Annotated in this window: 107 protein-coding genes, 3 rRNA genes and 1 pseudogene (1 of these 111 running past the window's edge); 48 read left to right on the top strand and 63 right to left on the bottom strand. The window is 66.2% G+C overall.

Annotated elements, in window-relative coordinates:
* The 4 genes from GV792_RS20795 to GV792_RS20780 all read right to left on the bottom strand — a co-directional run.
* A protein-coding gene (locus GV792_RS20795; protein ID WP_163825950.1) for an AraC family transcriptional regulator ligand-binding domain-containing protein crosses the window boundary here: on the bottom strand, positions 1-385 show its beginning. The gene continues 578 nt to the left of window position 1, outside the view; the window shows 385 of its 963 coding nt (coding positions 1-385); it begins with the start codon at positions 383-385; its stop codon lies beyond the left edge, outside the window.
* A 177-nt stretch (positions 386-562) separates the two neighbouring features.
* A complete protein-coding gene (locus GV792_RS20790) occupies positions 563-1,993 on the bottom strand; it encodes a phytoene desaturase family protein (protein ID WP_163825949.1) in 1,431 nt (476 codons plus the stop codon).
* Between the two features lie 124 nt (positions 1,994-2,117).
* Positions 2,118-3,923, bottom strand: a complete 1,806-nt coding sequence (locus GV792_RS20785; protein ID WP_163825948.1) for a DUF3556 domain-containing protein — start codon at positions 3,921-3,923, stop codon at positions 2,118-2,120.
* 40 nt (positions 3,924-3,963) lie between these two features.
* Positions 3,964-5,427: a class I adenylate-forming enzyme family protein gene (locus GV792_RS20780; protein WP_163825947.1), complete on the bottom strand. Its 1,464-nt coding sequence runs from the start codon at positions 5,425-5,427 to the stop codon at positions 3,964-3,966.
* A gap of 162 nt (positions 5,428-5,589) precedes the next feature.
* Here GV792_RS20780 and GV792_RS20775 point away from each other — a divergent pair, with 162 nt between their 5' ends.
* From GV792_RS20775 to GV792_RS20755, 5 genes are all read left to right on the top strand, one after another.
* On the top strand, positions 5,590-6,861 hold the full coding sequence (locus GV792_RS20775; RefSeq protein WP_163825946.1) for a PucR family transcriptional regulator: 1,272 nt from the start codon (positions 5,590-5,592) through the stop codon (positions 6,859-6,861).
* Positions 6,858-7,565, top strand: a complete 708-nt coding sequence (locus GV792_RS20770; RefSeq protein WP_163825945.1) for a cyclase family protein — start codon at positions 6,858-6,860, stop codon at positions 7,563-7,565. The genes GV792_RS20775 and GV792_RS20770 overlap by 4 nt, the downstream gene beginning before the upstream one ends.
* A gap of 115 nt (positions 7,566-7,680) precedes the next feature.
* Entirely contained in the window at positions 7,681-7,827 is a 147-nt protein-coding gene (locus tag GV792_RS20765; RefSeq protein WP_014350504.1) for a DUF1059 domain-containing protein, read from the top strand.
* 130 nt (positions 7,828-7,957) lie between these two features.
* Positions 7,958-8,380, top strand: coding sequence for a YciI family protein (locus GV792_RS20760; protein WP_163825944.1), 423 nt, complete (start codon positions 7,958-7,960; stop codon positions 8,378-8,380).
* Between the two features lie 15 nt (positions 8,381-8,395).
* Positions 8,396-9,685 carry an RNA polymerase sigma factor gene (locus GV792_RS20755; RefSeq protein WP_163825943.1) on the top strand — a complete coding sequence of 430 codons (1,290 nt, stop codon included), beginning with the start codon at positions 8,396-8,398 and terminating at the stop codon, positions 9,683-9,685.
* A 199-nt stretch (positions 9,686-9,884) separates the two neighbouring features.
* Here the strand turns inward: GV792_RS20755 and GV792_RS20750 are convergent, their stop codons facing one another.
* Complete coding sequence (locus GV792_RS20750) at positions 9,885-10,412, bottom strand: LysR substrate-binding domain-containing protein (RefSeq protein ID WP_309139136.1); 528 nt, start codon at positions 10,410-10,412, stop codon at positions 9,885-9,887.
* Between GV792_RS20750 and GV792_RS30385 the strand changes: the two genes are divergently transcribed.
* On the top strand, positions 10,327-10,614 hold the full coding sequence (locus GV792_RS30385) for a dihydrodipicolinate synthase family protein (protein ID WP_375154470.1): 288 nt from the start codon (positions 10,327-10,329) through the stop codon (positions 10,612-10,614). The genes GV792_RS20750 and GV792_RS30385 overlap by 86 nt on opposite strands.
* Positions 10,615-10,685: 71 nt before the next feature.
* Here GV792_RS30385 and GV792_RS20740 read toward each other — a convergent pair whose 3' ends face one another.
* Entirely contained in the window at positions 10,686-11,195 is a 510-nt protein-coding gene (locus tag GV792_RS20740; RefSeq protein WP_163825941.1) for a nuclear transport factor 2 family protein, read from the bottom strand.
* A gap of 218 nt (positions 11,196-11,413) precedes the next feature.
* Between GV792_RS20740 and GV792_RS20735 the strand changes: the two genes are divergently transcribed.
* From GV792_RS20735 to GV792_RS20725, 3 genes are read left to right on the top strand one after another with little or no spacing between them, the layout of a single operon-like run.
* A complete protein-coding gene (locus tag GV792_RS20735) occupies positions 11,414-12,151 on the top strand; it encodes an IclR family transcriptional regulator (RefSeq protein WP_163825940.1) in 738 nt (245 codons plus the stop codon).
* A gap of 12 nt (positions 12,152-12,163) precedes the next feature.
* Positions 12,164-12,679: a nuclear transport factor 2 family protein gene (locus GV792_RS20730; protein ID WP_163825939.1), complete on the top strand. Its 516-nt coding sequence runs from the start codon at positions 12,164-12,166 to the stop codon at positions 12,677-12,679.
* A complete protein-coding gene (locus tag GV792_RS20725) occupies positions 12,676-13,791 on the top strand; it encodes an NADH:flavin oxidoreductase (RefSeq protein ID WP_163825938.1) in 1,116 nt (371 codons plus the stop codon). The genes GV792_RS20730 and GV792_RS20725 overlap by 4 nt, the downstream gene beginning before the upstream one ends.
* 17 nt (positions 13,792-13,808) lie before the next feature.
* Here GV792_RS20725 and GV792_RS20720 read toward each other — a convergent pair whose 3' ends face one another.
* A complete protein-coding gene (locus GV792_RS20720; RefSeq protein WP_163825937.1) occupies positions 13,809-14,780 on the bottom strand; it encodes a pirin family protein in 972 nt (323 codons plus the stop codon).
* A gap of 230 nt (positions 14,781-15,010) precedes the next feature.
* Positions 15,011-16,063: an alpha/beta hydrolase gene (locus tag GV792_RS20715; RefSeq protein ID WP_163825936.1), complete on the bottom strand. Its 1,053-nt coding sequence runs from the start codon at positions 16,061-16,063 to the stop codon at positions 15,011-15,013.
* A gap of 407 nt (positions 16,064-16,470) precedes the next feature.
* On the opposite strand from GV792_RS20715, the gene GV792_RS20710 reads away from it, so the two are divergent.
* Positions 16,471-17,031, top strand: coding sequence for an SRPBCC family protein (locus GV792_RS20710; protein ID WP_309138666.1), 561 nt, complete (start codon positions 16,471-16,473; stop codon positions 17,029-17,031).
* A gap of 115 nt (positions 17,032-17,146) precedes the next feature.
* Here the strand turns inward: GV792_RS20710 and GV792_RS20705 are convergent, their stop codons facing one another.
* A complete protein-coding gene (locus tag GV792_RS20705; RefSeq protein WP_163825934.1) occupies positions 17,147-17,596 on the bottom strand; it encodes a MarR family winged helix-turn-helix transcriptional regulator in 450 nt (149 codons plus the stop codon).
* Positions 17,597-17,739: 143 nt separating this feature from the next.
* On the opposite strand from GV792_RS20705, the gene GV792_RS20700 reads away from it, so the two are divergent.
* The 4 genes from GV792_RS20700 to GV792_RS29770 all read left to right on the top strand — a co-directional run bounded on the left by GV792_RS20700 (position 17,740) and on the right by GV792_RS29770 (position 23,104).
* On the top strand, positions 17,740-19,581 hold the full coding sequence (locus GV792_RS20700; RefSeq protein WP_163825933.1) for a sensor histidine kinase: 1,842 nt from the start codon (positions 17,740-17,742) through the stop codon (positions 19,579-19,581).
* 93 nt (positions 19,582-19,674) lie between these two features.
* Positions 19,675-21,273, top strand: coding sequence for a protein kinase domain-containing protein (locus GV792_RS20695; protein WP_256673859.1), 1,599 nt, complete (start codon positions 19,675-19,677; stop codon positions 21,271-21,273).
* A 47-nt stretch (positions 21,274-21,320) separates the two neighbouring features.
* Positions 21,321-21,791 (top strand): NUDIX hydrolase, encoded by a 471-nt coding sequence (locus tag GV792_RS20690; RefSeq protein WP_163825931.1) that lies wholly within the window; start codon positions 21,321-21,323, stop codon positions 21,789-21,791.
* Positions 21,792-21,856: 65 nt separating this feature from the next.
* Positions 21,857-23,104: an alpha/beta hydrolase gene (locus GV792_RS29770; protein ID WP_163825930.1), complete on the top strand. Its 1,248-nt coding sequence runs from the start codon at positions 21,857-21,859 to the stop codon at positions 23,102-23,104.
* 48 nt (positions 23,105-23,152) lie between these two features.
* On the opposite strand, the gene GV792_RS20680 is transcribed toward GV792_RS29770, so the two are convergent.
* From GV792_RS20680 to GV792_RS20665, 4 genes are all read right to left on the bottom strand, one after another.
* On the bottom strand, positions 23,153-24,148 hold the full coding sequence (locus tag GV792_RS20680; RefSeq protein WP_375154362.1) for an NAD(P)H-dependent flavin oxidoreductase: 996 nt from the start codon (positions 24,146-24,148) through the stop codon (positions 23,153-23,155).
* 168 nt (positions 24,149-24,316) lie between these two features.
* Positions 24,317-25,543, bottom strand: a complete 1,227-nt coding sequence (locus GV792_RS20675) for a cytochrome P450 (RefSeq protein ID WP_163825928.1) — start codon at positions 25,541-25,543, stop codon at positions 24,317-24,319.
* Positions 25,544-25,701: 158 nt separating this feature from the next.
* Positions 25,702-26,640, bottom strand: coding sequence for a serine hydrolase (locus tag GV792_RS20670; RefSeq protein WP_256671675.1), 939 nt, complete (start codon positions 26,638-26,640; stop codon positions 25,702-25,704).
* The gene (locus tag GV792_RS20665; protein WP_175583171.1) at positions 26,637-27,521 is read right to left on the bottom strand and encodes a LysR family transcriptional regulator; all 885 of its coding nucleotides are present in this window, start codon (positions 27,519-27,521) and stop codon (positions 26,637-26,639) included. The genes GV792_RS20670 and GV792_RS20665 overlap by 4 nt, the downstream gene beginning before the upstream one ends.
* A 223-nt stretch (positions 27,522-27,744) precedes the next feature.
* On the opposite strand from GV792_RS20665, the gene bla reads away from it, so the two are divergent.
* Positions 27,745-28,614: a class A beta-lactamase gene (gene bla, locus GV792_RS20660; RefSeq protein WP_309139138.1), complete on the top strand. Its 870-nt coding sequence runs from the start codon at positions 27,745-27,747 to the stop codon at positions 28,612-28,614.
* Positions 28,615-28,684: 70 nt separating this feature from the next.
* On the opposite strand, the gene GV792_RS20655 is transcribed toward bla, so the two are convergent.
* Positions 28,685-29,191, bottom strand: coding sequence for a nuclear transport factor 2 family protein (locus GV792_RS20655; protein ID WP_163825927.1), 507 nt, complete (start codon positions 29,189-29,191; stop codon positions 28,685-28,687).
* A 281-nt stretch (positions 29,192-29,472) separates the two neighbouring features.
* Between GV792_RS20655 and GV792_RS20650 the strand changes: the two genes are divergently transcribed.
* The gene (locus tag GV792_RS20650; RefSeq protein WP_175584598.1) at positions 29,473-31,119 is read left to right on the top strand and encodes an alkaline phosphatase D family protein; all 1,647 of its coding nucleotides are present in this window, start codon (positions 29,473-29,475) and stop codon (positions 31,117-31,119) included.
* 10 nt (positions 31,120-31,129) lie between these two features.
* Here the strand turns inward: GV792_RS20650 and GV792_RS20645 are convergent, their stop codons facing one another.
* Positions 31,130-32,245, bottom strand: coding sequence for a mechanosensitive ion channel family protein (locus GV792_RS20645; protein WP_163825925.1), 1,116 nt, complete (start codon positions 32,243-32,245; stop codon positions 31,130-31,132).
* Positions 32,246-32,441: 196 nt separating this feature from the next.
* Here GV792_RS20645 and GV792_RS20640 point away from each other — a divergent pair, with 196 nt between their 5' ends.
* From GV792_RS20640 to GV792_RS20630, 3 genes are read left to right on the top strand one after another with little or no spacing between them, the layout of a single operon-like run.
* A complete protein-coding gene (locus GV792_RS20640; protein WP_309139135.1) occupies positions 32,442-33,566 on the top strand; it encodes a sensor histidine kinase in 1,125 nt (374 codons plus the stop codon).
* A complete protein-coding gene (locus tag GV792_RS20635; RefSeq protein ID WP_163825924.1) occupies positions 33,563-34,120 on the top strand; it encodes a response regulator in 558 nt (185 codons plus the stop codon). The genes GV792_RS20640 and GV792_RS20635 overlap by 4 nt, the downstream gene beginning before the upstream one ends.
* Positions 34,117-34,275: a hypothetical protein gene (locus GV792_RS20630; RefSeq protein WP_163825923.1), complete on the top strand. Its 159-nt coding sequence runs from the start codon at positions 34,117-34,119 to the stop codon at positions 34,273-34,275. The genes GV792_RS20635 and GV792_RS20630 overlap by 4 nt, the downstream gene beginning before the upstream one ends.
* A gap of 19 nt (positions 34,276-34,294) precedes the next feature.
* Here GV792_RS20630 and GV792_RS20625 read toward each other — a convergent pair whose 3' ends face one another.
* From GV792_RS20625 to GV792_RS20615, 3 genes are all read right to left on the bottom strand, one after another.
* Positions 34,295-36,748, bottom strand: a complete 2,454-nt coding sequence (locus tag GV792_RS20625; protein WP_163825922.1) for an ATP-dependent Clp protease ATP-binding subunit — start codon at positions 36,746-36,748, stop codon at positions 34,295-34,297.
* Between the two features lie 321 nt (positions 36,749-37,069).
* Positions 37,070-37,909 carry a 4,5-DOPA-extradiol-dioxygenase gene (gene ygiD / locus GV792_RS20620; RefSeq protein ID WP_163825959.1) on the bottom strand — a complete coding sequence of 280 codons (840 nt, stop codon included), beginning with the start codon at positions 37,907-37,909 and terminating at the stop codon, positions 37,070-37,072.
* A gap of 51 nt (positions 37,910-37,960) precedes the next feature.
* Positions 37,961-38,800, bottom strand: a complete 840-nt coding sequence (locus GV792_RS20615) for an NAD(P)H-binding protein (RefSeq protein ID WP_163825921.1) — start codon at positions 38,798-38,800, stop codon at positions 37,961-37,963.
* A 139-nt stretch (positions 38,801-38,939) separates the two neighbouring features.
* Here GV792_RS20615 and GV792_RS20610 point away from each other — a divergent pair, with 139 nt between their 5' ends.
* Both GV792_RS20610 and GV792_RS20605 read left to right on the top strand, forming a co-directional pair.
* On the top strand, positions 38,940-39,740 hold the full coding sequence (locus tag GV792_RS20610; protein WP_163825920.1) for an alpha/beta fold hydrolase: 801 nt from the start codon (positions 38,940-38,942) through the stop codon (positions 39,738-39,740).
* 38 nt (positions 39,741-39,778) lie between these two features.
* Positions 39,779-40,618 (top strand): MerR family transcriptional regulator, encoded by an 840-nt coding sequence (locus tag GV792_RS20605; RefSeq protein ID WP_163825919.1) that lies wholly within the window; start codon positions 39,779-39,781, stop codon positions 40,616-40,618.
* Here the strand turns inward: GV792_RS20605 and GV792_RS20600 are convergent.
* Positions 40,575-41,786: a pyridoxal phosphate-dependent aminotransferase gene (locus GV792_RS20600; RefSeq protein WP_163825918.1), complete on the bottom strand. Its 1,212-nt coding sequence runs from the start codon at positions 41,784-41,786 to the stop codon at positions 40,575-40,577. The genes GV792_RS20605 and GV792_RS20600 overlap by 44 nt on opposite strands.
* Before the next feature lie 124 nt (positions 41,787-41,910).
* Between GV792_RS20600 and GV792_RS20595 the strand changes: the two genes are divergently transcribed.
* Positions 41,911-42,459: a winged helix-turn-helix transcriptional regulator gene (locus GV792_RS20595; protein ID WP_309139134.1), complete on the top strand. Its 549-nt coding sequence runs from the start codon at positions 41,911-41,913 to the stop codon at positions 42,457-42,459.
* 47 nt (positions 42,460-42,506) lie between these two features.
* Here GV792_RS20595 and GV792_RS30245 read toward each other — a convergent pair whose 3' ends face one another.
* Positions 42,507-43,316, bottom strand: coding sequence for an AraC family transcriptional regulator (locus tag GV792_RS30245; protein WP_163825916.1), 810 nt, complete (start codon positions 43,314-43,316; stop codon positions 42,507-42,509).
* Positions 43,317-43,402: 86 nt separating this feature from the next.
* Here GV792_RS30245 and GV792_RS20585 point away from each other — a divergent pair, with 86 nt between their 5' ends.
* Positions 43,403-44,278, top strand: coding sequence for an SDR family oxidoreductase (locus GV792_RS20585; RefSeq protein ID WP_163825915.1), 876 nt, complete (start codon positions 43,403-43,405; stop codon positions 44,276-44,278).
* A 326-nt stretch (positions 44,279-44,604) separates the two neighbouring features.
* Here GV792_RS20585 and GV792_RS20580 read toward each other — a convergent pair whose 3' ends face one another.
* The 3 genes from GV792_RS20580 to drt4 form a co-directional block, all read right to left on the bottom strand.
* On the bottom strand, positions 44,605-46,071 hold the full coding sequence (locus tag GV792_RS20580; protein ID WP_163825914.1) for an AAA family ATPase: 1,467 nt from the start codon (positions 46,069-46,071) through the stop codon (positions 44,605-44,607).
* 161 nt (positions 46,072-46,232) lie between these two features.
* Complete coding sequence (locus tag GV792_RS20575) at positions 46,233-47,012, bottom strand: helix-turn-helix transcriptional regulator (protein WP_309139137.1); 780 nt, start codon at positions 47,010-47,012, stop codon at positions 46,233-46,235.
* Positions 47,013-47,358: 346 nt separating this feature from the next.
* Entirely contained in the window at positions 47,359-48,885 is a 1,527-nt protein-coding gene (gene drt4 / locus GV792_RS20570) for an antiviral reverse transcriptase Drt4 (RefSeq protein WP_163825912.1), read from the bottom strand.
* Positions 48,886-49,698: 813 nt separating this feature from the next.
* Here drt4 and GV792_RS20565 point away from each other — a divergent pair.
* Positions 49,699-50,025 carry a putative quinol monooxygenase gene (locus tag GV792_RS20565; RefSeq protein ID WP_163825911.1) on the top strand — a complete coding sequence of 109 codons (327 nt, stop codon included), beginning with the start codon at positions 49,699-49,701 and terminating at the stop codon, positions 50,023-50,025.
* A gap of 113 nt (positions 50,026-50,138) precedes the next feature.
* Here the strand turns inward: GV792_RS20565 and GV792_RS20560 are convergent, their stop codons facing one another.
* The 3 genes and pseudogenes from GV792_RS20560 to GV792_RS30380 form a co-directional block, all read right to left on the bottom strand.
* Positions 50,139-50,507, bottom strand: coding sequence for a DUF397 domain-containing protein (locus GV792_RS20560; protein ID WP_163825910.1), 369 nt, complete (start codon positions 50,505-50,507; stop codon positions 50,139-50,141).
* Between the two features lie 10 nt (positions 50,508-50,517).
* Complete coding sequence (locus GV792_RS29750) at positions 50,518-51,084, bottom strand: DUF5753 domain-containing protein (protein ID WP_256668230.1); 567 nt, start codon at positions 51,082-51,084, stop codon at positions 50,518-50,520.
* Positions 51,085-51,183: 99 nt separating this feature from the next.
* Positions 51,184-51,393 (bottom strand): annotated as a pseudogene (locus tag GV792_RS30380) (helix-turn-helix domain-containing protein); the annotation flags it as partial.
* A gap of 268 nt (positions 51,394-51,661) precedes the next feature.
* Here GV792_RS30380 and GV792_RS20550 point away from each other — a divergent pair.
* The 3 genes from GV792_RS20550 to GV792_RS20540 all read left to right on the top strand — a co-directional run bounded on the left by GV792_RS20550 (position 51,662) and on the right by GV792_RS20540 (position 52,812).
* The gene (locus GV792_RS20550; protein ID WP_163825908.1) at positions 51,662-51,904 is read left to right on the top strand and encodes a hypothetical protein; all 243 of its coding nucleotides are present in this window, start codon (positions 51,662-51,664) and stop codon (positions 51,902-51,904) included.
* Between the two features lie 207 nt (positions 51,905-52,111).
* A complete protein-coding gene (locus GV792_RS20545) occupies positions 52,112-52,621 on the top strand; it encodes a DUF4254 domain-containing protein (RefSeq protein ID WP_163825907.1) in 510 nt (169 codons plus the stop codon).
* A 5-nt stretch (positions 52,622-52,626) separates the two neighbouring features.
* Positions 52,627-52,812, top strand: coding sequence for a hypothetical protein (locus GV792_RS20540; RefSeq protein WP_163825906.1), 186 nt, complete (start codon positions 52,627-52,629; stop codon positions 52,810-52,812).
* Between the two features lie 7 nt (positions 52,813-52,819).
* On the opposite strand, the gene GV792_RS20535 is transcribed toward GV792_RS20540, so the two are convergent.
* The gene (locus GV792_RS20535) at positions 52,820-53,053 is read right to left on the bottom strand and encodes a hypothetical protein (RefSeq protein ID WP_163825905.1); all 234 of its coding nucleotides are present in this window, start codon (positions 53,051-53,053) and stop codon (positions 52,820-52,822) included.
* Positions 53,054-53,229: 176 nt separating this feature from the next.
* Here GV792_RS20535 and GV792_RS20530 point away from each other — a divergent pair, with 176 nt between their 5' ends.
* The gene (locus GV792_RS20530) at positions 53,230-54,579 is read left to right on the top strand and encodes a hypothetical protein (RefSeq protein ID WP_163825904.1); all 1,350 of its coding nucleotides are present in this window, start codon (positions 53,230-53,232) and stop codon (positions 54,577-54,579) included.
* Positions 54,576-55,967 (top strand): outer membrane protein assembly factor BamB family protein, encoded by a 1,392-nt coding sequence (locus GV792_RS20525; RefSeq protein ID WP_163825903.1) that lies wholly within the window; start codon positions 54,576-54,578, stop codon positions 55,965-55,967. The genes GV792_RS20530 and GV792_RS20525 overlap by 4 nt, the downstream gene beginning before the upstream one ends.
* Positions 55,968-56,013: 46 nt before the next feature.
* On the opposite strand, the gene GV792_RS20520 is transcribed toward GV792_RS20525, so the two are convergent.
* From GV792_RS20520 to GV792_RS20510, 3 genes are all read right to left on the bottom strand, one after another.
* On the bottom strand, positions 56,014-57,420 hold the full coding sequence (locus GV792_RS20520) for a cellulase family glycosylhydrolase (protein ID WP_163825902.1): 1,407 nt from the start codon (positions 57,418-57,420) through the stop codon (positions 56,014-56,016).
* Between the two features lie 243 nt (positions 57,421-57,663).
* Complete coding sequence (locus GV792_RS20515; RefSeq protein WP_309139133.1) at positions 57,664-58,896, bottom strand: RNA polymerase sigma factor; 1,233 nt, start codon at positions 58,894-58,896, stop codon at positions 57,664-57,666.
* An 11-nt stretch (positions 58,897-58,907) separates the two neighbouring features.
* Positions 58,908-59,300: a YciI family protein gene (locus GV792_RS20510; protein ID WP_163825900.1), complete on the bottom strand. Its 393-nt coding sequence runs from the start codon at positions 59,298-59,300 to the stop codon at positions 58,908-58,910.
* Positions 59,301-59,529: 229 nt separating this feature from the next.
* On the opposite strand from GV792_RS20510, the gene GV792_RS20505 reads away from it, so the two are divergent.
* Positions 59,530-60,582: a hypothetical protein gene (locus tag GV792_RS20505; protein WP_256673854.1), complete on the top strand. Its 1,053-nt coding sequence runs from the start codon at positions 59,530-59,532 to the stop codon at positions 60,580-60,582.
* 287 nt (positions 60,583-60,869) lie between these two features.
* On the opposite strand, the gene GV792_RS20500 is transcribed toward GV792_RS20505, so the two are convergent.
* Positions 60,870-62,519, bottom strand: a complete 1,650-nt coding sequence (locus tag GV792_RS20500) for a hypothetical protein (RefSeq protein WP_163825899.1) — start codon at positions 62,517-62,519, stop codon at positions 60,870-60,872.
* Between the two features lie 307 nt (positions 62,520-62,826).
* On the opposite strand from GV792_RS20500, the gene GV792_RS20495 reads away from it, so the two are divergent.
* Positions 62,827-65,382 (top strand): MFS transporter, encoded by a 2,556-nt coding sequence (locus GV792_RS20495; protein ID WP_163825898.1) that lies wholly within the window; start codon positions 62,827-62,829, stop codon positions 65,380-65,382.
* 72 nt (positions 65,383-65,454) lie between these two features.
* Here GV792_RS20495 and GV792_RS20490 read toward each other — a convergent pair whose 3' ends face one another.
* The 3 genes from GV792_RS20490 to GV792_RS20480 form a co-directional block, all read right to left on the bottom strand.
* Positions 65,455-67,602 carry a hypothetical protein gene (locus tag GV792_RS20490; RefSeq protein ID WP_163825897.1) on the bottom strand — a complete coding sequence of 716 codons (2,148 nt, stop codon included), beginning with the start codon at positions 67,600-67,602 and terminating at the stop codon, positions 65,455-65,457.
* Positions 67,584-68,627, bottom strand: a complete 1,044-nt coding sequence (locus GV792_RS20485; RefSeq protein ID WP_163825896.1) for a LamG-like jellyroll fold domain-containing protein — start codon at positions 68,625-68,627, stop codon at positions 67,584-67,586. The genes GV792_RS20490 and GV792_RS20485 overlap by 19 nt, the downstream gene beginning before the upstream one ends.
* Positions 68,628-68,961: 334 nt before the next feature.
* Positions 68,962-70,908, bottom strand: coding sequence for a copper-translocating P-type ATPase (locus tag GV792_RS20480; RefSeq protein ID WP_163825958.1), 1,947 nt, complete (start codon positions 70,906-70,908; stop codon positions 68,962-68,964).
* Between the two features lie 529 nt (positions 70,909-71,437).
* On the opposite strand from GV792_RS20480, the gene GV792_RS20475 reads away from it, so the two are divergent.
* The 7 genes from GV792_RS20475 to GV792_RS20450 all read left to right on the top strand — a co-directional run bounded on the left by GV792_RS20475 (position 71,438) and on the right by GV792_RS20450 (position 75,484).
* Complete coding sequence (locus GV792_RS20475; RefSeq protein WP_163825895.1) at positions 71,438-71,668, top strand: DUF6480 family protein; 231 nt, start codon at positions 71,438-71,440, stop codon at positions 71,666-71,668.
* A 4-nt stretch (positions 71,669-71,672) separates the two neighbouring features.
* On the top strand, positions 71,673-72,236 hold the full coding sequence (locus tag GV792_RS20470) for a nucleotidyltransferase family protein (RefSeq protein ID WP_175583181.1): 564 nt from the start codon (positions 71,673-71,675) through the stop codon (positions 72,234-72,236).
* On the top strand, positions 72,236-72,511 hold the full coding sequence (locus GV792_RS29115; RefSeq protein WP_175584597.1) for a BON domain-containing protein: 276 nt from the start codon (positions 72,236-72,238) through the stop codon (positions 72,509-72,511). The genes GV792_RS20470 and GV792_RS29115 overlap by 1 nt, the downstream gene beginning before the upstream one ends.
* 34 nt (positions 72,512-72,545) lie before the next feature.
* The gene (locus GV792_RS20465; protein WP_163825894.1) at positions 72,546-73,301 is read left to right on the top strand and encodes a metallophosphoesterase family protein; all 756 of its coding nucleotides are present in this window, start codon (positions 72,546-72,548) and stop codon (positions 73,299-73,301) included.
* Positions 73,302-73,347: 46 nt separating this feature from the next.
* Complete coding sequence (locus GV792_RS20460) at positions 73,348-74,316, top strand: TIGR03557 family F420-dependent LLM class oxidoreductase (protein WP_163825893.1); 969 nt, start codon at positions 73,348-73,350, stop codon at positions 74,314-74,316.
* Positions 74,317-74,494: 178 nt separating this feature from the next.
* Positions 74,495-74,821: a plasmid stabilization protein gene (locus tag GV792_RS20455; RefSeq protein ID WP_163825892.1), complete on the top strand. Its 327-nt coding sequence runs from the start codon at positions 74,495-74,497 to the stop codon at positions 74,819-74,821.
* A gap of 6 nt (positions 74,822-74,827) precedes the next feature.
* The gene (locus GV792_RS20450; RefSeq protein WP_163825891.1) at positions 74,828-75,484 is read left to right on the top strand and encodes a UdgX family uracil-DNA binding protein; all 657 of its coding nucleotides are present in this window, start codon (positions 74,828-74,830) and stop codon (positions 75,482-75,484) included.
* 261 nt (positions 75,485-75,745) lie between these two features.
* Here the strand turns inward: GV792_RS20450 and GV792_RS20445 are convergent, their stop codons facing one another.
* The 4 genes from GV792_RS20445 to GV792_RS20430 all read right to left on the bottom strand — a co-directional run bounded on the left by GV792_RS20445 (position 75,746) and on the right by GV792_RS20430 (position 78,276).
* Positions 75,746-76,561 carry an RNA polymerase sigma factor SigF gene (locus tag GV792_RS20445; protein WP_163825890.1) on the bottom strand — a complete coding sequence of 272 codons (816 nt, stop codon included), beginning with the start codon at positions 76,559-76,561 and terminating at the stop codon, positions 75,746-75,748.
* Complete coding sequence (locus GV792_RS20440; protein ID WP_163825888.1) at positions 76,551-77,000, bottom strand: ATP-binding protein; 450 nt, start codon at positions 76,998-77,000, stop codon at positions 76,551-76,553. Before GV792_RS20440 ends, GV792_RS20445 begins: the two co-directional genes overlap by 11 nt.
* A gap of 91 nt (positions 77,001-77,091) precedes the next feature.
* Positions 77,092-77,787: a PAS and ANTAR domain-containing protein gene (locus GV792_RS20435; protein WP_163825886.1), complete on the bottom strand. Its 696-nt coding sequence runs from the start codon at positions 77,785-77,787 to the stop codon at positions 77,092-77,094.
* An 87-nt stretch (positions 77,788-77,874) separates the two neighbouring features.
* Positions 77,875-78,276, bottom strand: coding sequence for an STAS domain-containing protein (locus GV792_RS20430; protein ID WP_163825885.1), 402 nt, complete (start codon positions 78,274-78,276; stop codon positions 77,875-77,877).
* Positions 78,277-78,533: 257 nt separating this feature from the next.
* Here GV792_RS20430 and GV792_RS20425 point away from each other — a divergent pair, with 257 nt between their 5' ends.
* Positions 78,534-79,046 (top strand): hypothetical protein, encoded by a 513-nt coding sequence (locus GV792_RS20425; RefSeq protein ID WP_163825883.1) that lies wholly within the window; start codon positions 78,534-78,536, stop codon positions 79,044-79,046.
* A 67-nt stretch (positions 79,047-79,113) separates the two neighbouring features.
* Here the strand turns inward: GV792_RS20425 and mbp1 are convergent, their stop codons facing one another.
* Positions 79,114-79,365, bottom strand: coding sequence for a microaggregate-binding protein 1 (mbp1, locus tag GV792_RS20420; RefSeq protein WP_163825882.1), 252 nt, complete (start codon positions 79,363-79,365; stop codon positions 79,114-79,116).
* Positions 79,366-79,552: 187 nt separating this feature from the next.
* Here mbp1 and GV792_RS20415 point away from each other — a divergent pair, with 187 nt between their 5' ends.
* On the top strand, positions 79,553-79,786 hold the full coding sequence (locus GV792_RS20415; protein ID WP_163825881.1) for a hypothetical protein: 234 nt from the start codon (positions 79,553-79,555) through the stop codon (positions 79,784-79,786).
* Between the two features lie 152 nt (positions 79,787-79,938).
* A complete protein-coding gene (locus GV792_RS20410) occupies positions 79,939-81,042 on the top strand; it encodes a glutamate--cysteine ligase 2 (RefSeq protein WP_163825879.1) in 1,104 nt (367 codons plus the stop codon).
* 10 nt (positions 81,043-81,052) lie between these two features.
* Here GV792_RS20410 and GV792_RS20405 read toward each other — a convergent pair whose 3' ends face one another.
* Entirely contained in the window at positions 81,053-82,738 is a 1,686-nt protein-coding gene (locus GV792_RS20405; protein WP_163825877.1) for a phosphoenolpyruvate--protein phosphotransferase, read from the bottom strand.
* Between the two features lie 142 nt (positions 82,739-82,880).
* Here GV792_RS20405 and GV792_RS20400 point away from each other — a divergent pair, with 142 nt between their 5' ends.
* From GV792_RS20400 to GV792_RS20385, 4 genes are all read left to right on the top strand, one after another.
* Complete coding sequence (locus GV792_RS20400; RefSeq protein WP_163825875.1) at positions 82,881-83,648, top strand: DeoR/GlpR family DNA-binding transcription regulator; 768 nt, start codon at positions 82,881-82,883, stop codon at positions 83,646-83,648.
* Between the two features lie 70 nt (positions 83,649-83,718).
* A complete protein-coding gene (pfkB, locus tag GV792_RS20395; protein ID WP_163825873.1) occupies positions 83,719-84,669 on the top strand; it encodes a 1-phosphofructokinase in 951 nt (316 codons plus the stop codon).
* Between the two features lie 13 nt (positions 84,670-84,682).
* Entirely contained in the window at positions 84,683-86,785 is a 2,103-nt protein-coding gene (locus GV792_RS20390; RefSeq protein WP_163825871.1) for a PTS fructose transporter subunit IIABC, read from the top strand.
* A gap of 126 nt (positions 86,786-86,911) precedes the next feature.
* Entirely contained in the window at positions 86,912-87,169 is a 258-nt protein-coding gene (locus tag GV792_RS20385; protein ID WP_163825870.1) for an HPr family phosphocarrier protein, read from the top strand.
* Here GV792_RS20385 and GV792_RS20380 read toward each other — a convergent pair.
* The 13 genes from GV792_RS20380 to steA form a co-directional block, all read right to left on the bottom strand.
* Positions 87,053-87,646 carry a nucleoside deaminase gene (locus GV792_RS20380; RefSeq protein WP_163825868.1) on the bottom strand — a complete coding sequence of 198 codons (594 nt, stop codon included), beginning with the start codon at positions 87,644-87,646 and terminating at the stop codon, positions 87,053-87,055. The genes GV792_RS20385 and GV792_RS20380 overlap by 117 nt on opposite strands.
* An 11-nt stretch (positions 87,647-87,657) precedes the next feature.
* A complete protein-coding gene (der, locus tag GV792_RS20375) occupies positions 87,658-89,070 on the bottom strand; it encodes a ribosome biogenesis GTPase Der (protein WP_163825867.1) in 1,413 nt (470 codons plus the stop codon).
* Entirely contained in the window at positions 89,067-89,744 is a 678-nt protein-coding gene (cmk, locus tag GV792_RS20370; protein ID WP_163825957.1) for a (d)CMP kinase, read from the bottom strand. The genes der and cmk overlap by 4 nt, the downstream gene beginning before the upstream one ends.
* A gap of 65 nt (positions 89,745-89,809) precedes the next feature.
* Positions 89,810-90,931 carry a pseudouridine synthase gene (locus GV792_RS20365; RefSeq protein WP_163825865.1) on the bottom strand — a complete coding sequence of 374 codons (1,122 nt, stop codon included), beginning with the start codon at positions 90,929-90,931 and terminating at the stop codon, positions 89,810-89,812.
* A 9-nt stretch (positions 90,932-90,940) separates the two neighbouring features.
* Complete coding sequence (gene scpB / locus GV792_RS20360; RefSeq protein WP_163825863.1) at positions 90,941-91,597, bottom strand: SMC-Scp complex subunit ScpB; 657 nt, start codon at positions 91,595-91,597, stop codon at positions 90,941-90,943.
* Entirely contained in the window at positions 91,594-92,508 is a 915-nt protein-coding gene (locus tag GV792_RS20355) for a segregation and condensation protein A (RefSeq protein ID WP_375154365.1), read from the bottom strand. The genes scpB and GV792_RS20355 overlap by 4 nt, the downstream gene beginning before the upstream one ends.
* Entirely contained in the window at positions 92,505-93,455 is a 951-nt protein-coding gene (locus tag GV792_RS20350; RefSeq protein ID WP_163825955.1) for a ParA family protein, read from the bottom strand. The genes GV792_RS20355 and GV792_RS20350 overlap by 4 nt, the downstream gene beginning before the upstream one ends.
* Before the next feature lie 355 nt (positions 93,456-93,810).
* Complete coding sequence (gene xerD, locus GV792_RS20345) at positions 93,811-94,740, bottom strand: site-specific tyrosine recombinase XerD (protein ID WP_163825861.1); 930 nt, start codon at positions 94,738-94,740, stop codon at positions 93,811-93,813.
* Positions 94,741-94,752: 12 nt separating this feature from the next.
* Positions 94,753-95,406, bottom strand: coding sequence for an NUDIX domain-containing protein (locus GV792_RS20340; RefSeq protein ID WP_163825859.1), 654 nt, complete (start codon positions 95,404-95,406; stop codon positions 94,753-94,755).
* On the bottom strand, positions 95,407-97,131 hold the full coding sequence (locus tag GV792_RS20335; protein ID WP_163825858.1) for a CTP synthase: 1,725 nt from the start codon (positions 97,129-97,131) through the stop codon (positions 95,407-95,409).
* Positions 97,132-97,358: 227 nt separating this feature from the next.
* Positions 97,359-98,189, bottom strand: coding sequence for a hypothetical protein (locus GV792_RS20330; protein WP_163825856.1), 831 nt, complete (start codon positions 98,187-98,189; stop codon positions 97,359-97,361).
* 99 nt (positions 98,190-98,288) lie between these two features.
* Positions 98,289-99,233 (bottom strand): copper transporter, encoded by a 945-nt coding sequence (locus tag GV792_RS20325; protein ID WP_163825854.1) that lies wholly within the window; start codon positions 99,231-99,233, stop codon positions 98,289-98,291.
* Entirely contained in the window at positions 99,230-100,444 is a 1,215-nt protein-coding gene (gene steA / locus GV792_RS20320) for a putative cytokinetic ring protein SteA (RefSeq protein WP_163825852.1), read from the bottom strand. The genes GV792_RS20325 and steA overlap by 4 nt, the downstream gene beginning before the upstream one ends.
* Positions 100,445-100,616: 172 nt before the next feature.
* Here steA and GV792_RS30240 point away from each other — a divergent pair, with 172 nt between their 5' ends.
* The 3 genes from GV792_RS30240 (at position 100,617) to GV792_RS20305 (ending at position 101,918) form a co-directional block, all read left to right on the top strand.
* Positions 100,617-100,844 carry a GntT/GntP/DsdX family permease gene (locus GV792_RS30240; protein WP_309138672.1) on the top strand — a complete coding sequence of 76 codons (228 nt, stop codon included), beginning with the start codon at positions 100,617-100,619 and terminating at the stop codon, positions 100,842-100,844.
* 57 nt (positions 100,845-100,901) lie between these two features.
* Positions 100,902-101,405: a gluconokinase gene (locus tag GV792_RS20310; protein ID WP_163825851.1), complete on the top strand. Its 504-nt coding sequence runs from the start codon at positions 100,902-100,904 to the stop codon at positions 101,403-101,405.
* A 93-nt stretch (positions 101,406-101,498) separates the two neighbouring features.
* Positions 101,499-101,918 carry an SRPBCC family protein gene (locus GV792_RS20305; protein WP_163825849.1) on the top strand — a complete coding sequence of 140 codons (420 nt, stop codon included), beginning with the start codon at positions 101,499-101,501 and terminating at the stop codon, positions 101,916-101,918.
* 170 nt (positions 101,919-102,088) lie between these two features.
* Here the strand turns inward: GV792_RS20305 and recN are convergent, their stop codons facing one another.
* The 10 genes from recN to GV792_RS20255 form a co-directional block, all read right to left on the bottom strand.
* Positions 102,089-103,861 carry a DNA repair protein RecN gene (gene recN, locus GV792_RS20300; RefSeq protein WP_163825848.1) on the bottom strand — a complete coding sequence of 591 codons (1,773 nt, stop codon included), beginning with the start codon at positions 103,859-103,861 and terminating at the stop codon, positions 102,089-102,091.
* Entirely contained in the window at positions 103,839-104,810 is a 972-nt protein-coding gene (locus GV792_RS20295) for an NAD kinase (RefSeq protein ID WP_163825846.1), read from the bottom strand. The genes recN and GV792_RS20295 overlap by 23 nt, the downstream gene beginning before the upstream one ends.
* Positions 104,807-105,628, bottom strand: coding sequence for a TlyA family RNA methyltransferase (locus GV792_RS20290; RefSeq protein ID WP_163825844.1), 822 nt, complete (start codon positions 105,626-105,628; stop codon positions 104,807-104,809). Before GV792_RS20290 ends, GV792_RS20295 begins: the two co-directional genes overlap by 4 nt.
* Before the next feature lies 1 nt (position 105,629).
* Positions 105,630-105,905 carry a hypothetical protein gene (locus GV792_RS20285; RefSeq protein WP_256673853.1) on the bottom strand — a complete coding sequence of 92 codons (276 nt, stop codon included), beginning with the start codon at positions 105,903-105,905 and terminating at the stop codon, positions 105,630-105,632.
* A 13-nt stretch (positions 105,906-105,918) separates the two neighbouring features.
* On the bottom strand, positions 105,919-106,803 hold the full coding sequence (locus tag GV792_RS20280) for an HAD-IIA family hydrolase (protein ID WP_163825842.1): 885 nt from the start codon (positions 106,801-106,803) through the stop codon (positions 105,919-105,921).
* Between the two features lie 284 nt (positions 106,804-107,087).
* Positions 107,088-108,062 (bottom strand): tetratricopeptide repeat protein, encoded by a 975-nt coding sequence (locus tag GV792_RS20275; protein WP_163825840.1) that lies wholly within the window; start codon positions 108,060-108,062, stop codon positions 107,088-107,090.
* 410 nt (positions 108,063-108,472) lie between these two features.
* Positions 108,473-109,513 (bottom strand): hypothetical protein, encoded by a 1,041-nt coding sequence (locus GV792_RS20270; RefSeq protein ID WP_163825839.1) that lies wholly within the window; start codon positions 109,511-109,513, stop codon positions 108,473-108,475.
* Positions 109,514-109,942: 429 nt separating this feature from the next.
* Positions 109,943-110,059 (bottom strand): 5S ribosomal RNA (gene rrf, locus GV792_RS20265).
* A 109-nt stretch (positions 110,060-110,168) separates the two neighbouring features.
* Positions 110,169-113,304, bottom strand: a 23S ribosomal RNA gene (locus tag GV792_RS20260).
* 323 nt (positions 113,305-113,627) lie between these two features.
* Positions 113,628-115,146: ribosomal RNA gene (locus GV792_RS20255) — 16S ribosomal RNA — on the bottom strand.
* The 16S, 23S and 5S rRNA genes sit together here, the layout of an rRNA operon.
* Between the last annotated feature and the right edge of the window lie 197 nt (positions 115,147-115,343).

Raw genomic sequence — 115,343 nt, 5'->3', positions numbered from 1 at the left:
CGCGTCCGTGCCCGTTCAGCAGCCGAACGTCGGCGTTGGCCACGTCTTCGGATTCGCCTGCTATGGCGAAGCCGATATTGGTCGTGATCAGGTCGGCGTAATGCTCCGATAGCGCCAGCCCCCCGCCCAGTGTTGGTGCGGTGCCGAACAGATAGTCGTGGATCCCGAATCGGCTCATGGTGTTGATTCGACCGATACGCAACGCGACGTCCGGGTCGCCCACCTGATATTCGACCAGCTCCCATAGGCGCAGCTGGTGAGCGCTCGGCACCATGGTGTCGCCGCTGGCCAGCACCCATTCCGGCAGATCCGCCGCACGCGCGAGACGCTGGCGTGCCGCCCCGGCGACGCCGCCGTGGTCAAGGATGAAATTCGAGAACGACACGTGATCCACCGTTTGCATCTGCGAACACACCCATTCAGAACCAGAGGCTTACCGAGCATCCGAACGCCGACGACGATAGCCCCGCCCGCAGGCTTACCACCTGTGGCAACAGGTGGGATCCCCCTCCGTTCCGAATGCCCGCCCGGCCCTGGAATTCGGTGTGCCGGACCACTGTCTTCACCGTTCGAGACGAGCCAACGCATCCTGCGCCGCGTTGTACCCGCACATCCCGTGCGCACCGGGCCCCGGGGCCGTCGCCGCCGAACAGATGTACATTCCCGGAATGCCCACCCGGTACGGGTTCGGCGCGATGCGGGGGCCGAACACGAGTTGACGGATGTCTTTGGCGCCGGTGATGATGTCGCCGCCCACGAAATTGGCGTTGTAGGTGTACATCTCGGTCGTGGATCGCACCGACGTGCCGATGATTCGGTCGCGGAAGCCGGGGGCGAAACGTTCGAACTGGGTGATGATCGCCTCGGTGGCGTCCCCGGTGTAGCCGTAGGGCACATGAGCGTACGCGTACAGCGGGTGGACATCGCCAACGGAACGCTGCGGGTCGGCAAGGTACTGCTGGCCGACGAGCACGAAGGGGCGCTGCGGCATACGGCCTGCGTGGACGTCGCGCTCGGTGGCCGCCACCTCGTGGTAGTCGCCACCCAGATGCACGGTGCCCGCTCGCCGTGCGGCCGGGTTGGTCCAGGGCACGCCGCCCTCGACGGCGAAATCGACCTTGAATGCGCCGGGTGCATGCCGGAATCGGCGGTAGGCGCGGGCAACGCGCGATGGGAGCCGGTCACCGAGAATGCCTGCGACCGCACCGGGTTCGAGATCGAACATCGTGATATCCGCCGCGGGCAGCTGCGATGCCGAGCGGATCCGGGCGCCGGTCTCGATCTTGCCGCCCAGATCACTCAACAATGCGGCGAGCGCATCCGTGATGGCCTGCGAACCGCCTTCGGCCACCGGCCACCCGTGCCGGTGACCCGCGGTGATGATGCCCATGCCGATCGCGGCCGTCATCGGATGGTGCAGCGGCCGGAACGTGTGCGCGGCGACACCACCGAACAGTGCCCTGCCCTCGTCGGTCCGGAACCACCGCGCCACCGTCGAGGCCGGTAGCACGGTGGGAGTCCCGAATCGAGCGAGTGTCAGTGGGTGCCGCGGCAGGCGTAGCAGCGGTCCCATGATGTCCTCGGCGAGGGCATCGAATCGGGCCGCCGGACGCGCGAAGGCCGCGCGCCACCTGGCGCCGTCGGCACCGAGACCGGCCGCGGTGTCGTCGACCGAGCGGTGCAGTATTCCGGCACGGCCGTCGTCGAGCGGGTGCACGCAGTCGATATCCGGCCACCGCCAGTGCAGCCCGTAGCGGTCGAGGCCGAGCCCGGTCAGGAACGGGGATCCGACGGCCATCGGATGGATGGCGGCGCAGTGATCGTGCAGCAGGCCCGGCACGATCGCCTCGCCAGAGCGGACGCCGCCACCGATCTCATCGGTGGCCTCGAAGACCGTGACCTGTACGCCTTCGGCGGCGAGAGTGACGGCCGCGGCGAGCCCGTTCGGTCCACCACCGACCACGACTGCGGTACTCATGCTGGTTCCTCTCATATCTTTCCGATAGGCACCCGGCGCGGCTGACACCGCTGCGAAACCCCACGAGTGGACATAACCCAGCGAACCACACTGTTGTCACGCTTCCCGGCTACCAGCCCAGTCGCCGGCGCCTCGCGCCCTAGGCCACGACCCCGTAGTCGCCCTGGCGTGAGGGTTGCGGTTCGCCTGCGGCGGCCCGAGTCCAGCTGACCTGCAACGGGATCGGTCCGTTGGGTAGCCACGGCTGCTCGGCGACAGCGTCGGCGACCTTCCAGGAACCACGCTCGATCACGCCGAGCGCTGCATCGATCAGCTTGTACTGCTGGACGCCGCTGCCGAATGCTTCCGACTCCACCCAGGCGATCACGCACTCGCCCGGTTCGAAACCTGCCTCGTCCTGGACGGCACGAATCATGTCCTCGGCATGCAGATGACCGTCGCCGAAGTTGAACCCGAGGATCGAGTTGCACAGGAACTCGGCCTCACGCACGGTCCTGGTGTCCACATCCGGCAGGCGTGCGAGCAGCAGGGAGAACAACCCGCGGGCCTGACTGTGCATACTGCGCCAGGCGATGGTCTTCTGCAGCGTGATCTCCGCCCATTCGGGCTCGTACCCGAACTCGACGAACTGGTCGATCTGGTTCTTCGCCGATCGGGTCACCCGGTCGAGTTTCGCTTCGGCGCCCGGCTCGAACGCCCAGATCGCCGACGCCCAATTGCCCGCGTACTGCCGCATGGAGGGCAGGAACGACACCTTGTCCGGGCGCAAGTTGCCAAGGATGGGGAAGAAGACCAGCGCCGCCACGATTGCCGCGAGCAGCCACGGCGCCGACATATTCCAGGGCGCGTACCCATTGTCATTGGGGAAGCCGACGAACAGGAACACCGCCGCATAGGCGAACAGCAGGTTCCACTCCAGCGGCACCGCCAGCGGGAAGGTCGACAGGATGAACAGGTGGAAGATCACCATCATCGCGACGGCGGCCACGGTCAGATACATATTGGTGGAGAACAGCAGGATCAGCGGAGTCACGATCTCGACGGTCGTACCGCCGACATGCCCCATGAAATCTGCCAGCCGCGACGGACGCATATCGTTGGGGAAACTCCGATAGTGCGCGCGCTTGATCGCCTTGAACGGAGTCGACGGACTGTTGCTCACCATGGGTGGCACGACATTCGAGAAATGCTTACCGAACTTCGAGAACCCGGCGCCGATCCACACCACCACGATCAGCAGTTTCAGCGCGATGATCATATCCGCGAACGGCAACGCGGCGAAGAAGACCATGGCGGGCAGGTACTGCTCACCCCGCGCGGCGAGGAAGATCGTCTTGTCGCGAAGGCCGTTGAGAACCAACAGGACTATCGGAGCGATCAGCAAAACTGGATTCACCAGGCCGGAAGTGTTGTCCGGCAATGCCGCCGACAACGAGTCACTGGTCACGCCGGGCCGGACCAGTGCCACGAACAGGCTCACCAGCAGGCCGAGGTAGAGCACCACATCGAGCCGAGTGCGCCGGTCACCGTCGGTGCCGGGCACCCACTTCCACGGCCGCAGCCGGATGGTGCCACGGCGGGCCCAGAACAGAATTCCGCCCGTCATCGGCTTCACCTTGCCCGCCAGCGGCCCCCAGGAGCCCGCGACACCGATGGCCTCGAGCAGCACCGTCCAGATGATGAGCTTCTGGTAAACGATCGGCTGACTCCACCACTCGGCGACATGCCAGAACGCGGGAAGCCCGGAAGTCGCCGTCGCAACGGTGATGCCGCCGATAGCGTAGAGCACGACCAGTTTCGCGATATAGACGCAATGCACCATTTTCGGTGAACCGAAACCATTTTCGGCCCAGTCCAGGCCGAGGATTCGCATTCGCTCCATGAGCGGTTTCCGCAAGAACTCGGTGGGGTCCACCGCTGGTAGATCCGGTTTCGTGAAACCCATGATGTCGGCTCCTTCTCCGTGGGCGTGTTGAGGTTGTCGTCTAGCGGTCGGCGTCGAGGACCAGTTGCCGCAGCTTCGGTTTGTCGAGCTTGCCGACCGCATTGGCGGGCAGCTCGTCCAGAATCGTGATCTCCGCCGGCACTTTGTATTTCGACAGTGATGCGCTTACATGGGCGTGAATGCGCTGCTCGTCGATACTCGCGCCGGAATTGAGCGCCACGTACAGCACCGGTTCCTCGCCGTAGACCGGATGACGGCGCCCGACGACGGCGGCAGCGGCGATCTCGGGCATCCGGTAGACGACGGCTTCGATTTCCTTCGGGTAGATGTTCTCCCCACCGCGGATGATCATGTCCTTGGCGCGGTCGACCAGCACCAAGTAGCCGTCCTCGTCGATACGGCCGATATCACCGGTGCGCAGCCAGCCGTCGATAACGGTTCGCGCCGTCTCCTCCGGGCGGTTCAGATAGCCCCGCATGATGTTCGGACCGGAGATCAGCACTTCACCGGTCTCCCCCGGCCCGACGTCCGCACCATCGGGGTCGACGATCCGGAGTCGCTGACCCGGCAGCGGCAGGCCGACGGTGCCCGGCTTGCGCTGCCCCTTCAGTGGATTGACGGTGCTGGCGCAGGTGCCCTCGGACAGGCCGTAGCCCTCGACGACCGGTATGCCGTACCGGGATTCGAATTTTTCCAGCAGCTCCACGCTGGCCGGTGCCGCGCCACAGATCGCAAACCGGACCGAGGACGTCGCCGGACGCAGCTCGGCGGGCAGATCGGCCAGCATCGTGTAAATCGTCGGCACCGCGGAGAAATAGGTCGCACCGCTGCGCTCTAGCCGATCGAAGAACGTGTGTGCGCTGAAACGGCCCGCGACGGTGGTACTCGCACCGACCAGCAGCGGAGACAGTGTGCTGACCACGATGCCGTTGACGTGGAACAGCGGCAGCACGAGCAGGCTGCGATCGGCCGCGGTGAGATCGAACGCATCGATCACCATGGCGCACATCGCCTGCACGTTGGCGTGGTCGAGCATCACCCCCTTGGGCCGTCCGGTCGTCCCGCTGGTGTAGATCAGCAAGGCGAGCGCGTCAGCGGGCGACTCGATCGGCTCGGCGGTGGCATTACCGCTGGTGAGCGCCTCAACCGGCAGCACAACCGGCACATCGACGACGGTGTCGAGAGGCTGCGCCAGGATCAGCACCGTGGCGTCGGCGTCCGCGACCTGGTAGCCGACCTCCCCCGCGACCAGCGCGGGGTTCAGTGGGGTCACCGCGGCACCGAGACGCCATGCGGCGAACAGGGTGACGACCAGGTCCACGGTGTTGGGCAGCATCACCGCGACGACGTCGCCGGGTCGCACGCCGTGATCACGCAGGGTTCCGGCGGCCCGGCGCACGGCGTCCAGGAATCCGGTGTTGTCGAGTTCGGCGTCGTCATCGGCGATGGCCGGCGCGGTCGGATGCTGCGCGGCGCGGCGATCGGGCAACGTGGACAGGTTCATCGTCACTCCTGGCGGTCCTTTGGTCTGTGCCATAACGCTAGGAAGGTGAGAGCCACATCACACCGTCGCCGGATGATGAAGGTTGCGGTCCGGTTTGTCTCCGGGGGACAACGTCGCGCCGAATGCGCCCTCCGCAGGCCGAACCGCGTTCTACTGTTGGCCATGCCCAGTGGAGACGACGAATCGACCGTCGGCGTGAATGCCGCGCTGGCGGTCGAACGCCTCGCCGATCGGATCGCCGAAGTGAGCCGGACGATTCAGCTGCACCTGCTGGCCGAGATCGAAGATCTCCAGGGCGACCAGCAGTTACGTGAGCTCCTGCGGGACAGCGTCGAGGGCAATGTCGACACCATTTTCTCCGCGATCCAGCACGCCATCCCGATCGAGAACGTCGAGCCACCGACCGCTGCGCTGGAATACGCGCGACGTCTGGCCCAGCATGCTGTCGCCCCCAACGCGCTGGTTCGCGCCTACCGTCTCGGCCAGCAGAAACTGCTCAGCATCGTGTTCGAGGAGGTCCGGACCCTCGAACTCGACCCACAGCTGCAATTGGACGTCTTCGAGCAGATCACCACCATCACCTTCGGCTATATCGACTGGATCTCCCAGCAAGTGGTCGCGACGTACCAGACCGAACGCGATCACTGGCTGGAGAACCGCAACAGCACGCGCGCGGTCCGGGTGCGGGAAGTGCTCGACGGCGGCGCCGTTGACGTCGACGCGGTGACCGACGCGATCCGGTATCCGCTGCGGCGCACCCATCTGGCGTTGGTGTTGTGGTTACCGGCAGGGGGTGACGAGTTGAGCCGGCTGGAACGTTTCGTGCGTGAACTCGCCGAGTCGTTGGATGCGCTCGGCGCCGGATTGTTCGTTGCGGCAGACCGCCTCACCGGGTGGGGATGGATACCGCTGCCCTCGGCCACCGCCCACGACAGCGCCGAGCAGGTCCGCCGGTTCGCCGCGGAGCGGGCCGAAGCACCGTGGATCGCGCTCGGCACGCCACAGCCCGGCATCGACGGATTCCGGGACTCGCACCGGCAGGCACTGCAAGCGCGGACCGTCGCACTCGCGGCCGGACCGGCAGCGGCCAGGGTCACCGCGGCGGGCGATCCGGGCTTGACCGCCGCCGCGCTGCTCGGACGTGATCTCGCGCAGGCCCGCAGCTGGGTGCACACGGTACTCGGACCGCTCGCCGTCGACAGCGACAACGACGCCAGGCTGCGGGAGACCTTGCGGGTGTTCTTACAGACCGGGTCGAGCCACAAGGCGGCCGCCGAGGCGCTCAACCTGCATGCCAATTCGGTGAAGTACCGCGTCGACCGGGCGATCGAACGCCGCGGCGAACCCATCGCAGGCGATCGGCTCGATGTGGAGATGGCGCTGCTGCTGTGCCATTGGTTCGGCGCCTCGGTGCTGCGGCCGGAGCCGCGATGAGGGCGCCCTTCGGCCGGCTGGTGAATCTGTCGCATGTACACGATCCCGCGACCACGCCCCTCTACCCCGGCGACCCCGCTTTTCGGACCGACACCGTCGCCACCATCGCCGCGGACGGCTACTACTTGCGATACGTGCGACAGGGCGAACACACCGGGACGCATTGGGGCGCCCCGATCCACTTCGACCCCTCCGGTCTCGCCGCCGACGAACTCGATATCGATGATCTGCTGCTGCCCGCGGTCAAGATCGACGTGCGCGAGGATTGCGCACAGAACCGGGACCACGCGATCACAGCCGCAGACTTACATGCGTGGGAGGACCGATACGGGCGCATTCCCGACGAATCCGCCGTGATCGCCTGGACCGGCTGGGAGCAGAAATGGGGCACCCCCGACTTCCTCGGCACCGGCGAAGACGCAGGTCATCTGCCCGGATTCGCGGTGGATGCCGTCGACTGGCTCCTCGATACCGGCAGGCTCGGCCGACGCGGCGCACTCGGCATCGACACCTTCGGACCCGACCTCGGCACCGACGACTCCTATGCCGTGTCGAAGCGGCTCTACCGTGAGCACCGGATCAGCCTGGAATGCCTGGCCGGCCTGGATACGCTTCCGGTGACCGGTGCGTGGGTGCTGGCGGGCGGTCCCATCTACCGCGGCGGTTCCGGGGCCCCCGCAACGGTTTTCGCCATCGTTGCGTGAGGTCGGCAGGTACCGTGCCTCCCACAGTGAAACCCGATTACTAAAACCCGTTCACGAATAGGGTGCGGCATGGTTCACTCGACAGGACCTGGTCGATGAAGAAGAAGGGCACCCCGTGAAGACAAGGCTCAACTGCCCCTGCGGCGAGCACATCACCGGCACCGATGAAGACGACCTGGTCGCCAAGACCCAGGCCCATCTCGCCGCCGAACATCCGGGCCACGACTACTCGCGCGAGGAAATCCTGTTCATCGCCTACTGATGACCTGCGCGAATGCCGCTGGACAAAAAGTCGGAAAAAAAATTCACGGTCGTGTCGATCGGTCGCAGCTCCCGTTCGACCTAGGAGTGAAAGGGTCAGAGGGACCCGGACAACCCCGAGGAGACAGACCATGAAGTACATGCTGATCATGCGCGCCACCGACGAGACCTTCGCGGCGTTCCAGGACATCGACTTCGACGAGATCATGGACTCGATGGGCAAGTTCAACGACGAGATGATCCGGGCCGGCGTGCTGGTCGCGGCCGAGGGGCTTGACCCCGACCCGGCGACGAGCGTTGTCGTCGACTACGGCTCGGAAACACCGGTGGTCACCGACGGCCCCTACGGGGAGACCAAGGAATTGTTCGGCGGCTTCTGGATCCTCAATGTGACCTCGCAAGAAGAGGCCGTCGAGTGGGCGAAGCGGGCGCCGTTGGCGGGTCCAGGCGCCAAGGCCGAGATCCGCCGAGTCACAACCATCGACGAGTTTCCGCAGGACAACGTCTGGATCAAGAAAGAGCGGGCGTGGCGCGAGTCCACTGGTCAGCTCTGAGCCGGCCGGTAGCCGATGACCGACCCGACCGGCCGTGACGCCGTCGCCGCGGTCTGGCGCATCGAATCCGCGCGGATCGTCGGTGCGCTCGCACGCTACACCGGCGATTTCGCGTTGGCCGAGGACCTCGCGCAGGAGGCCATGGCCGAAGCATTGGTGAGCTGGCCGCGGGAGGGCGTACCCCGCCAACCCGCGGGCTGGTTGCTCACCGTCGGTAAGCGGCGCGCGATCGATGCGTTCCGCCGCCGCGCCGTCCGTGACGACAAATACGCCGTCCTCGCCCACGATCTGGGCGAGGGCGGTGTTGTCGCGGGTGGCCCGTCCGCCGATCCGGTGCGCGAAGCCGAGGATGTGCTGTGGGACCCGGATCAGATCGACGACGACCTGCTCGCGCTGATGTTCGTCTCCTGCCATCCGGTCCTGGCACGAGAGGCGCGGATCGCGCTCACCCTGCGGGTCGTGGCCGGTGTGACCAGCGACGAGATCGCGCGGGCGTTCCTCGTGCCGACCGCCACCGTGCAGGCGAGGATCACCAGGGCGAAGAAGACCCTTGCCGCGGCCAGGGTCCCGTTCGAGGTACCGGCGGCCGGCGAACGCTCCGAGCGCCTCGGTTCGGTGCTGAGCGTGATCTACGTGATCTTCACCGAAGGATCCTCTGCCAGTTCCGGATCCGCCTTGATGCGCCTGGATCTCGCGGCGGAGGCGCTGCGGCTGGCGCGGGTGCTGACCCGGCTGGTACCCGACGAACCCGAGGTGCACAGCCTGCTCGCGTTGCTCGAACTGACCGCGGCGCGCTTTCCCGCGCGCACCGACGCGCAGGGACATCCGGTCCTACTCGAGCAGCAGGACCGGCGCCGCTGGGACCGTTCCGCGATCACGCGGGGCCGGGCGGCGCTGGCCCGCACCGAACAACTCGGCCGCGGCCTCGGCGCCTACGGATTGCAGGCCGCGATAGCCGAATGTCATGCCGTCGCCCCCTCGGTCGAGGAGACCCGGTGGGAGCGAATCGTGTTGCTGTACGAGGCGCTCGGCCGGCTCGCACCGTCGCCGGTGGTGGAATTGAACCGAGCTGTTGCCGTCTCTATGGTCGACGGGCCCGCAGCCGCATTGCCGATCGTCGACGGCCTGGCGGCCACCGACGAATTCTCGAATTCCCACCTATTGCCCAGCGTGCGTGGGGAACTCCTCCTACGCCTCGGCCGCCGCGAGGAGGCTCACGCGCAGCTGGAGCTGGCTGTCCGGCTGTGCGGCAACGACCAGGAACGCGCCATCCTGCAACGCAAAATCACCGATCTGGGCTCATGAAATGAGCGCGCGAACTACCGCCGACCCTGCCGCTCGCTACCTACGCGGTGCCGATGAGTGTGCGCTGGGGCTACGCCTCCCGCCCTTCGGTGAGTCGGCAGAACCCGCGCGCGCCAGCGGAACTCGCGACTGAGGCCGAGGACGCCGGGTGCGACGGGGTGGCCATGGACACCCGCGCCCGGCGGTCGCGAGGACTCGCCTACGGCAAGCACTGTGGGAAATGCTTTGCGGCACAGTCATGCAGTGCATTTCGCGCGGCGCTGATAGCGGGATGGGCCCGGGTGCAGCTGCGGTAGGCCAACCTGGTGCGCCGTCGAGTCGGTAGCGAGGTCAGCACCACGCCCTCAGGCGGGTCGAGGGCACCTAGTTCGGGTACCAAGGCGATGCCGCGGCCGGCGGCCACGAGGGCAAGTACGGCGCTGAAGTCATCGACGTGGTAGCGGATTCGCGGCGTGAAACCCACCGCTTCACAGACCCGGATTGTCATCGTGTGACAGAGGGTGCCGGACGTGCCCGTGATCCACGGGGACGCGTGATGGGCGGCAAGCGGATCGTCGGTGGATGCGGCGAGGTAGATCGGCTCCGCGAGTAACGGATCGGTATCGTGTGAAAGGCACCGATGCGCAAGGTTCCGGTGAGGTGTGCGCCTGCGATGGTCAGGTCGGCCGCCGCGCGCTCCAGCGTGGCGTTCCCATGACCCTGCCGGACTTGTCGTTCCTCTGATCACGCCGTTCACCGCTGATGGTGAACTCGCGCCGGAGGCGCTGGAACATCACGCCCACCAAGTCCTCGACGATGGCGCGACCGGGATCGTCGCGCTCGGCACCACGGGCCTCATGAGCAGGATCCCTTCCGAGGTCGCTGTCCTGGCCGGCGACGATCTGTATGCCGCGCCCATGCTCGCCCTCGGCGCACGCGAGCCAGCGTGAGCGCCAACGGACGTACCCACCGCCGTCATCCGCGGGATTCGGCGGGACCGCCGCCCGCTTGCGACCGCGCCCTACTGTGCCGCTTCGGACAACCCACTCGCGAGAATCCCCCGCCCCGCTTCGTGCCCGTCGAGAATGCGACTCGTGCGAGTGATGACTCGCCATCCTTCGGCGGTTCGGGTCAACTCCCAGCGGTTGGCGGTGACGCGGCTGACGCGATATCCGGACCCCTCCGAATCACGCAGAATCAACTGCGTATGGCAGACAGCGATCGCGGTATCGCCGTCGACGGTGATCCGGGCCGGGCTCATGACATGGCCGCAACCCCGGTGGATGAAGCCTTGGTGCCCGTCGCTACGGACCATCGCGGCGATGGCAGTGCGCCCGTCCATGCGGCCGGTGTCGACGTCGTAGACCCCGTCCTCGGTCCACAATTCGGACACCACGTCCGCCAGGCCACTGTCGACGGCGGGGCCGTAGGTGTAGAGCAGCCGCATGATCTCGTTGTGGTCTTCGAGCAACCGCATACGCTGCTCCAACCGCGCCAAGCGCTGTTCGACGGCATCCTCGGGTGGGGTCATCGGCTCTCGCTCCTTCCTACTTTCCTCCGGACCTTGCCGGTGCAGCGGGCCGACAGGCAACACCCGCATCCGAACAGCGGAATCGCCGCAGGCAGGCGCATTTGCCCGCACAGCGGGACCGGCGGCCTACAACCGGCACGCCCCGTGCTTCACTGACTGGAACCCGTTACACCGTCGGCCGGCTGCGCGTACCGGCCGCCCACGCCCGAGGGGTGAGCATGCCGGTCTCCGACACACCGAACACCGCCGTTCCGTCCTCGACGCTCGACCGGCTGTCACTGGTCATCGACAGTTTCCGCGACACACCCCGCGCGACGCTCACCGATATCGTCCGCCACACCGGCATCCCACGCACCAGCACGCTGCGCATGCTCGAGCAGTTGGTGCGGATGGGCTGGCTGCGCCGCCGCGGTCACCAGTACGAGCTGGGTGATCGTCTTGCCGAGCTCGGCATACTCGCCGCCTACCAGAACGGATTCGACAGGGTGGTTGGGCCGCTGCTGAGCGAACTGCACCGGGTGACCGGACACATCGTCCATCTCGGCGTACTCGACGGCGGCGAGGTCGTCTACCTGGACAAAGTCGGCGGCCGGACGGCTCCGACGCTGCACACGCAGGTCGGGTCACGTATTCCGGCGGCCGCGTCGACGATCGGCAAGGCGCTGACCGCACCGGCGCACCGGGCGGCCGCCGATCGCCCGGCAGGCATCGCATTCGGTGTGTGCACCAGCGGACTCGGCTGCATCGGAGCCAGGATCGGCACCTACCGCGGCACACAGATCGGGCTCTCCATCAGCGGGCCGCGTACCCAGGTCCGGTTCGACCTCCCGAATGCCGCTCCCGTCCGGCTGACCGCCGCGGCGATCGCCCACTATCTCGACCTGTCATCCGACCCGCTGCCCGCGCCCGCGTCCGCTCACCGGAATCCGCGTTTGCGGGCCCCTCACCAGCGCTGACAGCGTTGAACCATGACGCACGGGACACTATCGACCGCCGCCGAGCAACTGCTGGCGATCGAGGACATCAAACGCACCTTCGCCGCACGGCTGCGCTGTATGGATACCAAGCAGTGGGAGCTGTATCCCCTTCTACACACCGACGACGTTGTCTCCGAGACGTGGGGCGGCCTGCCCGACGACAAGCAGCCACAGACCGATGGCGCCCGGAACCGGATCGTCGGGAACCACCGGCTCGCCGAGGCGATCCGCACTCTGCTGGACGGTGTGACCACGGTGACCACCGTCCACCACGGCCACACCCCGGAAATCGAGTTGACCAGCGATACCACCGCCACCGGAATCTGGGCCATGGAGGACAAACTCTGGTGGCGCAATGGTGACCGCGAGGAGCATCTGCACGGTTACGGGCACTATCACGAGGAATATCGCAAGGTGGGAGGGCGCTGGTTGATCAGTTACCGCACGCTGACCCGGCTGCGTGAGGACAAGACCCCCGGATTCTTCGACTACTTGCGGCCGCTGTGACGCCGTTGTTCACCCCGATCGGTATCCGCTCGCTGGCCTTGCCGAACCGAGTGGTCATGTCGCCCATGACGCGTGAGCATTCTCCGGGCGGGGTGCCGGGTGCGGATGTCGCTGCCTACTATCGCCGACGTGCAGAGGGCGGGACCGGGCTGATCGTCACCGAGGGTGTCGCTATCGACCACCCGAGCGCGGTGGACAGTGCGAAAGTGCCTCGGCTGCACGGTGATGCGGCGCTGACGGGCTGGCGTGGCGTCGTCGACGCGGTCCATGCCGCGGGCGGGCGGATCATCCCGCAACTCTGGCATGTGGGACCGCTGTGGGGTGCGATGGGTGCGATCGATCCAGAAGTGGTCCCGATGCGCCCGTCAGGGTTGTGGGGCGAGCCTGGGCGCACCGTCTATCCAGCGGACTACATCGCGAAGGCGAGCATCCCCACCCGCGCGATGACCGAGGGCGATATCGAGGAGGTGATCGCCGCGTACGTGCGTTCGGCGCGCAATGCCATAGCGGTCGGCTTCGACGGCATCGCCATCCACGCCGGTCACGGATACCTACTCGACTCGTTCCTCTGGAAGTCGACCAACGTGCGCGATGACCATTGGGGTGGAGACCTGCATCGGCGCACCAACTTTCCCGTCGAGGTCGTCCGCGCCATCCGCAGCGAAATCGGCCCGCGCCCGCCCATCTTCTACCGCTTCTCCCAGCACAAGCAGCAGGACTACGGTGCACGGTTCGCCGACACACCCGATGAGCTGTCGCTGGTGTTGAACGCCCTGGTCGACGCGGGAGTAGACGTGCTCGACGCCAGCGCCCGCCGCTTCCACGACCCCGCCTTCGAGGGCAGCGACCTGACCTTGGCCGGCTGGGCCAAGAAATTGACCGGTGCGGTGAGTATGGCGGTCGGCAGCATCGGCCTGAGCACATCGCTGCGTGATCCCGGCCGCCCCGAGCCCGCCGATCTCGACGGTCTGCTGCGCCGCCTGGATGACGGCGAATTCGATCTCGCCGCGATCGGGCGGCTGCACCTGGCCGAACCCGCCCTTGCCCGGCTGCTGCGCGACGGCACTGTCCCGGCATTCGATCGAGTACGCCATGTGGGACGCCTCCACTGAATGGGCCTGAACTCGCCTCAGCGTGGACGGTGTGGCATGAGCGCGTTCTCCGGAACGACGCCGAGCCGGCCGGACTGGAAGTCCTCGATGGCCTGGACCAGTTCGGCACGGGTGTTCATCACGAACGGCCCGTAATGTGCGACCGGTTCCCGAATCGGCCTACCACCGAGCAGCAGGACCTCGAGCGCCGGACGATTCGAATCCTGCGTGGTGTCGGCGGCCACCGTGATCCGGTCGCCCTTCCCGAACACCACCAGCTGCCCCTGCTCGACCGGCCTCGCTTCGGCGCCGACCGTGCCGCGGCCTGACAGGATGTAGACCAGGGCGTTGTAGTCGGGTTGCCACGGCGCGGACAGCTGTGCACCGGGGGCGATCGTCGCGTGCGCGAAGGTGATGGGGGTATGTGTCGACCCCGGGCCGTCGTGGCCGTCGATCGAGCCCGCGATCACCCGGACCAGCGCACCGCCGTCCGCGGAGGCCAGTAGCCCGGCCTGTCCACCCTCGAGGCTCTGGTACTTCGGCGCAAGGAACTTGTCCTTGGCAGGCAGGTTCACCCACAGCTGCAAGCCGTGGAACAGACCACCGGAGTCCACCAGTTCGGCGGGCGGCGTCTCGATATGCAGAACCCCCGACCCTGCCGTCATCCACTGGGTGGCGCCGTTCTCGATCATGCCGCCGCCGCCATGGGAGTCCTGATGCTGGAAGCGGCCATCGATCATGTAGGTGACGGTCTCGAAACCGCGGTGTGGATGCCAGTCGGTGCCCTTCGGTTCACCGGGTTCGTAGTCGACCTCACCCATCTGATCCATATGGATGAACGGATCGAGGTCGGCCGTCGACACTCCGGCGAACGCCCGGACCACCGGGAACCCTTCGCCCTCGTAGCCGCGCGGGCCGGTGGTCACCGAACGCACAGGACGCTCGGTGGTTTCGGGCGCGGCGGGCGCGATCCGGGGCAGGGTCAGCGTATCGGCCGTTACAGCAGGCATAGCGTCTCCATTCTCTGCCGCTCCCCCGGTTCGGGGGCGCGGACCGTGCTACTCGCTGTCGAATCGAACTGGTTCAACTTTTAACCATATTCGCTGCTCGTTTCTTCCATGCGAGCAGAGCGCATGCCCACGGAGCCATATTCCGCCAGGTCGCAGCCCCTGATACACGCAACCGGCGAAGCGATCGTGTGATCACTTCGCCGGTTCGAGAGGCGGTTCGCCGCGTGGCCTCAGCCGATGGACGACGACAGGGCCGGGAGCATGCGGATGACCTGGTCCTGCCAGTTGTTCCAGGCATGGATGCCGAACGCCGGGAAATCGAACGTCGCGTTGTTCGCACCGAGGGTGGCCATGCGGACCTGGAAGGCACGGGTATTGACCAGCGCGAGCGCTTCCAACGCCATGCCGTTCAGGGTGCCGAAGCTCGGGGCGTCGGCGGCGGTCGGCAAGCCGCTCGCAGCGGAAACCCACAGGCGGGTGTTGTTGCCGATCAGCCGCGGCGCGAACACGAACGGATCCATCCGCAGCCATTTGGGATCCCAGGGCGCGGCCATGGAGTCGACGTTGTAGCCACCGGCGTCGATCATCGCGACGCGGATCGCCTCACGCATGCCCGGTGCGGAGATGTTCAAGTAGCCGGAGAAGGAGCCTGCGAAGCTGAACTGGTCAGGATGGTAGGCGGCCAGGGTGAGCGCCGCGCTGCCGCCCATCGACAGCCCGAAGACGCCATTGCGGTTCGGGTTGAAGCCGAGGCGGTCACGCAGCGAATAGCGCAGTTCCTGAGTCAGGAAGGTCTCCCACCGGTAGGTGTAGTCCTTGCCCGGGCCGCCGGAGAAGACGTTCAAGCCACCGGAACCGCTGGAAGAGCCTGCCGCACCTGGCGGAATCCCGGCAAAGGTGGAGGGTGCGTTCCAGTCGATATAGAAGCTGGACTGCCCGCCGACCGGCATGACGACGTTGATGTTCGACTTCGTCAGCTCTCTGGCCACCTCGGTCTCGATTTCCCAGCCGTTGAGGTCCTCGCGGGCACGCATGCCGTCCAGCGCGTAGACCACGCGGTCGGTGTTGCCATCGGCGGCGCGGAACACACGCGACTTGATCGGCCCCATGCTGGAGTCGACCCAGAAATCGAAGCCATCCGGATTGAACGCGGCCGGGGCGCTCGGCGCACCCATGACGGCCGCACCGACCGCCATGATGAGGGCGACCAGCGACGCGAGCAGAGCCCGGCCGATGCCGGTGCGGGACGATTCGGGCCGGGGGCCGGGGCGGCGCAACCGCATCAAGGAACCTTTCTCGACGAGACATGACCATCACGCGGCCATCGCATCCCGGCCCCGACGCCGTCGGATCGACCACCACGTGAGTTGTCCAGGATGTCGGCCCGTACGCGTCGACCGTTACCTTGTTGTGACATTTGCCTCGCGGCATATCGCGGCTGAATGACCGCCGCCGCGACCGCCCACGACAGGCGAATCGATCGACGGCCGCACCCACAGCGGAATCACCGCATCGTGGACGTCAATTGCAAATGCACGACACAAACGTTCTTGCATTCGACAATCGCATTCAGCCGAGAGTGAATTTTCCTCCAGCAGTTCATATTCCACCGGCCGGTTTGGCGCGTCCGGCCGCCCACCATGTGCCGATGATGTAACCTTCAACCCCAGTCGATGGAGAGGCAACCGTAGTGGCCCTGGCCCGCAGTAGCGCTTCCTGCGCGGTGAATGCACCGAAAGAGAAAGTGTGGGCGCTGATTTCGCGCCCGGATCAGCTGGCAAAGTGGGTGCCGAATCATGATTTCTGGATCGGCACGGTGCCGGAAACATTCACACTCGGCGCCACCCTCCGCGCCCAAGTGACGATCACCAGCATCATCCATGAACTCGACCTCACCGTCACCGAAGTCATCCCGTTCGAACGACTCGAGCTCAGTGGCGTCGGTCTCACCGGCAACCATTTCAGCTACTCGATTTCCCTTGCGGAAGCGCGGAACTCACCGACGGTGGTCACACTGGAAACCCGCTATACCGGACCGGCCCGCGCCGACGCCGACTATTCGGTGATCATGCCGATCGTCGCCGACGAGATGAACCGCAGCGCAAAACTCCTCGCGGCGCAATTCGCCACGAGTGAAACTCGTAGTTACGGAAAACGGCCATCGATGACACCGACCGCTCCGTTACTGGACGACGATCAGGTGGGCCGCACAATCATGAGGACCACCACCACAGTCCAGAGCACGTCGTAAATCCCTGCCAGCATCGCCAGAATCCGCGGGCGGCGGACATCCTTCAGTTTGAAGGAAGCCTAGCGACAACCTTCAACTCAACTGAAGCACTGGTGATACAGCTCACGCGGGCCGATTACTCGGAGACGAACGCCTCGGTGAACACCGCGACGATGGCGGCACCCACTTTTCGCTGAACAGGGTCCGCGTCCGGGCCGAACAGCTGCTCGTCCACCGCCGACACCGCCTTACGCGCATCCCCGAGTAGGCGTGTGCCCTTGGCGGTGAGTTCGATCGTCGACGCCGACCCCGCGCGCGCCGTACGGTCACGTACCAGACCGGCGCTCACCAGCGTCTTCACCGCGGTGTGCACGCTTTGCACGCTGATACTCGACATGCGCGCCAGCTCGCTGAACGACGCACCGGGCACACCCGCGATATGCCCGAGCAGCCCGAGCCTGCCGACGGTGAGGTCCAGCGGCGCGAGCGCGGCATTCAGTTCGGTCTCCACCCGCCGCGCGAGGGTGAGCACGAGGATGGAGGCACTGGTCACGGGTGGGCCCGGCCGGTCGTTCTCGGTGGTCACCGACCTATCTTCGCGCACCCTCGCCGACAGCCCGGTTCCGCGTGTCCCGGCACAGCGGAACCGAGGTTTCGGTGCGAGCACGGTGGTGCGACGGCCGCGGGTGGACAAAGCTGGATGTCGACGGGTTGATCGAAGGACAGGCGATGAGTCGTCGAGCGCTCGTAACGATGGTCGTGGCCACCCTGGCACTGGTGGCGGCCGTGGTGTTGGCGGTGGACTGGTCCGAGTCGGCGGTCCACGATCCGGCGCGGGCGCTGTTGCTCGGCCCGCGGGAATCCTTCGTGGCCGCACAGGGACCGAATCCGCCGGTGTTCGGCGTGGTGGAGCTGGTGTTGTTCCTGTGCGCCGGGCTGTCGTTCGTCATCTCGGGGACACTGGCCTGGCGAGCTCGGCCGGACGTGCAGGCCGGGGCGTTGATCGCGGTGGCCGGGCTGTTGTGGCTTTCCGGCGGCATCCGCCGTTCCAGTGATCCGGCGCTGTTCACCGCCGGTGCCCTGCTGACCAATCTGTATCTGCCGGTTCTCATCCACATGGTGCTCGGATTCCCGTCCGGGCGGCTGCGCTACAGGTGGGAGCGCTGGTTCGTCGGCGGCGCGTGGCTGCTCGCGACGGTCGGGGTCGCCTGCGAATGGTTGTTCTTCGATCCGCGGCTCTCGGAAAGCACTTACCCATCGACCTCGGTCAATCTGCTGCTCATCCGTGATATTCCCGCGCTGGCCGAGGCGATTCAGATCGGTGCGGGCGCGATCGCGCTGGTCATGGGCGCGACCCTGCTCGGCGTCATCGGCTATCGCTGGCGGACAGGGTCGCCTGCGTTCCGCGCGGGATTCACGCCCCTGGCCTTGGCATGTCTGCTGTCGGCGGCGCTCACCATCTGGATACTGGTCGCGGCCGCCGAATTCCCGGATTCCCAGGAAGGATGGGTCCACAGCCTGCGCGACCTGCGGTATCCGACCACGGCGCTGCTGCCGATCGCGGTCGTCTGGGGCCTGGTCCGCTATCGCCTGGCCAAAGCCGCGATCAGCGACGCGATGGTGGAAATCGGGAACGCTCCGGTCGAGGAGAGTTTCGTCGGTGCGCTCCGCCGCGCCCTGCACGACCCCACCCTCGTGCTGTGGACCTACGAACCCGAACGTGGCGTGTACGTCGATGAGGACGGCGGCACGCAGACCTTGCCCTCCGGAAGCGGCCCGCGCGCTGCGACCGTACTGGAGCGTGACGGTGTGCCGCTCGGCGCTCTCGTCTACGACGAGACCTTGCGGTCGCAGCCGGAACTGCTGGACGCGGTGCGCGGCGCCGCGGGCTTGGCGCTCGAACACGCACGATTACAGCAGGAACTACGCGCACAGCTCGTCGAAGTGCGCAGATCGCGGGAACGGATCGTGACCGCGGGCGACACCCAGCGGCGGCGCCTGGAACGCGATCTGCACGACGGCGCGCAACAACGTCTGGTGGCGGCCGAGCTGCTGCTGCGCCGCGCCCAGCGCGCACCCGACGGGGAACGCCTGCGCGCGCTGCTGTCCGACGGCGCTACCGAACTGGCCACCGCGCTGATCGAGCTGCGCGAACTCGCCCGTGGGGTCTACCCGCCGGTCCTGGCCGACCGCGGGATCGCCGCCGCGCTCAACTCGCTGGCCGAGCGGGCACCGCTGCCGGTCGAAATCCACGACGGTCTCCGGACGAGGCCACCGGCCGGAATCGAGCTCGCGGCCTATTTCATCGCTGCCGAGGCAGTGGCCAACAGTTGTAAGTACGCGGGGGCCGGCCTGGTCGCCATCGAGCTGCATTGCGACGGTGACGCACTGTCACTCGAGATCGCCGACGACGGCATCGGTGGTGCCGTTATCACCCCTGGCGGCGGGCTGAGTGGGCTCAGCGATCGCATTGCGGCGCTCGGTGGCACCCTCACCGTCGACAGCCCGGTCGGCGGCGGCACCCGGCTCACCGCCGTGCTGCCCTTCACCCCCGACGCGGCGGCTTCCTGATACCTAGTCCGTACCGACACCGGCAGATGGTTCCCCGACCTGCGTGCACGTAGTTGAATGGGGGTGGGCCGCCGCGAAGGATGGTGGTTGGCGATGAACAGCGGGCAGTTGACGACCGGCAGCCTCTTCGCGGGATACCGCATCGAAGGGCTGCTCGGTTCCGGCGGCATGGGGGCGGTATACCTCGCCGGGCATCCACATCTGCCACGCCAGGTCGCGCTGAAGGTCCTGCACACAGGTCCCGGCGCCGACGAATCCGTGCGCGCCCGGTTCGAACTGGAAGCCGACCACGCCGCCCGGCTCGAGCATCCCAATATCGTGGCCGTCTACGACCGTGGGCACGTGGACGACCGGTTGTGGATCTCCATGCAGTATGTGCCCGGCACAACGGCCGCTGACCTGGTGCGTAATGGCGCGGTACGGCCGGGGCGGGCACTGCACATCGTCAGCGAGATCGGGCGCGCCCTCGATCACGCGCACCACTGCGGTGTGCTGCATCGCGATGTGAAACCCGCCAACATCCTGCTCGGTCCACCGCCGAGTCCGGACGAACCCGAACGGGTCCTGCTCGCCGATTTCGGCATTGCCAAAGCCCTGGACGAGGCCACCGGGCTCACCCGCACCGGTATGTTCGTCGCCAGCCTGGAATACGCGGCGCCGGAACAGTTCGGAGGCAGCGAGGTCGATGATCGCTGCGATATCTATGCGCTCGGGTGCACGTTCTACGCGCTGCTCGTCGGCCGCCCGCCTTATCCGGGGCGCAGTCTCGCGCAGTTGTGGCAGGCACACAGTCACGGTCCGATCCCCCGTCCCAGCCGGGACCGGCCCGGAATCCCGGCGCGCCTGGACTCGGTAGTGGCAAGGGCTCTCGCGAAAACACCCGAGGACCGGTATCCGACCTGCCGGGCATTCACCGCCGCTGCGGCCGAGGCGCTCGATATCGAGCCGAGCACGGTGCCGGAGGCCGCTACCGCCGACGCCGTGGCGACTCGGCTCGACTCGGTGCAGGCATCAGCCGTGCGGCCCAACAATTCGCTGCGGGTCGTACTCGCCGACGATTCGGCCCTGCTGCGGGGCGGGATCACCCGGCTGCTGCGCGATGAGGGTATCGACGTGGTTGGTGAAGCCGGTGACGCGGAGACGCTGCTGCGGATGGTTGGCGCGTACCGGCCCACGGTGGCGGTGGTCGATATCCGCATGCCACCGACCCACACCACCGAGGGCATCGACGCAGCGATGACGATCCGCAGCGAGTACCCGGACACCGCCGTGCTGCTGTTGTCCCAATACGTCGAAACCGAGCACGTGTCCAGCCTCATCGCGGCAGGCACCGCCGGCTTGGGGTACCTGCTCAAGGACCGGGTTTCCGATATCGACGAATTCGTCGGTGACCTACGCCGTGTCGCCGACGGCGGATGCGCCATCGACCCCAGCGTGGTCAGCCGCATGGTGGCGCGCCCGCATCGACAGCAACGTGCGGTCGACGAACTGTCGGAGCGGGAACGCGAAGTACTCGCACTGATGGCCGAGGGGCGATCCAATAAAGCCATCGGCGCCGCGCTGTTCCTGGGCGAACGCACCATCGAGGCGCATGTCCGGGCGATCTTCCTGAAGCTCGGGCTGCACCCCGAGGCCGACGATCACCGGCGAGTGCTCGCGGTGTTGGAGCATCTGCGGGCATCGAGCACGTGAACGCCGGTCCGCCGTTGGCCGGGACCGGATTTCGTTACCCTGCACAGGTGACCGAGCGATTCCGACTGGTGCCCGCCGTCTACGTGCTGTTTCGCCGCAATGCCGGCGACGATGAGGAAGTGCTGCTGCAGCTGCGGCAGAACACAGGATTCATGGATGGGTTCTGGGCGCATGCCGCGGCCGGACATGTCGAGCTCGGCGAATCGGTGTTCACCGCGGGGGCCCGGGAGGCGGCCGAGGAACTCGGCGTCGATGTCGAAGCGTCGGATCTGTTGCCGCTCACCGTCCTTCACCGCCGTTACGGTGACGGTGCCAAGGACATCGACCATCGGGTGGACTTCTTCCTCGAATGCCGCATCTGGTCCGGTGAACCGCGGCTCATGGAACCGGATAAGGCGGCAGACCTGCGGTGGTGGCCGATCGAGAAGTTGCCGACGCCGTTGGTGGAGCACGAGTCGTTCGTGATCGAAGGGTGCCGGACCGGTGAGCTCCCGCGACTGGCGGCCATGGGGTTCTGATCGCAGCACTGCCGCAGGCGGCCGGCCGGTACCGTTGGCCGCGTCGTCGAGGAGGGAGAGCCGCGGTGAGCGATGAACTCGTACAGCAGTCCGAAGCACGCGAACCCGATACAGATCGGCGACGGTGGCCGTTGCCGCGTTCGGTGGCACTGGTGCTGGCCGCACTGCTCGGGCTGTATCTGCTGGTGGCGCAACTGTTCGCGGTGGTGCCGGTGGGCTGGACGAGTCCGCTGTTGCAGATCTTCCCGGTACAGACGGCCATGTTGATCCTCGGGTCGCTGCGGGACTCGATGGGCTCGTGGAATCTGGTGCTCGGGATCATCTCGGTGGCGCTCGCGGTGTTCGCCTTCCGATGTGGGCGTCCGCGGCGGCTGACCTGCACGGTCGCCGGAATCACCGGCGCCGGATTGGCACTGACCATCGTCACCAGTGCGGCGCTGGTGTACTCCATGCATCAGCACACCGGCCGGTGGGTGCTGTTCGCGCCCGCGGTGCCGCTCGCGGCGGTCGGTGGTCAACCCGACCGCACCGTCACCTACGCCACGATCGATGGCCAACATATGAAGGCCGACCTCTATCTCCCCGACAACGACGGGCCCGTTCCGTTGGTGGTGAGCATCCACGGTGGCGGATTCAGCGCGGGCAGCCGCGGCCCCACCCCGTACACCCGCTGGCTCGCCGATCAGGGATATGCGGTCCTCGATGTCGACTACCGACTCTCCGACGCCACCGTCCATCGGTGGGACACCGAGGACGCCGATGTCGCCTGCGCCATGACCTGGGCCACCGCGCATGCAGACGAATACGGCTGGGATATGGGTCGAGTCGCGACCTTCGGTGGTTCGGCAGGGGGCAACCTCGCGATCAATGTCGCCAATAAGATCAATGCCGACGCGCTGAAGCCGACCTGCGGCGACATCGCCGACCTGCCGCGCGTGCGGGCCGTGGTCGGCATCTATCCCGCCGTCGATCTCACCGCCTCCGAAAACGATTCGGCAGGCGGCGCCGACGTCGGGCGAAAGTATCTGGGCGGCAGTCCCGCCGAATACCCCGAGCGCTACGCCGCCACTGATTCCGCACCGCAGCTGAGTCCGCGATCACCGCCGACATTGCTGATCCAGAGCGGCGCCGACCACCTCGTGTTCGCTTCGCACACCGCGGATTTCGCCGATGACCTCGCCGCAGCCGGAATACCGCGCCGCTATGTGGAGGTCCCGTTCGTCGAGCACGCCTACGACGCGGCGGTCCTCACCACCGGCGCACAGCTCGGCCGCGAACTGACCCTGGATTGGCTGCGCCGCTACACCGGGTGAAGCAGCGGCACTACCTACTGCCCGCACACCGTCCTGAGTCGTCGATGATCAACCGTGGGTGACGTCGGGTTCGGCGATCGTGGATCGGGCGGTGAGATACCGTGCGGCGGCGGTGCATATGTCATCGAATACCTCGGCGACCGGCTGACTGCTGGTCACCAGGCCGATACCTTGGCCCGCGTCGACAGGTGCCAGCCGCGGATCGTCGGCGGCGACCGCGGCGGCGAGTTCGTCGCGCGCACGTTCGTCGGTTGCGAGGGAGTCCTCGGCGCCGTCCCACCGGTCGGTGAAGTCGTTGCGCAGGACTCGCGCCGGATAACGGGCAGGCCACGGCAGACCCTGGCCGATGTCGAAAACGCGGGTGGTGATGGTGTCCGTGGCGTCGGCGCGCAGCAGTGCGGCCCGCGCGTGCTCGGTGGTGAGGGCTTCCGGGCACACTGCCAGGCGGGTACCGAGCCAGGCGCCTGCGGCCCCCGCGCCGAGCACGGCGGCCAACGCATGTCCGGTCGCGATACCGCCGGCCGCCAGTACCGGCACATCGACGGCGTCGCAGACGATCTCGAGCAACGGCAGAGTCGCCAGTGTCGGTTCACCATGACCACCACCCTCGGCTCCCCTTGCCACGATCACATCCACGCCCGCAGCCTCCGCGCGCCGGGCCTGCTCACGGTCGTAGACCTGGGTGGCTGCCAGGATCCCCGCCTGATGCACCGGCTCGACCCAGGACAGGTCGGTGGTGAAGCTGACCGAGACGAGGGTGGGTCGCGCCGCCAGCGCGGTGTCGAACAACGCCGGTTCGCGCGCGACGCCCCAGGAGATCATCCCGATGCCGAACGGTCCCGGATTCGGCCCGAGCTGCTCCAGTTCGGCGGACAGCCGCGCCGCCGAGCCCGCGCTGCCCATGCCGATCATGCCGAGACCACCGGCTGCGGTGACAGCGGCGGCCAGCCTGCCCCCGGCCACGCCGCCCATCGGGGCGTTCACGATCGGGACCCGCAGGCCCATCTCGCGTGACCACGCTGTCGACAACATAACGGGTTCCACCTCCACACAGGTCCAGTCCTCTGCCGGACCGTTCCCCCGTGACAGTAGTGCTCGCGCAGAGCCGTCGCCCCTCACATCAGATCTGGTCCGGCGTGCCGCCGGGGACACACACCAGAGCGGCATCGCCCGGCCGGGCGATGCCGCTCATCGTTCACTCGACGGTGATGTTCACTCGTAGGCGACTTCCCAGCGCTTGATGCCGTTGAGCCAGCCCGAACGCAGCCGCACCGGCTCCGAGAGCTCGCGCAGGTTCGGCATCGCGTCGGCGATGGCGTTGAACATCAGGTCGATCTCGAGCCGGGCCAGGTTGGCGCCAACGCAGAAGTGGGTACCGGTGCCGCCGAAGCCGACATGCGGGTTGGGATTGCGCAGGACATTGAACTCGAACGGATCCTCGAACGACTCCGGATCGAAGTTGGCCGCGCTGTAGAACATGCCGACGCGCTGGCCCTTCTTGATCTGCTGACCACCGAGTTCGGTGTCGGCCGTCGCGGTGCGCTGGAAGGCGGTGACCGGAGTGGCCCAGCGGACGATCTCGTCGGGCGCGGTGCGCGGACGCTGCTCCTTGTACAGCTCCCACTGGTCAGGGTTGTCGACGAAAGCCTTCATGCCGTGCGTGATGGCATTGCGGGTGGTCTCGTTGCCTGCCACCGCGAGCAGGATCACGAACCAAGCGAATTCGTCGGAGCCGAGCGCCTCACCGTCGAGGTCGGCGTCGAGAAGCGTGGTCACGATGTCGTCCATCGGGCACTTGCGCTTTTCCTCGGCCAGGTTCCAGGCGTAACCCATGACCTCCGCGGTCGCCATCTTGTGGTCGCCCTCGAAGTCCGGGTCGTCATAGGAGATCATCTGGTTGGTCCAGTCGAAGATCTTGCCGCGATCTTCCTGCGGAACGCCGATCAGCTCGGCAATGGCCTGCAACGGCAGCTCGCAGGCGACCTGCTGGACGAAATCGCCGCGGCCTTCCTTCTTGGCCTCGTACACGATGCGTTCGGCGCGTTCGGTGAGGGCCTCGCGCAGGCTGTTGACCGCGCGCGGGGTGAAGCCCTTGGACACGATGCGGCGCATCTTGGTGTGGTTCGGCGGATCCATGTTGAGCATGAGCATGCGCAACATTTCGATCTCGTTGCGGGCGATATCGCCGTTGAAGCGGATGATCGCGGTGTTCTCCTCCGAGGAGAACAGCTCGGGGCTCTTCGAGATCTCCTTGATGTCGTCGAGCTTGGTGACCACCCAGTAGCCGCCGTCGTCGAAGCCGCTGCGGCCCTTGCCCTGCGGGCACCACCACACCGGCGCGACCCGGCGCAGCTCGGCGAATTCCTCGATCGGCAAGCGCTGGGCGTACAGGTCGGGATCGGTGAAATCGAACCCGGCGGGGATGGACGGTGCGGCCACGAGTACCTCCTTGCGGCCTGCTCCGGTGCAGACCTCACAGCGTTGTGTAGAACAGGTTCCACTCCGATTAGACCACAATCACCGACCGAGTGAACAGGGTTTAGTAATACCTGTTTATCGAATCTCGGATCTGCGCGTCGGCGCAGGTGCCGACCCTGTCAGTCCTGCGTGAGCGGGTGTCGCAGCTCGGTGACGGCGATCCGCGCGGCCTCGGCGATGGCAGCGTCGACGACAGCGAGCTGTGGGTCGGCGCGCGCCGCACGGGTGAACACCGCGACCGCTATTGGATACTCGCCGGGAAACTCCACCACCGCCACCTCATTGCGGATCACGCCGATGGTGCCGGTCTTGCCCGCGACGAAGACGCCACGATGCGGGAAGGCCGAGGCGATGCGATGCGGCCACACCTGCTTGCGCATGACCGCGCGCACGAACCCGGTCTGTTCGGGCGAGAGCACGCCGCCGCCCCAGACGAGCTGGAGCAAGCGGGTCATGTCCTCCGGGGTCGTCGCACTCGCGTAGGAGGGGTCGTAGGCCGAGACCGACCAGGCCTCGTCGTTATCGGCCAACGCCGCGAAGGCCTCCGCGGTGGTGTGGGTGTCGGTATCGCGCACCAGGCTGCGGTGGACGTCGGCGGTGCCGCCGACGATCCGGGTTTCGGTGAGGCCGAGTTCGGCCAGCAGTTCCTCGACAGCGCCGAGACCGATCTCGCCGAGCAGGATGTCGGCGGCCGCGTTGTCGGAGACCGTCATCATGGAGGTGGCCAGGTCGCGGTGGCTCATGGTCACCGGATCGTGCAGGGCGGCGATGCCTGTCGGGCCCGGTGTGCAGTCGGCGGGGTGCACGGTGATCCGGGCGCCGGGATCGATCAGCCCGTCGTCGATCCGGCGGCAGAACGCGACGAACAGCACCAGTTTGTACACCGACGCGGTGACCACCCGGTCCCGGCCGTCGACCGCGATCTCCGCCGTCGTCCCGCAGCGGCGGGCGTGCAGCCAGCCGGTGCAGCCCGCGTCCGCGAAGACGGCGCGGATCCGATCGGCGACGCCGCGATGCTCGGGAGCGCCCATGAGATCGCTGTGACGGCTACTTCTCATCGCAGCCGCTCCCGGTACAGCACTCGGTCCAGGGCCTCGGCGTGTGGCTGCGCGTCCGCGCGCCGTACCACCCGAACCCGCAGCGCGAACGCCTGCGGCGCCATGGTCAGCCAGGCCACGCCGAGTGTCGGTGACGGCGGCATCGCGGTGAGCCCGAAGCTGGTGCCGGAGGCGACGGCGGCCAGGACCGCGCGATCGTCGCGGGCCGCCGTGACCGGCACGTCCAGCCCGCGTTCGCGCAGCAGATCGAGCACGGTATCGAAGGCGGGCGGATTGCTCGCGCGCGGCGGATACGCGAACGTCAGGTCGGCGAGCATGCGGAAGGTGGGGCGTTCGACGGTGGCGCTGCGGTGATCCGACGGCACCATCAGCCTGCGCGGGATCTTGACCACCGGTCCCGCCTCGACGCCGTCGACGAGGGCCGGATGTTCTATCACCGCGACATCGCACAGACCGGCACGGAGATCACCGAGGATGTCGGTGGTCGCGCCGACTGTCGTGGAGACCGTGGCGCCGGGGCCTGCCGAGGTGCGCAGCGCGGTCACACATGCGGTCACCACGGTGTCCGGCACGGGTGCCGCCACACCCCAGTGCACGTCACCGCGGGCGTGGGCGATGCGCTGCGATTCGGCCAGAAGCTGTTCGGCGTCGTCGACCAGCAGCCGGGAGCGCGGCAGCAGTTGCCGTCCGGCCGAGGTGAGGACCGCTCCGTGCGGAGTGCGATGCACCAGCTCGACGCCGAGGAACTGTTCGAGGCGGCGCAGACCCTGCGACAACGGCGGCTGGGTCATCTCCAAGGCGGCCGCCGCCCTCCCGAAATGTCCCTCGTCGGCAACGGCGACGAAGAAGCGGAGATGGCGGATCAGGTCCATGGCGGTCATTGAACCAGTCGCTCGTTCGTGGTCGATGTCATCGCGCGGGAACAGGCCGTATCTACGCTCGAATATCCGCTCCGACCTGCGGCGATATCAACCCCGACTCGCGGGCGCTTGTGCCCGCTATTGGCCTGGAACGTCGATTCGATGATGTCCTGCCGCCGTGACCTTCTCACCTGCCACCCTCATTTCCGTCCACCACAGGCGGCTGCTCGCCGCCGCGCTCGCGGTGTCCGCGCTGACGCTCACGACGGCGTGCGATTCGAACTCCGGCGCCACTGCTTCCGACTCGGCATCCGTGGCCACCTCGGTGGCCGCCACACCCCAGTTCGCCGAGCTGGAAACGACGTACGATGCGCGGCTCGGTGTTTTCGCCGTCGACACCGGCTCGGGGCGCAGCGTCGCGCACCGCGAGGGCGAGCGATTCCCCATGGCTTCCACTTTCAAGGGCCTCGCCTGTGGGGCACTGTTGCGTGATCATCCGCTGTCGACGGGCTATTTCGATCAGGTGATCCATTTCCCCGCCAGCGATCTCGTCGAGTATTCGCCGGTGACCGAAACGCGGGTCGAGACAGGGATGACGGTCGCGGAGCTGTGCGACGCCGCGATCACCGTCTCCGACAACACCGCGGGCAACCAGCTGCTGAAACTGCTCGGCGGCCCCGAGGGCTTCACCGCGTTCCTGCGCTCCATCGGCGACAATATCTCCCGCCTTGACCGGTGGGAGACCGAACTGAACACCGCGATCCCCGGTGACGAGCGTGATACCACCACACCGGCCGCGCTCGCCGCCGACTACCGCACCCTCGTCGTCGGCGACACCCTCGCCGAACCCGAACGCGCGCAGCTGACCTCGTGGCTTGTCGCCAATACGACCGGTGACACCCGCATCCGCGCGGGGCTGCCCGGCGACTGGAAGGTCGCCGACAAGACCGGGAGCCCTGCCTACGGTTCGGCCCTCGACGTCGCGGTGACCTGGCCGCCAGGGCGAGCGCCGATCGTCATCGCGGTCATGTCCACCAAATCCGAACAGGACGCCGAACCCGATAACGCCCTCCTGGCCGATGCCACCCGCGCTGCGATCGCCGCACTCGGCTGATGCACCGGACCTCCCGCCACGCCGGGCAATGCTCGGCGTGGCGCCGGCCTGCGATGCGCGAGAGCCTCCGCTACTGCGTCACGCGGCAGGACTCGTCGATCGGCCTGGTGATCGACCAGAGGCGGTCGAATCGGCAGGTGGCGATCTTCCATGCTCCGTCCTCGACCACGTACTCGTCGGTGTATTCGCCGGTCGAGACGGTTTCGGTGTTCTCGACGAGATTCACCTGGCGGAACTTCAGCGTCCAGCTGCCGGAAGCGGTGGTGTCGTCATGGATGGTGATGTCGGGGTGCAGGCCGTGATGCATATCGAGGATCACGTGCTTACCGTCGACTGTCTGCAACGCGATCTTCTCGAAGACCGCGGCCATCCCGTCTGCGTCGAAGGCGCCGAGTTCGCCGTAGTCGAGCGCGGAGCCGGAGGCGATGAAACAATCCCGGAAACCCTTCGGGTCCTTGGCATCACACGCACGGAAGTAACGGTGTTTGAGGGCCTTGATCGACTCAACGGCCTCCAGCCGGGCCAGGCGTCGCGCCAGGTCGACATCGAGAGTTTCCGGCGATGGTGAAACGGACATCTTCGTCCTCCTGATCGACTGCTCGGCCATGGCCGAGGCACGCTACCCACTAGAGGCGAACCTAGCCCCGCCCTGCGCAGCACCGCACTGCCCGTCCCGGAGAGCGGACGGCCGGACAGGTCTATGCCCGTATCGAGCGGGCGCCTCACCTCGCGCCGAGCCACGCGCCTCAGGGATCGCATCGTCGAGGCAGGGTGTCATAGGCACACCATCGCCCGACGTCGGCAGGTAACCGCTCGCTTCGCTCCACGACGGCGCCGGAAGCGGGCATGCTGGACGGCATGGAACTCTCTCGTCGGCAGCTGTTGCGCGTCGGCGCCGCGGGCACCGCGACGGTGTTGGCGGGTGCGGCCGCGGCGAGCAGCGGCCGATTCCGGGCGCCGCGCTGGCTGGGCGACCCGTTCTCCCTGGGTGTGGCGTCGGGTGATCCGACTCCGGACGGTGTGGTGCTGTGGACCCGGCTGGCACCGGATCCGCTCGCCCCCGACGGGCTCGGCGGTATGCCGCTGGCCCCGGTGACCGTCGATTACGAGGTCGCCGAGGACGAGTGGTTCCGGCGCGTGGTCACCCGCGGTACGGCGGTAGCCTCGCGGGATCTGGGGCACAGCGTGCACCCGGAGGTGCACGGGCTGGCCCCGGACCGCTGGTATTTCTACCGGTTCCGTGCCGGATCGGCGATCTCACCGATCGGACGGACACGCACGGCACCCGCGGCCGGGCAGGCGGTCTCCCGGATGCGGTTCGCGTTCGCGTCCTGCCAGTCGTGGAGTTCGGGCTACTACACCGCCTATGAGCATATGAGTGCGGAAGACCTCGACCTGGTCGTACATCTGGGCGACTACATCTACGAGAGGTCCTGGCGGCTCGGGCGCGAGGGGGCGGCCATCCCACCGCAACTACGCGATGAGGCCTTCGATCTGTCGGGCTACCGATTGCTGTACGCCCAGGCCAAATCCGAGCAACCGTTACAGGCCGCGCATGCCGCATTTCCGTGGCTGGTCACCATGGACGACCATGAGGTCGACAACAACTGGGCCGCCGACGCACCGGGGCTCGGCTTCGACATCCACCGCATTCCGGCGCTGTTCCGCCGGCGCCGTGCCGCCGCCTTCCAGGCGCTCTACGAGCATCAGCCGCTCCGCATCGCGCAGCTGCCGTCCGGGCCGGATATGCGCCTGCACCGTCGCTACGGGTTCGGAGATCTGGCCGATTTCACCATGATCGACACCCGGCAGTACCGGGATCCACAGGCATGCGGCGACGGCAGCCTCGTCACCGGCTGCGCCGAACGGTCCAACGCCGACCGCACCATTCTGGGTCGGCCGCAACGGGATTGGCTGGTCGACGGCTTCACCGGCTCGCCCGCGCGGTGGCAGGTCCTCGGCAATCAGGTGGCGATGAGCCAGAGCGATTACGACCCGGGCCCGGATCTGGCGGTCGGAACCGATGGCTGGGACGGATACGTCGCCGAACGCGCCGCGGTGCTCGGCGACGCGGTGGACCACGGCGTGCGCAATCTCGTCGTCATCACCGGGGATCGGCACGAGAACTATGCCGCCGACCTGCGCCGCGACCCGGCCGATCCCAGCACACCAGTGGTGGCCGCCGAGTTCACCGGCACCTCGATCACCACCGGCGGCGACGGCGCCGACCTGCCCCACCGCGGGCGCCTGCTGCTGGACGCCAATCCCGATATGAAGTTCTATAACGGGCAGCGCGGGTACGTGCGCGTCGAACTCGATCAGCAGCTGTGGCGCAGCGATTTCCGGGTCGTCCCCTACATCCGTCGTCCTGGCGCGCCGATCGACACGTGTGCGTCGTTCGTCCTGGAAGACGGACTCCCCGGCGTCATCGAGGCATGGCGGCCGGATGGTGGTGCCGAGGGGCGGCACATCGCACAGGGGAACCCCGGCACGGGCGGCAGGTGACCGCCGACGGTCAACTCCGGTAGTTGGTGTCCTCACCGCCTGGCCCGCCGAACGCTCCGCCGGCACCCACCAATGCCAATGACCGGTCATCATCCGCACCGGCGATGGCGGTCGAGATCTTCGGCAGTGCATATGGGTGGTTGCGGCCGAGCCAGTTCAGCAGTTCCTCGCGGACCGCGCAGCGCAGCGTCCATACATCATCGGAGTCGGCGGCCGACATCGCCGCCCGCACCACGATATTGGTCGGTGTGCTGTCGGTGACCAGGAGATTCCACGACCGTCCGTCCCAGTCCGACCGCTCCCGCAAGTATCCGTGCAGATGTTCACGCAGCAGTGGCACCGGTGTGCTGTGATCGAGATGCAGGTACACGGTGCCGGTGAGCTCCGAACCGCCGCGCGACCAGTTCTCATAGGGCTTGCTGTTGAAATACGACACCGGCATCGTCAGCCTGCGGTCGTCCCAGATCCGCACCGTCAGGAACGCGAGGGTGATCTCCTCGACCGTGCCCATCTCTCCTTCCACCACAACGGTGTCGCCGATCTTGACCGAATCACCGAAGGCGATCTGTAGTCCGGCCATCAAATTGCTCAATGTCGATTGCGCGGCCACACCGGCGATGATGCCGATCACGCCTGCCGAAGCCAGCAGCGAGGTCCCGAGCGTCCGTAGGCCGGGGAACAGCAGCAAGATCGCCACCGCGGCCGTGGTCACCACAAGCACAGAGGTGACGATGCGGCGCACCAGCCCGAGCTGAGTTCGCAACTGCCGCACTCGCGCAACATCACGGGTGCGCTGCGCATAGGCGCTGAGAGTGTTGTCCGCGACGGCGTCGGCGGCCCTGATCACCAGCCATACCGCCGCCATGATCGCCATCGTGGCCAGCACGTTGCGGATCACCGCGTCCTGGCGCAGGTCCAGCTCGGCCAGCGGGTAGGTCGCGTGCAACGCCACCGCGCCCAGCAATACTTGAAGCGGTAACCGCACCCGGCGCAGCAACAGCGGCAGCCGGGTGTCCGGGCGTTTGCGCGCGTAGAAGCGCATCAGCCGATCGAAGAGCAGACCGGCTACCACGGTGAGCGCGATGGTCCCGCAGAAGACGATGAGCGGCCGTAGTACTTCCTCCAAGGCGAGAACTCCTTGTCGTTGGTCGTCAATGCGTCCCCGACAGGCTACCGACGCCGAGTGCGCCCGCCGACTGTCCGCCGAATGCCGTACTGTCACGGCATGGTTCGGCGGGCGATGTCACGACAGCTGTCCGCCCGCATATCGCGGCGGCCCGCCTGGTTGCCGGATGTTCTGCTAGGCGCTGTTCGTCACCGCTGTGCAGGTGCAAAGTGCCACGATCCCGGTGCCGCTCGCGCCGGTCTCGGCGCCGGTGTCGGCGTTCGGGTACGCCTTGTTGATCGTGAGTGGCGTGGTCATCGTCGCCCGTCGCCGGCGGCCGGTGCTGGTGTTCACGATCACCGCGGTGACAAGCCTCATCTATTTCGGCCTCGACTTTCCCGATCGACTCTCCTACCTCGGACTTTTCGTAGCGCTGTACACCCTCACGGCTTACGGTGACGGTCGCCGATCGCTGATGATCGTGGGTGCGGGGACCACGGTTCTCGGTATCGGCTGGCTCATCGCGGCAGCCGATATCGAGCCGCGGGTGGCCATCGGCTGGGTGTTCTTCCGAATCGGCGGGTCGGTGATCAGCGCGGCGCTCGGCGAGTCCGTTCGATCCCGCCGGGTCATCGCCGCCGATGCGCAGGAGCGGGCGGAACTCGCGGAACGATCCCGAGACGAGGAGGCCAGGGCCCGGGTCGACGCCGAACGACTGCGCATCGCCCGCGAAGTGCACGACACCGTCGCCCACGCCATCGCCATCATCAATGTGCAATCCGGTGTCACCGCACATGTACTCGACAAGCGGCCCGAGCAGGCCCGCGAAGCACTGCACACCATCGAGCAGACGAGTGCGCGTGCACTACGCGAGATGCGCGCCATCCTCGGTGTGCTGCGCGATGGCGACGAGCGTGCACCTCATCCCGGTCTCGAGCAGATTCGTGACCTCACCGACAAGGCCCGCGACGCCGGGCTCGATATCGATATCGAGCAGATGTCGCCGGTGCCGTCGCTGCCGAGCGTGGTCGGCAGCGCCGCCTACCGCATCGTGCAGGAATCGATCACCAACGTCATCCGCCACGTCGGCCCGACCCGAGTGGCCGTAGCGATCCACTCCGGGCTCGACGACCTGCAGATATGGGTAACCGATGAGGGCCGACGCGACACCACCGCGCTGCTGGCCGGCGCAGGCAGCCCGGCCACGACCGGCCGCGGAATCGTCGGGATGCGCGAACGCTGTCAATTGCTCGGCGGCGACCTCGACGCGAAGTCGCGTCCCGGTGGCGGTTTCGAGGTCATCGCCCGCCTGCCACCCGCCCCCGCGGGGTCGTGTCTGTGAACCCGACGCCGCCGATCAGGGTGCTGCTCGCCGACGACGAACGTCTGGTCCGATCCGGCTTCAAAGTCCTGCTCGACCTGGAAGACGACATCACCGTCGTCGGTGAGGCGACCAACGGTGCCGAAGCAGTCGAACTGGCCCGCACCACCCGTCCTGATGTAGTCCTGATGGACATCCGCATGCCGCGGGTGGACGGGATACGCACCACCGGTCGGATCGCCGAGACCAGCGGGCTGGAGCAGGTCAGGGTCCTGATCCTGACCACCTACGACACCGAAGACAACGTCTTCGACGCCCTGGAAGCGGGCGCGAGCGGGTTCCTGCTCAAGGATGCGGGCCCCGCCGAGCTCCTGCACGCCATCCGGGTGATCGCCGCCGGTGACGCCTTGCTCGCACCCCGAGTCACCCGCCGCCTCATCAGCAGATGCAGGACACGGTTGCGGTCATCGCTCAGGACGGGCAGACCATCGATTACGGCCTCGGCCTGCACCGGACCGAGCTCCCGGGTTGCGGCACCTTCTGGGGCCACGGCGGCACGGTGTTCGGAGCTTTGACGTGGTCGTGGACCCGCGCCGACGGTAAGCGGCAGATGACGGTGGCGATGAACCTCGTGCGGTGGAACACGCTGGACGCTACCGGGACACCGCAGCCCCACCCCATCGACGACGCATTGTCGGTTCTCTACCAGCAGGCGAGGTGCGGTAACTGAACTTCCGATTCTTCCTCCGTCACGGGGCGGCCTCCACAGTTGTCGCCCCGCGACGCTCCACCGCCGCCAATTGCAGTCCGTTGCTGTCGGCGTCCAGGCGCACGGTGTCGCCGGATTTCACGTCGCCGTCGAGCAGCAGTCGTGACAGCTTGTTGTCGACTTCTTTCTGCACCGTGCGGCGCAGCGGACGGGCACCGAATTCGGGTTGGTAACCGTGCTCGGCCAGCCAGTCGACCGCAGGTTCGGCGACGTCGAGTTCGATGTCCTGAGCTCGCAGCAGGCGGCGGGTGGCGTCGAGCACCAGATCGACGATGCGGTGGATCTGCTGCTGGTCGAGGCGGTGGAAGACGATGGTGTCGTCGATGCGGTTGAGGAATTCCGGACGGAAATGTGAGCGCAGGCGCTCGGTCAGCTTCGGGGTGATCGAGTCCAGATCCCCTTCGGGTGCGGACAGGATCAGATCGGAGCCGATATTGCTGGTCATGATGACAATCGTGTTCTTGAAGTCCACTGTGCGGCCCTTGGAATCGGTGACCCGGCCGTCGTCGAGCAGTTGCAGCAGCACGTTGAACACATCCGGGTGCGCCTTCTCGATCTCGTCGAACAGGATCACCGAATACGGCTGGCGGCGCACCTTGTCGGTGAGCTGGGCGGCGTCGTCGTAGCCCACATATCCGGGAGGGGCGCCGACCAAACGGGATACGGTGTGCTTCTCCTGGAACTCGCTCATATCGAAGCGGATGAGCCGGTCCTCGTCTCCGAACACCGCCTCGGCCAGCGCTTTTGCCAGTTCGGTCTTACCGACGCCGGTGGGGCCGAGGAATAGGAACGAACCGATCGGCCGGTTCGGGTCCTTGAGCCCTGCCCGCGCCCGGCGCACTGCTTCGGCGACCGCGACGATCGCCTCGTCCTGGCCGATCACCCGTTTGTGCAGCACATCCTCCAGTTGGAGCAGACGCTGACGCTCCTCGGTAGTGAGATCGGCCACCGGGATACCGGTCTGCCGGGAGATGACCTCGGCGATATCGGTGAGGGTTACCTCGGGCGCCTCCGTTGTGCCCGCATCGTCGAGTTGTTCTTCGGCGACAGCGATCTCGGACTTGAGCTCCTTGGCCTTCTCATAGTCCTCGGCAGCGACCGCGGCGTCTTTCTCCCGCCGCAGGCGCGCCACTTCCTCCTCGCGTTCGCGCACATCGGGGCCGGGTGTCCGAGTCCGCAATCGCACCCGCGCGCCTGCCTGATCGATCAGGTCGATGGCCTTGTCGGGCATGAACCGGTCGGTGAGGTAGCGGTCCGACAGTTCCGCGGCGGCAACCAGTGATTCGTCGGTGTAGTGCACCTGGTGGTGCTCTTCGTAGACGTCGACGAGCCCGCGCAGGATCTCGATGGTGTCGGCCACCGAGGGCTCCGGCACCATCACCGGCTGGAAACGGCGTTCCAGGGCGGCGTCCTTTTCGATATGACGGCGGTACTCGTCGATGGTGGTGGCGCCGATGGCGTGCAGTTCTCCGCGGGCCAGCGCCGGTTTGAGCAGATTGCCCGCGTCCATCGAACCTTCCGACCCGGCGCCGGCGCCGACGATGGTGTGCAGTTCATCGATGAACACCACCAGTTCGTCGGAGTGGGCACGCACTTCATCGAGGATCTTGGTCAGCCGCTCCTCGAACTCGCCACGGTATTTGCTGCCGGCGACCAGGGAACCGACGTCGAGCGCGACGACGCGACGGTCAGCGAGCGTGCTCGGCACATCTCCGTTGACGATCCGCTGCGCCAAACCCTCCACGATGGCGGTCTTGCCGACGCCTGGGTCACCGATGAGCACCGGATTGTTCTTGCGCCGCCGGGACAGGATCTCCACGGTCTGCTCGATCTCCTCGGCGCGCCCGACCACCGGGTCCACCTTGCCCGCCCGCGCCTCGGCGGTGAGATCGCGACCGTATTCGTCGAGGGTCGGCGTATCGCTGTCCTTGCGTTGGCCGTCGCTGCCCGGCAGCTGTGTGCCCGCCATGGCCTGCGCCGCGGGCGTATCGAGTTCGGCGATACCGAGCAGGATGTGTTCGGGTCCGATGTAGCTGCTGCCCGCATCGGCGGCGCTGCGCTGGGCGTTGCGCATGGCCCGTTTGGCCGACGGGCTCAGCGCGAGCGTGCCGTTGCCGTTGCTCGCGCCGCGTCCCGGGACGACTTCGCGCATCTTCATGCCGAGTTCGTCCGGATCGTGGCCGAGTTCGGCGAGAATGCCGCGGGTGGGTTCGACCAGGGTCGCCGCGTAGAGCAGGTGTTCGGGTGTGATCTCCGGACTTCTCCAGTCCTTGGCCGCGGCTTGCGCGGTGGCGACGAGTTGTTTGGCGTTGTCGCTGAGCAACCGGCCGAGATCGGTGCGCTGCACCGGTGGCCGTTCCGACATTCCGGGTCCGAAGAACCGCTGGAAGATGTCGTCGAAGGAACTCATCGAACTGGGCCAGGACTCGGTCATTGTCACATCCCATCTCGGCGTTACCGACTGCGGTCACCAGCGCCGGCGGGCCCCGACGGCGCCTGCTTCACAACGTGACGCTCCTTTCGACTCGCGCGTTCGGATATGTGCTGCCGGAACGGAAGTCACCGGTTATGGGACGAAAGCGGGGCGCTCCCCTACGGCGATCGCTGGTCTCGACGGCACCCACCCACACGGCGGGAAACTCTCGGCGACCGCGATCGGTATGTTTTCGCCCACCTGTGCCAGCGCTTGGGCAACTGGGCGCAAGCTTACGCGGTTCACTGCCGCCGCGTGGCTATCCGAGAGCAACCCGGAGGGCTACATATTGCTGTCGGTGGCGGGCACGTCGGTGGGTAGATCCGGTGCGCCAGGCATATCGGCCGCGTTGTCCGGGCAGCTCGCGTCCAGCGCGTAGGCGGCCATGGAGATCGATCCGCTCGCGTGGCCCTGTACCAGCGGTGTGAGCGGCTCGTCACCGGCAAGGCCCGCGATGTAGAGCAGCGGCAAATAGTGGTCGGGGGTCGGTACGGCGGCGGCGAAATCCGGGTGCCGGTCCAGTGCGGCGACCTCGGTGGGAGAGCTGGTCAGGACATCGCGGGCGTCGTCGTCGAACCGCAATGCCCAGTCGTAGCCGCTGTCGGGCAGGCCCATATCGATGGCACGCAGATTGTGCACGATATTGCCGCTGCCGACGATGAGCACGCCGTCATCGCGCAGCGGCGCCAGCTTGCGGCCCAGATCCAGGTGGTAGTCGAGGTCCTTGTAGGCATTCAGGGAGAGCTGGACGACCGGGATCGAGGCGTCCGGGAAGGCGTGAACCAGCACAGACCAGGTGCCGTGATCGATACCCCAGCTGTCGGCATCGCAGCCGACCCAATGCGGTTCAGCGACGTCGGCGACCTGATCGGCCAGCGCGGGCAGGCCCGGCGCCGGGTATTGCACCTCGAACAGTTCGGGTGGAAAGCCATAGAAATCGTGGATGGTGCGCGGATGCGGCATCGCGGTGACCGCGGTGGCATTGATGTACCAGTGCGCGGAGATCACCAGGATCGCGCGTGGACGCGGAACCGAAGCGCCGAAGGCGCGCCACGCCTCGGTGTAGCGGTTGCGTTCGATGGCGTTCATGGGATTGCCGTGTCCCAGGAACGCCGCGGGCATGCGGGTCGTCGGCACTCCGGCCTCCTCAGTCGTCGCGCTTCGTCGCCGTCACTACGTCGTTTCGGCCAGCAGTTCGGTGAAGTCCTTGGCGGGATGGCCGGTGAGCCTCGACACCGTATCGGTGACGACGTCGAGTTCGCCGGTGGCCATCGCCTGATAGGAGCTCACCCAGCCGGTTAGTTCCCACTCCTCGGCACCGTATTCGGCACGGCTCGCATACGCCTCGTCGAGTGATTCGGGGTGATAGGTGATAGAACGGCCGGTGGCGTCGCTGATCATGGCGGCAGCTTCGGTGAGCGTGAAGGCCCGGGGTCCCGTGACATCGTAGGTGTGGCTGTCGTGTTCGGCGCCGGTGAGGACGGCGACCGCGACGTCGGCGACATCGTCGCGAGCAACGGCGCCGATCCGCCCGTCACCGGCGGGGCCACGGATGACGCCGTCTTCGCCGGCGAGCAGGGGCAGCATGTCCTGATAGAAGTTGTCTCGCAGGAAGGTGAACTCCAGGCCGCAGGCGCGGATTTCCTGTTCGGTCCACCAGTGATCACGTCCGAAGGTGAAGGTGCAATCGGGTGCTGCGCCGACGAAGGAGACGTAGACGATGCGGCGCACCCCCGCGGCGACGGCGGCGGCAACCACGGCCCGCTGCCGGTCGGCGCGATCGCGCGTTTCGGTGGCCGAGACGAACAAAAAGGTGCCGACACCGGCGAGTGCCGTGCGCACACTCGCGGGATCGGCGTAATCGGCCACCGCGAAATGCGCACCGGGAAGCTGCGGCGCCCGTGCGGCATTACGGCCGAGCAACCGCTGCTCGATTCCCACGGAAGCCAGCCTGCGCGCCACCCGGCCGCCGATCGCCCCGGTCGCCCCACTGACTGCGATCAGCTCGCTCATGGCTCGATCGTATGGGCGTTGGACACGAGACAGCCGCACCTCGGTGGGCGAGTCGGTAGTGCGCGCTCCGTGGCATCTCGCGAACCGGCGGCACCCGGTGGTTGACCATGACGCAGGGGCAAGGTCGCAGTATGGCGGCATGACGGCGACACCCGATCAGTTCACGGTCCACCATGACGGAGTCACGATTCCGGTATCTCGGGGCGGCCGAGGACGACCGCTGGTCCTATGCCCCGGGCTCATGACGACACAAGTCGATCTGCACGAGCTCACCCACCTGTTACGGCGCGATTTCGACGTACTGACTTTCGACCTGCGCGGCCATGGCCTTTCGTCGGGGGCGGCGCACTACTCCTTCACGGCGTTCCGCGGCGATTTCGTCGCCGTGATGGCGGAGCTCCGACGGCACGGCCTACCCTCGGCGCCGGTGCTCGTCGGCCACTCGCTCGGCGCGGATGTGATCGTGCACTATGCCGCCGAACACCCCGACGACGTCGCCGAACTCGTACTCATCGACGGCGCGAATCCAGTGCCCGAACCGTTCCTCACCGAGGCCGACATGCCATGGTTTCGCCAACTGTGGGAGGAACTCGTGAGTGTGCATGAGACCGCCAGGGGTACTCCGCGTCAGATGCTGCTGACCGTGCAACAGATCCTCGACATCAACGTCGAGCTGGACGTGATTCGATCCGGAATCCTCGACCGGTACCGGGATATCGACTGCCCGATCCGCATGATCATGTCGGCTTCGATGGCAGGTGACAGCGAGGACGAGCGCGTCGGGCGGTACAACCGGAACTGGCGGGCAGGCATCGAGCGACTGGCCCGCGAGCGTCCACGCACTGCCGTGTCCTGGCTCGACGCCGACCACGGACTCGTCGTCACGCATGCCTCCCCCCTCGCCGAGATCATCCGCGGGCGAGGACATCCAGCCGTCTGAGGCTCATCATCAGCACCCGTGTTCGAGGAGACTTACCCATGCTGACCATCGGCGAGCTGGCATCGTACGCCGGAGTAACGGTGCGGGCGGTGCGGCACTACCACACCAAAGGGCTGTTGCCAGAGCCGGAGCGAGACCACTCCGGCTATCGCAGGTACCCCGCCAACGCCCTGGTCGAGTTGATCAGAATCAAGATCCTCGCCCAGTCCGGGGTCCCACTGGCACGCGTGCGAGAACTGCTCCGGGCCGATGAGAACGAATTCGCCGCGGCGGTGGCCGATATCGACACGCGGTTACAGGATGAGATCAGCCGGCGGCAGCGGCACCGCGAACAGATCGCCCGCCTCACCACCGGGGACAACCTGGCTCTGCCCCAGGAAATAGTCGAATTCCTCGACCGGCTACGGGCACTCGGGATCGATGAGCGGATAGTCGAGCTCGAGCGCGACGGCTGGATCCCACTCGTCGCGCACGCTCCCGACCATGTCCCGGAATGGCTGGCACGTAAGCAGAAACAACTCGACGACCCGCAGCTCATCGATTTCTATCGCATCCTCGGCCTGGCACTCGACCGCGCCGACGACCGGGAGCTGATCGAGCTCGCCGACACGATGACCGTCTACATCACCCAAATAGCGGATGAACATGGCGAGGACTACCTCGGCGGCGCAATCGAGGCAGCATTGGTCGAGCTGTTGGACACTCTGGCATTCGACACCTGGCCGCCGGCCCGTCGCCTGATCGAGCTGCTGGCCCAGCGAGGCTGGACCGGCTGGACCAGGCTCGCGCGCGTGGATCCGGCCGGCGATGGCTCGACGGACGGCATCTCGACCACTACTGCCGGTAGGTGGCCAGGAAGCGCCCGATCCGTTCGATGATGGCTTCGAGATCGTCGGCATGCGGCAGGGTGACGATGCGGAAGTGGTCGGGGCGCGGCCAATTGAAGCCGGTGCCCTGCACGATGTGCAGCTTCTCCTGCAGCAGTAGATCCAGCACGAACTTCTCATCGTCGTGGATCGGATACAGTTCGAGATCGATCTTGGGGAACGCGTAGAGCGCGCCTTTGGGTTTCACACAGGAGATTCCGGGGATGTCGTTGAGCGCTTCCCACGCGCGGTCACGCTGCTCGCGGAGGCGTCCGCCGGGCAGAGTGAGGTCGTAGATGCTCTGATGCCCGCCGAGGGCGGCCTGGATCACCTGCTGGCCGGGGACATTCGCGCAGAGGCGAAGACCGGCGAGCATCGTCAGGCCCTCCAGGTAGTTCGCGGCGTGCTGGGTCGGGCCCGACACCACCATCCAGCCGGAGCGAAAGCCCGCGCAGCGATAGCCTTTGGACAGACCCGAGAACGTCAAGCACAGCAGGTCCGGGGCCAGGGCGGCCGTCGCGGTGTGAGCGCCGCCGTCGTAGTAGATCTTGTCGTAGATCTCGTCGGAGAACACCATGAGGTTGTGGCGGCGGGCCACTTCGAGGATGTCGCGCAGCACATCCTGCGAATACACCGCGCCGGTGGGGTTGTTCGGGTTGATGATGACGATCGCGCGGGTGCGTTCGGTGATCTTCGACTCGATATCGGCGACATCGGGGAACCAGTCGGCGGATTCGTCGCACATGTAGTGCACGGCCCGGCCGCCGTTGAGGGCGGTCGCGGCGGTCCACAGCGGGAAATCCGGTGCGGGGACGAGTACTTCGTCACCGTTTTCCAGCAACGCTGTCATGGCCATCATGATCAGTTCGGAAACGCCGTTACCGAGGAACACCTCCTCGACATCGACGTCGGGCAGCCCGAGCGTCTGGTAGTACTGCACCACCGCGCGACGAGCCGAGAGCAGGCCCTTCGAGCTGGAGTAACCGCTCGAATTCGGCAGGGTCCGAACGATGTCCTGCAGGATCTCCTCGGGTGCCTCGAATCCGAACGGCAGCGGGTTACCGGTATTGAGCTTCACCACGTGATGCCCTTCGGCTTCCAGTCGCGCGGCGTGCTCGGCTACCGGGCCGCGAATCTCGTACGACACTCCCGACAACTTGCTCGACTGCTTGACCTGCATGGACGCCCTCTTTCGATGTGGATGGCGTAACTCTACTTGGAAAATCCAAGTTAGCACTTGGATTTTCCAAGTCCGAGGTTAGAGTGGCAGGGTGCCACGCCGAAACTACGATCACCATTGCGCTGTGAGCCGGGCCCTCGAGGTCGTCGGCGACCGCTGGGCGCTACTGGTGGTCCGCGAACTCACCGCCGGGCCACGCCGGTACAGCGATCTGTTCGCCGACCTGCCAGGTATCAGCACCGATGTGCTGGCCGCGCGGCTGAAGGAGCTCGAACGAGAGGGGATTCTCACGCGCCGGCGGGTGGGTCCTCGCGCAACGACGGCCCTGTACGAACTCACCGCCGCCGGTATGGGGTTGCGGCCGGTACTGGAAGCGCTGTCCGTATGGGGCACCCCGCTGCTCGGCGAGCGTCGCACCACCGACGCCGTCCGCGCACACTGGTTCGCACTACCGCTCGGACGCGCCGTCGCCGAAGTGGTTCCGACGGGAACGGTCACAGTGCATATCGGCGAGACGACGTTGCACTATGTCATTACCGATGACGGCCTCACCCATCACGATGGCGCGGCCGACGAAGCGGATCTCGAAGTGCACCTCGACCTGGATGTCGCGACCGACGTCGCCAAAGGCACGCGAGTGCTGACCGACATACTCGCCGACAGCCCTCCGTGATCGCACTTGTGACCTGACCCAGCAGGAAACCGGCTCTTCTGGCCACGTTACCGGTTAGGACCCCTGCAAGCGGTCGGCGCGGGCAGCTCGCCTCGGAAGAAGGTGGCCGGTGGTACACCCATGAGTGACCGGAAGTCGGCGGACAGATGTGATTGGTCGTAGTAGCCGGCGGTGGCGGCCACTTCTGCCCATGGCGTAGTTCCAGCCCGCACGAGAATGCCGCGCACTCGGCAGATCCGCTCGAAGTGTTTGGGCGACACACCGATACCCGTAGCAAAGAGATTACGTAGCTGGCGCTCGCTCACCGTGAGCTCCGCGGCGAGATCCGGTATCGCCGTGGTTGTACCGGCACCGATCGCGTCGACGGCGTTCCGCAGCAGTCGACGATGGGAACGCTGCGTCTCGGTTTCCGAAATATGTTGCGGAAGAGCTTCTTCCAGGAACGACAACATGTCCGCTGTCGGTCTATGTGTCAACTCGTTGGCGAGAACACCTACCGCTCCGGGCATATCGGCGAGGGGGAATACGCCGTCGGCGAGTTCCGCAGCGCGAACACCGAGCAACTGCCGGGCAGTGCCAGGGGCCAGTCGAATACGCAGGCAGTCGCCGGGTTTGTCGGCCTTCGAGTACGACGCGCGAGTCTGCGGCCCCACCACAAATGCCTCCGTGCGCCCCAAGGCCTCGGTACGCAGCACCACCGACGTCATGGCCTGCGGGATGTAGACGAACGCCCCCTGGAGGTCGGTGACCGTCGGAATTCGCCCCAGGTCGGTCAGCCACGGCCGCAATGACTCCGGCACCGGCACGCGCGACTCCAGCAGGTCGATGTTGCGCGCGGGCGTCTCGGCTGTGATCACCTGATCACAATAGGCCCAATTTCAGCTCCGCGAGTGTGCCGAATATTCCTATAACTCCCGGTCATCGAACCGCCACGATGGTCGGCATGATTCTCGTAACCGGCGCGACCGGCACCATCGGCAGTGAGATCCTCCGGCAACTGGCCGGACGTGGCGACAAGGTCCGTGCGGTGACGCGCGACCCCGAACGCGCCACCGTCCCGAGCGGCATCGAGGTGGTGCGCGGCGACTACACCGATCCCGCATCCATGGCCGCGGCTATGACCGGAACCCGAGCCGTCTTCCTCGTCAGCGTCCTCGGCCCCGACGATATCGACACCGACCGCGCCCTCATCACAACCGCCGTTTCGGCCGGGGTGCAGCGCGTCGTGAAACTCTCTGCGATAGGCACGGGCGATCCCGCGCTCGGCCGGGTCGGCACCTGGCATCTGCCCGGCGAGCAGGCGGTCCGCGACAGCGGCCTGGAATGGACGATCCTGCGCCCCAGCTCCTTTGCCTCCAACACACTGCGCTGGTTGGATGCCCTGCGTGCCGGGCATCCGGCACCGAACCTCACCGGGACCGCCACGCAAGGCATCATCGATCCACGCGATATCGCAGCGGTTGCCGTCGAAGCTCTGACGGCAGAGGGACATGCCGGACACACCTACACCCTCACCGGCGCCGAACTGCTCAGCGTCCCGGATCAGGCTGCGATTCTCGGTGCAGCGCTCGGCCGCGAGGTGCCCGTCGCCGATCTTCCGGAGGACACCGCCCGCCAACACATGCTGGAGGCCGGTATGACCGCCGAGTACGTCGACGGCGCACTCGCCGGTCAGCGTTATGTCCTCGAGGGTCGCAATGCCGTCGTCACCGACGATGTCCACCGCGTCCTCGGCCGTGCGCCGCGTACTTTCGCGGAGTGGGCGGCCGATCACGCATCCGCGTTTGCCCCCGACGGCGACAGGAGTGCGGTCGGCTAGGTCCCCGACGAGCCGTGGTCCCGTCGCCGAGCCGATACCTGGCCCGGATCGGCTACGGCGCACCCGAATTCCGCGATCAGTTGTCGCTACCGATCGCCGCGGCGCACGGCCCGCGTGCGATCGGCTAGCCGAAGACATGGCTGCCGACACCCAGATCCGTCACGAACGCCGACGGCGCCATCATCCTCGCCCAGAAACCGCCCCGACTCCGACACAGCAGCGGGACTGCGCGCGGTATCGAATGGGTGAGCACCAGCTGACCGTGGGCAGCCTTCCACACCGGTGCCGCCTCACCACCGACGGGATTCTTGATCGAACCAGCTGATCTACCCGTAGAGGTCGGCGAGCCCGATCAAGGAGATATCGGGCTCCGACGCTGCTGCCTGCACAGCGTTGTCGTTGAATCCAGCGCCGCTGAACAGAATCAGCCGAGTGTTGCTGGTGTCGTAGCGGCCGGCGCGTTCGATGAGGCTGCGGATGTGCCGGAGCCGGTCGATGTGGGCACGTCCGATGGTGTCGTTCCATTTCGCCTCGCCGATGGCGAGCAGCGGAGGCTTCCTTCCGTCGTCGAGTCCGATGACCGCGACATCGACCTCATGACTGGTCCGGCCAGTGGCATCGGGGACGATGCCGTGGCCGACTCGTGCGGGCAAGCCCCCGAACACTTCCGGGTCGGCGTGGTGCAGCGCCCATTCGCGGCAGATCTGTTCGAAGTGCGGGCCGAGCACGTTGGCGGTGAAGCGACGTTGACTTGCCTGCCACACGCGGCGCGCACTACCGGGACGCTCCAACTGATCCCAGACCGGTCGCATGATGGCGTGATAGAAGCCGATCAGCGGCTCAGAAATCCGGTACGCGGATCTGTTCTGCCGGAACACATCCGCATCCCGATGTAGCAGGCCGACATCTTCGAGAACGTTGATCGGGTGTGTGAGATCTGCGGCCTTTCGTTCGAGGTAGCCGGCGATACCGCCCCGCGTCGCATTTCCATTGGCGACCGCGCCGAGCACCGACAGATACAGTGCCGCGTCACGCAGGTCCGGCTCCTCGGCCAGCAGATAGCGCGGCTCCCGGAACAGTGGTGTCTCCGGGTTCAGCACCGTGCGTTCGACCCACGAGTCGAAGTCGGCGGCGTCGGCGGGGACATCGCCGCGGGCGAACTCTCTGCGGTAGGCCGGTGTGCCGCCGACGATCGCATTGACCCGGACCGCCAAGTGCGGATCGGTGATACCCCAGAACTCCGCCGCCAGCTGGTAGTCGAGTGGACGTACCAGCAGTTCCAATCCCGCTCGCCCCCGCAGCGGCGCGCTGCCCGACAACAACTTGCCCATGAACGACAATGCCGAGCCGCACAGAAGCAGCCTGGTCCGTGAGGTCGTTCGCTGCTCTCGCAACGGACGGAACGCTTCCTGGATGATCGAAGGCAGTTCCGGATTGACCTTTGCCAGATACGGAAACTCGTCGATCACGACCGGGACGGGCCGGTCGGACCCCAAGCCGAGAAGGGTGTCGATCACCTCGTCCCAGCGCGCGAAGTGAAACGGACTCGCCGGACGGATATGGTCGGTCAATGCCAGGCTGATCCGCCGCAATGACTCGGCGTCCGCCGCTTCCGTCGCCCCGAAGTAGAACCCACCGGCCGCCCTGGTCACCGCCTCGAGCAGGAACGTCTTGCCCTGCCGACGCCGCCCGGAAACCACCCCGAGGGTGGCACCGGGCTGGCCGTCGGTGACGAAACGCGACAGCGCCGCCCACTCGTGATCCCGGTCGAACATATCCAGCGGTTTGTCCATGCCGCTCCAGTTTGTAGAAGTACAGTTTTAAGAACTATACCTATACAAACAGCAGCACCGCTGGTATCCGCAGGTAAACGCCCATACTTTGCCGCGGCAGGTATTCGTTGGCGACAGATACGAGCCTTCGGCTAGCTGACCCGCCACCGCGACGAGCCCCACTAGGTCGACGGGTGGCGGCTTTGGCTCAGTGTGTGGTGGTCAGCCAAATCAGGTGCGGGGTCGGTGAGTGCGGCGAGCAGTTGAAGCGAGGCGGCCGCCTCGGATTCGGCGGGCGCGCTGTATATCATCATGGTCATGTCCGGGTCGTCGGGGGCGCGCATGGCGACGTAGTCGAGCGCGAGTTCGCCGATGCGAGGGTGGTGGAATCGTTTGCGGCCGCGAGTTTTCGCGTGCACGTCGTGGCCGGCCCACAGACGCCGGAAATCGCTGCTGGCCAAGGAGAGTTCTCCGACGAGTCCGGCCAGTTGGGGATCGTCGGGATGGCGGCCGGCGTCATAGCGCAAATTGGCAACGGTGTCGCGGGCTTTGATTTCCCAGTCGGGGTAGAGATCTCGTGCCGTTTCGTCGAGGAAGACCAGGCGAGCCATATTGCGTTCGGCGGCCGGTAGCTCCGGGAAATCAGCGATCAACAGCCGCGCCAGCTCGTTCCACGCCGGCACGTCGAGCCGGCGACCGATGATGTAGGCGGGCACCGACGCCAGCGCGGTCAGCGCTTGCCGCATCCGCGGCCCGACCTGTTGCGGACGGCTCGGCCGCTTGCGGCCCGTCGGCGGTTTGGCGAGATTGTGCAGGTGGTCGCGTGCGTCGGCATCAAGTTGGAGGGCGCGAGCGACAGCGTCGAGCACGTCCGGTGACATGTTGCGGGCACGGCCCTGCTCCAAGCGGGTGTAGTAGTCGACGCTGACTCCTGTGAGTGGTGAAACCTCCGAACTCCCTATGGTCTGAGCTGCGAATCTTCAACCGGACCGGCATGATCCCGCATCGCAAACCACTGTCGTATGGACCGTGCACGGTGCTCATTCTCTACCTGCGGGCCACGCGCATCTCGAGAATCACTAGCGGACTCCGGCGCGGAGCCGTTCTTTCCTGCCAACCGCGCCAGCAAACCCCGCGAATACGCCCGCGCCCGATGACGCGGCTCCGACCGCAGAAGACGTCCAGCCACTCGCCCGCACAACTCGTCGAACCCAGCCGTCCACGCGCCACCAGTGGGTGCTCCCTACTTACTCGCGAGCGCCCCGGCGAGTACAGCGACCGGCGTCAGGCGGCGCAAGAACAGTTGCGTTACCTGAGGAAACTAACCCTGTGTTGAACTAACAAATCGAACGCAGTTTTAGCTGCCACATCTTTCGGGTCATTTCCATACGGATTAGCGATTACCCCTTGTCGAAATAGTTCATAGAGTAGTACCCAACTCCTATCGATGTCGTAGCCGATTGCGGGCGCTGCCAGAAGGTCTCTTGCATACTTCTCAACAGCTGCGACGGCGTTACTCTGCCCAAGGTGGTGCAATAGGAGAATCGGAATGCAGTCCGCCGAGTCAATGACAGCCTGAGTCGCGGATTGTTCTATTTTCACTCCCTCCGAACGCATGATGTGAAGCACCCAAGACATACCATCTGATCGCCTGAATCGAGCATGTCTTTTAAGAAGCATATTCAGTTCATCAGCATAATCGATACCGTCGGCGTTGCTGATATCGAATATATGACTTACTTCCGGAAGCAAGCCTGGGCTATGGAAGCAGATCGTAAACAGGCAGGGGAGGATTTCATCCGCGCGGATCTCGATATCCTTCGTTCGCAATACTGCGTCTATTGCGAACTTTAAGACGCTACCGTCGGGCGATGTTTTAGCCAGTTCCAGAGCTTCTTCAAGATAGGGCTCCAATCGAGAAAAGTGAGTGGGCCTCGGAATCTGCGGTATGAGAGTGCGCATCCAGTCGGGTTTGTCAGGAAGAGGCAGAGGCTCGACTCTCGTCTTTCTCCCATTAAGCTTCAACCCGAAGGATGACAGCGCTTTAGAGAGATCAAGAATGAACTCTTCGGCCTCTTCTCGGTTCTTGGCGTAGAATTCATAGTCATCCACAAAACGAATATACTTGTAGCCCAATTTCTTCAAGGTTTCGTCGACGGCACTTAAGACCATCTCAGCCCCCAGCGCAGAAGTGCCGGGGCCCACATGAAGCCCTAATGTTTCCCCACGATTACAGTTGCGAAACCGCATGTCCAATTCGTTGTACCAAAGACTTGGCTGTCTATTTTGCTTGGCAACCTGATGCCCGACGAGCGCCCATGGTATCGAGTGTGTGTAGAAACCCGGATAGAAGTTGGCTATATCGGCCGATACCCGATACTCGGCCCCGAATCGAATCCATCGATTAAACAGATTGTTCTGCGATTTCTGCTGTCCGTAGTTCATCGCAAACAAGCGTCCGTCTCCATGGTTCGCGGGACGAAATTGGCTATAACTATTTTTGGATATGAATTTCAGCGAATCCCAATTCTGGGCGATTGTATCGACCAGGTGCACGTAAGGCAGGGGGTGTGGAATGGAAAGTTGTCTAGCCACCAAATTGAACCTGGTCGCCTCATATGGCACAGCATCGAAGTCCCTGCGTATACCGTTCCCTGACCCGCACCGCGAAGTCACTTCACGAGCAATTTTTACAGTTAGCGCTGTCGAATTTAGAGAGGGCGGAATTTCGTCGCGGCGCTTTCCCATAGCCGGAAGGTAGTTATAACGCAGCAGGCTAGAATGCACCTGTGTCGATATTGGTGTGCGGAACCGCATACCACCGAGTTTCACCATCAGGCTCTCAGATTCCTCTCGAATTACTTCAATACATGTGCTCGAAACTTCAACTATAACGCAGACATAATGGTTCTATCGATCCTTTTACGCATGAGAATCACGGCTCATGGCGCTGTCCCTCCGGCCTAAGAGCACGTCTCATGTCGTGGCGTTTGTTCGAGTTGTGTCTGAAGTGGCTGGTCGCATGCTGTTGGTCGTGACCGATGCGATGTCGTTGTGGCTGGTGCCTGACGAGTTGCGGACCTTGGACTGCCCTAGTCCGCTGAGTTCGCGATCCGTCGGTAGGGCGGTGGGTACCGCCCGGGCTGATGGGCGGGCGGTGTCCACGGGGGTGGTGGACCGGTGGTTGTGCGTGTCGGATGCTGGCGCAGTCAGCCAGGGTGAGTGTGCCGACTGCGCATCGCCGGTTTACGAGGTGGACCGAGGCGGGCATATGGCGGCGGCTGCAGCACTTTGGCTCCTCCGGCAACGAAGGCTGGACCGGTCGCTGGCTTCCGTTCGGCCGTTTCCTTGAGGAGTATGTAACGGACATCTCACCCCGCCAGCAGAGCGAGCTCCTCACGCCGAAGCCCGGGAACCCGGCGTTGGCCGCCGAACTGGCGGCGCCGGCTTCATCGGGTTGCAGCTGAGCGCGGCGGGTTTTGAGGAACTCGCTGAGCTGTCGTGCACGGTCCATGCCCTCAGATTCTCAGACGGTCGACCCGCCCTGCCCGGTCCTGCCAGACCCAGGCAGGACCGACCCCGGCCGAACCGAGCACTGGGTGGAGTGGTCACGAACCCACACCATGGTCAACGTCCGCTGCGGCAGACATGACGATCCACATCCTCATCGATCAGGAGTCACCCGCATGTCGAACACGCTGTCCATCATCGCCAGGCCCGGGCAGGAGCAACGCCTGCGCGACGCAGCTGATCGCGATGATCGCACCATCGCTGGCCGAGGAAGGGGGCCTGGGCTATCAGCCCTACGTCGATCCCACACGCGCGGACCGGGTGCTAATCGCGGAGGAATGGACCGATGCCGCGGCACTGGAACACCACTTCACCCTGCCGCATTTCCAGCACGTGGCGGCGGTTCTTGCGGAGATTCTCGCCGAGCCGTTCACCCTGCGCCGCCTGACCGACATGCCGGCCTGATGTACATCCGCGCCCGCCAGGGCTGCGGATGAAGTCGTGCTGTCGCCCGCCGACCGAGTCGTGGCCGATCGTTCCGAGTTTCGGCCACGACCTTCAACGTGTGAGTACGCAGATCAGGCGGCGGCGAGCAGCGTGAACTCTCCGGCCTGGATGCCGGCGGTAAAGGCGTCCCACTCGGCCGGGGTGTAGGTGAGGACGGTGCCGTCCGCAGCGCGGACCGACATACCGCCGTCGCGAGCCGGCGCAAGTGCCAAGCCGTCGACTGTGGCAGGCGCGCGCCGCACGGCGGCATCCAGGAACCTCGACCATGACGCCGTCGGGATCACGACCATCGGCTGGCCACTGTCAGCGTCTGAGCGCTGCTTGCTGTCACGGACGAGCACTTCGCCGTCGGAGAATCGGACTTCGACGCACGCTGAGGACTGGTTCGAGGCAGATGCCTTGAACCAGCCACGCAGCCGTGGGGTGACCCTGGCGTTCATGAACCTGATCCTACTCACCCGCAGAATCCAGCTCGGCCGCCAATTTCTCGAGCAAACCGAGCGAACCCTCCGGGCTGAGCGACTCGCGTTGCAGGTGGCCGAATACCGATGACATGTCGCGAATGCGGCCGGTGTCCTCCACTAGTTCGCCATATCCCGGCACCTCCGCCCACCCGACTGTCGGTAGCTGCGGACGCGCAAAGTCAAGGATGTGGATTGTCGAGCATCCGCCGATGGCTCCGGTTCGGCTCGAGAAAGGTAGGACGCGGAAGTCAATCGTCGCCGGATAGCGATTGATCATGTCGACAATGTGCAGCAATTGACGCCGTAGTACGCCAGGACCACCGGTCTGCTGCCGCAAAACAGCCTCGCTGACAACAACATTCAGGCGAAGCGGCTCCGCATCCGACAACCGCTCCTGACGCCGCATCCGGGCTTCGACCCGTTGCTGGACTTCGATCTGCCGAATGAACGCGGTATCGGCAGTGATGATGGCTCGCGCGTACTCCTCGGTTTGAAGCAAGCCAGGAACCAGTACCGCATCGACCGCGCTGATTTCCTCGGCACCGTACTCCATACCCCACAATCGGAGCTGCTCCTCTGGGAAGATGCCTTCGTACTCCGACCACCAGCCCCGCTGTCGAGCCAACGTCCGCAGTTCGATCAGCTCCGCTTGCTCATCATCGGAGAATTCGAGCAGCTGTAGCAGCTTCTTCAGCTTGTCCTCAGGCAAGATCCGCTGATCCCGCTCGATCTTCGGCCAATACGTTGTCGAGAACCGAAGCGCCTTCGCGACCTGCGGGCTTGTGATTCCCAGCTCTTCACGCCGCTTACGCGTGCGATACGACAGTTCCCACCTTGCGACCACCGGCGAACTCGGCGCCATCGATACAGGCCCCTCTCATCGTGAACGTGTTGTGAGAACACTACATCAACCAGGGATATTACAGTTGTCATTTCGCCTGGCAATGCACTTTAAATCATGGCTTGACTACGAGGTGTTCTTCGATCTAACCTCCACCGTGTCGGTCGTCACAACGGCGCGGCGACCATCTAGCGGAGGGGCAAGGATGATGCAGCTCGTGTCGGGGGTCGGGACCGGGAGCAGCTCTATTCGGCGGACAGCGTGGTACGTGGGTCAGAATCGGTGGTCCATGCTGTGGCTGCCCGGTCGCACGGTGTCGACCGAATGCGCGGTGGCCGCGATCCGGACGGCGGAGGCGTTGGACAGTCGTCCGGGGATCGGCGACCCGAGGTGGGCGCGGATGCACTCGGATGTGTCGCTACTCGGGTACACCGCGCGCGAGTTCGCCTCGCTACTCGATATCGATTGGCCGATCCCGGACTCGCCGCCGAAGCGTGTGCGGCGCACCGGTTTCTGGTCCGCTCGCGGGTGAGGCGCGCAATGGGCGAGCTGTTGATGTTCGTTCTCGGCGCGTGTTCAGGCGGTGCGCTGGCGTGGCTGGGTCTGCGCCTGCTTTGCCCACGGAGCGAGCAGGACACCGGGTGGTCGGTGCGGAGCATCGAGGCGCGGATCGGATACGAGCGGGCAGTTCAGCGTGCGCTGAGCTCCCGCCCGGTTTCGCTGCGGGGAGGTGACATCCGTGCCGATCGGCGACAACATGCTCCCATCGGCTGACGAACTGCTGTCCGCGATCCGGTGTGGGCGCACGGACGGTGCGCCGCTTCGGGAATGGGCTTGGCAGCTCGCCGTTCTGTATCGGGATCTGATCGTCGATGCGCGTGAGCGAACCGGCATTCGGGCGGGGATCAGCGGCATCGTGCACGACATCGACTCGTGGCTGGCCGGGCAGTTGCCGAACACGCGGTGCGGGCCAGTGAAGGGCACCGAATCGCTCGGGTCGGTGGTGGCGCGACTGGCGGAAGCACAGGTGGTGGCGTGCTGGGAATTGACGCGTCTGCCAGCGGGTGATGACCGCGTGCATCGAGCGTGGGTGCAGCTGGCCGAGCTTCGCGACGGTTACGACGATCTGGTGCCGGTGGTGGCATCAGGACGAATCGATCTGCCCCGATCGTGGCGTGGAATCGACGACGCCGAACGCGAATTCAACGATCCGGACTATCGAAACCGCGCCCGACGGGAGCGACGGTGACACCGATGCCGCACAGCATCTACGTCCAAGCCGACGGCCGATTGGCCGAACACATGTGCCGGGTGCACCTGCTCGACCTCACCCTGCCTCGTGCGCGGCAGCTACTCGACGTACACCGCCGACACCTGCCCGACGACTGCATGGTCCACCTCGCAGCAGCAGTACTGCTCTTCGCCGAAGACGACGATTAGCGCCGTATTAGGTGGCAGCCCCCGCCGACCCGGAATTGAGCAGACCCAGCAGGTCGACCAGCAGGAACTTCACCAGAGGATTGGTGCACCCCTGCGCCCCGCACCCGACATCGGCCGATCCCAGCATCGGCCCGTCCACAAAACCGGGCTGCGTCGTTGCGGATGCGGGCGCCGCGATCGCGAGCTGAGCTGCGGGCGAAAGCGCGGCGACAACGGCCACGGCGGCGAGAGTGCGTTTCATCGGATCCTCCAGGTTGCATCGGTTCCCCGACCACGTCGAACGCCTGTGAACAGTAGGGGTGCGAAGGTGCCGCCGGTAGACCCCAACGGTGGGGGCCACCCCCCTTCGGCTGCGGGACCCGCACCCACGCATACGGCGGTGGGGTGCTGATCTAATGGTCGGCACCGGAGGGAGACATGGTGTCGGATACTGACAGCGACGTGAACGCGGACGGTCCCTCGCGGGCGGTGAGTGCGTGGACTACCGGGTTGGTCTGCGTTTCCATCGTGGCGTGCGGGGTGATCGCCGGCGGGCTGCTGCACGAGCCGGAACCGGAATTGACCACCACACCGCCCACGACGACCGCGCCGCCGGAGCCGGTAGAACACACTTATGTCACGCCGTCGGTGACCTATCCGACGCAGATCCCGGGATGCGTCACCGTAGATCCGCCGACCGAAGGCGGGTTGTTCGGATGGGCGGCGGTGGACGAGTTCGGCTACGACAACCCGGCCTTCCCCTGGTTCTCCGGTCCCAAGGCCGTCGCCATGTCGGCGGCTGTGCACGATGCGCTCCCCGAGGGGGTTGTCCTCGACTTCGCTCCCATCGACGATTCGCTGTTCTTCCAGCCGATTCTCGGCGACGAGACAACAGAATTCGACCCTTTCACCAACGCGCGCGCATCGCTGCGCCGCGGTGAACATGCGGGCTCGTTGTCGGTGTCGGTGCGGCCTTCCGATGATCCGATACCGCCCTGTGTCGCAGGCCAACTCGATGAACGTCGCCACCTCGCCGACACCACAGTCGTCGACACCGAGGATTCCTGGTCCGAAACCGACGGCGTCCGCACCTTTTCCCGCAGCGCCACCGCATATCTGCCGGACGGCAGCATGGTGATCGCGAGCGCCACTGATGCACCCCACGGCAGCGAGCCCACCGGCACCGTGCCGCTGACGATCGATGAACTCGTCCAGTTGGTGACCGTGCCTGGCGTGCGTGTCACCGCCGCCGTACCGCCAGGAACACCGCAACCGCCCGAGTCTTGTTCCGTTTCTGTTATGGGAGACCGGACTCCGCAGATCGATGAGGCGACTGCGCGGCGACTGGATGCGGTGCTGTCGCAGATCCCGATGGAAGGCTTGGTGCTTGATCGGCCACTCGGACAGCTACTCCCCGGCGGATCCGCTACGGGCGGGCTGTGCCAGACGGTCCGGGTCACCGCCGGCGGACAGCCGACGCGGCTGCGCGTCTCGATCGCGACCGAGCAACCGTCACCGGCCGAGACCCCGCGCCCGTCCTACGGTGACCGCCTGGTCAGCGATCGACAGTTGCCGGACGGATCGATCGTCGAAATCCGCGAATCGCACTTCGGCTCCTCCTCCGGCACCGGCCCGATGACCCAGCACATGTCCCGCACAGTGACCGTGACCCGCCCGAGCGGCACCAAGATTCAGGTGGTTTCCACCGCGGACTCCCCCACCGAACCCCTGCCCGCCACGCAACTCGAGGCGATCGCGTTGGCTCCCGGACTGGAGGTTCAACGATGACACCGGGCATTCGCAACCTGGTGCTCGCCGCAGTGGCCGCAGTCGTCACCAGTGCGGGTGCTGTCGCGGTGTTGACCCAGCCGGACGACACCACACGCAAGATCACCGGCACCAACGACGCCGCACCGGGTCTGGCGTGGTCGATCGACGCGGCCGCGACCTACGGCGAAGCGTTCGCGGAGTTCCGAGATCCCGCCTTCGGGACCGAATACGACCTCGGCGGAGCCGGTGTCATGGACGCGGGTGACACCCTCATCGCCGTGATCGGGGTGGCGGACGACGGCATGTCGCTGCGCGAACCGCGCATGTACGGGTTCGACACCGACACGGGCGAGAAGCGTTGGCAGGCACCCGCTGCCGATCTGAGCGGGTGCGCGGACGCCCCGGTCGACGGCATGCTCGTCTGCTACACGTCGGTGTCGGCCGAGGATCCCGCGCTGATCGGCTACGACATCGACACCGGCGCGATCACCCGCACGCCCTCCGACTGGATGGTGTTCGCCATCGCCGCGGTGGACGATCGGCTCTACGTCGCGGAAGGCGACGTCGAATCCGATGATGTCCGAGTGCATTCGGGAACTCTGTCCGATCCCGAGGTCCACTGGTCCAGATCGTTCGCCATGGGCACGGCATGGGAAAGCCTGTCTCCCGATGCGCTCGACGTTTCGCACGGACAGGGAATCTTCACCTTGGGCCCGGACCTGGCCAGCTTCGATCTGGTCACCGGCGAGCCGACGTTTACCGCCGCTCTCGAGGGATGTTCGCGCACTACAGCGACATCCGACGCCCTCCTGCACCGCGTTCATACCGAATGCGACGGCTACCGGGTCACCAGCACCGACATCCTGGACCGCACCGGCCGCGTTCTCGCCACCACGGACCGACCGGGCGTGCACGACCTGGCGCTGGACGAACCAGCCGACGATGCCGTCCCCGTCGTCATGGCCGACACCGCCTATGACCGCCGCGACGGAACCGTCCGCTGGACCAGCCCCGACCTCATCTACACCTCCGACGACACGGGCGAGGGTCCGACCACCCGCGGCGCCGCCACCGCGATCCTCGGCGACATCGCTCTATTGCAGGATCACACCGCACACACGATGTCCGGCCTGGATCTGCGCACCGGCCAACGCCTCTGGCGCACCGAATCCGACGGATATCCCCCTGTGCGGGCGTGGGATAGCCGGGTCGCCGTCCTCACCGACCCGACCGGTTTCCGAGCAATCGACCCCCGCACCGGCGAAACCGCCTGGACCACACCGTTCCGCGCCATCAACACCGATCCCGACGCGCTCACCGACAACGGTGAACTCATTGCCAGATCCCCTGGCCATTTCGTGTTCGCCGCCCCGCGCACGATGATCGCGCTGCACCCTCTGGATTGAGACGCGACGGGGTCGGCGCACCGAGACCCTCACGTCGAGGAGCTGATCACGGTCGCGTCACCGTGACCTGCACGCCGTCCTGGCCGGGGCCGGTGGTGAGTTCGAGCGTCCTGGCACCAGGTGCCGACACGATGGCCGCACCCTGGACCTCGACCTGGTACCCACCCGGATAGGTGCTCGGCGGCAGAAATATCTCGGTGCGGGCTCCAGGCGGGAACGGGTGACCGGAATCTGCGCGTTGGGTGCTGTATCGGAGGGTGAATATCGCGCTCGCACTGTCGTAGTTCCACTGCTGCGGTGTGCCCGCAACTGCCTGTGGGTACGGCCGCACCAGCGCAGGGTCCATCAGATTCGGACCGGTCGGTGGTTCCTGGGGATGTTCGGGTGTCTGGTTCTGCGATTGAGACCAGAACAACCAGGAAGCCATGTGGTCGTCGAATCTATCGGCGAGCCGCGTCAGCCTCGCGGCTTCTCTGGTCGCGCCGAATTCGGTAACCAACCCGACGACGCCCTCGAGGCCGGCGCGATTCAATCCGTTGGTGATACAGGTGTCGACCTCACCGACGCAGTAGTCGTGAAAGCTCATCCCCGCGTTCGGATCGCCGGTCGGATTCGGCATCCAGTTCGGTATGCCGAAGTCGTTGACCATGGGCGGTTCGTAGAACAACAGGTGTTCCGGGTCGACCCGGCGGATAGCATTCATCACCTTGCCCTGGAATGGCGCGAGGACATCCTTCTCGAAGTGGGGACAGCCCTGCGGGATGCAGGTCGGGTATTCCCAGCCTGGCCACGGCTCGTTGATGAGGTCATAACCCAGCACGTACGGCTCGCCGGCGAAATGTCGCGCGACATGGGCCCACATGGCCGCGTAGTGGTCCTGTAGCCCGACACCGTCGGGCGCGGCGCGGTTGCGCCAGAAGTTCGCCCATGCCTGGTTCTGCGCGGGGCTCGTCACGTAGACGAAGGGAAACCCGGGGGCGGGCTGCAGCGGAAACCCGTCGGTGATGGCCGCCCAGGCCGGGAAGCCGCTCCAACTGGCGCCCACCGATTCGTTGAACGCGTCCTGATGGGAATCGACGAGGCTGTAAATGCCATACCGGGCCAACAGCTGTTGGGTCTGCTCGAGCTGCTCGATGTAATTGTCGTCGTACACGCCGGGCTGCGGCTCCACCGCGTTCCATGCGAAGCCCAGTCGGACGGCGTTGAACCCGTTGTCCGCCAGGAACTGGGCGTCCCTGTCACCGAACCCTCCGGCGGCCGGGAAATACGGCGGGTACTTGTAGACCATGTTCACCCCGTGCAGGGTGACGACCCGCCCGTGCTCGTCGGTCAGCCAGCGACCCGCGTGCCCCAGCTCCGCAGCCGCGGGCGTCGCGACAGCCGGTGCGGTGGTCAGTCCCAGTAGCAACACGACCAATCCGAGACAGCGCACTGCCGAGAACATGATGGTCATCGCGCAAACCTTTCGACGTGTACGCGCCTGGGCGCTGTCGACCGAGCGAGAGACGCTTCGATGCGCGGTGGCCCTTACCGGCTGCTACCGCGGGTATGCCTGAACCTGGTGCATTGGATGAATCCGAACAGCACGATGATCGAGAATACCCCCGATGCAGAAAAGCTATGACTCGTTGGCTGGATTGGTTCGCCACTCTTCGCCTGCGTTCGCCGAGGCATGCGGTACCACTACCCGGCCGATTCAGCCCGAGCGCTCGGTCAGAGCCCGCATCCGGGCATTGAGGTAGCGCTGCTCGGGCAGGCTGGTCGTCAGCCGCGCGGCTTCCGAATAGCTCGCCACCGCTCCAGCGCGGTCGCCGGTCATTTCCAGTAGGTGGGCACGGACCGCGTGGGTGCGGTGGTGGCGGCGCATGGACGGGTCGTCGAGTAGTGGGTCGATGAGGGCAAGGCCCTGTTCCGCGCCGAAGGCCATGGCGAGGGCAACGGCTCGGTTCAGGGTCACGGCCGGGCCTGGCGCGACGCGGTCCAACATCGTGTAGAGGACACAGATCTGGGTCCAATCGGTGCGTTCCCAGGTCGGCGCCTCCGCGTGGACCGCGGCGATCGCAGCCTGGAGTTGGTAGCGGCCGACATGACCGCGGGGTAGCACCGTTTCGAGGATGTGCACGCCTTCGGCGATCAGCTCGGAATCCCAGCGGGTGCGGTCCTGTTCGGCCAGTGGAACGAGATCGCCGTGGTCGCTGCGAGTGGCCGCGCGGGCTTGGGTGAGCAGCATGAGGGCGAGCGCGCCTGCGACCTCGTCGTGGTCGGGAACGAGACGGTGCAGTTGCCGGGTCAGCCGAAGGGCTTCGCCGGCCAGGCCCGGATCGAGCAGTGCCGTGCCACCGGTTCGGGTGTGGCCCTCGGTGAACATCAGGTGGCACACATCGAGGACGGCGGCAACGCGGGCCGGGAGTTCTGCTGCCGCAGGGAGTTCGAAAGTCGCGCCCGCGGCACGCAATCCGGTTCGCGCGCGGGTGAGTCGTTGCGCCATAGTAGGTTCGGGCACCAGATAGGCGGCCGCGATCTGCGACGTGGACAGACCCGCGACGGCGTGCAAGGTCAGCGCGACCTGGGAAGAACGGCTCAGGCCGGGGTGGCAGCAGAGCAGGAATAGGCGCAAGGTGTCGTCGCCCGTGGCGGGCGGGTCCGCATCCGCCGCGGGGGCGAGGGCGTCCTCGGCACGGCAGGCGTGTGCGACGGTTTCCTCCCGCTCGAGGCGGGCACGGTCGGCGCGCTGCCGGTCGATCAGCCGCCGTGACGCCACACGGATCAGCCAGCCGCGCGGATTGTCCGGAACACCGTCGCGGGCCCACCGCACCGCCGCGGCCTCGGCGGCTTCCTGCGCGGCATCCTCACAATCGCCGAGGTCGCCGTGGCGTCGGAGCAGGGCGGTGAGGACATGCTGCGCCTCGCGGCGCCACACCTGCCCCACCGCCGCCGCATTCACTGGTCGTCGCCGCCGGGCCACATCGTGGGGCGCAGTTCGACCGTTTCCCCGGGTCCGGCGAATTGCGTGGCGATCTCCTCGGCACGTTCCCGGCTTTCGACATCGATCAAGAAGAAGCCGGCCAGGTGCTCCTTCGACTCCGAATACGGCCCGTCGGTGGACAGTGGTGTGCCGTCGCCCCAGCGATAGAGCCGAGAGGACTCCGGCGCGCCGAGCGCCTCCCCACCCACCAGTTCGCCGTTGTGTTGCATTTCGGTGAGCAGCCGCTCGAAATCGGCGTTGATCCGCTCGCGTTGCTCAGCGGGCAAGGCCTGGAATTCGGGCAGGAAGTCGCCGGTCGGATGACCCCACGGCTGGGGATTCGAGTGAATCAGGATCACGTACTTCATGGCTACGCTCCTCGGTCTGGTTCAGCGACGGACCGGTCTGGTCCATCCTCACCCGGAACGTCGGAGCAGCGGAGGCGTAAATCGACATCGCATCCGGAAATTTCTCACCGCTGTCACCCACTGTGATCGGAATCACTCTTCCGCACGTTGCTAGATACCCCTAGGGGGTATAGGTTTCTTGTCAGAAGAACAGCAGCCACGCAGGCGACGAACGACAAGGACCACGACGATGAGCGCCAACCTCCACACCAACCACTCCACCTCTTCCGACCAGGGTGTTCATGGCCCCGCCGTCGACGGCGGCGCGCACGCCGGCCACGGCACTCATGCGGCGCACAGCACCGCCGCAGCCGGCGCTACGGCTGGCGCAACCACACCCGCAGCGCACGGGAACCATGCCGGCCGCCACGCGGCGCACGCCGGACATGCGGGCCACGACGCGGCCGCCGGCTCTTCGACATCGGTCGATCACTCCGCCCACGCCGGACACGGCGGTTCGACTGCCGATCATTCGGCCCACGCCGGACACGGCGACCATGCAGCTCACGGCGGTTCCGAATTCCCCGGCGGTCTTCTGATCACCCAGGACGGCTATACCCTCGAACTCGCAAACACGATCATTCAGCCGGGCGAGGTCGATTTCCGGTTCCGGATCATCGACCCGGACGGCCGGGCGGTCACTGAATACACCCCCATCCACGACAAGGAACTGCACCTGATCGTGGTTCCGCGTGAGCTGACCGGGTTCTGGCACGTACACCCGGAGCGGGCGGCGGATGGCACGTGGTCGGTGCGATTGAATCTGCCGGAGGCGGGCGGCTACCGCGTGTTCACCGATATCGCGCCGCGCGACCTCGGCAAGACCATCACCCTCGGCGCGGACCTGGCGGTAGCGGGCATCTACTCACCGCGGCCCGCACCGGAGCCGGCCCGGACGTTCCAGGTCGACGGCTACGAGGTCGAGCTCGCCGGCGAACTCAGCACGGGCGCAGGGAGCCTGCTCACCCTCACGGTCCGCAAGGATGGTGCGCCGGTCACCGATCTGCAGCCATATCTGGCGGCATTCGGCCACCTCGTGATCATCCGGGGCGGCGACCTGGCCTACGTCCACGTCCACCCGAACGGCGAACCGGGCGACGGGATCACCGCTCCCGGCCCGGACATCTCGTTCCACACCGCCGTCCCGGGGCCGGGAACCTACCGGCTGTTCCTCGACTTCAAGCACGGTGACACCGTCCGCACCGCCGCCTTCACCCTGCGAACCGGACAGGTGAACCACTGACCGATCCGGGCGGCTGTCGTCTGCCGCGGGTCACCGGATCGAACAGGGCGCTCGGGCTACCGGGCGCCCTGTTCGCACGAATTCCCCTCCCTTACTTCTCTTTCCGAGCCTCATTCGCCCCCCGGGTCGGCGGCTCCTCTCCCCGAAAGCCACCTAAGTCTGCTCGGGCCGATCCCCAATCACAGGATTCGACCCGCGACACCTCCGCCGCCTTTCGCGCAGCAGCTACTGCGCCACGGATGCCGCGGCCGAGGTGAGGCGGCTGACCGTGGCCGCCGCGGAAACGGTCAGCGCTGCTTGCTGGTTCGGGCGCGGCGGCGGGCGGCCTGCATCTCGGCGAGTTCCTTTTCGAGTTCTTCGGCGATACGGAACTGGCCGGTGTCGTAGATGCTGGTGGCGTTGACGACCTCGTGCAGAGTCGGCTCGCCGTCGGCGCTCGCCTTGCCCTTGGCCTTGCGGCCACGGGACGCACCCATCTTGGCGGTGTCCGCTGCAGCCGCAGCGCTGAATGCCGGAGCGGGCTCGGGCCGATCGATACTCACCGTCTGCGCCTGGCTGTCGGCAGGCTTCGATTCCGCCGGGCGAGCGGCGACCGACGTCTTGGCGGCCACGGTCGTGGCAGCGGTCTCCGACGCCTTGGCGACCGCCGCGGACGACTGCTGAACGGGTTTCGCTGCACCGTTCGAGGAGCCCGACGGACCCGACCCACTGTTGGCGGACGAGCCATTCGTCTTCATGGCCTCGGTGGCCGCGGTTCGCGTGCCATTGAGTCCGGCAGCGATACCGTTGCTGTCCGACGTGGCGCCATTGGACGCGGCGCGCACGGTCGGCGAGGCCACGGAACGCTCGACGACGGACGTCATGTCACCGGAACCGAAGAACACATCGTCATCGAACGAAATCGGAACCTTCGGCGTCGCAGGCTTGTTCGAGGCGCGGAATGCCGCGCGCGGGGCGGCGGGCTCCTGCTTCTGTTCGAGCACCTCCGTCTCGGCATCGAACTCGAGCACCTCGCCGTTGACCGGCTCCCCAACGACTTCCGGCTCTGAAACCGCTTCCTGCACTACGACATCCGGTTCGATGATCACTGGCTGCTGGAGCGCGTAGTCCGGCGAGCTGAGCCGAAAGCTCGAGATACTCGGCATCCGGTTGCGGATCTGCTCAGCCGGATCGGGCAGCTCCTTGACCTGCTCGGTCGCGCGCGCGATGGCCAAACCGTACCTGGCGCTGACCGCGTCGTGGATGAGCAGCGCGACACCGATCATCACCGGAGCGACCGCGTGCACGGCCGCCTCGTACCACTGGCCATCTCGCACATACGGGTAGGTGTTGAGGCTGACCGTCAGCGCCAGCAGGGCGATTTCGGCGGCGGCGACCTTTTGCCGGTTGTCGACCACACCCCACTCCGACACCTTGTTGGTGCCGATCATGATGATGATGAGGCAGACACTGATCATCGCCTCGATCAGGTAGCTGAACCAGTACAGCGGGTCGCCGGGCCCGCCGGGCGCGATGTTCTGCTGCACGTTGACCGCCGACCACAGCATTCCTGCGCCGACCACACCGGCAAGTGCCCGCAGCGACCATGCGCGGTGCCGGTAGAGCGAGGCCAGTTTGGCGTGCGGGCTGGATTCGCGCTGCTGGTTGGCAATTGCCTTACGGGCGAGCAAGAGATCTCGAATGTCGGCCTTCTCGATTTCCTCGGTGGTCTGTCTGGCTCGATCGGATGCGGCGGCAGCCGCCTGGGCTTGTTTCCAGCGTTGCGCACGGTCCTGGACGCGAATGCGCTCGGCGAGTTCACGTTCGGCGTGCAGCTCGTCTTCCGACAGCGCATCGGTGAGCGCCGGATCGAACTGGTACGCCAGCCGGCCGCGGGCCTTTTCGACCCGCCGCGCCAGCTGTGAGACCTCGTCCTCGATGGGATGCTCGATGGTCACATCGACTCCCGGCGGCACAGATCGGATGGCGGGCAGACGATCACACGTGGCAGTGGCACATCACATTCATAGTCGATGCACCGTTGTCGGCGAAACCATAGATTCCCATCGGCGACGCGGACGACCGCGACCGCACCCGGTGATGGCCGACACACCCGCTGACTGTATAGTTTGCCAACGCAACTAGTTGCTGTTGCTAAACAATTCTGCTGGGGCGCACACCCTGTTCGCGCGCCGCCTATCCGGTCGACGGCAGCGCTTCGGTGCGCTCCCCAGCCACGGCTACCAGATCAGGATCAGGGCTCACATGACCACATCGACCACCCGGGCGGACGCGGGGCCCCCGGAGACCGGCGAGAGCACCACCCTGTCGCACCGGCAGGTGCTGACGATTCTCTCCGGCCTGCTGCTCGGGATGTTCCTGGCCGCACTGGACCAGAACATCGTGAGCGTCGCGATCGTCAACATCGCCAACAGCTTGCACGGCTTCGACGAACAGGCATGGGCGACCACCGCCTATCTGATCACCGCGACCATCACCACACCGCTGTACGGCAAGCTCGCCGACATCTACGGTCGCAAACCGTTCTATCTCATCGCGATCGGGCTGTTCGTCATCGGTTCGGTGGCCTGCACCTTCGCCACCTCGATGTATCAGCTCGCCGCGTTCCGCGCGTTCCAGGGCTTGGGCGCGGGCGGTCTGATGTCGCTGGCGTTCACCATCATCGGCGATATCGTTCCTGCCCGGGAACGCGTGCGCTACCAGGGCTATTTCATGATCGTCTTCGGCGGCGCGACCGTGCTCGGCCCGGTACTCGGTGGCTTCTTCTCCGATTACGAGATCCTCGGCGGCATCGAGGGCTGGCGCTGGGTGTTCCTGGTGAATGTGCCGGTCGGTGTGCTCGCGATGATCGTGGTCGCGAAGGTGCTCAACGTTCCGCACCAGCGTCAGAACCATCGCATCGACTGGCCGGGTGCGCTGGCGCTGGCGGTGTTCGTGGTGCCGTTGCTGGTCGTGGCAGAACAGGGCAGGCATTGGGGCTGGGATTCGACCAAGGCGTTGACCTGCTACGGCATCGGAGCCGCGGGCCTGCTGTTGTTCGTCGTGATCGAGTTCCTGATGAAGGATGCGGCGCTGATTCCGCTGCGGCTATTCAAGAACTCGACGTTCAGCGTCACGATTGCGGGCGGCTTCATCGTCGGTGTCGCGATGTTCGGCGCGATCACCATGGTTCCGCAGTATTTCCAGGTGGTGCGCGGCTATTCCCCGACCAAGGCGGGTCTGCTGATGCTGCCGTTGGTGCTCGGCATCATGATCGGCTCCGGAGTGGCAGGCCAGATCACCAAACGCACGGGGCGGTACAAGATCCTGCCGGTGGCGGGCACGTTCATCATCGCGGTCGGCGCGGTGCTGTATGCGCAGGTGCACTACGACAGCGCGCTGTGGCAGCCGCTGGTCTACGGCGGTGTCATCGGGCTCGGGCTCGGCTGCTGCATGCAGACTCTGATCATCGCCGCCCAGAACGCCGGCCCGCGCTCGGATATGGGCGTATCCACCGCGTCGGCGACGTTCTTCCGCCAGATGGGCGGCACCCTCGGTGTCGCAATCTTCCTGACGATCCTGTTCAACCTGCTGCCACGCAAGATCACCGATGCCTTCGGCGGGCAGCTGCCACCAGGATTCGATTCGGCCGCGCTCGGCGATCTGCAGAGCAATACCAGCGGGATCGCCGCGCTGCCGCCGGAACTGCGGGTGCCGATCCTGACCGGGTTCACCGACTCCATGCAGGGCGTGTTCTACGCGGCCGCCGCGGTCGCGCTGCTGGCCTGTGTGGTGTTGATGTTCATGAAGGAGATCCCGCTGCAAGATGCGCCGGTGCCCGCCGCGCAGCCCGAGCCCGCCGAACACGCGGCTGCCGCTGAGGCGGACACCGCGCCCTCATGGGATGAGGACCAGGTGTGGGAGGGCGCGGCGCAGGCACTGTCCGAGCCGGAACCGGTGCTGGCCGCCGCCGCGGCCCGGCATGCCAAGGCCAACGGTCATGCCGGGCTCGACAGCACCGCGACGGCCGCGGTCGATTCCGGGAACGGGTACAGCGATGACGTCTCGATCACCGGCCGGGTGCACCGCGAGGACGGGCATCCGGTCCCCGACGCGGCGCTGACCCTGATCGATCCGCGTGGCCGCCAAGCCGCGCGAGCCACCGGCGACGGGCACGGCGAATTCGCGTTCGGGGCCGCCGATGCGGGCAGTTATGTGCTGATCGCGTCGGCGAGCGGACATCAGCCCACTGCGGTCAATGTGACCGTCGGGTCACAGCCACAGCGGCTGGACCTCACGCTGCACGGTTCCGGGCGGCTGTCCGGGGTGGTGCGCTCGGCGGGCAGCGGTGATCCGCTGGCCGGGGCGACGGTGACGCTGACCGATCAGCGGGGCGAAGTCGTCGCGGCAGCCTTGTCCGGTGAGGACGGTACCTACGTGTGTGAGGGCGTTGTCGCGGGGTCGTACACGCTGGTGGCGGTGGCCGACCATATGCGGCCCGATGCGATCACCCTGTCGGTGCCCGACACCGGTGTGCTGCGCCACGATGTCGAGCTGACACCGATGGCGGTGCTGGTCGGTACCGCGGCTACCGAGGACGGACGGACCATCGCCGACGCCCAGATCACGGTGCTCGACGACACCGGCGAACTGACCGCCACCGCACGCACCGACGAACACGGCCGCTATGTGGTGCCGGACCTGCCCGTCGGCCGATACACGATCGTCGCGCGGGGATATCCAGCGGTCACCGGCCAGGTGCTGGTGTCCGGCGGGGAGGTCTCCCACGACGTGCAGCTGGGATACGACAGCGAGGATTGAGATCGGTAGTGCCGGCGCCGGGCCATGAGTTCCGGCGCCTGCCCCGCTGAGAGATTTGCCCATTCGATCCGGCTACAACTCCCCCATCGTCTTGCCGTATTCCAAGCCCTTGAGGAAGACGTACCAGAAGTCGGGAAAGGTCATACCAGCGCGTCGCGACAACGGATCCGATTCAACATGCTGGCCCCAGCGGCCCCTGAAGCCCGATTGCTTGTCATCCGATGGCCACCACTTCTGCGTGGTGCGGTCGACGAGGTAGTCGTAGGTGCGGCCACCCACAGTGTGCCCTTGGCGGCTGCGCCATTCCTCGGTCACGTGGGCGCCGCCGACAGCGACGCCCGCCGGACGGATTGTCAACCCGGCGGCGGCGCTGGCGGCAGTGACGTCATCTGGCACGACGTCCGCTGGGGTGAACTGGTCGAGCCAGCCCGACGGCTTGCCTTCAGGGTTCGGCCAGTAACCCTCCAGGATGAGCAGCTCCCAAGCCAGAAGAGGATCCGAAACGGCCAGAGCGATCTTCGCCCAGAACACAGCGTCAGCAGGCTTGACCGGTTCGGGCAGGATCTCCGACGGGGTGTCAACGCGTCCGCACAGCGAGGGCTGGTGTTCGTACTCGTACGGAGCCACCTTGTGGCTTCCGGGCGTCAGGTACAGGCTGTGTGTTTCTGCTGCAACGTAGAATCGTGGATGACTGGCGTCACGCTCAGGCAGCCTCGGCACCTTGTCATCGGGGTCCCACGCCGCGACCTTCATGTTGGTGCGGGGGTCACCGTCGGAACCCTGGGGCGCTCGATGCGTCTTGCCGGGCAAGTAGGGCGTCTGGAGTCCGGTGAAGCCGATATGTGTCGGACGGAACGGCGCGTTCGCATCGGCACGGTCGAGAAGGATTGCGACGCAACCCCAGTGACCGACGAACGACGCGACCTCACCTGCTTCGACGTTGGTGCATGCGGTCTGCCCGCCTCCGATCTGTACGGAGGCGCTTACGCCCTGCTCGTGTGCGGGAAAGAACAGGTAGTAGCACAGAAGCGTCGGGTTCACGAACGGCTGCGCGAGTGTGAGACCAAGGAACTTGCTGTCGGCGAGCTGTCGTAGCCGCGCAGTATGGATGACTTCGGAGTAATACCAGAACCTGCTGTCTTTCAGGGATTGATAACGATTCTTCAGCTCATCTCGGTTACTGAATGGGTGTGAACTCGTATCGGTCACGGCAGCCTGCGCGACCTCGGATTTATCCTTCCAGCCACCGAGTTCGAGGAAAGGTTCGGCATCGCCGTGGTGGCCGGGATGGCCGATGAAATTCGTAGTGCCGTCGTCCTCGGTGCGGATGTGACCGGCAGCTACTGCTGGAGCGCGCGGAAACGATGCGGATACTGTTCCACCCCACGACTTTTTGCTGTCGCCCGGCAGGAACGACGTCCACAGGGCAGCTGCCTCGACGAACCTTTTCGGATCCGATGGCACCCAGCTCTCACCGAGTGGCGTAACCAGAACAGGCTCGAACTGGCGCACCAATTTTTCGTCGTCGGTGCCCGGAGGCGGTGGTGGTGGCGGCGCTGCCTTGATTTCCAGTGCGATTGCGCCGGCTCGCTTGGCTGTGCCCCAGGTCCAGCCGATCATTTGGCCACCGGTATCGCGGTCCTGTGTCTGCATGTTCGCCGAGGCGCCGATCTGCTCGGGAGCGGATTGCTCGTGAATCTCGACGAATCCGGTTACGGGCGAGATCGGTTCGTTCGGATCGTTGACGAGCTCGAGTGTGATACCGCCAGCGGTGACGCTTCCCGCGGCGGGCTGCGCGGTGAGCGACAGTTGCATCGACTGCCCCGGCGGGTTCAGTTGGCCCGAAACAGGCTGGGCTGCGGCATCGGATCCATTCGCCCCACCTGTATGCGCACCGTTGTAGGCGAACACCGACCAGGCACACCCGCCCTGAGCGGACGAGTAATCGATGCGCAATGTACCTGCGGTCGGCGCTGCACCCATCGCCCGAAAACATGCGAGTCGATATTTGGCGAACGAACCGAAGGCCACGCTCGTCACGAGTTCCCAGGAGAGGCCGTTGCCGGTGAGCCTGGGGTCCGGCGGCGGTTCGATAGAAGCAACGGAGAAGCTCGAAACAAACACCAGCACAAGCTGGTTTGCGCCCGGGGTGTAGGACGCTGTCGTGTATGTTGCCGCATTGGCGGCGCTGTTGTCGGCGGTCAGGACGATTCGGTCCACTGTCCCCCCTGTATCAGCGCAGTGAGTTGCTTATCGCAGTCGGGTACACCCAGGTCCTCGCACATCCGGGTGATGCAGGCGGAATCCGACGCCGCAGGAAATGTCACCAGGCCCGCACCTTGGGCGAATTCAGCGAAATCCTGCAACAGTGACGTCATCTGTGCGCTATCGATCTGCCCCGACTTCCACAGTTCGTGATAGCGCTCAGCGGTGTAATCGAGTTCTGCCCGGGCTTCGTCGTTCTCCATGAAGGCACGGATCGACGGCCGAATGCAGCCCTCGACAATCCCCGAAATCTCCTCGGCACAAGATTGATTCGCACGCGCCCACACACCAAGGCGCCGAAGCCAGTCCCCCCAGCATTCCTTTGTCGACGAGTCCATCGGGCGGTTCAGGAAGTCGCTTACTTTGCGGATCGGGTTAGCGCGCCAGATCTTCACCTCGTCGATGGCACAGCGCGACGCCTGTGTCCCGTTCGAATTGGCACCTATGGCCACGATGCCGGTCGCGTCCACAGGATTCGACGGCTCATCCTTCTGAGCTACCACTGCCCCGTCGATATGTAGTTCCGTGTGCCCGAGACCGTCGTGCAGGAAACCGAGCGTGGTCCATGTGCCGACTGGAATTGCCGCACCCGCGACGACGGCATCGTCGGTGAGCGTCAACATGCTGACATCGAAAGACGTCGTGAAGAACCATCCCGTCAATCCATTGTGCGTGTCGAGGCTGAACGTTCCACCATCGATGATGGTCCCGCCCGGCGGCGTACTGTCGAACTTCACGGTGACTTCGCCGTAGACCGCATCGATCGGACTCCAACTACGCGACGCCGGAATCAGAATGCGCGCACCCGGAGTCGAGAATTTCACAGCGCCGGAACCTGGCGCGACACCGTCAGCGAAGAAATCGTTCTCGTCAAGGCCGACAATTTTTCCGTGCGAGCGGCCTGACGGGGAAACATCGAATGCCACGCCGGGCGAGCCGGCGTAAGTGTGATGGCAGACGAGTTCCCAAATATCGGCCATCGAATCTCCTCGATCCGTAGTGGCGATTGAACGTCAGCTGCTATTCGAATCGTGAGTGCTGTCGACAGCACCAACCTTCCCGATTCTAAGACCGGGCGGACTCTGTTGTCTACGATGGCGTCGAGATGCGGACAATGCATATGCCTCTCAGTCCGCTCTCGATCGGGTCGGGGCCGAGTCGGTACGTCCGGCCTAGGCCACCGGACGCTCAGATGCGCCCACGAGACGACCGAGCGCGACCACGACCACACGCATCGCCGTCCGATCGTCCGCATCAGCCTGGTGCGATGTCCTGCGACCGATCTCGGGTGCAGCCTGAAGCCGTTCCTCCGCTTCACCTTCGACGCGCCTGTCGTGTTCCCAGTACCGCCGCCGGGCGCAGATCCAGCCCACGCAACAGCTGGGCATTGATCGCGACGACCACCGTGGACGCCGACATCAGCAGCGCTCCCACCTCCATCGGCAGGGTGACACCCCAGTGCGCGAGCACGCCGGCGGCCAGCGGCACCGAGATCAGGTTGTATCCGGCTGCCCAGCTGAGGTTTTGGATCATCTTGCGGTAGGTGGCGCGGGACAGTGCCATGACCGACAGCACCGAGCGTGGGTCGTCACTTGCCAGCACCACACCGGCCGACGCGATCGCCACATCGGTGCCCGCGCCGATCGCCAGCCCCACGTCGGCCTGGGCGAGAGCGGGGGCATCGTTGACGCCGTCACCGACCATGGCGACGATCCGTCCCGCCGATTGCAGCGATTGCACCTTGGCGCCTTTGTCCTGCGGAAGTACGCCGGCGAATACCTCATCGATCCCGAGTTGGCGTGCGACGGAATTCGCGACGGGGGCGGCGTCACCGGTGATCATGGCGACGTGCACGCCGCGATCGTGCAGTGCATCGACTGCTTGCTTGGACTCCGGACGGATCTCGTCGGCCAGAGCGAGGGCGCCGACCACCGCGCCGTCCCGGATCACGTGCAGTACGGTGGCGCCTTGCGCTGCCCAGTCGGCGGATTCGGGTAGTTCCGCGAGCCCGTGTTCGCCGAGCATGCCTGGACCGCCGACGCTGACCGTCGCGCCGCCGACCCGGGCGGTGACGCCGACACCGTTGCGCGCCGCGAAATCCGTCGCGCTCGGTACTGCCGATCCGCGCTGCTCGGCGGCGATGACGATGGCACGGCCGAGTGGATGTTCACTGTCGCCCTCGACCGCCGCTGCCAGGGTGATCACCTCGACCGCGTCGTACCCAGAGGTACCTGCGGCGTCCACCACCGCGGGTTCGCCCTTGGTCAGAGTGCCGGTCTTGTCGAACAGCACGGCGTCGACGGTGCGCATGGCCTCCAGCGAACGGCGGTCGGTGATCAGCACACCTGCCTTGGCGGCGCGTTCGGTCGCGATGGAGACGACCAACGGGATGGCCAGGCCGAGCGCGTGCGGGCAGGCGATGACGAGAACGGTGATCGTGCGGGTGACGGCGGCATCCGGTTCCCCGAGGGCGAGCCAGACCGTCGCGGTGATCGCGGCGGCACCGGCCGCGAACCAGAACAGCCACCCAGCGGCGCGGTCAGCGAGCACCTGTGCCCGTGAGGTCGAATTCTGAGCCTCGCTGACCAGCCTCTGGATCCCGGCCAGCGCGGTGTCCTCACCGACTGCCGTGATGCGGACTCGCAGCGCCGAGTCGGTGGTGACGGTGCCCGCGACCACCCGATCGCCCTGCGCCCGCCGCACGGCGACGGATTCGCCGGTGATCATGGATTCGTCGACGTCGGCCGCGCCCGATTCGACCACCCCGTCGGCGGGCACTCGTCCGCCGGGTCGCACGACCACCAGATCGCCTTCGGCGAGGTCGGCGACCGCGACCGTGCTGATCGCGTCACCATCGACCCGCTCGGCTTCGTCGGGCAGCAGCGCCGCCAACGATTCCAGCGCGCTCGACGCCTGCCCCAGCGACCGCATCTCGATCCAGTGCCCGAGCAGCATGATCACGATGAGCAGGGCCAGCTCCCACCAGAAGTCCAGCTCGTGCGAAAGAATTCCCAGCACCGCACCCCACGACGCGACGAACGCGACCGTGATGGCCAAGGCGATCAGCAGCATCATTCCCGGCTGACGTACCCGGATCTCGCTCACCGCCCCGGTCAGGAACGGCCGCCCGCCCCACACGTACATGACCGTCCCCAGCACCGGCGACACCCAGGTGACCGGCCCGCTGTGCGGCAGCTCGTATCCGATCAGGTCCGCGAACATGGCGTTGAACGCGACGACCGGCACCGCCAGCACGAGCATGATCCAGAACAAGCGCCGGAATTGCGCGACGTGATCACCGTGCCCCGCGTGACCACCGTGCTCACCATTGCCCACGGAACCTCCGTGCTCGGTGTGCCCCACTCGACCATCACGCGCTGTGTGCCCGCTTTGGCCGCTCTGCCCGGCGCGGCCCGCGTGCGCAGCGTGCTCGTGCCGCTCGGCACCGCTGGTCGGATCGCCACGATTCGATCGGCTACCCTGCCTCGGCCCGCACCCGCCTGGTGGTGGCCGATGGTCCTGACGCGATCCGCCCTCGGAGCCCATACCTGGATGGTACCCATCCGGGGTATAACAATCACCCACCTCGCCGACCGGCCGAAACAGGGACGCTCGATCAGCCGACTCGCGCCGATTGACCGATATCAAACGGGGTACGCGCCCAGCATGGAGCTACTCGTGATCATCGCAATCCCTGTGCTGGTCGCGGCGGTCATCATCTACCGCAAGGCGACCGGAAAACACCCGAACGAGCCGTTGACACCAGACAACGACGGTGAGTAGGTCTGTCATGACATCCATGGATCCCGACCCGTCCCGCACTCCCGGTCTGGAGCCCGGCGGTGGCGTCGCGCCCGGCACCACACCGCCGGAGACCGCACAGACTTCCGGGTTGTCGGCGCCGGAGCCCGATACTCGCCACCGCTTCCCCATCACTGGAATCGCGGCGATCGTCGTGACCGCGATCGTCGTCGGGCTGTTCATCGTGGTGGCGGTGGCGCTGCTGGTTTCGCTCGGGTAGCCGCATGGCACCGACGATCGACCAACTGCTGCACGCCCTCACCCGCGCGGCCAATGCCCTGACCGAGGACGGGATTCCGTTCGCGGTTGCCGGGGGCTGCGCGGTGTACGCACGCGGCGGGCCCGCCTCCGACCACGACGTCGACCTGTTCGTCCGGCCGGCCGACATCGGCAGGGTGCGCAGCGTGCTGGCCCGTGCGGGCCTGCGGGTGGCCGACGCCGCTGAGGATTGGCTGACCAAGGCCTACGACGGCGACACCCTCATCGACGTCATCCATCGACCCAACGACCGTGAGGTCACCGATGAACTGCTGGCGCGCGCACAGGTGATGGCGGTGGGCCCGACCAGAGCGCCCGTCGTCGACGGCACCGATCTGATGGTCGACAAGCTGCTGGTCTTCGGCGCGCATCGACTCGACCTCAGCCCGTTACTTGGTATCGCGCGCGATCTGCGGGAGCAAGTGGACTGGCCATCGGTCCGTGCGCAGACCGAGCATTCGCCCTATGCGAAGGCGTTTCTCGGGCTGATCGATGATCTCGGCATCGCCGACACCGGAAGGGGGAACTGATGCCGGAAACCATCGGCGAACCCGAATCCATCCCGCCGCAGTACTTGGTCGCCCGGTTGCATCGAGCGCTGGCCGAGGATCCGCGCACCGCCGAACTCGGTGTGCAGATCCACATCCGCGGCGGTGTGATCGTCCTCGACGGCGAGGTGACCAGCGCCGAACGCAAACAGCAGCTGGAGAACACAGTGCGCGAACTCGTCCCGAACGCACCCATCCACAACGAGGTCAGGGTTGGCTCGACGGCGCAACCGGGCCCGAGCGAGGAATTGCGGTGAGCGTGGCGAACCCGAGCGGAAGGAGTTGGCCGGCATGCGGATCGCGGCAGTAGGAGACATCCATCTGGGCACCGATTCGCACGGATCGTTGCGCCCGGCGCTGCACGAGCTGCCCGGCCGCGCCGACGTGCTGCTGCTGGCCGGGGATCTGACCAAACATGGCACCGTCGATGAGGCCCGCGTGGTGGCCGAGGAATTCGCGGATCTGACGGTCCCGGTGATCGCCGTGCTCGGCAACCACGATTATCACAGCGACGCGCAGGACGAGATCACCGAATTGCTCCGCGCCCATGGAATCACCGTGCTGGAAGGTGGCGCCACCACCGTCGAGGTCGACGGGTCCACGCTCACGGTTGCCGGCACCATCGGCTTCGGCGGCGGCTTCGCCGGGAAATGCGCGAGCGTGTTCGGTGAGCGACTGATGCGCGAATTCGCCGGGCGCACAGTCGCACTCGCCGATTCCCTGCGCGGTGCGCTGGCCTCGAGCAATGCCGATGTGACCGTGGCCATGACCCACTACTCCCCTGTCACCGACACCTTGCACGGCGAACCGCCGGAGATCTATCCGTTCCTCGGTTCGTACCTACTCGGTGAGGCGATCGATGACGCGGGCGCCGATCTAGCCCTGCACGGGCATGCGCACGCAGGATGCGAACACGGCACGACCCCCGGCGGCATCCGGGTCCGCAATGTCGCCCAACCGGTGATCCGAGCGGCGTACACGGTCTACGACCTGCGGCGACCGGAGACCACGTCGACCGAAGTCGCTCGCTCAGGCACGGCACGCTGACCGCAAGACGCGATCGCTACCAGGCACGACCCAGAAGGAGGCAACGATGCAGATCGGCTACAAGCTGGCGGCGGAATCGTTCGGTCCGAACGAGTTGATCCGCCAAGCGGTCCGCGCGGAGGCCGCGGGCTTCGATTTCGTGGAGATGAGCGACCACTTCCATCCATGGCTGGACAACCAGGGCCATTCCTGTTTCGCCTGGTCCGCACTCGGCGCCATCGCCGCCCGCACCGAGCGGATCGGGCTCGCCACCGGTGTCACCTGCCCCATCCTGCGCTATCACCCGGCAATCGTGGCCCAGGCCGCCGCGACCCTCGCCCTGATCTCCGACGGGCGCTTCACCCTCGGCGTCGGTTCCGGTGAACGGCTCAATGAGCATGTCGTGGCGCGCGAGTTCCCGCCGATCGCGGTGCGGCAGGCGATGTTGAGGGAGGCGCTGGAGATCATCCGGTTGCTGTGGCGTGGCGGATACCGCTCCTATGACGGCCGGTATCTGTCGGTGTCGGACGCGCGGGTGTTCGACCTACCCGAGAGCCCACCACCCATCGCCGTGGCGGCGGGAGGCCCGGAGGCGGCGCGGATCGCGGGCGAGCTCGGCGATGGACTGTTCGCCACCGGCCCCGAGGCGCGCCTGGTCGAGGACTATCGAGCCGCGGGCGGTGACGGGCCGCGCTACGCCGAAGTCGGCATGGCGTGGGCACCCGATGCGCAGTCCGCCGCCGAGGCCGCGCACAGCACCACGCGATGGGCTGTGACCGGCTGGAAGGTGATGAGCGAGCTGCCGAATCCGGTGAACTTCGCCGCGGCCACCACCACCGTGCGCGTCGACGACATCCGGCAGGCCATGGTGTGCGGTTCCGACCCCGCGCGCTACCTGGACACCGCCCAGAACTACGTCGACGCCGGATACGACCATCTCGTAATGCAGAACGCCGGTCCGGATCCTGACGGCTTCCTGGACTTCTACCAGCGCGAACTCGACAAACCCATGCGCGAGCTGGTCGCAAGGCCGTGACGCAACGGAGGGCATCGACCCCGGCACGGCGTCCTGCGTATGCGCCGCCGCGCCGGGTATCGCTCCCATGAGCTCGATCGTCTCAACGAGAGATTGTCCCACCCCGGCCCAATCGTCTGAACCACTGATTGCGCACGCGCGCGGCGGGTATCCGTCCCGCAGACAGGAGGTGTGTGTCATGCCGAAGGAATGGACCGACAAGCAGGAACGGCAGTACGAACACATCAAGGATTCGGCCAAGGACCGAGGTGCGGGCACCAAGCGAGCGCAGGAAATCGCCGCGCGCACAGTCAACAAGAATCGCGCCCAGTCCGGCCAGTCGAAGACCGCGAGTCGCTCATCCACCCACGACGTTTCACCACAGCATCGCGGCGGCAAGCGTTCGCACAGCGGATCGAAGGGCCCCACCCGCGACCAGCTGTACAACGAGGCACGTCAGCGCAATATCGAGGGCCGCTCGAAGATGAACAAGGCGCAGCTGGCCCGGGCGCTCGGCCGGTCGTAGCCCGCGGTGAGCACCACCGCGAAGGGGACGAGTGGCACCCAGCGCGGTGACAAACCGGTCGGTGCCGCCGAATTCGTGCCCGCCGACGCGGATCTGACGCAGGTGCGCGCAGCGTCGGCCGACTGCCGGGGCTGCGACCTCTACCGGCACGCCACCCAGACGGTGTTCGGCGAGGGTCCGGCGAGTGCGCGGGTGCTCATGGTCGGCGAGCAGCCAGGGGACCAGGAGGATCTCGCGGGCCATCCGTTCGTCGGACCGGCCGGACGCCTGCTCGATCGCGCTTTGACCGAGGCCGGCTTCGACCGGGACGAGGTCTACCTGACCAACGCCGTCAAACACTTCAAGTTCGTCGAGCGCGGTAAGCGCCGTATCCACCAACAACCCACCCGCACCGAGGTGGTGGCGTGCTCGGCATGGCTGGCCACCGAACTCGACCTGGTGGCACCGGATCTGGTGGTCTGCTTGGGCGCGGTGGCGGCCAAGGCGGTGCTCGGGCCGTCGGCGACCGTCGGCGAGTTGCGTGGCGTGATGCTGCAGCGCCCGGACTACCGGGTGACGGCGACGGTGCATCCATCGGCCGTCCTGCGCTCCGCCGACCGCAAGGCCGCCTACGCCCGGCTCGTCGACGATCTCGCACGCATCCACGACGCCGCGCGAACCTAGCCCGCCGAGCACTCACCGAACCGGACAGCAACCGCCATGACACGAAGGAGCCCACCGTGCGAACCGACCAGCTGACCTACCCGGATCGCCCGCATGAACCCGATCCGGTGCCGCAACCCCCGCCACCGCATCCGGTGCCCGAACCTGACCCGGTACCGCCGGCCCCGCAGCCGGGCGATCCCTCGACACCTCCGATTCCACCACCGCCGGACCCGGGCCCTTCACCGGACCCGATACCGCCGACGCCGGTCTGAGCAGCACTCAATCGCGCAGGGCCTGTTCCCGTAAGTGATCGAGCGTGCGAGACAGGATCCGCGAGACGTGCATCTGTGAAACGCCGAGGCGCTCGGCGATCTGGTGCTGGGTCAGGGACTCGAAGAACCGCAGCCGAAGGACCTGCTGCTCACGCTCGGGTAGCTCAGCGATAAACGGCCGCACAGCAAGGTAATCCTCGATAAAGCGGTAGGAGGGTTCCTCGGCTCCCAGCGATTCGGACACCGGCAGCGGCGCGTTCTCGGCATCGTCGCCGGCCACCGCATCGATCGAGGAGCTGTGGTAGGCGTTGCCCGCGATCAAGGCTTGGGTCACCTCCGCCAGGTGCACGTCGAGCTCGGCCGCCAGTTCTCTGGCGCGTGGCATGCGACCCAACTGCTGCGACAGCTTGTCGGTCGCGGGGCCAATGCCGAGCTGAATCTCTTTGACCCGCCGCGGCACCCGCACCGACCACGTGTTGTCGCGGAAGTACCGGCGGACCTCACCCATGATGGTCGGCACCGCGAACGACAGGAACGACGTTCCCCTGGCCACATCGAACCGGTCCACCGCATGCAACAGACCAACCCGCGCGACCTGGAGCAGATCCTCGAACAGCTCTCCGCGCCCGGCGAACTTGCGGGCGATGTGTTCGGCGAGCGGCAGACAGCGGTCGATCACCTCCTCACGCATCGCGGCGCGGCGCGGATCGCTTGCGGGGAGGGCGGCGAGTTTCTCCAGCACCGGCTCGATGTGGTCGTAGCTGTCCTCGCCAGGATGGCGGCGTGCGGGTCGCGGACGCGATCTCGGCCGCTCAGCTGCCATCGGAATTGCCGCTGCCGTCGGAACCTCCGCGTACCCAGGTGAACCGGGCCGTGGTCGGATATCCGCCCGCGACGTCGTCGAAGGGCTGCTGCTCGGTCACGATGGATTCGGTCAGGGTGCGCACGATATGCCAGCCGAAGCTGTGCCGTTCCCCCAGCGACTCGGTAGCCGCGACCGAGATCACGGCGACGGTCATGCGGTTGTCGCCGTAGCTGAACTCGCAGGTGAGTTCCGAGCCGGGGACCGCGTCCAGGATCAGTGAGGTCGCCACCTCGTCGAGGGCGAGGCGGATATCGGTGACCTCGTCGAGTGCGAAGTCGGCGATGAGTGAGACGGTTTCGGCCAGCGCGCGCAGCATCAGCAGCTGTTCGAGGTCCGCCGGTACCCGGACTCCCACGGTCGTGGTAGCCGCGGATGTGCGGGAAATGTTCTCGGTCATGCCCACCACCTTGTCCGCGCTGATCGGGTGTCATCTGCTCGCTTACCCGGCCTGACCCGCGCGAAACGCCCGGCGGCCGGTATCGGGCGGCCTATTCCCGGACGCGCTGATGCACCGTCAGCAGGAGATGGTCGAACTCCGAGCGCATTCTCGCCGGCGTGTTGCGAAGGGTGGGAAGTTCCGCGATCAGCCGCCCGGCCAGGGAACGAACCTTGACGTTGGTCTCCTGCGAACGCCAGGTCAGCACTCGAAATGCCTGCTCGGCGGTCAGGCCGTAGACCAGCATCAACACACCTTTGGCTTGCTCGATGACCGCCCGCGCGGTCAGCAGCTCCGGCAGCGTGTCGTCGAGGGCTTCTTTTCGGTGCTCGGCCAGCGTGTCGGTGACGTCGATGTAGTAACCCGCGGTGCCGACGACCGCGCCGCCGGCATCTGCCATGGTGTCGGCGACGACGATCACGTGATGGGTTTCGCCTGTGGTGTCGATGATGCGGTGCCTGCTGGAGAACGGTTCGGCTTCGGCGATCGCGTGGGCCAGCACATCGGCCACATAGTCGCGATCGTCGGGATGCTTGTGCCCGAGCAGCAGCGCGGTCGTCGGGACCACCGTTCCCGGCCGGTAGCCGTGCATTCGGGCGACCTCATCGGACCATTCCCAGCGTTCATCGGCGAACCAGAATCGGAATCCACCGACGTGCTGTGCGCTGCCGGTGCCGAGCGCCTCGCCGACGGGCTGAGCGCCGTCGGCCTCGAGGTCGCATGCGGAGACCGGTCCATCGTCCGTCACCGTTCGATTATCGACTGTATGACCCCGACATGTCAGCAACCGCCACAGCGTGGCCGATCTGCGACGCTGCGGTCAACCCGTTCTCGATCAGTTGTCCAGGGCTGCCTCCATGGTCGGATAGTGGCAGAACAGCGGCCGCACCCCGGCCAGGTCGAGTACCCGTTCGACGTCTTTTCTGCCGCATACCAGGCGTAGATCCACTCCGCGCGCGGCCGCGTCGGCCTTCGCGGATACGAGCAAGGCAGCGGATCGGATACTCATGAAGGTGGCGGCCCGCAGATCGAGGACGACGATGCGGCGATCGGTGTACAGGCACCCGAGCAGCAGATCGTAGAAATCGTCATAGAGCGCGGCGTCCAGTTCGCCCTCCACGCGGGCGACGGCGCAGCGACCACGAACGCTGCCGTGTTGGCTCAACCGTCGAATGTCGCGACCATGCTGCGGCCTGGACAGTCGATGCAACTGTTCGGCGATTTGATGTTCGGTCACCAACGACATCGAACCCTCCTGCGGGACAGGGGCTTCCGATTCTCCGAGCGACGGCCGGAACAACGAACTCAGGAGGCCGGGCAGGCGCGGCTACCGAGTGTCGGCGTTGCGGCCGTGGAACCGGGGTCGGCTGGGCTCTCAACCTGGACCCATTCTGGCACGCGAACCTGCCGATGTCACCCGCTCGGGCGGGAACCCGGATTCTCGATTCACCCGCGATGAGGCGGGTACGCGCCCAGCACGAAAGGAGTGTCGCCATGAGAACTTCCCATCCGAGTCACCGAACCGTCCGCGCCCGGCTCGCGGTCGGCGTGATCCTCGCCGCCGCGCTGCTCAGCGCGTGTAACGATGATTCCGGCGACGACCAAGCGACCACACCACCGATGCAGCCGCCGGTACCGACGATGACCCCGACCGACCGCGACTACCCGGATCGCGACGATCGAACACCCGATGCCGACGATCGAACTCCCGACGACGAAGCCCCCGCCGTCGACGAGGTGAGCCCCGCGGCCGCCGACCAACTCTGCGACATGATGCGCGCCGATATCGGCACCTGGCAGGAGCAGGGCACGACCGTCGCCCGGGTGACCTTCAACGGCACCGTGCACAACTGGGCCGCGCAGAACGAGGGTATCAACGTCGTCATCATCCGGGACCGATCCATTGTCGATACCGTGACGATCCAGAACTGCCCCGATGTCCGTGACCAAGCGCTGGACGCGCTCGACCTCAGCGACCTGGCGTCGGGTCTGGTCGGCTTCAACTGACCCGCGCACGCCGGCGGTTGCCGGGCACGATGCCACGGCAACCGCTGTGCGTGATCACCGATTCGGGTCAGCGAGCCTCATCGCTCTGATGCGACTTCTGGCGGGCTTCGTCGAGATCGGCTTCACGGCGCTGCTTTTCGGCTTCGGCCTCTTTCTTCGCGGCTTCGCGCTGGGAATCGGCCTTGTTCTGCTGGGCACGGCCCTCATCGCGCAGCTCGTCGTTTCCGAGCACCGTTCCGGCCGTCTCCTTGACCTTTCCCTTGACGCCTTCGACGACGCCTTCGACGCCCTCGCGGGGACCGCTGTTGGACTCCGGCACGATAGACACCTCCGTGTGATCGGTTCCTGCTGGACAGTCGGCGCATACCCGGTCATGGCGGGCTCAATCGGAACAGGCGGGCCATATCCGGGTGTTTGGTCCGCAGGACGGCGGGTAGCGCCTCGGTGACGGCGAAACCCGCCGCCGATGGTCATCCGACGACCGATACCGCCCAGGAGGTGCGGGAATGGCGATCTGCGATACCTGCGGCAACGACTATGACAAGACGTTCACCGTCAGCAAGAACGGCCAGTCGTGGACGTTCGACAGTTTCGAATGCGCCGCGAGCGAATTGGCGCCGACCTGCGCCCATTGCGGGTGCCGGGTGCTCGGCCACGGTGTGGAGGCCGCCCAGCAGGTGTTCTGCTGTGCGCACTGCGCACGCCGCGCGGGTTACGACGCGCTGGTCGATCACGCGTAGCGCCGCCGGCGACGGGACTACCTGCTCACGCGCCGGTAGTCGGCCAGCGCGTCGAGCAGCGGAGGTCGTGCATGGTCCATTCCGGCAGACCAACCCGATCGGACCGGAATTCCGTCGGCGCCGGGCCCGCTCGTGACGAGTAGCCTACGAGAATGGACGCGGCCTCAGCGACAGTCGGCGTTGAAGAGGAATTCCTCCTCGCGGATCCGGCTACCGGCGCACCCGCGGCGAAGAATGTCGAGGTGGCCCGGTCCGCGAAGGATATCGGCATCGACCTGCAACTCGAGTTGACCCGGTGCCAAGTGGAAACCTGCACCGGCGTACATACCGAAACCGCCGAGCTGCTCGACGAATTGCGCGAATTGCGCAGCGGTGTGGCCGGTTGCGCACGTGAGCACGACACCAGGCTGCTCGCGGTGGCGATTCCGCCGACGGTACCGGAGCAATTCCCGGTCACCGACACCCCGCGCTATCAACGCATTGCCCGCAATTTCGGCATGCTCGCCCATGAACAGGGCCTGTGCGGATGCCATATCCACGTGGGCATCCCCGATCGCGAAACTGCCGTACAGGTCAGCAATTTCCTGCGACCCTCGTTGCCGGTGTTCCTTGCGCTCACCGCCAATTCCTCGATCTACCGAGGCTCGGAAACCGGTTACGCCAGTTGGCGCAGCGTGCTGTGGCGCCGCTGGCCAAGTGCGGGCCCGCCGCCGTACTTCGCCGACGCCGAGGCCTACGACACGATGGTGGAGATGATGCTGTCCAGCGGCAGCATCCTGGACAAGAAGATGGTCTATTGGGACATCCGGCCCTCGAGCACCTTCCCCACGGTCGAGATCCGTGTCAGTGACGTGCCCGCGACGGTCCAGGAGACGGCCCTGCTGGCGACCCTCGTCCGGGCGGCCGTGATGACGGCGCGCGCCGAACTCGACCGCGGCCGGACCGCGCCGATGGTGTCGGCGGAGGTATTGCGGACCGCCTATTGGAAAGCGGCACGGTCCGGCCTGGACGGCGACGGGGTCGACCCGATCGATGGCCGGATCGCACCCAGCCGCATGCTGCTGGCCGAGCTGCTCGACCGCATCGCACCGGCCCTCACGGCACTGAACGCCGAGGACTTCGTCACAGAGGCGATTACCGCGGTACTCGACCGCGGCAACGGAGCCTGCCGTCAGCGTGCGGCCTTCCGGGCGCGCCGCGAAGTAGGCGACGTGCTCGCGGTGCTGCAGGATGCCACCCTCGAGGGGTGTCCGTAGGCAGAGCCGGTCAACCCAGGATCCGACGCGCTTGCGCTCGCGCCTCGTCGGGCTCGGTGGCGTCGAGCACCGCGGCGGCCGCCGCTTCGCAATCGGCAAGGGTCACCGTTGACAGCTGGGCTCCGACCCCGGCGACGGCGGGAGCGGCCGCCGACAACGAGGTGACTCCGAGGCCGGCCAGCACGCACGCCAACAGCGGATCAGCGGCAGCCTCACCACAGACACCCACCGGCTTCCCGACCCGTCTGCCCGCGGCCGCGGTGCGAGCAACCAGGGTCAGCACAGCGGGTTGCCACGGGTCGGTGAGCGCGGCCAGATCGGGTGACATCCGGTCGGCTGCCATTGTGTACTGGGCGAGATCGTTGGTGCCGATCGACACGAAATCGACCTCGGCCAGGATCGCCTCGGCCAGCAGGGCCGCGGCGGGCACCTCGACCATCACCCCGGCGATCAGCCCTCGGGACCGAGCGTGCCTCGCGAAAGAGCGTGCTTCGCCGACCGTCGCAATCATCGGCGCCATCACCATGGGCGGAGTGTCACGCCCCTCGGCCGCAGCGGCGACCGCATCCAATTGACGTTCCAGGATGCCGGTGTCGAAGGCGGCGATGCGGATGCCGCGCACGCCGAGTGCGGGATTGGCCTCGCCGGGATGATCGGCGAAGCGCAGGGGCTTATCCGAGCCCGCGTCCAACGTCCGGACAACCACCTTCGCGGCGGGAAAGGCGTCGAGCACTTCCCGGTAGATGCGGGCCTGCTCCTGCACCGACGGTTCGGTATCGCGGTCGAGGAAGCACAGCTCGGTGCGGAACAGCCCGATACCTTCGGCGGGCGTCGCGGCCGCGGCCCGTGCACCCGCGCCGTCCTGAACGTTGGCGAGGATGAGAATACGATGACCGTCGCTGGTGGCGCCGGGACCGGTCCAGCTCGCGTTCCTGGCCGCGGTGGCACGGTAGCCGGCGACGGCGGCTTCGGCGACGACCGGATCCGGATCGACGGTGACCGTTCCCGACGCTCCGTCCACCAGCAGATCGGCGCCCGCATGAACGTCGTCGAGGCCGGTCACCGCAACGACGCACGGAATTCCGAGCTGACGGGCGATGATCGCGGTGTGGCTGGTTGCACCGCCGAGCGAGGTCGCCAGCCCGACGATGCGGGTGGGGTCCAGGCCCGCGGTGTCAGCGGGGGCCAGGTCGCGGGCGATCAGGATGGACGGATGCCGCGGCGCGGGCACGCCCGGCTCGGGCAGCCCGAGCAGCTCGGCTACCACCCGGTCGCACACATCACGCAGATCGGTCACGCGTTCGGCCATCAGGCCGCCGAGCTTGCTGAACATCTCGGCGAACTGCTCGGTGGCAGCGGTGGCGGCCTCGGGTGCGCAGATGCCGGTGGCGATCAGCTTCTCCGCTGCGCCGAGCCAGCCGCGGTCGGCAGCCATCGCGGCGTTGGCCGACAGCACCTCGGCCGCGGCACCCGTCGACGCGTCGGCGCGCGTGCGCAGCCGGCCCGCGACGACCTCGGCGGCGTTACGTAGGGCAGTAAGTTCCGATGCCCTACCAGACTCGGCCACAGTGCCCGATCGGGCATCAATCTGGACTCGCGGGTTGGGCCGAACTGCGGGCGCGGAAGCCACTCCTGGTACGGCCGGGGTTCCACGCAGCACCGTTTCGACGGCTTCTACCTGCTGCGATCGGGTCATTTGCGGTCTCCTTCGCACCGAAGTCGAACGGTGTCGTTCATATCAACGCCTGAGTGGATGTGATCCAGACTACTCCAAACCATTGACAAAGCAACACACTCAGACGTAAAACAACATAAACCAACATTTTCGGAGGATCGGCATGTACGCAGAGGAGCGGCAGCAGGCCATCGCCACCCTGGTCGGGCAGCGCGGTCGCGTATCGGTGACCGATCTGTCCGAGCGATACGGCGTCACCAGCGAGACCGTGCGCCGAGATCTCGCCGTGCTTGACCGGATGGGCCTGGTGCGCCGGGTCCACGGCGGCGCCGTCCCCGCCGCCGCCCTCACCGCGATCGAACTCGGCACTACCGAACGCGAAACCTCGCGTACCGCTGAGAAAGAACGTATCGCCAAGGCCGCCGTGGAATTCCTGCCACCGACCGGGGGCAGCGTGCTCTTCGATGCGGGCACCACCACCGCGCGCGTCGCCGCCCTGCTGCCCGCGGACCGCGAACTGGTGGGCGTCACGAATTCGCTGCCGGTGGCGACCCGGCTCAGCGGTCACACCGGGGTGCAGCTACATCTCCTCGGCGGCCGCGTGCGTGGCGTCACCCAGGCCGCCGTCGGCGCCGAAACGCTGCGCGTCCTCGCCGGGCTGCGCGTCGATATCGCATTCATCGGCGCCAATGCGCTCACCCCCGCGCACGGGTTGTCCACCCCGGATGTCGACGAGGCGGCGGTGAAGCGGGCAATGGTCGCCAGCGCACATCGCGTGGTGGTCGTCGCCGATTCGTCCAAGGTCGGCAGGGAGGATTTCGTGCGGTTCGCCGGAATCGACGAGATCGACGTCCTCGTGACCGACGCCGATATTCCCGCGACGGTGCGAAACGAACTGAGCAACAGCGGCATCGAGGTGGTGGCGGCATGAGAGGTCAGTGCCCGGAGGAGGCAGCGTGCGTCACCACAGAGGGCGCCCGATCATGCCCGGAGGATGCGGCATGATCGTCACGCTGACCGCGAATCCCAGTATCGACCGCACCGTCACCCTGGCCGAACCGCTGCTGCGCGGCGCCGTGCACCGGGCGCGTAGTGTCGCCACCCACCCTGGGGGCAAGGGCGTCAACGTCTCTCGGGTGGTCGCCGCCGCAGGTGTTCCCACCGTCGCGGTACTGCCGGGCAATGTCGATGATCCGCTGCTGCGGGCACTCACCGACGCAGGCATCGAACACCGGAGCGTGCCGACCTCGGGCTCGGCGCGCATCAACCTCACCGTCGCCGAATCCGACGGCACCACGACCAAGATCAACGAGCCCGGATATCCGCTCACCGAGGCCGCACTGGACGCGCTCGCCGCCGTGCTCGGCGAGCTGGCCGTGCAGGCCGAGTGGGTGGTGTTGTCCGGGTCGCTGCCACCGGCAGTACCCATCGACTGGTACGTCGAGCTGACCCGGCAGCTGTCGGGCACCCGCGTCGCAGTGGACACCTCCGACGCGCCGCTACTGGCGCTCGCCCGCGGAATATCCTCGGCAGCACCACAATTGATCAAACCTAATACCGACGAACTCGCTCAACTGACGGGTTCGGCCGCGGCCACGCTGGAAGATCCCCTCGCCGCGGCACGGGCCGCGGCCGGGCTCGTCGACCGTGGCTTCGGCGCGGTGCTGGCGACACTCGGCGCGGCGGGCGCGGTGCTCGTCACCTCGGACGGCGCCTGGCATGCGGCCGCGCCAACCATCCGTCCACGCAGCACCGTCGGGGCGGGCGATTCCGCGCTGGCGGGCTATCTGCTCGCCGACCTGGCCGGAGCCGAACCTGCCGACCGGTTGCGCCACGCGGTCGCCTACGGCAGTGCCGCCGCCGCCCTACCCGGCACCGGCCTGCCCGGCCCCCACCACACCGACCCCGCCGCCGTATCCGTCACGGCGCTGGACCTCCTCCCCCATTCCTGAAGGACGCATCGCGATGGCCGACTCGATCATCACCCCCGACACGATCAGTCTCGACGCCGATCTCGGCACGTCCAAGGTGGCCGTGATCGCCGCCCTCGCGCAACAGCTCGCCGACGCCGGGCGCGCCGAGGACGCCTCGACGCTCACCGCGGCGGCATTGGCCAGGGAAGAGCAGTCGGCGACCGGACTGCCCGGCGGTCTCGCCATCCCGCACTGCCGTGCTGCCACCATCACCGAAGCATCCCTCGGCTTCGCGCGACTGGCGCCCGCGGTCGACTTCGGCGCCCCGGACGGCCCCGCCGACCTCGTCTTCCTCATCGCGGCGCCCGAAGGGGCGGGTGCCGAGCATATGAAGTTGCTGTCGACTCTGGCGCGGGCGCTGGTGAAGCCGGAGTTCGTCGGGAGTCTTCGGGAAGCCGAGTCGCCGGATGCGGTTGTCGCGCTCGTTGATTCGGTCTTCACGCCGGCACCCGCGACGGCATCGGCCGAAGGTTCCGCGCCGGTCGAACCTGCCAACGGCGCGGTCGTCGGCGTGTCCGCCGGTGGTGCCCTCGCAGCCGGCGCTGCGACCGCGACGACGGACAACACGAACTCAGTTGCCGCCGAGTCGGTTCTGGTCGACCAGCCGTCAACGCCGCACCACACACCCACCCGCACCATCGTCGCCGTAACCGCATGCCCCACGGGTATCGCCCACACCTACATGGCCGCCGACGCGCTGGTCGCCGCAGGTGAGCGGGCCGGAGTCCGAGTCAAGGTGGAGACCCAGGGCTCGAGCGGCACCACCGTGCTCTCCGCGGGGACCATCGCTGCCGCGGACGCCGTCATCCTCGCTACCGATGTCGGGGTGAAGGGCCGGGAACGGTTCGCGGGTAAGCCGGTGATCGAATCCGGAGTGAAGCGGGCTATCAACGAACCCGACACGATGATCGCCGAGGCGCTGCGGGTGGTGCGGGATCCGGCCACCGCACCCGCGCCCACCGCAGCGACCGACGGACCGGAGACCGCTTCACTCGGCTGGGGCACCCGGCTGCGCCAGATCCTGCTCACCGGTGTCAGTTACATGATCCCGTTCGTCGCGGCTGGCGGACTGCTGATCGCACTCGGTTTCCTGGTCGGCGGCTACGACATCGCCGACAATGCCCGCTCGATCGTGCTCGACAACTCGCTGACCTCGCTGCCTCCTGGCGGTCTTGCCACCTATCTCGGCGCGGTGCTGTATCAACTGGGTTCGCTCGCGTTCGGCTTCCTTGTTCCCGCATTGGCCGGCTATATCGCTTTCGCCATCGCCGACCGGCCCGGTCTGGCACCGGGTTTCACCGCGGGCGCGGTGGCGTTGTTCGTCGGCGCCGGGTTCCTCGGTGGTCTCGTCGGTGGTCTGATCGCCGGGTTCGCCGCCCTGTGGGTGAGCCGGATTCCGGTGCCGCAGTGGGCGCGTGGACTGATGCCGGTGGTGATGATCCCGCTGTTCGCATCACTGATCGTCGGTGTGCTCATGCTGACGGTGCTCGGCAAACCGCTGGCGGTGGTGACCGATAGCCTCACCGACTGGCTCAACGGCCTGTCCGGCACCTCGGCGGTGGCGCTCGGGATCATCCTCGGCCTGATGATGTGCTTCGACCTGGGCGGCCCGGTCAACAAGGCCGCCTATTCGTTCGCCGCGGCAGGACTGTCGGTGAGTGACCCGGCGACGCTGAAGATCATGGCCGCGGTGATGGCCGCGGGCATGGTGCCGCCGCTGGCCATGGCACTCGCCTCCACCGTGCTGCGTCCTGGCCTGTTCACCCCGGCCGAACGCGAAAACGGTAAGGCGGCATGGTTACTGGGTGCCTCGTTCATCTCCGAGGGCGCCATCCCGTTCGCGGCTGCCGACCCGCTGCGGGTGATCCCGTCGATGATGGCCGGCGGTGCCGTCACCGGTGCGCTCGTGATGGCAACCGGCGTGACGCTCAGCGCCCCGCACGGCGGCATCTTCGTATTCTTCGCGGTCGGGCAGATCGTCTGGTATCTCGTCGCCATCGCCGCGGGCACCGTCACCGCCGCCGTCTGCGTCATCGCCGCCAAATCCTTCGGCCGGGCACGCACCCGCACCGATGCCGCACTGGCCGCCGCCTGATCCGGTCAAGGGCCGGAGGAGGCCGCGGAGCACCATCACACGCCCTCCAGGGCAGGCGAATCCAACACCGCCTGAGTGTGACCTCGGATCCCATAGCATCCGGTATCAACGACACAAGGAGTAAAAATGCCGAGCATCACCGTTACCGTCGGTTCGTCGATCGGGCTGCACGCCCGCCCCGCCGCACTCATCGCCGAGGCGGTCGGAGCCGCAGGCGTGCCGGTCACCCTGGCACTGCCCGGCGGTGAGCCCGTCGACGCAGGCTCGTCACTGATGATCATGACTCTCGGCGCCACCGTCGGCACCGAGGTCGTCGTCACCAGCGACGATCAGCCGACCCTGGACAAGATCGCCGGCATGGTCGTCAGCGATCTCGACGCCTGAGGCCGCGCGATACCCGCGGACGTATCCGCGGAACGGCGCCAGCCCGTCCTCGCCGAGCGCAGGCCCGTCGACCGTGATGGAGGAGTCGGCAGCCCGGATAACGTCCGCGCAGCGCAGTTCGCCGAAGCGCGGCGTGCGGCCGATGATGGGCGCGAAATCGGGTTCGGCGGCGGCGTACACCACCCGGGTGATTCCGGCCCACACGATCGCGCCCGCACACATCGGGCACGGCTCACCACTGGCGTAGATCGTCGCCCCGATCAGCGCCGCGGCGTGACCGGCCGACACCGCCGCCTCGATCGCGTCGGTCTCGGCATGGGTGAGCACATTGCCGGTGGTCACCACCGCATTGCGGCCCTCGGCGATGACCGACGTGCCCGCCGCGATCACCGCACCGAAGGGATGGTTCCCCTCCCGCCCGGCACGGTCGGCGAGCTCGATAGCCCGTCGCAGATGCCGTTCATCGGTGCGGTGCACTCGCGGCGCTCCTACTTACGCGGGCGCTTCTCGCGCACCCGCACCGAGATCCGCACGGGTGAACCGTCGAAACCGAATTCCTCGCGGAGCCTGCGCTCCAGGAAGCGGCGGTAGCCCGCCTCCAGGAATCCGGTGGTGAACAGGACGAACGTCGGCGGACGTGTGGTCGCCTGGGTCGCGAACAGGACGCGGGGCAGCCTGCCTCCACGCATCGGCGGTGGGGTCGCGGCGACGACCTCCTTGAGCCAGTTGTTCAACCGGCCCGTCGAAATCCGCTTGTCCCAGGATTCGAGCGCGGTCTCCATGGCAGGCACCAGCTTCTGCACGGCCCGGCCGGTGTGAGCGGAGATGTTGACCCGCTGCGCCCACGGAACCCGGACCAGCTCGCGGTCGATTTCCTTTTCCAGCTGCAGGCGACGGTCCTCGTCGACCAGATCCCACTTGTTGAACGCCAGTACCAGCGCGCGTCCGGAATCGGCGACCAGGCTGATCACCCGCAGGTCCTGTTCGGTGATCGGCTGCGAGGCATCGATCAACATGATCGCCACCTCGGAGGCCTCGAGAGCCGCCTTGGTGCGCAGTGAGGCATAGAACTCGGTACCGCTCGCGGTGGACACCTTGCGGCGCAGGCCGGCGGTATCGACGAACTTCCAGACCTTGCCACCCAATTCGACCAGGGTGTCGACCGGGTCGACGGTGGTTCCGGCGACATCGTGCACCACCGAACGCTCGTCGCCGGACAGCTTGTTCAACAGGCTCGACTTGCCGACGTTCGGCTTACCGACCAGCGCGACCCGGCGCGGACCTGTCCCACCCGTGCCTTCACGCGGAGTCTCCGGCAGCACCTCGAGGATATCGTCGAGCAGATCACCGGTACCGCGCCCGTGTGCCGCCGACACCATGCGCGGCTCACCGAGACCCAGCGACCACAGGGTGGCAGCGTCGGCCTCGACCCGCTGATCGTCGACCTTGTTGGCGACCAGGATGACCGGCGTCTTGGACCGGCGCAGCACCTTCACCGCCGCCTCATCGGTCGCGGTCGCACCCACGGTGGCGTCGACGACGAGCAGGATCGCGTCCGCGGTGTTCATCGCCAGTTCGGCCTGGCGCGCCACCGACTGCTGCAACCCCTTGGCGTCGGGCTCCCAGCCACCGGTGTCCTGAACCAGGAAGCGGCGGCCCGCCCAGTTCGCCTCGTAGGAGACGCGATCCCTTGTCACACCGGGAATGTCCTCGACCACGGCCTCACGGCGGCCGAGGATCCGATTCACCAACGTCGACTTGCCGACGTTCGGCCGGCCGACGACGGCGAGCGTCGGCATCGCGATATGCTCGCCCGCCTCCAGATCACCCTCGAGATCGATGATCTCCCACTCGGATTCGTCGCTCCAGACACCGTCGCCCGCGAGCACGTCCTCGGTCATTTGGTCTCTCCCGTCGTGCGCACCGAAACCTGCTGCGCGACCACGCGATACAGCTCGTCGATGACCTCGTCCATGGTCAGTTCGCTGGTGTCGACCAGCACCGCGTCCTCGGCGGGACGCAGCGGGGACACCGCGCGGGTGGAATCGAGGGTGTCGCGGCGCTGCACATCGGCCAGCACCGCGGCGTAGTCGTCACCCCGGCCCTCGGCGATGTTCTGCTGATTACGCCGCTGGGCCCGCGCCTCGGCGGAAGCGGTCAGATAGATCTTGGCGTCGGCGTCGGTCAGCACGACGGTGCCGATATCGCGTCCCTCGACCACGATCCGCCCCGCCGACACCGCGATCTCACGCTGCAACGCCACCAGCGCCGTACGCACCTCGGCAACCGCGGACACGGCCGATACGGCCTTGGTGACCGCATCGCCACGGATCTCGTCCGACACGTCCGCGCCGTCGAGCTGGATCAGCTCATGGCTGGGATCGGTGCCGATGGTCAGCGGCAGATCCACCACCGATGCCGCGATGGCGGCGGGATCGGTCAGGTCGACGCCCTCGCGCAGCACGCGCAGTGTGGCCACCCGGTACATGGCACCGGTGTCGAGGTAGCGGGCGCCCAGTCGTGCGGCGAGCCGACGCGACACACTGGACTTGCCGGTCCCCGACGGCCCATCCATCGCCACGACCAGCGACGACGTACCCGACAGCTGTTCGAGCAGCTCGATCGCGCTCCCCACACCGTTCACAACGACACCGCCTCGTAGAGTTTGCCGATTTCATCGCGACCGAGCACCCGCAAGGTGCCCGGCCGTTGATCGCCCAGCGCCACCGGGCCGATATCGGTGCGCACCAGCCGCGTCACCGGATGGCCGACCGCGTCCAGCATCCGGCGCACGATGTGCTTGCGCCCCTCATGCAACACGATCTTGACCAGAGAACGTCCCTCATTGATGTCGAGCACCTGGAAACGGTCGACCTTGGCAGGACCGTCCTCGAGTTCGACACCGTCGCGCAGCTGCTTGCCGACCTCACGATGCACCTCGCCGTTGACGGTCGCCAGATAGGTCTTGGACACCTCGAACGAGGGATGCATGAGCCGATGCGCCAGATCGCCGTCATTGGTGAGCAGCAGCAGGCCCTCGGTGTCGGCGTCGAGTCGCCCGACATGGAACAGCCGCTGCCCGGCCGCGATCCGTTCGGCGACGATATCGCCGACACAGGGGCGGCCGAGATCGTCGGACATGGTCGACTGCCAGCCCTTGGGCTTGTTCAGCGCCAAGTGCACCAGTTCCTCGCGCACCATCACACGGGTGCCGTCCACCCGGATCACCGCATGCTGCGGATCGATGCGCAGACCCTGTTCTCGCACGATGAGTCCGTCGACCTCGACCCGGCCCTGCGCGATCATGTCCTCGGCCGCGCGCCGGGAAGCGACACCGGCCTTGGCCAGCACCTTCTGCAGGCGCTCACCTTCACCCCACGGCAGTTTGGTATGGGTCTCGGTCGGGTCGACGTGCTGACGCTTGGCCGGCTTGGCATTGCTCAGCTGCGGTGCCGATGTCGTCTGCCGCTGCGGTTTGGCCGACTTGTTCTTGCGCGCCGGCGGTTGGATGCGGTCGGGCCTGCGAGCCCCGGTGCCGCCTTGACCACCGCGCTGTGCGGCGGCCGGGGAGCCGCCGCGCTGGGATCCGGCCGATCCGCCGGTGCCGCGCTGGCCTGCCCCGCCTGTCGAGGCGCCGCGCGGGGTGACGCCCCGCTGGGCCGCGCGTGCGTCGCGGGTGCCGACCGGGCGCCCACTCCTTGGCTGCTGGTCGTTACGTTTCCTACGGTCCGGTGTGCCATCTCGGCGAGCGGGAGTATTCACGTTGTCCTGTCAATCCTCGGTGCCGAGGTTTATGTCGTCCTCGGCGGGTTTCTTCAGCCTGGTGTAGCGGGGGTCCGTTTCCAGGCTCTCGTTGATCTCATCGATCAGGTCGACGCCCGGTAGCAAGGGCGCCAGTGGTGGCAGATCGCTCAGTGACGCCAGCCCGACCCGCTCCAGGAACAGTTCGGTCGTGCGGTAGAGCGTCCCGTTGGTCTCCGGGTCGACGCCTGCTTCGGCGATCAGCCCTCTGGCCAGCAGGGTGCGCATCACGCCGTCGACGTTCACGCCGCGCACCGCGCTGACCCTGGTCCGGGTCACCGGCTGGCGGTAGGCCACCACCGCCAGCGTTTCCAAGGCGGCCCTGGTCAATTTCGACCGGGCGCCATCGAGCAGCAACCGTTCCACATACGGTGCGTACTCGCTGCGAGTATAGAAGCGCCACCCGTCACCGGCGAAACGCAGATCGATTCCGCTGCCCCGTGCCGACAGTTCCGCCGACATTTCCCGCAGGGTGCGCTCCACCCGCTCGGTGGTGTCGTCCAGGGCCGCTGCCAGCTGTTCTACCGGGGCGGGAGTGTCGACGATGAGCAATACCGCCTCGAGCGCCGAGCGGAATTCGTCGTCGCCGAGCGGTTCGGGGGTGAACTCTGCCACTGCCTCGGTCATCCGTAGTCCTCTTCGATGGTCACCGCGGGTGCGGGGGGCGCGTCGTCGTCCGTGTCGCCGATCCAGCTCACCGCCAGCGGGCCGAGCGGATCGGGCTGATCGAACTCGATGGTCTTGCCGCGGTAGAGCTCGAGCAGCGCCAAGAAGCGGGCCACGATCTCGATCGGGACGCCACAGTCGGCGACCAGCTCGGCGAAGGTGGTCCAGCCGCCCGCGCCGCGCTCCTTGAGCCGTTCCAGCACGATCGCGGCCTGTTCGGCGACCGAGACGGCATGGGCGTGCAGGTGGTCGAGCCCGACCGTCGGCACCGGCCGTGGCCGGAACGCAGCGGCCGCGATCTCGGCGAATCCCGCCGCGTCCACACCGAGCGTCACCTCGGGCAGCAGGTCGGTATATCGGTCCTCGAGTCCGACGGCCCGCGGATACCGTCGCAGAGCCGCCGCCTCTAGTTCCGCGAGCAGTTCGGCGACCTGCTTGAACGCGCGGTACTGCAACAGCCGGGCGAACAGCAGATCCCGTGCATCCAGCAATTCCAGGTCTTCGGCGTCGGTCATCTCACCCGAGGGCAGCAGCCGAGCCGCCTTCAGATCGAGCAGGGTCGCGGCCACCACCAGGAATTCGGTGGTCTGGTCCAGGATCTTGTCCGCGCGCAGCGCCGACTGCTGAGCCAGATCCGCGGTCAGTGCCTTGGTGTAGGCGATGAACTCGTCGGTGACCTTGTGCAGAGCCACCTCGGTGACGTCGAGGCGGCGCTGACTGATCAGGGTCAGCAGGAGATCGAACGGACCCTCGAAATTGCTCAGTCGCAAATGGAATCCGGACGCGCGTCCGGGTTCGCTGCCCGCGCTCGAATCGGTGGAGCCGGGCGTATCGGTGCTGGTCGACAGTGCTGGCTCGGACGCTCCGGTCACCGGCCGGACCGGTGGATGACTTCCTTGGCCATCGCCCGATAAGCCTCGGCACCACCGGATTTCGGTGCCCACGTGGTGATCGGCTCGCCCGCGACACTGGCATCGGGGAACCGGACGGTGCGCGAGATCGCGGTGTCGTAGACCAGATCACCGAAGACCTCGACCACTCGCGACATGACCTGGCGCGAATGCAGCAGCCGCGCATCGAACATGGTGACGACGATGCCGTACAAGCTCAGCCGCGGATTGAGCCGGTCACGCACCTTCTCCACGGTGTCGTTGAGCAGGGCGAGCCCGCGCAGCGAGAAGTATTCGCATTCCATCGGGATGATGACGCCGTCCGAGCAGGCCAGTGCGTTCACCGTGAGCAGTCCGAGCGAAGGCTGGCAGTCGATGAGGATGTAGTCGTAGCGCGAGCGCACCGATTCCAGCGCGCGCCCGAGGGTCTGTTCCCGGCCGACCTCGTTGACCAGCTGGATCTCCGCCGCCGACAGGTCGATATTGCTCGGCAGCAGGTCCATATTCTCGACCCTGGTCTCCATCAGCACGTCATCGATGGCGACCTTGTTGCCGACCAGCAGGTTGTGCACGGTGAGCTCGAGGTCGTGGTGAGCCACACCGAGCCCCGCGGACAGCGCGCCCTGCGGGTCGAGATCGACCAGCAGCACCTTGCGGCCGTATTCGGCCAGTGCGGCGCCGAGATTGATGGTGGAGGTGGTCTTTCCGACACCACCCTTCTGGTTGCACATGGCGATGATCAGGGCATCGCCGTTCGGCGCTGCCTCGGGTGGTTCGGGAACCAGTCGCAACGGACGCCCGGTGGGTCCGAGCTCGACATCGTCGGGGACGGGCGCCGGCTCCGCGGCGTTGCCCCACACCGAGGCCGTGCCGGTGTCGGCGTCGGGTCCCGCGCCCGCGTCCGTAAGCGGCTCCGTCCCAGCACCCATCGGCGGCTCTGCCGCTCCGGCTGTCGTCACGATCCGCTGCTCCTTTGACGTTCCTGCTCGTTCCCCGCCGAGCGTAGCGAGGCCGATCAGTGCACGACCTCACTTTCGGATGGTCCAGCTCTCGCTAGACGCTACCGCTTGTTCGTCCTCGAGTGCCGCGAGTCCGACCGGCGTGTTCGCAACGCCACGCCGCGCCACGGATAACAAAACGCTACCTGTTCGCCGTCATTGCCATTGCGCAGCACTGTCGAACCGGTGTCGAACCGGTCGTACGGGCATCCACCCTGACCCGATCGACCGCGCATCACACGCGATCGGAGGGCAGGCGGAACCGACTCGAACGGGCAACAGCGACTCATGTCGCCCGTGGATGGGCCGTCGCCCACACCTCCCGCAACGTCGAGACCGTCACCAGGGTGTAGATCTGCGTGGTGGTGACCGAAGCGTGGCCGAGCAATTCCTGCACCACACGCACATCTGCGCCGCCGTCGAGCAGATGCGTGGCGAACGAGTGCCGCAGCGTGTGTGGTGAGACGCTGGCGCCGATCCCCGATCGTTCGGCCGCACTCTGCAATACCTGCCACGCGCTCTGCCGCGACAGGCGCCCGCCACGCGCGTTCAGGAACAGTGCGCCGGCGTTGCCGCGTCCACGGGCAGCGAGCACCGGACGGCCGCGCACCAGATAGCCATCCACCGCAGCCAGCGCTGGACGGCCGATCGGCACGATCCGCTGTTTACCGCCCTTACCGCGCAGCACCACCGCCCGCTCGGTCATATCGAGATCGTCGACATCGAGACCGACCATCTCCGAGATGCGCGCGCCGGTGGAATACAGCAGCTCCAGCAGCGCCCGGTCCCGCAAGCCGCGGGCGACACCGTCACCGCTGGTTCCGCAGTCGCCGCCCGCAGCTTCCAGCAGCTTCAGCACATCGTCGAAGGGCAGCGCCTTCGGCAGTCTGCGCCCCGGTGCCGGCGGTTTGACCGCGTGCGCGACATCGGTGCTGGTCAGACCTTCCGCCGTGGCGAATCGGTGCAGACCGCGTACCGCGATCAAGGCCCGCGCCACCGAGCCGGCCGCCAGTGGTGGATGCCCGGCCCCACCCGCGCGCAGCGCCATCGTGAACTCGGCGACGTCGCTCTCGGCGACAGCGTCGAGTTCACCGATGCCGCGCCCGGCCAGGAAGTCGCGATACCGGCCGAGGTCACGCCGGTAGGCGGTGAGGGTGTTGCGTGCGGCGCCCCGCTCGACTGCCAGATGGTCGAGGTAGGCATCCACCTCCCGCACCGTCGCGGCCCGTCAGTCCTGCGCCCGGCGCGCTTGTCTGCGCAGCAGGGCGGTCGGCTGCCCGGACCAGGGAGCCTCGGCCGCCCGCGGCGTCAACCCCGCGGCCCGTGCCGCCGATACCGCGAGGACACCGGCGACGGCGGTGGCGTTGACGATCTCACCCGATAGCGCGGCTCGCACCGCCTCGGCCAGCGGCATCCGGACCAGCTCCAGATCGGCTTCCTCGTGCTCGGGCTCGGGCCGATCGGTGTCGTGGAGCCCGCGCGCCAGGTAGACGCGCAGCGCTTCGTCGGTGAAACCCGGCGACAGCGCGACATCCACCAGCACCGACCATTCCCGCGCCGCCAGTCCGGTTTCCTCGGCCAGCTCACGTTTGGCCGCGTCCAGCGGATCCTCGCCGTCGATGTCGAGGAGTCCGGCGGGCAGTTCGAGCAGACGGGCGCCGAGTGGGTGGCGGTACTGGCGGATCAGCACGATGTTGTCGTCGTCGTCAAGTGCGGCGACGGCGACGGCACCGTGATGCTCGACCACCTCGCGTTCGGCGATCCGCCCACCGGGCATCGCCACCTGATCCAGCCGCAACGCCAGGATGGCGCCGGAATACACCGTGCGGCTGGACACGGTGTCGAAGTCGTGGCTGCCCGGCACGGTGGGATTGTCGCTCATCTACGAGGCCTGATCACCCGCGTTGGCGAGTTCCTCGCCCGGGATGTCGACCGGAAGTCGTTCGGCCGCCTTGTATTTCAACGCCGCCGCGATCAGCGCCGCGAACAGCGGATGCGGACGGGTTGGGCGGGACTTGAGCTCGGGGTGTGCCTGGGTGGCGACGAAGAACGGATGCTTGTCGGCGGGCAGCTCGACGAATTCGACCAGATGCCCGTCGGGCGAGGTGCCGCTGAACTTCAGCCCACTCTTGGCGATCTTGTCGCGGTAGGCGTTGTTCACCTCGAAGCGGTGACGATGCCGCTCCGACACCTCGGTGGCGCCGTAGGCCTGCGCCACCACCGAACCCTTGGCCAGCAGCGCGGGGTAGGCGCCGAGGCGCATGGTGCCGCCGAGATCGGCTTCACCGGCGACCGCCTGCTCCTGGTCGGCCATCGTGGAGATCACCGGGTGGGTGGTGTCGGGCTCGAATTCGGCCGAGTTGGCGTCGGTGAGGCCCACCGAGCGGGCCGCCTCGATCACCATGCACTGCAGGCCAAGGCAGATCCCGAGCAGCGGCAGGCCACGGGTGCGGGCGTAGCGGATGGCGCCGACCTTGCCCTCGATGCCGCGGATACCGAATCCACCAGGAATCAGCACGGCGTCCACGTCGCGCAGCGCGGCCTGCGCACCGGCCGGAGTCTCGCAGTCATCGGACTGCACCCAGCGGATCTGCACCTTCGCCCGCGAGGCGAACCCGCCCGCGCGCAGCGCTTCGGTGACCGACAGGTAGGCGTCGGGCAGGTCGACGTATTTGCCGACCAGCGCGACCTCCACGGTCTCGCGAGGGGAATGCACGCGGTCGAGCAGATCGCCCCACACCGTCCAGTCCACGTCGCGGAACGGCAGCCCCAGCTTGCGCACCACGTAGGCGTCGAGGCCCTCGCGGTGCAGCACCTTGGGGATGTCGTAGATCGAGGGGGCGTCCGGGGTGGAGATGCAGGCGTCGACCTCGACGTCACACATGAGTGCGATCTTGCTCTTGAGGGACTGCGGGACCTCACGGTCACAGCGCAGGATCAGCGCATCGGGCTGGATACCGATATTGCGCAGCGCCGCCACCGAATGCTGGGTCGGTTTGGTCTTGAGCTCACCCGAGGGCGCCAGATACGGCACAAGGGATACGTGCAGGAAGAAGACATTGTCGCGGCCGACGTCGTGCCGGATCTGACGGGCGGCCTCGAGGAAGGGCTGCGATTCGATGTCGCCGACGGTGCCACCGATCTCGGTGATCACCACATCCGGCTCATGACCCTGCAGATCAGGGCCGCGCATCGCGAGGATGCGGGCCTTGATCTCGTCGGTGATGTGCGGGATGACCTGCACCGTGTCACCGAGGTATTCGCCGCGGCGTTCCTTGGCGATGACCGACGAATAGACCTGCCCGGTCGTCACATTCGCGTCCCGGGTCAGGTCCCGGTCGAGGAAGCGCTCGTAGTGGCCGACGTCGAGGTCGGTTTCGGCACCGTCCTCGGTCACGAACACCTCTCCGTGTTGGAACGGATTCATGGTGCCCGGATCGACGTTCAAGTACGGGTCGAGCTTTTGCATCGTGACCCGCAGTCCCCGCGCGGTCAGCAATTGACCGAGGCTGGAGGCGGTAAGACCCTTGCCGAGTGAGGAGGCGACACCACCACTGACGAAGATGTGTTTGGTGGCAGTTCGCGACTGAATCCGTGTTTGACCCACGGGTCTTCACGGTAACACGAAACCCCCGGTCATCTGTACGCCACGCCCGGTTTGCCACCCGATCGCCAGCACTCGCCCATACCTCGCCCTCGCCTCTGGGACCCAGCTCACGCCCCACCCGGTCTCGACATTGCCCGGATGCTGCCGATGGCACCGGCCATCGAGGCCGGTCGGCCATGGTCGCGCCACCGCCCGGACCGTCCCCGGTTCGGCAGGGACGACGAACCTCAGCCCACGATGACGTTCCATTGTCCGAAATGTCCGGGCGGGAAGTCCTTCAGGTTGACGTAGTCACCGTCGGTATCGAGCTCGCCAGACGCGCCCGCCCCCCGAAGATGCGAATCGGAATGACCGCTGTTGTAGAAGAAGAGCCGGTTGCCGACGACGGAACTGATATGGGTCCAGTGCCCGAACTGCCCCGGTGGAAAGTCCTTCATGTTGGTGTAGTCGCCGGAAGGGCCGATCTCGCCCGACGCGGCCCATGGCTGCATGTACCCGTTGTAGAAGAAAAGCCGACTGCCGCCTGCGGGGGCGATCAGCCACCAGGGACCGAAGTGTCCTGGAGGAAAGTCCACCAGATTCGTGTAACCACCCGAGTCGTCGATCTCGCCGGTTGCCGCTCCGCCGGTCTGGACGTTGTAGAAGAAGAGCCTGCTGGTGGCTACGGGAACGATGTGGGTCCAGTATCCGAATTGTCCGGACGGAAAGTCCCGCAGATTCACGTAGTCGCCCGAGGCGTCGAGTTTTCCTACCGCACCTGCCCCAGTTGCCGATGTGTAGAAGAACAGCCGACCGTCACCCAATGGCACGACCGCCCACTGCCCGAACTGTCCAGCTGGAAAGTCTCTCAAATTGATGTAGTTACCGGCAGTGTCGATCTCACCCGAAGCGGACTGCGTACTTTGACTGTTGTGGAAGAAGAGCCGCTGACCGTCGGCGGGCACAATAAAATGCCATAGCCCGAATCGACCGGCGGGATAATCCTTCAGATTGATGTAGTTACCCGAGGCATCCAATTTCCCTGATGCGGCTGCTCCGGAGTGACTGTAGAAAAACATGACGACCCCTTCTTCGGATGATGCATCGCCAATGTTCGATGTGGTCAGCCAGGATGCGCCGTGGATACGAGCGGAAAATCGCCCGCAGTAGCCGAACGGTCAGCCCGGCATGGCGGCCAGTGTCAGCGAGGTGGCAGTGGGGCCGGTGCCGTAGCGGCCGGTGCGCCCTGCCAGTTGTTCGGACAGAGCCAGGGCTGTGGTGACGCGCCCCAGTTCACGGTCGAGGTTGTCGACGGTGGTGACCGATGCCGCGAGCGGCGCGTCGTCGCGGACGACAGCGAGCGCGCCCGCCCCTTCGGCAGCACCCGCCCTGCCTGCGAGCACCACGCCCGCGCCGCGGGCACGCAGGGCACCGGCGAACCGGGCGGTGTTCGCGCCGCGGCTGTTCTCATGGGCCTCGGCACCGTCTCCGGTGACGACGACAGCGAGCTGGGCCGGCTGCACGGGAGTATCACCGTAGGCGAGGAACCCGCCACCGCGCAGCGTCTCGAGGGCCAGGCCCAGTTCCTGCGGGGTGCTGCGCGGCTGGCCGGTGGCCGGATCGACCAGCAGCACCAGACCGAGCAGATCACCGGCCAGGCTGCCCTGGTCGACAGCGCCGGTGCGCAGTTCGGCGCCCGCCGGGATGATGTTGGTGAGTGTGGAACGCATCCGGTCGCCCTCGGTGGCGTCGACGAACGCTTCGGTGAATGCGATGCGGCCGGTGATCGCGGCTCCGGCGGTTTGTAGAGCGGCCACCACACCGTCGACGTCAGCGGGATCGGCGTCGGGGGTGGTGAACACGAGGACGCTGCGGTCGGCGAGGGTACCGCCGAGAATCCGCGGCGCGGAGTAGGCGATGAAAGCGTCGGCGCCGTTCATCTGGCCGGTCAACCGTTGGTTCTGTTCGGTGAGGGTGTCTACCTGGGTCCGCAGATCGTCCTTGTCGCTTCGCAGACCGGACAGCAGGTCCGAGGCGAGCGTCTGGGACCCGAGCACCACTCCGAGGGCGAGCGCGAGAAAGATCGCCGCGATCGAAATCGCGTGCTGGCGAAACGAGATCACTCCCCTCCCCCACCCCATAGGCCCTGCACCCACAGCGCGAAGCGGTTCCAGGTGTCGACGCCCCAATCCAGCACCTCACTGCCGGAGCTCGATGCGAGGACCACAACGATCACCGCGATCAGCGCGGCCAGCACCACCAGCGCGATCGCGGTACCGGATACCCGGTTGCGGTAGAGCGTGGAGACCGCGGTGGCATCCATCAGCGTCGAACCGACCTTGAGCCGGGTCAGGAACGTCGCCGGATTGCTGTCGCGGCGGCCGCGGTCGAAGAACTCGTCCAGGGAGGCAGCCGCACCTGCGGTGACGATCAGCGCCGCACCATGATGGTGGGCCAGCAGCAGCGCCAGATCCGCGGGCGCACCGGAGGAAGGAAAGGTCGTCGCGCCGATCCCGAGATCCTGGATGCGTTCCAGACCCTTCGCGTGACCGTCGGTGTCGGCAGGCAGGATCACCTCGGCACCAGATTTCAATGTCGCGGTGGTGATCTCGTCCGGGTCGCCGACGATCAGATCCGGGCGGTAGCCGCCCCTGGTCAGGGTGTCGGCGCCGCGTCCGACGCCGACCATGATCGGTGCGTACTCCTTGATGAACGGCTTGAGTTTCTTCAGATCGTCGGCATGTCCCGGCCCGTCACCCACCACGACCACATGCCGTCCACGCATGTCCAGGTCCAGGTCCGGCACACCGATTCCGTCGATGAGCAGCGCCGATTCAGTGCGGACGAACTCGATCGTATTGCCTGCGAAGGCTTCCAGATGATCGGCGAGCCCGTTACGCGCCTCGATCATCCGCTCGGCGATGGTGGCCTCGGTGAGCTCGATGCCCTCGACGAGGACCTCGGGTTCTTTCTTGGTGAGCTTGTCGGCATAGATGACACCGCCATCGATGCGGATCTTGGCTCCGTCTTTGATCTTGGAGAACGCATCCGAACTCACTGTGTCCAGCAACAGGATGTCGTTGGCCAGCAGTACTTCCGGGCCGAGGTTGGGGTAGCGCCCCGAGATCGACGGCGAGGTGTTGATCACCGCGACGACACCCGCCTCGACCAGCCGGTCAGCGGTGAGCCGATCCAGATCCATCTCGTCGAGCACCACGATGTCACCGGGGCCGACACGTTTGAGCAGACGCCGGGTGTTGCGGTCCACGCGGGCTATTCCGGTGCGACCGGGCAGCGTCTCGGTGTTCTTCGACAACAGCGCCAGCATCTTCATGACGCCGATGATGGCCGTAAACCCTCAACCATTGGTGGAGGCGCGCCGGGTCCGGTACCACATTCGCCACTGTGATACCAACGCAGACCTCCCGCTACCGGCGAGTCGCCACGCGATCGGAATTCGGCCCGTCCCGGGGAAATGCCCTGGCACACGTAGCACTGTTCCCAGCGTGACTGGTCCGGAATCGCCCCGGGGCGCGACCGGATCGGTTACCTTCGCCACGTTCGGAATTCTCGCGCCGGTGGCCGCTGACCTGTCCAACACCAAATGTTCGGTAATGGTGCCTGCGATCGGATCCGGCTCGCTGTTCCTGCCGCCTATCAACGATGCGGGATTCGGGATGGCGAAGGAGAATCCCGGCTCGACGGTGGCACAAACCTCACAACGTGGACGGTGATGGATGCCTGATATCGGTATGCGGCCTGGCCGGGGTGCTGTCGGTGAGCCTGGTCGTATGAGTAGGACAGTGCTCGTGGTGATGGGCGTGTCCGGGTCGGGCAAGTCGACGGTGGCGCGGCTGCTCGCGGAGAAACTCGGCTGGGACATGCTCGAGGGCGACGATCTGCACCCCGAGGCCAATGTCGCCAAAATGGCCTCGGGAACCCCACTCACCGACGAGGACCGCTGGCCGTGGCTGCACCGTATCGCGGCCTGGATCGACACCCGCCAGGCCGCCGGGCGACCTGGCATCGTCACCTGCTCGGCCCTCAAACGCAGTTATCGCGAGGTCCTGCGCCGCGACGGCGTCATCTTCGTCCACCTGACCGGCGGCGCCGACCAGATCCTCGACCGGATAGGCCATCGCGCAGGACATTTCATGCCGACCTCGCTGCTCCAGTCCCAAGTCGACACATTGGAGCCGCTCGAACCCGACGAAAACGGCATCGTCGTCGAAATCGGCCGCCCGCCACGGGAAGAGGTCGCCGAGGTGATCGCGCAGCTGCCGAACCAGAACTGACACCACCCGCCCGCACTTATATCGGGTGCGACTTCCGCACCGCACCCTTGTACCCGTATTCTCCGGGTCACAGATATCCGAAGAGGAGACGTCATGGCCAGCACCACCGTCGATACCGTCATCGCCGCACCCAGGGAGGTCGTGTACCGGCTGTTCGCCGATCGCGAGAGCATCAGCCCCTACCTGCCGGTCCAGGTCAAATTGGTCAAGCCGGGCACCACCGAACGCGAGGGCGTCGGCGCGCAGCATCAGCTGGGAGTCGGTCCGGTCGGCGTCACCGAAGAGATCACCAAGCTTGTCCCGGGCGAGCGCATGGAGTACAAGATCGTCAAAGGCGCGCCGGTCAAGCGGCACGTCGGCATCGTGACCTTCGCCGACGCCGAGGGTGGCACCCGGGTCACCTACACGATGGAATCCGACCCGAAGCTCCCCGTGCCTGCCAAGGTGCTCGAAGCCGGTCTGCGGGTGCTCATCGCCCAGTTCATCAGCGGCGCCAAGAAAGCTGTTCGCTGAGCTGACGGCACTACGACAATGGTCGCGTCCGGATTCGCCGGCCGCGACCATTCTCGTTTCGTCCGGACAGTCGCACCGAGACGACCGGTCCGTTCCTCCGCTGATCGACCAAACGTCGGCGCACCGCGACCGACGAGCAGGCGCAGCCGACGGGTACCGCGCCGATCGACTCAGCGCGCGGTAGCCCGCTCCGATCGCGCGATCTGCAACAGCTCCTCGGCATGTGCGCGCCCGGTCTCGGTGTCGTCCAGGCCCGCGAGCATGCGCGCCAGCTCGATCACCCGCTCATCATTGGTCAGCGCCCGCACACCGGAATTGACCGCACCGTCCCCGTCGTCGGATTTGTTGACCACCAGATGCGTATCCGCGAATGCCGCCACCTGCGGCAGGTGGGTTACCACGATCACCTGATGGGTTCGTGCCAGCCGGGCCAGCCTGCGCCCGATCTCCACGGCCGCCCGGCCACCGACACCGGCGTCGACCTCGTCGAAGACCATCGTTGCGCCGTGCTCACCGCCGGCGAGCACCACCTCCAACGCCAGCATCACCCGCGACAACTCACCACCGGAAGCACTCTTGCTCAACGGCAGGGACTGCGCACCCGAATGCGCGGACAACCGGAACTCCACCTCGTCCACCCCCGACGACCCGGCATGCAACTCGGTGTCGCCGATGGTCAACGGCGCCGAATCCTGCGGAGCAGCGGGCATCTGACTCACCTGCACCTCGAGCCGCGCTTTGCCCATGGCCAGACCACCCAGCTCCGCACTCACCGCCGTGGCGAGCTTGCCCGCCGCTGTGGTCCTGGCCGCCGAGAGCTTGCTCGCCGCTGAGCGCACCTTGTCCGCGGCCACCTCGACCTCTTTCGCCAACGAGGCGAGCGTCTCCTCGGAAACGTCCAGCGATTCCAGCCGGATCCGCGATTCGTCGGCCCATGCGAGGACACCGTCGATATCGGGGGCGTACTTGCGGGTGAGCGTTTTGAGTTCGGCCTGCCTGGTCAACATCGAGTCCAGCGCACCGGGATCCGACGGCAGATCCGAGAGGTAGCCGCTCAGATCGGTGGTCAGATCCACCACGACCGCGATGGCCTCACCCAGCCGCGGCGCCAACGCCGCCAACGCCGGATCCTCGGCCGATTCGAGCCGAGACCTGGCCACACCCAACGCATCCAGCGCGCCGGAACTCGCCTCGGGTGTATCGGCCGGGCCTGCGAGCGCATCGTGCGCGATCGACGCGGCGTCGCGCAAAGAATCCAGATCGCTGAGTCGACGGATCTCGGCGACGAGCCGTTCGTCCTCGCCGGGCTCCGGCGCGATGCCGTCGATCTCGGCAAGCGAATGCTGGAGCCGCTCGGCTTCCAACGCGAGCTCGCGGCTGCGCGCCCTGCGTTCGAGGAGTTCGGTGCGAGCATCCAGCCAGGCCCTGCGGTGCTCCTGATACTTGCGCAGTAGCGGGCCGACGGTGTCGGCGGCGAATTGGTCCAGCGCGTTCAGCTGCTGATCCGGGCGTTGCAACCGCAGCTGATCGTTCTGTCCGTGGACTGTCAGCAGCGGCGCCGTGAAATCCGACAGCACCGACGCGGGCACACCACGCCCACCCAGATGTGCCCTGGAGCGTCCGTCACTGCCGACGGTACGGATCGCGATCACGCTGCCGTCGTCGTCGCGTTCGGCGGCAGCGGACTCGAGCACCTCACCCACTTCGGCCCGCGCCGCCTCGTTCACCTCGTCGACAGTGAACCGGCCCTCCACCACCGCCCGCGAGGCACCCAACCGAACCCGCCCGGCATCGGCGCGGGCTCCGCTCAGCAGATGCAGACTGGTGACGACCATCGTCTTTCCGGCGCCGGTCTCGCCGGTCAGGACCGTCAGACCCTCATGGAATTGCGCGGTCGCCGTGGAGATGACCCCGAGTCCGTCAATCCTGATCTCTGTCAGCACGTGTGCTCTCCGTTCGCCGTCGGCCACGCCAGCCTGTCACGGGCAATTGGAACTTGCGCACCATCCGGTCGGCGAACGGCGCGGAATCCAACCGCACCCACTGCACCGGTTCGGCGCCGCGGACCGCTTCCACTCGACCACCCCTCGGCAGGGCGAGGGTGCGCCTGCCATCAAGGAAAACTATCGCATCGTGGCCCGTCGCAACGGATTCGACCGCGATGCGGGAATCCGGGCTCGTCACCAGCGGACGCGCGAACAGGGCATGGGCATTGCTGGGAATGACCAGCAACGCTTCCAGCTCAGGCCATACCACCGGCCCGCCCGCGGAGAAGGCGTAGGCGGTCGATCCGGTGGGCGTCGCGATGAGAATGCCGTCGCACCCGAATGCCGATACCGGCCTGCCGTCAACTTCGAGCACCACTTCCAGCACGCCCATGCGGGCGGCGTTCTCGATGCTGGCTTCGTTGAGCGCCCAACCGCTTTCGACCACCTCGTCGTCCACCCGGACCGATACGTCGATGGTCATGCGCTGTTCGATGCTGTAGTCGCGGCGCACCACCTGCGCCAGCGCTTCGTCGAGGTGTTCGGCCTCGGCTTCGGTGAGGAAACCGATGCGGCCCAGGTTGATTCCCAGCACCGGCACCGACGCGGTGCGCGCCAGTTCGGCTCCGCGCAGGAAGGTGCCGTCACCCCCGAGGGCAAGCACCATTTCACTGCCGAGCGCCGCGTCGGGTTTGTGTTCAACGACCCGCACCGGATAGCCACCGGCGGCGCACGAATCCGCCTCGAACTTGGTGCTGTAGGCCTCGTCGGCGAGCACTCGCAGGCCGATTCCCGCGTCGGCGAGGATCTTCGCCACCCGGTGGGCGGTCTCGATGATCTCGGCCCGCCCCGGATGCGACACCAGGACGATTTCCCGCCCGCCGGTCTCGCCCGTCAGCGCGTTCACTGTGGACCCTCCTCAACCGCACGCTCGACCAGCGCCGCGACCGCCGCATCGTCGTAGTCGAACGGTCCGTCGTTGCGCAGCCACAAGAAATACTCGACGTTGCCCGACGGACCCGGCAGTGGGCTAGCCACCGCCGACACGGTGCGTAATCCGAGTTCTGCCGCCGCCGCGGCCACCGTGCGGACCGCCTCGGCACGCAACGCCGGATCGCGCACCACACCGCCGGAGCCTACTCTTTCCTTGCCCACCTCGAACTGCGGCTTCACCATCGGCAACAGGTCCGCGCCGGGCGCGGCACACGCGGCCAACGCGGGCAGCACCAGTGCGAGGGAGATGAACGACAGATCGGTGACCACCAGCTCCACCGGGCCGCCGATCACCTCCGCGGTCAGGGTGCGGACATTGGTGCGGTCCAGCACCCGGACACGGTCGTCGTTCTGCAACCGCCACACCAGCTGGCCGTAGCCGACATCAGCGGCGACAACTTCGCGCGCCTCCCTGGAGAGCAGCACATCGGTGAATCCGCCGGTCGACGCACCCGCATCCAGGCAGCGTTTACCCGCGACGGTCAATCCGCTCGGCTCGAACGCTTCCAACGCCCCGAGCAGTTTGTGCGCGCCGCGCGAGGCCCACGACACCTCATCGGGCTGTTCCCGCACCAGCAGCGGTGTTCCGGCTTCGACGGCCGTCGCCGGCTTCACAGCGACGGTTCCATTGATCAGGACGCGGCCCGCGCCGATCAGTTCGACCGCGTGTTCTCGCGATCTGGCCAATCCGCGGCGTACCAGCTCGGCGTCCACTCGTGCGCGCCTTGCCACCTCAGATCTTGTCCACCGTCGCCAGCGCCTGCACCAAGACCTCGTGTGCCTGCTCCAGAATGTGCGCCCGCCGGGCAATATCGGTGCCGCTGTCCGGATCAGCGTCGACCGCGCCGGTGCGGACGGTGAGTTCGCCGAGCAGCGCTTCGATCTCGGTGCGGATGCGGGCCGGGTCGGCCGGTTCCGGACGTCCCTGCGCACCCGGCAGATGCTGACCGGGCAATGGTGCCCCCGGTCGAGGGCCGGGCATAGGCGGGCGGGGCGCGGGAGTACTCATCGTGGCGACAACGCTATCGGATTTCGGAACGAGACGCGCGTACCGTCACGGCGCGACCTGGATTGTCGCGCAACCTGTCGGCGAGATCACCGATACCGCCGGCAGCGGGCACCGGCGGCTGGTTCAGCGCGTCCAGGCTATCCGCTACATAGGTCGGCAGGAGCTGCTCGGGCAGATCCGACAGCTCGGCCACCGTGCTGACACCGGTGAGCACCAGCAGCGAATCCAATTCGACGCGCTGAGCCCCTTCGATATCGGTATCGAGCCGGTCGCCGACGACCAGCGCATTGCGTGTGCCCGCCCGCACCAGGGCATCCTCGAGCAGCGGCGCGTACGGTTTACCGGCGACGATGGGTTCGCGATCGGAGGCGGCCCGCAACGCCGCGACCATCGCGCCGTTACCCGGCGCAAGCCCGCGCTCGTTCGGCAGAGTCTTATCGGTGTTGGCGGCGACCCACACCGCATCCGCACGCAGCGCGTAGGCGGCCTCAGCCAGGTCCGGCCAGCCGGTCTCGGGCGAATGGCCCTGCACGACAGCATCTGGCGTCGAACCATTGAACCGGCGCACCGGGCTCAACCCGACCGCGGTCACCTCGGCAGCCAGATCATCGGTACCGACGACAAGAACCTGCGCCTGCGGCGCCAACTGCTCGGCAAGCAGCCGCGCAGCGGCCTGTGCACTGGTGACGACGTCTTCTGTCCCGGCCTGAAAACCCAGTTCGGCCAGATGCTCGGCAACCACCGCAGGCCCGCGGCTGGCGTTATTGGTGACGTACACCAGCCGCTGCGATCCACCCGCCAACGCCTGGGGCGCACCGTCGATGACAACCTGCCCGCGGTACAGCGTTCCGTCCAGATCCAGCAGCAGCGCACCGTACCTGTCGCGCAACCTCGTCACTTCACTACCTCGCACGGCACGATCCTCCCATCCGCCGACGCCCCGGGCACGACCGGTGCCAATGCCGGTCGTAGCAGTTGGTCGACCGAACGACACCGCGCCGAGCCGACCGGCCACCGCGGCCCGACACCATGTGGATACGCCGGACGCGACTTCGTGCACAGCAACCAGCGGATGTCCCCGTCCGCGCGATCGCCTGGGCGGCAACCCTGGCGGTCTGGTCATCGGCTTCGATACCCGGCTCAGCTGCACCTCTGAGTCCGGCCGGACCGAGCCCCTGGGGGTTACGCGTCTCCGGTGAGTTCTGCGGCGCGTTCCTCGGCGTCGGTTTCGCCGTCGAGGTCGGCTGCGGCCGAATTGAGGAACCAGGTCAGACCCTCATCGGTGCGGCCTGCGGCGACGAGCGCGTCGGCGTAGGCGTAGAACAGGCGCGCAGCCGCCGAACCGGTGCGGGCCGGGTCGAGGTCGTTGGTTTGCAGCGTGACCACGGCTTGGTCGTACTGGCCGAGATCCATGCGGGCGCCCGCGACCACGATGCGCAGCTCGGTGGCCTCGTCGCCGCGCAGCGCCCTGGCTTCGTCGCTACGACCCAGTTCGATGGCGCGTTCGGGGCGGCCGAGGCCGCGTTCGCAGTCGGCCATCACCGCAAGCAACCCGGAACCACCGGACATGCGCCGCGCGGTCCGCAGCTCGGAGAGAGCTTCGGCCCATTCACCGGCGTGGTAGGCCACCACACCAGCGGTTTCGCGGACGACAGCGATACGCCCGGCCCGTTGACGGGCGGCACGAGCGTGAGCGAGCGCCAGGCCCGGATCGTCGTCGAGCAGGCGCGCGGCCATCACCAGATGCCTGGCGACGGTTTCGGCATTGCCCTTGTCCAGACTCAGCAGGTCACGGCGGATCGTGGTGTCAAGGTCGGATGCCTGAATATCGTCGGGCAGGTCCGGTTCTTCCGGGCGGGGCGGGCGACGGTCCATCGACCGGCCACCGGGGGCGCGTCCCCCGTCTCCGCCGCGTCGCCGATCGCCACCACGATCATCGCCGCCACGGTGCCCTTCCTCGCGCCGCTTCGGTCCACGGTCGTTCCAGCCGCGTCCACCTTCGCGCCGGTTACGGTCACCGTTCTCGGTCACATCGCCCCGCTCTCCGGTCTGTGCGGCTGCCGTGAACCGCTCCTCGGCGGCGTCGCCGCGGACGTCCGAGCTCGCATCGGCACCACGGTCCACGTCCTGGTCGACGTCGCCACCATCGGTGGTCAAGTCTGCCTGTCGCTCCTGGCGATTCGAATCGCCACGCCGATCGGTCTGCGCATCGTCGGCGGCAATCGTTTCCGCCTGCGACGGCGTGGTTGCCGGGGCAGCCTCGGATCGCGGTTCTGCCTCGTGTGCCGAATCGGTCGCCTCGGGACGACTCAGCTGAGTCGATTCGGCCTTGATCGAATCCGCCGAGACGGTTCGCGGCTGATCTCGACGCGAATCCGCTGATGCGCCTCGGTGCTCACCTTCGAACGCTGGCCCGGCGTCCGCCGACCTCGGATGCGACTCATCTGCACGAGTGCGCGCGCCCGACGATTCGGGGCGCAGCTCGTCGCCATGGGTGTCCGCAGCACTCGCTGATTCGGGTCGCGGCGCACCCGCGTGCGACTGACCGGAATCCGCTGGCGCCGGACTCACTCCCGGGCTGCGGTCGCTCTCCCGCCGCGTACCCGTGGACTCGGGCGGAGCGAAGTTGCTGTCGTCACGCCGGCCACGTCCACCGAATGTGCGATCAGCGCCGGAACGATCGATCTTCTCTGAGCGTGGGAACGAGCGTCCGGACGAATCGTCGTCACGCCGTCGGAAGCCACCGCCGCGACGGTCCTGGCTCCCGGAGTCGTCGCGCTTCGAGCGGTACCCACCGTCGGACTGCCCGGGCCGGCCACCCTCGTACTCACGCCGACGGAATCCACCGTCATTGGTGCCACGGTCGCCCCGACCGCTGCGAGGTTCATCTCCCGAGCGCCGGAATCCACCGGGACGATCGCCCGACTTGCCCGGCCGGCCGCTGTCGTTCTCGCGGCGACGGAAGCCACCCTTATCGCCGCCACGGTAGCGGTCGTCCCCACCGCGCTGGCGGTCGTCGCGATCGCGGTAACGGTCGTCGCGATCGCGGTAACGGTCGTCGCGACCGTGCCTGCGGTCGTCCCTGCCACCGCGTGTCTCATCGTCGGAGCGGCGGAATCCGCCCGGTCGATCACCGAAGTTTCCGCGCCGTCCGGAATCGGGCCGCGAATCCCGGTCGCGATCACCACGGAATCCGCCGTCGCGGCTGCCGCTGCGTGCCGGTGAACCAGCGTTGTCGTCATATCGGCGGCGATCATCGAATCCGCGTCGGTCATCGCGATCGCCGGATCGGCCGTACCCGCGACGATCTTGGTAGTCCGAGGATCCGCGGTCGCGGCGGTCGCCTCCACGCCGATTGTCGGACCCGCGATCATTCCAGGACCTATCGCCCGAGTCGCGCCGGGGCGTGTCATCGCGCCGATCTCGCCACTGCGGCCGGCTTTCGGAAGATCCGCGCCGGTCCGAATCCCGCCGGTCCCGGTATCCGCCGCGGTCGTCGCCGCCACGGTTCCAGTTGCCGCGCTGCGGGCGATCGCCGCCGGTGCTGTCGTTGCGCGGTCCGCGCCGAGCCGGGCTGCCTTCGCGCGGTTCCCAGCTGTCGCGTCCACCGCGCTGGAACCTACCGCGTTCCCCGCTGCCTCGCGAGGATTCGCTGCGGTCGCGGGAGCCACCCCGGTCGTTCCATCCGCCACGCTCGCCAGAGTTCTTACCGCGATTCCAGTCGCCACTGCCGCGGTTCGGGCGATCATCGCGCCGCCCGGCTCCGTGGTCGTCGTATCCGCCTCGGCCTCGACCGCCGCGGTCGCCCGAGCTGCCTCGGTCGCCTCGATTATCGCTGCGGCCTCCGCGCTCGGGGTCGTTACGGCGGAAAGGTTTCCGACCGTCGTTCTGTTCCGGCACGGTGGTCCCTTTCTGAGTTGCGCGCATGGGTGGCTCGGCCACGAATTCTTGCGGTGTGCCCGACGTTTGCCGAGCACTGTTGGTATATAAACGACGATAGGGGACCCAGTGTATGGGTCCCCTATCGTGAAAGGATGTTCCGGCGGTGTCCTACTCTCCCACACCCTGTCGAGTGCAGTACCATCGGCGCAGGTGGCCTTAGCTTCCGGGTTCGGAATGGGACCGGGCGTTTCCCCACCGCTATAGCCGCCGTAACTCTATGAAACTGTCACACAGAGAGCCACACCCCCGGTGTTGCCGGGGAGGTGTCTTCTGTATCTGTGTGTTGTTTCAGATACTGCACAGTGGACGCGTAGCTTCTTTGTTGGTAAGTCCTCGGCCTATTAGTACCGGTCACCTCCACCAGTTACCTGGCTTCCAGTTCCGGCCTATCAACCCCATGGTCTGTAGGGGGCCTTAACCCATCAAGTGGGTGAGAAACCTCATCTTGGAACAGGCTTCCCGCTTAGATGCTTTCAGCGGTTATCCCTTCCGAACGTAGCCAACCAGCAGTGCCCTTGGCAGGACAACTGGCACACCAGAGGTTCGTCCGTCCCGGTCCTCTCGTACTAGGGACAGCCTTCCTCAAGTTTCTGACGCGCGCGGCGGATAGAGACCGAACTGTCTCACGACGTTCTAAACCCAGCTCGCGTGCCGCTTTAATGGGCGAACAGCCCAACCCTTGGGACCTACTCCAGCCCCAGGATGCGACGAGCCGACATCGAGGTGCCAAACCATCCCGTCGATATGGACTCTTGGGGAAGATCAGCCTGTTATCCCCGGGGTACCTTTTATCCGTTGAGCGACACCGCTTCCACATGCCGGTGCCGGATCACTAGTCCCGACTTTCGTCCCTGCTCGACATGTCTGTCTCACAGTCAAGCTCCCTTGTGCACTTGCACTCGACACCTGATTGCCAACCAGGCTGAGGGAACCTTTGGGCGCCTCCGTTACATTTTGGGAGGCAACCGCCCCAGTTAAACTACCCACCAGGCACTGTCCCTGAACCAGATCATGGTCCGAGGTTAGAGGTCCAATACGATCAGAGTGGTATTTCAACGACGACTCCACACACACTGGCGTGCATGCTTCACAGTCTCCCACCTATCCTACACAAACCGTACCGAACACCAATACCAAGCTATAGTGAAGGTCCCGGGGTCTTTTCGTCCTGCCGCGCGTAACGAGCATCTTTACTCGTAATGCAATTTCGCCGAGTCTGTGGTTGAGACAGCAGAGAAGTCGTTACGCCATTCGTGCAGGTCGGAACTTACCCGACAAGGAATTTCGCTACCTTAGGATGGTTATAGTTACCACCGCCGTTTACCGGGGCTTAAATTCTCAGCTTCGCGCCCAAGGGCGCTAACCGGTCCTCTTAACCTTCCGGCACCGGGCAGGCGTCAGTCCGTATACATCGTCTTACGACTTCGCACGGACCTGTGTTTTTAGTAAACAGTCGCTTCTCTCTGGTCTCTGCGACCACCCCCAGCTCAGGCTGCAAGAGCCGTCACCGGGCATGGTCCCCCTTCTCCCGAAGTTACGGGGGCATTTTGCCGAGTTCCTTAACCACAGTTCTCTCGATCGCCTTAGTATTCTCTACCTGACCACCTGTGTCGGTTTGGGGTACGGGCCGTGTACCAACTCACTAGAGGCTTTTCTCGGCAGCATAGGATCACTGAATTCGCCTCAATCGGCTACGCATCACCTCTCAGGCTATATGCGACACGGATTTGCCTATGTCACGCCCTACAGGCTTACACCAGTACAACCACTGACTGGCCCAGCTACCTTCCTGCGTCACCCCATCGCTTGACTACTACCAGCCGGGGTCGTGTGCAGCCCCTCACCCGAGACCCGAAGGTCTTCTCGGAGGATTTGGACACTTAGCACAACTGATTCATCATGGGCGCGGATACACGGGTACGGGAATATCAACCCGTTGTCCATCGACTACGCCTGTCGGCCTCGCCTTAGGTCCCGACTCACCCTGGGCGGATTAACCTGGCCCAGGAACCCTTGGTCATTCGGCGGACGAGTTTCTCACTCGTCTTTCGCTACTCATGCCTGCATTCTCACTCGCACAGCCTCCACAACTGGTTCACACCGCTGCTTCCCTGGCTGTACGACGCTCCCCTACCCATCCACACCACTGCACACCCAACCGTAATCGGGTGCGGATGTATTGTGTGAATGCCGCGGCTTCGGCGGTGTACTTGAGCCCCGCTACATTGTCGGCGCAGAATCACTTGACCAGTGAGCTATTACGCACTCTTTCAAGGGTGGCTGCTTCTAAGCCAACCTCCTGGTTGTCTTCGCGACTCCACATCCTTTTCCACTTAGTACACGCTTAGGGGCCTTAGCCGGCGATCTGGGCTGTTTCCCTCTCGACTACGAAGCTTATCCCCCGCAGTCTCACTGCCACGCTCTCACACACCGGCATTCGGAGTTTGGCTGACTTCGGTAAGCTTGTGGGCCCCCTAGGCCATCCAGTAGCTCTACCTCCGGCGTGAAACACGTGACGCTGCACCTAAATGCATTTCGGGGAGAACCAGCTATCACGGAGTTTGATTGGCCTTTCACCCCTACCCACAGCTCATCCCCTCAGTTTTCAACCTAAGTGGGTTCGGGCCTCCACGACGTCTTACCGTCGCTTCACCCTGGCCATGGGTAGATCACTCCGCTTCGGGTCTAGAACACGCGACTCAAAACGCCCTATTCGGACTCGCTTTCGCTACGGCTACCCCACAACGGGTTAACCTCGCCACATGCCACTAACTCGCAGGCTCATTCTTCAAAAGGCACGCCATCACCCCCAGCAGAAAACTGCTCAAAGGCTCTGACGGATTGTAAGCGCACGGTTTCAGGTACTATTTCACTCCCCTCCCGGGGTACTTTTCACCTTTCCCTCACGGTACTAGTCCGCTATCGGTCACCAGGGAGTATTCAGGCTTACCGGGTGGTCCCGGCAGATTCACAGCAGATTTCACGGGCCCGCTGCTACTCGGGAGTCATCCACACAAGCCGTCGCATTTTCGCTTACCGGACTCTCACCGTCTATGGTTGGCCGTCCCAGACCAATTCAGCTAACACAACGGTTTCTGACTTGCGCTCACTTCGGCAGAAGCAAGAAGAATGATCCCACAACCCCACACGGACAACGCCTGCCGGCTATCACATCCGCATGGTTTAGCCTCTTCCGCTTTCGCTCGCCACTACTCACGGAATCACTATTGTTTTCTCTTCCTGTGGGTACTGAGATGTTTCACTTCCCCACGTTCCCTCCACACCGTCTATATATTCAACGGCGGGTAACACGACATCACTCGTGCTGGGTTTCCCCATTCGGAAATCCTCGGATCTCAGCTCGGTTGACAGCTCCCCGAGGCTTATCGCAGCCTCCTACGTCCTTCATCGGCTCCTGGTGCCAAGGCATCCACCGTACGCTCTTAAACACTTACTAACAAAGATGCTCGCGTCCACTGTGCAGTTCTCAAACAACACACCCACTCGAACCGAACCTCGAAGCCGGCCAGAGCAAAGCCCTGCGGTACTAACCGAAGATCCGAGCGGATCGTCTTTTTGCCTGGAAAGAACGTCTGTTCTTTCAGGACCCAACAGTGTGTCGACTACATCCGGCGCCTCACTGACTCAGCAGTGAAGTTGATGCCGGCACATATCAGCGTTCCACCCATGAGCAACTGCGGCTCTACATGTGAGAGCACAAACAGCCTCTGCCAGAACAACATCCACCCTCTGGTGGCTCGTCTGGAGAATGCTCCTTAGAAAGGAGGTGATCCAGCCGCACCTTCCGGTACGGCTACCTTGTTACGACTTCGTCCCAATCGCCGATCCCACCTTCGACGGCTCCCTCCCACGAGGGGTTAGGCCACCGGCTTCGGGTGTTACCGACTTTCATGACGTGACGGGCGGTGTGTACAAGGCCCGGGAACGTATTCACCGCAGCGTTGCTGATCTGCGATTACTAGCGACTCCAACTTCACGGGGTCGAGTTGCAGACCCCGATCCGAACTGAGACCGGCTTTAAGGGATTCGCTCCACCTCGCGGTATCGCAGCCCTCTGTACCGGCCATTGTAGCATGTGTGAAGCCCTGGACATAAGGGGCATGATGACTTGACGTCGTCCCCACCTTCCTCCGAGTTGACCCCGGCAGTCTCTCACGAGTCCCCGCCATTACGCGCTGGCAACATAAGATAAGGGTTGCGCTCGTTGCGGGACTTAACCCAACATCTCACGACACGAGCTGACGACAGCCATGCACCACCTGTACACCGACCACAAGGGGGCCTACATCTCTGCAGGTTTCCGGTGTATGTCAAACCCAGGTAAGGTTCTTCGCGTTGCATCGAATTAATCCACATGCTCCGCCGCTTGTGCGGGCCCCCGTCAATTCCTTTGAGTTTTAGCCTTGCGGCCGTACTCCCCAGGCGGGGTACTTAATGCGTTAGCTACGGCACGGATCCCGTGGAAGGAAACCCACACCTAGTACCCACCGTTTACGGCGTGGACTACCAGGGTATCTAATCCTGTTCGCTACCCACGCTTTCGCTTCTCAGCGTCAGTTACTTCCCAGAGACCCGCCTTCGCCACCGGTGTTCCTCCTGATATCTGCGCATTTCACCGCTACACCAGGAATTCCAGTCTCCCCTGAAGTACTCAAGCCTGCCCGTATCGACCGCAAGCTTGGGGTTGAGCCCCAAGTTTTCACGATCGACGCGACAAGCCGCCTACAAGCTCTTTACGCCCAGTAATTCCGGACAACGCTCGCACCCTACGTATTACCGCGGCTGCTGGCACGTAGTTGGCCGGTGCTTCTTCTACAGGTACCGTCACTTGCGCTTCGTCCCTGTCGAAAGAGGTTTACAACCCGAAGGCCGTCATCCCTCACGCGGCGTCGCTGCATCAGGCTTTCGCCCATTGTGCAATATTCCCCACTGCTGCCTCCCGTAGGAGTCTGGGCCGTGTCTCAGTCCCAGTGTGGCCGGTCGCCCTCTCAGGCCGGCTACCCGTCGTCGCCTTGGTAGGCCATTACCCCACCAACAAGCTGATAGGCCGCGGGCCCATCTCGCACCAATAAATCTTTCCACCAAACACCATGCGATGTAAGGTCATATCCGGTATTAGACCCAGTTTCCCAGGCTTATCCCAGAGTGCGAGGCAGATCACCCACGTGTTACTCACCCGTTCGCCGCTCGTGTACCCCGAAGGGCCTTACCGCTCGACTTGCATGTGTTAAGCACGCCGCCAGCGTTCGTCCTGAGCCAGGATCAAACTCTCCGTTGAAGACTCACAATCACACCCCGAAAGGCGCAATCAAAAGTATCTGAACCAGAGTCCGAAAACCCAGCAAAACAAAACGCCAGCAAAAAGATTTGCTGACTAAATGTCCGACCTCAACACACGGGGGTATGAGAGGCCGGAACCAAATATATTATTTGGCACTGACATTCATCGACACACTATTGAGTTCTCAAAGAACA

It is taken from the genome of Nocardia cyriacigeorgica, assembly GCF_010868145.1.
GTDB lineage: Bacteria > Actinomycetota > Actinomycetes > Mycobacteriales > Mycobacteriaceae > Nocardia > Nocardia cyriacigeorgica_D.
This window is presented reverse-complemented; position numbering and strand designations above follow the sequence as displayed.

What these genes read in the sequence shown, in the direction of transcription:
- GV792_RS20790 (WP_163825949.1), bottom strand. Translation starts at nt 1,993, where the DNA reads ATGAGAGGAACCAGCATGAGTACCGCAGTCGTGGTCGGTGGTGGACCG.
- GV792_RS20785 (WP_163825948.1), bottom strand. Translation starts at nt 3,923, where the DNA reads ATGGGTTTCACGAAACCGGATCTACCAGCGGTGGACCCCACCGAGTTC.
- GV792_RS20780 (WP_163825947.1), bottom strand. Translation starts at nt 5,427, where the DNA reads ATGAACCTGTCCACGTTGCCCGATCGCCGCGCCGCGCAGCATCCGACC.
- GV792_RS20775 (WP_163825946.1), top strand. Translation starts at nt 5,590, where the DNA reads ATGCCCAGTGGAGACGACGAATCGACCGTCGGCGTGAATGCCGCGCTG.
- GV792_RS20770 (WP_163825945.1), top strand. Translation starts at nt 6,858, where the DNA reads ATGAGGGCGCCCTTCGGCCGGCTGGTGAATCTGTCGCATGTACACGAT.
- GV792_RS20760 (WP_163825944.1), top strand. Translation starts at nt 7,958, where the DNA reads ATGAAGTACATGCTGATCATGCGCGCCACCGACGAGACCTTCGCGGCG.
- GV792_RS20755 (WP_163825943.1), top strand. Translation starts at nt 8,396, where the DNA reads ATGACCGACCCGACCGGCCGTGACGCCGTCGCCGCGGTCTGGCGCATC.
- GV792_RS20740 (WP_163825941.1), bottom strand. Translation starts at nt 11,195, where the DNA reads ATGACCCCACCCGAGGATGCCGTCGAACAGCGCTTGGCGCGGTTGGAG.
- GV792_RS20735 (WP_163825940.1), top strand. Translation starts at nt 11,414, where the DNA reads ATGCCGGTCTCCGACACACCGAACACCGCCGTTCCGTCCTCGACGCTC.
- GV792_RS20730 (WP_163825939.1), top strand. Translation starts at nt 12,164, where the DNA reads ATGACGCACGGGACACTATCGACCGCCGCCGAGCAACTGCTGGCGATC.
- GV792_RS20720 (WP_163825937.1), bottom strand. Translation starts at nt 14,780, where the DNA reads ATGCCTGCTGTAACGGCCGATACGCTGACCCTGCCCCGGATCGCGCCC.
- GV792_RS20715 (WP_163825936.1), bottom strand. Translation starts at nt 16,063, where the DNA reads ATGCGGTTGCGCCGCCCCGGCCCCCGGCCCGAATCGTCCCGCACCGGC.
- GV792_RS20700 (WP_163825933.1), top strand. Translation starts at nt 17,740, where the DNA reads ATGAGTCGTCGAGCGCTCGTAACGATGGTCGTGGCCACCCTGGCACTG.
- GV792_RS20695 (WP_256673859.1), top strand. Translation starts at nt 19,675, where the DNA reads ATGAACAGCGGGCAGTTGACGACCGGCAGCCTCTTCGCGGGATACCGC.
- GV792_RS20670 (WP_256671675.1), bottom strand. Translation starts at nt 26,640, where the DNA reads ATGAGAAGTAGCCGTCACAGCGATCTCATGGGCGCTCCCGAGCATCGC.
- GV792_RS20665 (WP_175583171.1), bottom strand. Translation starts at nt 27,521, where the DNA reads ATGACCGCCATGGACCTGATCCGCCATCTCCGCTTCTTCGTCGCCGTT.
- GV792_RS20655 (WP_163825927.1), bottom strand. Translation starts at nt 29,191, where the DNA reads ATGTCCGTTTCACCATCGCCGGAAACTCTCGATGTCGACCTGGCGCGA.
- GV792_RS20650 (WP_175584598.1), top strand. Translation starts at nt 29,473, where the DNA reads ATGGAACTCTCTCGTCGGCAGCTGTTGCGCGTCGGCGCCGCGGGCACC.
- GV792_RS20625 (WP_163825922.1), bottom strand. Translation starts at nt 36,748, where the DNA reads ATGACCGAGTCCTGGCCCAGTTCGATGAGTTCCTTCGACGACATCTTC.
- ygiD (WP_163825959.1), bottom strand. Translation starts at nt 37,909, where the DNA reads ATGCCCGCGGCGTTCCTGGGACACGGCAATCCCATGAACGCCATCGAA.
- GV792_RS20615 (WP_163825921.1), bottom strand. Translation starts at nt 38,800, where the DNA reads ATGAGCGAGCTGATCGCAGTCAGTGGGGCGACCGGGGCGATCGGCGGC.
- GV792_RS20610 (WP_163825920.1), top strand. Translation starts at nt 38,940, where the DNA reads ATGACGGCGACACCCGATCAGTTCACGGTCCACCATGACGGAGTCACG.
- GV792_RS20605 (WP_163825919.1), top strand. Translation starts at nt 39,779, where the DNA reads ATGCTGACCATCGGCGAGCTGGCATCGTACGCCGGAGTAACGGTGCGG.
- GV792_RS20600 (WP_163825918.1), bottom strand. Translation starts at nt 41,786, where the DNA reads ATGCAGGTCAAGCAGTCGAGCAAGTTGTCGGGAGTGTCGTACGAGATT.
- GV792_RS20585 (WP_163825915.1), top strand. Translation starts at nt 43,403, where the DNA reads ATGATTCTCGTAACCGGCGCGACCGGCACCATCGGCAGTGAGATCCTC.
- GV792_RS20580 (WP_163825914.1), bottom strand. Translation starts at nt 46,071, where the DNA reads ATGGACAAACCGCTGGATATGTTCGACCGGGATCACGAGTGGGCGGCG.
- drt4 (WP_163825912.1), bottom strand. Translation starts at nt 48,885, where the DNA reads ATGGTGAAACTCGGTGGTATGCGGTTCCGCACACCAATATCGACACAG.
- GV792_RS20565 (WP_163825911.1), top strand. Translation starts at nt 49,699, where the DNA reads ATGACGATCCACATCCTCATCGATCAGGAGTCACCCGCATGTCGAACA.
- GV792_RS20560 (WP_163825910.1), bottom strand. Translation starts at nt 50,507, where the DNA reads ATGAACGCCAGGGTCACCCCACGGCTGCGTGGCTGGTTCAAGGCATCT.
- GV792_RS29750 (WP_256668230.1), bottom strand. Translation starts at nt 51,084, where the DNA reads ATGGAGTACGGTGCCGAGGAAATCAGCGCGGTCGATGCGGTACTGGTT.
- GV792_RS20550 (WP_163825908.1), top strand. Translation starts at nt 51,662, where the DNA reads ATGCTGTGGCTGCCCGGTCGCACGGTGTCGACCGAATGCGCGGTGGCC.
- GV792_RS20540 (WP_163825906.1), top strand. Translation starts at nt 52,627, where the DNA reads ATGCCGCACAGCATCTACGTCCAAGCCGACGGCCGATTGGCCGAACAC.
- GV792_RS20535 (WP_163825905.1), bottom strand. Translation starts at nt 53,053, where the DNA reads ATGAAACGCACTCTCGCCGCCGTGGCCGTTGTCGCCGCGCTTTCGCCC.
- GV792_RS20530 (WP_163825904.1), top strand. Translation starts at nt 53,230, where the DNA reads ATGGTGTCGGATACTGACAGCGACGTGAACGCGGACGGTCCCTCGCGG.
- GV792_RS20525 (WP_163825903.1), top strand. Translation starts at nt 54,576, where the DNA reads ATGACACCGGGCATTCGCAACCTGGTGCTCGCCGCAGTGGCCGCAGTC.
- GV792_RS20520 (WP_163825902.1), bottom strand. Translation starts at nt 57,420, where the DNA reads ATGACCATCATGTTCTCGGCAGTGCGCTGTCTCGGATTGGTCGTGTTG.
- GV792_RS20510 (WP_163825900.1), bottom strand. Translation starts at nt 59,300, where the DNA reads ATGAAGTACGTGATCCTGATTCACTCGAATCCCCAGCCGTGGGGTCAT.
- GV792_RS20505 (WP_256673854.1), top strand. Translation starts at nt 59,530, where the DNA reads ATGAGCGCCAACCTCCACACCAACCACTCCACCTCTTCCGACCAGGGT.
- GV792_RS20495 (WP_163825898.1), top strand. Translation starts at nt 62,827, where the DNA reads ATGACCACATCGACCACCCGGGCGGACGCGGGGCCCCCGGAGACCGGC.
- GV792_RS20485 (WP_163825896.1), bottom strand. Translation starts at nt 68,627, where the DNA reads ATGGCCGATATTTGGGAACTCGTCTGCCATCACACTTACGCCGGCTCG.
- GV792_RS20480 (WP_163825958.1), bottom strand. Translation starts at nt 70,908, where the DNA reads ATGCTCGTGCTGGCGGTGCCGGTCGTCGCGTTCAACGCCATGTTCGCG.
- GV792_RS20475 (WP_163825895.1), top strand. Translation starts at nt 71,438, where the DNA reads ATGACATCCATGGATCCCGACCCGTCCCGCACTCCCGGTCTGGAGCCC.
- GV792_RS20470 (WP_175583181.1), top strand. Translation starts at nt 71,673, where the DNA reads ATGGCACCGACGATCGACCAACTGCTGCACGCCCTCACCCGCGCGGCC.
- GV792_RS29115 (WP_175584597.1), top strand. Translation starts at nt 72,236, where the DNA reads ATGCCGGAAACCATCGGCGAACCCGAATCCATCCCGCCGCAGTACTTG.
- GV792_RS20465 (WP_163825894.1), top strand. Translation starts at nt 72,546, where the DNA reads ATGCGGATCGCGGCAGTAGGAGACATCCATCTGGGCACCGATTCGCAC.
- GV792_RS20460 (WP_163825893.1), top strand. Translation starts at nt 73,348, where the DNA reads ATGCAGATCGGCTACAAGCTGGCGGCGGAATCGTTCGGTCCGAACGAG.
- GV792_RS20455 (WP_163825892.1), top strand. Translation starts at nt 74,495, where the DNA reads ATGCCGAAGGAATGGACCGACAAGCAGGAACGGCAGTACGAACACATC.
- GV792_RS20445 (WP_163825890.1), bottom strand. Translation starts at nt 76,561, where the DNA reads ATGGCAGCTGAGCGGCCGAGATCGCGTCCGCGACCCGCACGCCGCCAT.
- GV792_RS20440 (WP_163825888.1), bottom strand. Translation starts at nt 77,000, where the DNA reads ATGACCGAGAACATTTCCCGCACATCCGCGGCTACCACGACCGTGGGA.
- GV792_RS20425 (WP_163825883.1), top strand. Translation starts at nt 78,534, where the DNA reads ATGAGAACTTCCCATCCGAGTCACCGAACCGTCCGCGCCCGGCTCGCG.
- GV792_RS20415 (WP_163825881.1), top strand. Translation starts at nt 79,553, where the DNA reads ATGGCGATCTGCGATACCTGCGGCAACGACTATGACAAGACGTTCACC.
- GV792_RS20410 (WP_163825879.1), top strand. Translation starts at nt 79,939, where the DNA reads ATGGACGCGGCCTCAGCGACAGTCGGCGTTGAAGAGGAATTCCTCCTC.
- GV792_RS20405 (WP_163825877.1), bottom strand. Translation starts at nt 82,738, where the DNA reads ATGACCCGATCGCAGCAGGTAGAAGCCGTCGAAACGGTGCTGCGTGGA.
- GV792_RS20400 (WP_163825875.1), top strand. Translation starts at nt 82,881, where the DNA reads ATGTACGCAGAGGAGCGGCAGCAGGCCATCGCCACCCTGGTCGGGCAG.
- pfkB (WP_163825873.1), top strand. Translation starts at nt 83,719, where the DNA reads ATGATCGTCACGCTGACCGCGAATCCCAGTATCGACCGCACCGTCACC.
- GV792_RS20390 (WP_163825871.1), top strand. Translation starts at nt 84,683, where the DNA reads ATGGCCGACTCGATCATCACCCCCGACACGATCAGTCTCGACGCCGAT.
- GV792_RS20385 (WP_163825870.1), top strand. Translation starts at nt 86,912, where the DNA reads ATGCCGAGCATCACCGTTACCGTCGGTTCGTCGATCGGGCTGCACGCC.
- der (WP_163825867.1), bottom strand. Translation starts at nt 89,070, where the DNA reads ATGACCGAGGACGTGCTCGCGGGCGACGGTGTCTGGAGCGACGAATCC.
- cmk (WP_163825957.1), bottom strand. Translation starts at nt 89,744, where the DNA reads ATGGATGGGCCGTCGGGGACCGGCAAGTCCAGTGTGTCGCGTCGGCTC.
- scpB (WP_163825863.1), bottom strand. Translation starts at nt 91,597, where the DNA reads ATGACCGAGGCAGTGGCAGAGTTCACCCCCGAACCGCTCGGCGACGAC.
- GV792_RS20350 (WP_163825955.1), bottom strand. Translation starts at nt 93,455, where the DNA reads ATGGGTGCTGGGACGGAGCCGCTTACGGACGCGGGCGCGGGACCCGAC.
- GV792_RS20340 (WP_163825859.1), bottom strand. Translation starts at nt 95,406, where the DNA reads ATGAGCGACAATCCCACCGTGCCGGGCAGCCACGACTTCGACACCGTG.
- GV792_RS20330 (WP_163825856.1), bottom strand. Translation starts at nt 98,189, where the DNA reads ATGTTTTTCTACAGTCACTCCGGAGCAGCCGCATCAGGGAAATTGGAT.
- steA (WP_163825852.1), bottom strand. Translation starts at nt 100,444, where the DNA reads ATGAAGATGCTGGCGCTGTTGTCGAAGAACACCGAGACGCTGCCCGGT.
- GV792_RS20310 (WP_163825851.1), top strand. Translation starts at nt 100,902, where the DNA reads ATGAGTAGGACAGTGCTCGTGGTGATGGGCGTGTCCGGGTCGGGCAAG.
- GV792_RS20305 (WP_163825849.1), top strand. Translation starts at nt 101,499, where the DNA reads ATGGCCAGCACCACCGTCGATACCGTCATCGCCGCACCCAGGGAGGTC.
- GV792_RS20285 (WP_256673853.1), bottom strand. Translation starts at nt 105,905, where the DNA reads ATGAGTACTCCCGCGCCCCGCCCGCCTATGCCCGGCCCTCGACCGGGG.